This window comes from uncultured Winogradskyella sp., assembly GCF_947501905.1.
Lineage (GTDB): Bacteria > Bacteroidota > Bacteroidia > Flavobacteriales > Flavobacteriaceae > Winogradskyella.
The window spans coordinates 115,344-230,686 of sequence record NZ_CANMXL010000004.1 but is presented as its reverse complement, the minus strand read 5'-3'; the positions used below and the strand labels follow the sequence as shown (position 1 = coordinate 230,686).

Genomic DNA, 115,343 nt, shown 5'->3' with positions numbered 1-115,343 from the left:
TTAGTTTAGGATTAGAACCAATTAATAAATCCCAATTAACCCTTTCAAATATATTAAAACCACTAACAATCTCTAAAGCATTATTATTAAAAAGCCTCAGTTTTCCATTAGTACGTTTAAGTTCATAGAACCCTGTAATATTCTGTAAAAAGAAATTCTCTCCAATATCAATATCTCGAACATTTTTAAGCTTATTGAAGCCAGTAATGTTTACAGCTCCCACATTATCAATTCTTAAATCACCATGAATTATTTCTAAATTTTCAAATCCTAAAATCTCCCCTATACCCATACTTGAAATTATAATATGATCGGATTCTTTTAAGGCATTAAACCTTGGTATTGTTGCTGGATTACCAGTTCCATTAGCACTAATTACGAAAGACTCAGAATATTCTAAATTTTCAAAACCTGAAAAATTCACTAAGGCAGAGTTTACACTTATGATTAAACCAAATCCATCATTACTATCTATGCGTGTTAAATTATTGAATTGCGGAATATTCTCAAGAATATCATTTCCGTGTATATGTAATTGACCAGCACATGATAATGATATAAATCCTGCAAAACTAACTAATGATTCATTTTCAATAATCTGAATTCCTTGATTTACTCTGACTAAGTTATTAAACTCAGGTATTGTCGTTAAAAAATATTGATTATTTAATGATAGACTATTTAGCTCTTCAATATTATCAAAACCATGAATTTCTTCTATTACACTATTTATCCATATCGATAAATCCCCAAAGAAATTAGTTAGGTTTAAAAAGGAGACAGTCTTTAAATTGCTGTTCTGTAATATTTCTAATCTTGGTCCTAAAGATATTAATGAGTCAAATTCAATGGTTTCAATTGACGTGTTTTGTATTAATAGTTCACCTTGAACACTAGTTAATCCAGAAAGCGAACTGATATCAGATACTCCATTTTGAATTGTCAAATTACCTTGTATGACTGAACAATTAGGATAATCCAGCACAAATTGATTTAAATCTGCCTGAGATGTAAATAAAACATCACCTGCTGGGCATTGACAAAAGGCCAAGCCAACAAAACAAAACATAAAACAATATACCCCAGTCTTAATTGGTTGCAATTTCTTTAATAGATTAATTGTAAAGACAAAAGTATCTAAAAATTGACAATTATTTATAGTCTTTAAAAATAGCTGTACTCACCCAATAAATATCTTGGTTACTGGTGTAAAAAAAGTATTTGCCATCTTTAGTAACAAACGGACAAAGCTCATGCCCTTTGGTGTTAATTGCTTTACCCATGTTTACAGATTGGGTCCAAAAACCATCTTTATTTTTAAAGCTAATGTATAAGTCACCTCTGCCTAAACCGTCTTTTCTATTGGCACAGAAAATAATATAGGATTCATCTGGTGCGATAAAAACATCGGCCTCGTAACTTTGCGTATTAATGGCTGCTGGTAATCGTTTGGCTTTTTGGAAGTTTCCATCGACCATTTTAGAGGCATAGATATCAAAATTATTGTCTATTTTACTAGATGAAAAGTACATAGTGCCATTTGTTGTAAATGATATGTAATATTCATCTGCGTTAGTATTTATGTTTTTACCTGCATTAATGGGTTCTGACCAACCATTTGGTGTGCGTTCTGAGTACCAAATATCATAATCCTTAGGTTCACTAACGCCATCTAGTGCTCTTTGAGATATATAATACAATCTGTTTTCGTCTGGTGATAAAAACGGATCGTTATAGCCATGTTTTTTGTGAGACATAATGGTCTTTGGTTCGGTCCATTGGTTACCGACAAGCTTGGTAAAACGGATTTCTTCTTTACCGTCATTATTAACCCCATAATAAAACTCAGTAGCATCTTTATTAAATACTGAACCAAACTCATACAGATTGGCTTTAGAAATAATTCCTGGCGCAAATACTTCTGGCATGATAGATGGCGGAGATTGCTTTAGATAGGTATTGTTTTGGCTGTTAGTATTTATGCTAAGTAATAATAACAGTACCAATAAAATGTATGGAATTTTCATGGATGCTTTTATATTAAAACGCAAACTCAAAATTTATATTCTACCAAATCTTAATCCGCTGTTCTTCTACTCTATAATTTACTTCTCCATGTTGTACATCAAAGGCTTCATAAAATGGTGTAAAGTTCATTAAAGGCCCATTAACACGCCACATTGGTGGTGAGTGTGGATCATTAGTAACGTAGTTACGTAAAAACTCATCACGCATTTTTACACGCCAAATGTTGGCTATTGATAAAAAGAAACGTTGATTTGGTGTATAGCCTCCAATCTTAGTGGTATCTTGACCTTGTTCAGTCAATTTAAATGCATCATAAGCAATTGCAATTCCGCCGTTATCTGCAGTATTTTCGCCAACAGTTAGAGCTCCTTTAAGATGCACACTATCTAAAACGGTAAAAGCCCCATATTGCTCTACAATCTGATTCGTCTTTTCTTTAAATTTTTTATAATCGTCTTCAGTCCACCAATTGGTTACGTTACCATCTTTATCAAACTGGGCACCTTGATCATCAAAAGCATGTGTAAACTCATGCCCTATAACCATTCCTATTCCGCCATAGTTCACAGCATCATCTGCATACAAATCAAAATATGGTGCTTGCAATATACCAGCAGGGAATACAATTTCATTTAATGATGGATTGTAATACGCCGTAACTGTTGATGGTGTTGTACCCCACTCGTCTTTATTAGGTGGTTGGTTTAATTGTTTTAGGTTGTATTGGTAATTGTTTTTTCGCAATGCTACAACATTCTCAAAGAATTGATTACGGTCAATAGCAACATCATACGAACGCCAAACATCAGGGTATCCAATCTTTTTATTAATAGCAAACAGCTTCTCCTTAGCTTTAACCTTTGTACTATCACTCATCCAGTCTAGATTATCAATACGCCTTTCTAGGACTTTCTGAAAATTATTCACTAAATCAAGTGCACGCTTTTTAGCATCTTCGTTAAAATATCGTTTTACATAAAGTTGCCCCAATGCAAAACCTATTTGCTGATCTACGCGTCGTACCATTTGCTTATCACGTGGTTGCTGTTCTGTCTGTCCGGAGAGTACCTTAGAGTATTCAAACGCTGCATCTTGAAAAGGTTTACTTAAAATATTATCGTGCGAACCAATAGAGTTTGCTTTTAAATAAAGCTTCCAGTCGTCTAACGAAACTGTAGATAACATCTCATCTAAGGTTTTATAATATGCTGGCTGTGCAACGTCTATTGAGTCTGTCTTTATGCTTAGAAGCGATAATATATTAGCCCAATTAATGTTAGAATGTTTTTGGTCTAAATCATCAACAGACATTTTATTGTAATTCGCCTTCACATCTCTACGTTCAATCCTTGTTTTGTGAGATTCGGCCAATTGTTTTTCGATGTTGTAAACTATTTCTGCTTTGGCTTTCTCATCTGTATCGCCAACCAACTCAAATAAACGTGCTAAATATGTTTTGTAAGCATCTTGTATTTGTTGCACAGATTCATCTTCAATAAAATAGTAATCTCTATCTGGTAATCCGATCCCAGTCTGTGCTAAATGAAAGATATTCATCTCACTATTTTTCTGATCTGGTGAAATGTATGGTGCAAACATAGAATAATCACCATATTGAATTTGCGTAGCCACAAACTCTGTTAAAGACGCCACATTTTCTATTGCTTCAATACGTTTTAAAATGGGCTCTATTGGCTTTATACCTCTTTCATTAATCTTAGTTGTATCCATACCAGAGGCATAGAAATCACCAACTTGTTGCTCTACACTACCTTTAGGATGCTCTTGCTCAGAAACTTCTTGCAAAATATTTTTTAGTAATTCTTGTTGTGGGATATTTAAAAAACGATAAGCACCAACGCCTACTTGGTCGTCAGCAATGACAGCGCTATCCATCCATTTTTTGTTGACATGATTAAAGAAGTTATCTCCGGGTTTAATGTTTTCAGAAATCCCATCAAAAACAACAGCTTGAACTTCTGTTTTAGTTTCTTCTTTGCATGATACAAGAATAACAATAAGGCATAATAATGTAAAAAAACGTTTCATGAGTATAAAGATTGATTTTCTCAAATATAAGCATGAATAACTTTTACACCACAACTAGACGATTGATTTAACCTAGCATTAACCAAATTCTATATTATTTTAGTGCGTCAACAAGCCATAATGGACTTTTGTTAAAAGCTTTCCAATCTTTTTCCAAAGTTTCATAAAGTTTTTCTAGTTCTGTAAAATCTGACATACCAATATTTTCATCCTTTTTAAGTTCTAATATATAATCCATTAACTCATAACAAGCGGTAAATTGTCCACAAGCAATGAGAGTTTCCATACGGTTTTTAGCAATATCGGTTTGGTCCCACCATAAGGTTGTTGGTGTTTCGGATGCTGTGAGCGCAACACTTTGCAAGCTTTTACTCGGATGTGGTTTTATGTCTTTATTGTAAGCTTTGCCCTTACTGTATGGTGTTTCTAGGCCATTTAGTTTGTAGACTGTTGCTGTAATTCGCCTATGTTTCAAAGACGATTTGGAATAAAATAAGTCATAATTCAAACGACGCATTTGTTTTAGAAATACATCATTAATCATGGTCATTGCAGAAGTTAATCTGTCAGTAAGCATTCGTTGTACCAAACTGATATCGAGCTTCTGAAAGGTTAAAATATCATCCAATAATGGTTCTGGTACATTCTTTTTAAAGATGTGTTTTAAACGCCCTAAAATTGAAGTTTTAATTACTGAAGCAACCAACCCAAAAACAGTAAGTAATAAGCCAAAGCCTATAATAATACTACCTAGAATATAAAGACCTGTATAAGGCATTGGACCAAATAGGTTCATACTATTTAATAATACGAGTAACATACCAATAACCAAAATGATAATGTATAATGGCTTTATAGTAAAGTATTTCAAAATTTTATTAACTACTGTTTTTACAGTAAAACTTTTATCTATTTTGCTTGTGTCTTGCTGCCAAGGCTGCATTTTATAACTACCCACATCGTTAACCATAATTAAGTCAAGACCATCTCCCATACGTTCATTTATGAGCATCATACTGCCAATACCTTGGTTATCTGCAATACCACCGTCCATAATACCGACACCGTTTATGAATCGATCTAAGCCTTTCAAATTCTTATATGCTTGTGAATCTTGATTTTCGAAATAATCATCTGGGAACACTAGAGGTTCAAAGCCAACCGGAAAACATGATGAGGACGCGATAACATCACCTAGCTTAACATCATTTCTAAGTGCATTAACTTCTTTTTGATAATTGCGGTATAAAGGGTTATTGCCAAAATAACCTCTATTTTGAAACCTGTAGGTTAAGCCAAAGGAGAAATCTGTAGCGTTAAAACACACTTGCTCTAACTGCTTAATGAATTTAGTCTCAAAATGCTTGAAATTACCACTAAAAATAGACATTTCGGCATAAGTCAACGCAAAAGCATTTATAAGTGAGCGCTTTTTATGTGGATTGTTTTTCCAAACAGTATCGTCCTCTAATTTTGCAATGGCATTCTCTAAAAGCTTATCGTTTTTTGGAGTAAACGTATTATAAAACGTCTTGAAAAAAGTTTTAAAATCATAATCACCTGCTTGCACAGCTTTGGCATATGCTACAGCTAAAAGTGTTCCACCACTGACGCTACTTAATGCTTTTACTGATGATAATAAGGGTTTACCGTTATAAGATACATTGTCAAGATAGGACACAATACCTAAGGCATAGAAAGTAGCTCTATAGCCACCACCACTAAAACAAAGCCCAATATTATTAAAAGGTTTAAGAGTTTTCTTTTCTTCAGACATACTATTATATTTTCACTTTAGACCATCATTAGACTTTTACACTAAACAATTAGTGCATCTCTTAAGGGTATAAAATGTGAATGTAATAGCTTAAATATTGGAGGAGTATAAATATATAAAACCTTTGGCTTTTATGTATATATAGTTATCAATAATTTTGAAAGCTAGACTAAAGCAAATATTTTAATTTATACGTTTCAGGCCTGAAGAAATAATCATATCTCTTTTTGCCACAAGTTTGTCATCTACTTTTTGAAGCTTAAGGATTCGATCAGTCTCTCCCCTTTTTGTCATTTTTTTTCGACAACGCTTGCTTAACATTGGGTCTTCATCAAAGAATAAGGTTGGTAAAGCATATTCTGTTCCGTCTGGAACTTGAACTTTCATGTGTATTTCCTGTAATTGATTATAAAGTCTATCGCCACCAGGAACAAAAGTATAAAAGGTGTATTTACCGTCTGCATTAGTCTTAACAGTAGCACTATGCTTAACCTTTTTCTGGTCATTGATTTTTTCAACGACAAAATTTCCATCTTCGTCTGCTTGATTAATAGTCAAAATATAATTTTTTGCTGGTGTAACACCATCTTCCAAATATAGAGTACCAGAGATTTTGAATGGTTTTGATTTAATCAAATAATCAGGAATTGTATCCGTATTATTATCTGATGCTTCAAATACATCTATTGCAATAAAAGAAGAATTGCTTGTTTGGGCAGTAGAAAAAGTAATTGTAATTATTAGTAAAAAAACCGTAAGTTTCATTTGCATTTTCATGGGACAATAATATTGATTTGGACTTCCAATTTGAGCAATAATTATTGTAACACCATAAAAATCAAATGAATGCAATAAATAATCGATGTAAGGTTTTTGATTGCAAAATATACCGATGAATGACAGGATAATCAAAGCTCTAATTCATGTTATTAATTCTTTATTTTTCACATTTTGTACTAAAAATCCTATATATAATTCAAAAATTCGCCAAATGTATTTCGTCTAAAATAATTGCATTTAATCCAGTATTTATGCAGTTTGTCGCTTAAAAATGCATTTCATTGATAAAAAAATTTTCAAAAAAACATTCAAATTACAGCGAAAATCGTAAATATTTATATATGTTTGTCTAGCCCAGTCTAATAAAAACCTATAAAAATGAAGACTAAAATTACCCTACTTATGTTTGCACTTTTGTGTGTATCTACCCTAGCTAATGCACAAAAAAAGCAAAAAGCTCTAAGTTTTATTAGTGGAAAAATAAGTATCGCTAAATATCATGAAAGAGAAGAGCTAAATAGAATGAATAAAGGAGAGCTTCTTGACTTATATATAGAACGTATAGAAGTCATAGTAAACATTTTGCCAAATATTGCATTTGCAACTAATTCAAATGTAACTATGACAACATTAGGTATTCCGGATACAAAAGAAAATAGAAAAGCCTTAGTTGAAAATAAAGAAGCATCTGATGTTTATTTTGAGGATACAATAGAGTTTCAAAAGAAAATACTGCCCTATTCTGATACTTCAGATTTGATAGCCGCTATATTGTTTTATGAATCTACTTTAAAATCTTTGCACACCTATAATGATTTTAAATCGAATTAATGAACAGTTTTAATTAATGTAATTAAAGGCCTCAATACTTATTATTGAGGCTTTTTTTATGTCTTTTGATTAGTTATCTCTGAATTCTTTTATGCTGATAATCAATTTTATAAAAGTCAAACCTCGACAAAAAGATTTATTTTGTAGGTATTTTCATTTTTTTCTAAATAATTAGTGTAATTCATCGATATTAGTTGTATTTAATAGGTAATAATTATACGTTTGGTATAACCCTCATCGAAAAATAAACTTAACCTCTATGAAAAAAATTACGCTTAGTGCTGTTCTATGCATTCTAGTTTTTACATGTATTACAGCTCAACAGGAAAAAGGAATTATTGGATTTGATAATTGGTTAAATCCATGGGCAGAATTTAAACCAAATAAAACCAACTACGGAGAACCTACCCAGATATTAACTGGAGATATTACTAGTGATATTACTTTAAAGAAGCGAGATACTTACCTATTGCTGGGTGATGTTTTTGTAACAGACAGTACTACTCTAACTATAGAGCCTGGCACAGTTATTTTAGGAGATTATAAAACTAGAGGGTCATTAACTATTAGTAGTGGATCTAAAATAATTGCCGAAGGCGAACAAACAGATCCAATAGTTTTTACCTCAAACCGACCAATGAAAAAACCTGGTGATTGGGGAGGTCTCTTTATTCTAAGTGACGCACCAACTAATAAGTTTGGTAATGAAAGTTCATTGAACTTTGGTTTAAAGCCAAGTAGTTTTAGTAATATCACTTATGGAGGTGAAAATGAAGTAAGCAATTCAGGAGTATTAAGTCATGTCAGAATTGAATATGCTGGTAGAAGAACAAAAGAGTTTGGATACTTTAATGGGCTTACACTCGCTGGTGTCGGTAATGAAACAACAATAGAAAATGTTATGGTAAGTTATTGCTCTGGTGATGCTTTTAGCATAATTGGAGGTAACGTCACATTAAATAAGCTAGTATCATATAAATCCAACCAAAATGATTATAAATTTAATCATGGAGCCCAAGTAATTATAGAAAACTCAATAGCTGTACGATCACCATATGTTTCTAGTCCAGATGGTTATAGATGTATGTATGTGTCATCGTATAATAACATTGAAGATATAGACCCAACAAAACCAAACACTTTAGTTCTAGCTTCAAATCTAACCATGATAAATGTTAGTGACGATTTAAAATACGATATAAGCATTGGTCTTGTTAAAGAAGCTATTTACATAGAAAAAGATGCTACTTTCTCTTTAAAACGAAGTGTTATTTCTGGTTTTAATCCTGCAGTATTCTTCGATGAAGATATTCAGATTAATAACGAAAATCTTCAAAAAATCAATTTTGAACGCACGTATTTTAATAATTGTAAAGGCAATATTTTTACTAAGTATAACTCAAATAATGAAGATTTAGAAAGTTGGTATGGTAGTAGAGCTTTTGACAATGTGTACTCCAAAGGTCCAGACTCTGAAACTTTTATAGATTTAAGACATTCAAGAACTCCAGATTTTAGATTGAGAATTAACAAAATCGTAGCTACTACGGATAGTGATGATATTGATGATTTAGATGATAACTAAAGCACACCCTATAAAAAAAATTAGCCTATAGATTAAAAAACTACAACTACGCCAATGTGCCCCCAAATTGCTAAAATAAAGATAATCCATCTATACCTATTTGTTATAGCCTTATCGGCTGTGCAGTTTCTAAATGCACAGATAGTTATAGGTACGCCAAACTTGGGCTTTAGTCAAGCTTGTGCAAGTGAGTCTTTTAATTCTTATGATGTTACGTTTGTATTCTCTCCAGAAAATGGGTTACAAAGCTCTAATCAGTTTGTTCTGGAAATGTCAGATGCAGATGGTGATTTTTCGAATGCAACAGTAATATATACTTCTGGTGTAGGAACTTTAACAGAATCTCCAGCAACACTCAATTTTTCGCTGCCAACAACAACCGCTGGTGAAAATTATAAAATTCGTATAAAAAGTACAGCGCCTGTAGCCACTAGCTCTAGTTCTGTAGCTTTTGCAGCCTACTATAAATTACAAGACTCTCCTTTTTCTATAAATAATTTGGTGTCTTCTGGTGCATATTGCCCTGGCGGAGCTTATCTATTAACCATAGATAACCCAGGCATTAACGAAAACGATTCGCCTTTAAATTATCCATCACTAACATATAATTGGTATAGAGAAACAAGTCCAACAACATCAGAATTTATAGACACTGGCGAAACATTATCTGTCTCGGAAGAAGGCATCTATTTTGTAGAAACTAATTATGGAACATGCACCTCAGATTCGTTTTCAAATAGAGTTGAAATTATAGAGGCTACAACTGGTGAAGCAAATGCAACTATAATATCTAGTTTAGGAAACCCGTATTGTCCGGAACAAGGTTTAACAACATTAAGTACAATTGGTGCTTTGAGTTATCAATGGTATAAAGACGGAGAGCTCATTGAAGGTGCAGATGCTCAAATGTATCAAACTAATGAGTCTGGTGAGTTTTCTGTTCAGGTAGACTTAGGAGATTGCCAAACCTCAGGTACTATTGATTTACAAAGTCAATTATTTGAAATGAATATCAATGTTTCAGAAACAAATGAAATTGACGAAGGCGATAGTCTGGATGTAGAAATTACTACAAATGCAAACAACCCAGAATTTCTATGGTATTATAATAATTCTCCAATTGAAGGTGAGTATGATGATAACTATTCAGCTTCAGAATTTGGAATGTATAAAGTAGTTGTCACTGAAACATTAGGCTGCACAGGCTCAAGAGAGTTTACTTTCGAGCTTACTGAAGCACCAGAACCTTTTCCTGATGTAGAAAACATACCTAATGTAATTAGCCCAAATGGAGATGGCATCAATGATACTTGGGTTATTCCAACAGCCTTTGTAAGTGGCACAGAAACTAGCGTAAGAATATTAACAAGCCAAGGAAAACAGGTATTTCAAACTAATGATTACCAAAATAATTGGCCTATAGACAATTTAAATTCAAATAGTATAAATCAGGTGTTTTATTACATCATCATCACCAGTACAGGTGATACAAGAAAAGGATCAATAACGATTATTAAATAAAATGAAAGCACACCTACTTGTCTTTATAGCATGTATGTCTTTCCTAGAGTATATTTCTGCTCAAGGTGGTGATGGTGTGGTTGCGTTTGAATTGCCAGTAAGAAACTCATTGACTTTTAATCGCAATATTATTAACCCAACATTTAGTTTTGTTAGAGAGCAAAACAAATTTGTAAGTGCATATAATAAGCGTGAATGGGTACAATTTAATGATGCCCCTCTCTCCTATTTAGTATCATACTCAGGTCGTTTTACCGATAATATTGGTGCTGGTATTACTTTATTTCAACAAAATTATGGTGTCCTAACAACTTATGGTGGCGTAATAAACTTTGCTTATAATGCAAGATTAGAGCGAGATACTAATCTAACTTTTGGATTAAATTTAGCAGCATATAGTAGCGGACTAAACTCAGGGGATGTAGTAACAAATTTTCCTGACCCATCTTTAGACAATATAGAATCTAATTTCTTAGTGTCTGTAAATCCAGGCATTAATTTCGGAACTACTTTTTTAGATTTTGGGGTTTCGGTAAAAAATCTGTTTTTATATAATGTCCAGTCTTCAGAATTACTACAAGATGTACCTAACCAAGGTCTTCAAGGTCATGTCATGTATACAGGCTATATGTCTAGTAGAGGTTTCTTTGATGATAGTAAATTTACTGGCCTTTTAAGAAGCGAGTTTAGAAAAGACGAGACTATTATTGCAGCAAATGCTATGCTTAGTATTCCAAAGGGATTTTGGGTTCAAGGTGGCTATAATACAATGTATGGTGCTTCAGGAGGTATTGGACTTAATATTACTGAAGAAATTGCTATTGAATATAATTATGAAATGGCACTTGGCGATTTTAGTGATTTTGGACCTTCTCATGAAATAACACTAGCCTATCGCTTTAAAAACGAAAGATTTTTTGATTATAGTAGTCAAGACGAAGTTACAGCACTTATTGCACCTAAGAAATATAAAAAGCCATCTTATCCTAGATATACTTCTGTAAAACGAAAGGCAAAAGAACCTGTTATTGCTAAAACTAATGAGGGACAAGCAGAGATTGAGGCTATTGAGGCTAAACGTCTGGCAGATGAGAAAGCAAGATTAGAAGCAGAACAATTAGCACAAGCTGAGTTAAAAGCTAAAGAAGATGCAGAAAGACTTGCTCAACAGCAAGCTGAATTAGATGCAAAAAGATTAGCTGAGGAAAAAGCTAAACGAGAGGCAGAATTATTAGCAAAAAAACAAGCTGAAAATAAAGCCAAACTATTAGCAGAACTAAAAGCAAAAGAAGCAGCAGAAAGAAAGGCACGATTAGAGGCAGATAGGTTAGCTAAAGAACAAGAGGCAATTGAAGCAAAGCGATTAGCAGAAGAACAAGCGAAAATAGAAGCTGAAAGGCTTGCTAAAGAACAAGAAGCAATTGAAGCACAAAAAATTGCTGAGCAAAAATCCAAAGAAGAAAAAGAATTTGAATTAATAACTAATCCAGATGATGATTTAGGTAAATCAATGCAAAACCTTGTAAAACAAACAGAACAAGAAAAAGAACAACAACAAGACTTATTAGATCAATACAAAAAGGCTGTAGATGGTAAAAACGAAAACCTTAAAAACTTAAAAGAAGAAAATGATTTAAGTGAGCAAGGTATTGCAGTAAAACCAAAACCATTTAAAAGTATTACTAAAGAAAATGAAGCTCTAAAAGCTATTAAGGCAGATCTTGATGAAGTTATTGATTCTAGAAGTATAAAGATTAATGAATTAGAAGAACTTTATGATGATTTAAAAGAAGCAGACACAATAGTTAATGATGTTGTTATGCTTTACTATAAAAGAGAAATTAAGCGTTTAAAATCTGAACAAATAGAGACAGATGAACTAAAAGCAAAATTAGAAAGTAGATTAAAAGATATTCAGCTAGCTATAGAATTTGAAAAAAGACGTCGAATAAAACGTGCTGAGTTTGATAATGAAGAAGAGCGTTACAAACAAGATAGAGCTACTTTAACAAATCTAAAGCAAACAACATCTATATCTGATCTACCATTAAAAGAGGACGATTTTGACTTTGGCATACCGCAACCAAGTAATATCCAAATACTAAAAAACATCAATTATGTAGATAGTGGCTTCTATGCTGTGTTAGCAGTACATAGTGATGTAGATAAACGAAATGAATTTATAACTAAATCTTTAAAATCAGGATTAAGCAATGTAGAATTCTTCTATGATGTCAACACGAGTAAATATTATATCTACTCTAAAAAATTTGGAAGTGTTCAAGAAGCTAATAATAACCTGAAATTAAAAGGTACAAAACCATACAACAGTAACATGTCAATCATTAAAATCGAGAACTAATAACATATCATTAAAGGCATTCTTTATCTATTAAGCCCCAAACCCGATAGTAAAGAATAACTAAATATATATATCATGAAAAAACCTACTTTTTCTAGTATAGCCACTATAATTATAACAATTTTTATAGGCCTACACTCCTACGCTCAAAACTATGTGCCTTTTGCACCAAGATTTAATCAAGATTTAAAAGGTGATATTGTATTAATTGGTAATAATATTCTTGGCCCAGATAACAATGCTTTTAATGATAACTCCGTATACAATCATAATGTCGATATGCAATATATTGATATCGATGGTGACGCAAGTACTTTTAGTTCTTCTAGTGCCGATTTAGAAATACCAAATCCAAATTGTTATGAAATTATTTACGCAGGTTTATATTGGGGCGCTGTAAATCCAGGTAATGAGCCTATTACCGATGTAAGATTTAGAGGGCCATCTGGTGGATATAATGATATCACAGGAACAATAATTTATGATGCAGGAGGCACATCAGTAGATGGTGGGGATAGTTTTTCATATGCATGCTTTGCAGATGTAACCTCTATAGTTACTAGCTTTGGTTCTGGTGCAGATTTAGGAACATACACCGTTGCAAATGTATCATCTGGTGTTGGGGAAACTGCAAATTTTAACCCTTTTAATGGTACTGGTCAGTCAGCTGGATGGTCACTTTTTATAGTATATGAAGATCCTACTCTTCCTGGTAAGTCAATAACAAGTTTTGATGGCTTTAGTGCAATTAGTGTTCCTGGTAACAATCCTAGCTTGGATATTCCTGTTGATGGTTTTAGAACAGTTCCTGCTCCAGCACCAGTAAGAGCAAATTTTGCATTCGCCACTCTTGAGGGTGATAGTCCTATATTAGGAGATCGACTAAGACTAAATGGAACTAGCTTATCTACAGCTGATAGACCTGTAGCAAACTTTTTTAATAGTTCTGTTACTCAACTAAGTGCTTTACCAGTAAACAATAGAGTGCCAAATAGTACAAATACACTTGGGTTTGATACTGGTGTAATTGCAATACCTAACCCTGGAAATTCAGTCATAGCTAATGATGCAACATCTGGAACCATACGATTAGAAACTAGTGGCGATACTTATTTTCCGTATTTCTTCGCCTTTGCAGTAGAAATTATCGAGCCAAATATTGTACTTACAAAAATTGTAGAAGACGATTCTGGTATCAATATAGGTGGTCAAGGTGTTGGTTTGTCTACACCATTAAATTATGTTATTGGCTTTCAGAATACAGGAAATGACAATGCAACAAGTCTTCAGATTAGAGATATCCTTCCAATTAATATCGTTTATAATCATCCTACCGATTTAGTGCTTCCACCTGGTGTAACAGTTAATAGTTATAATCCAGCAACAAGAGAACTTATTTTTGATGTTGAAGATTATTTAGTTGAAGAAAATGATCCAGTTTATGAAATACGAATTGAAGTAGAAACTGTTGATTCTTGTCAACAATTAGCTGATGCTTGTTCAAATATTATAAATAACCAAGCCTTTGCGACATATAATGGATTTTTCAATCCAACATTTCAGATTACTGATGATCCAAGTATAGATAGTAATACAGGGTGTTTACTTACACCGCAAGCCACTAATTTTCTAATTAATTTAGACTGTACTTTTGAACAAGAGCAGGTACTTTGCGGTTCTACATTAGATTTAACAGCTGCTGATGGTTATGATTCATATTCTTGGTCTACAAGTCCAACAGGAACTCCAGTTATTGGTAGCGCTCAAACGATTACAGTAAGTGCAACAGGTACTTATTATTCATTTAATACAGCCTTAGCACCATGTCAATCTATTGTGCAACAATTTAATGTTGAGCTTTTTGGTGGTACAACAACTAACCCAGTTATTCCTTTTGCAGACGAAGTTGTCATTTGCCCAAATGACGGTAAAGAATTACCTAACATTTATTTATGTGGTGCTGAAGATTTTGTAAATATAGATACCAACATATCTGGTGCTTCTTCAATTATTTGGGAACAGTTAGATGAGACCAGCTGCCCAGCTGTAACTGATACAGATTGTGCTAATGAAGATGATTCATGTACTTGGAATGAAGTAGCTACAGGCCCTGATTTTGTCGCTGACACTGCAGGACAATATAGATTAACCATAAATTATGAAGGTGGTTGTTTTGTTCAGTTTTATTTTAATGTTTACGAAAATCTATTAGATCCTTCAGTAGTCGCTGAAGACATTATTTGTACAACACCAGGAAGTATAACGGTAAATGATGTGCCTTCTGGCTACGAATATAGTTTAGATGGTATAACGTATCAAGCAAGCAATATATTCACTATTACTACGCCGGGAACATATACTGTTTATATCAGACAAATCGGTATAGATACAAATCCTTGTGTATTTACGGTTCCAGATGTTCAAATAAGAGAACGAGATTTTACAGTATCAACAGTAGTTACTCAACCATTTTGTAACGGAGATAAAGGCAGTATTCAAATATCAGCAAATGATGTAGAGCCACAATATACGTTTGAAATATATCAAGGTGGAACATTGGTTAATAGTGTAGGTCCAATTATCGAAAACACTTATTTGTTCGATAACTTAAATACTGGAACATATACAGTAACTGCAACAACTGAAGATGGTTGTACTTATTCTGAAGATGTAGTTATTGTAGAGCCACCTTTACTAACAGTCACTGCGGCTTTAACAACACCTTTGACATGTTCCGATGGTGAGATCACTATTTATCCTGAAGGCGGCACTCCACCCTATTTTTATTTTATAAATAGTACTACCGATTTTCAAACCGTACCCGAATATACAGTTACAGCAGCTGGGACTTATGATATTACAGTTATTGATGCTAACAATTGTAGTGCGACAACTTCAATTACCGTGGATGCAGCGTTACCTCCTGACTTTTCAGTAAATACAATAGATATTTTATGCCCAGGAAATAATGATGGTAGTATTACTTTTACCGTTAACAACGCTAATGGAAATACTATAAGCTATAGTATTGACAATGGTGTAACGTTTTCAAATTCTCCAGTGTTTTCTGGTTTGTCTGCAGGAAACTATGATGCAATTATTGAATATACATTTGGAGGCGTTATATGTACAACTAGTCCACAAACTGTTGTTATAAACGAAAACCCACCAATTGATGGTACAGCTGAGCTAAGTGCTCCTTTTACTTGTACAAGTAATGGAACAATTTCTGTTACAGGCGTTTCTGGAGGAACAGCTCCTTATTCGTATAGTATCGATGGCGTAAACTATCAGCCGAGTAATACATTTACTGGTTTAGGGCAAGGCACATATACAGTAACTATAAGAGATTTGAATGATTGTACATTCATCACTAATGAAATTACAATTCCTCCATTAAATCCGCCTACTGATTTAGATTTTAGTAATAGCCCAATCGATTGTTCAACAAATACAACAACAATAACAATTACCAATATTACTGGTGGAACAGGCGTATTAGAATATCAGATTATAGCACCGGCTTCTGCTACAACACCTTATCAATCATCAAATGTATTTCCAGGGTTAGAACCTGGAACATATACGTTTCAGGTAAGAGATGAAAATAATTGTGAGTATAGTGAATCTTATACAGTTGCTCCATTACCTGTGTCAACTGTAAATATTGTATTAACAGAAGGATTAGATTGTACAGCTAGCCCAGATGCTGTTATTACAGGGACCATCAATGGTACTGCTCCATATACGTATGCTGTTTCAATTAATGGTTCTGCATTCAGTCCTTTAGGTAGTACAGGAAACACATTTACATATTCAACATCTACAGCTGGCGATTATCAATTTGAGATTACAGATGGAAATGGATGTACTGTATTATCATCAATTATTACAGTAAATTCTATAGTTCCTCCTGCATTGAGTGCTGTAGTACAAAGTCAAAATATAAATTGTAATGGTGAAGCTACAGGAGCATTAGACATAACAATTGATAATACGGTTGGTACACCACCATTTGTTATTAATGTAAATAATGACACTACAAGCACAGATTATGGAAATCAAACAACCAGTTTACCAGCTGGTGATTATACAGTTACCATTACCGATGCAAACTCTTGTACAGATACTCAGGCTATTACAATATCTGAACCTGATCCTATACTTGTTAATTCTAGTACAGTAGATATTACTTGTACAGCTTCTGGCGTTTCGCAGGGTTCTGTCATCATAAACTCTGTAACTGGTGGTACAGCTCCCTATAATTACTTTGTAACAGGAACTAATGGCTATTCCAATTCAGAGCTTAACGCTACTGGTTCAACTTCTGTAAGTTTTGATGTCGTTGACTTTGGATTATATCAAATAAATGTAGTAGATGCTAATGGATGTTCAGTTTTAATTCAAGATGTATTAGTGGCTTCTCCTCCATCAGATTTAGATATAACCATTACACCAACTGTTAATTGTTCTACTGGTGGTGAAGCAACAATAGCTGTTAGCTCTGCACTTAGTAGTTCGGGTCCTTTTTGGTTTTCGATTTATCAAGAGCCATTTGTACCATATACTGTAGGTGACCCAAATTGGTTGGCAGAGAATCCTGCAGGTAGTGCTTCTACAATATTTACTGGGTTAATCCCTGGAGTGCAATACACATTCGTTGTATATGATAGCGCTACTAACTGTACGTATTACGAAACTTCTACAGCATCCATACCTACAAATTCTACGCTAACCTTAAGTGCTTTTGGCAGTAACAACATAACATGTACTGGTGATGCAGATGGTAATGTATCTTTTACTATTGAAAGTGTATATGCTACTAACGTTGATGTTAGCTACCAAGTTTATGAATCACAATCTTTAACTCCAATTGGTGCAATAGGAATTGGAACTGTTCCTGCAAATGGAAGTTTAGTAGTTACAGATTTTGAAAGTTTACCATTTGGAAATTATTTTGTGTCTATCAGTGAAACTACAGGTCCTAATGCGGGCTGTGGAATTGTCACTGCTCCTTTTAATGTTACTGAATCAGAATTTCCTTTAGACTTATCTGTTTTTGTGAATCAAAACGCTAATTGTAATGCAAATTCTGGGGTTGTTTCTGCAGTTGCCGAAAATGGTACTGCGCCATATCAATATCAAATTACAACAACACCAACAGCACCATTAGCAACTGATGCTGGATGGGGCTCAGCAAGTACATTTAATTTAGATGCTAATACATACTATGTTCATGTATTAGATGCTTATGGTTGTATCGTTACAAGCCCAGCTACGATATTACCAATGGACGATTCTCCTGTAATTACAGCTGTTGTTAATGATGACTGTTTAGATATAGATGGAACGTTTCAAATAGATGTAAATTTAGCATCAGCTGGAATAGCTCCTTATAGTATTAGTATAGATGGAGGTGCTTTTCAGGTACAAAGTTTCCCTTTCACTATTTCAAATCTAGCATCAGGAAATCATACTGTAGAAATCAATGATGCAAATGGCTGTGGAAACTTAGTCTCAATAGATATTTTGCCAATCTTAAATATAACACCAGATGTAACAGCATTACCAACTTGTAATAATGATGATGGCATAATTACACTTTCGCCTTCTGGTGGCTCTGGTACTTATACGTATAGTATTTTACCAAATAATCCATCAATTACTATAACAGGAAACACTATTTCTGATGTCCCTTCAGGATTATATGATATCACAATTACTGATAGCGTTACTGGTTGTACTGAAGAGGTTTCTGTAGCATTACCTGAAGCTATTGCTCCTACTTTTGATTTAACACCAACTTCGGTAACATGTTTTAGTGATAATACTGGAAGCTTTGATATAGATATTACAAATTATTCGGGCACATATACATATGAAGTCATTGATAGCACAAATACATCTGTTTTTGGAGTTGTTTCTGCAAATACAACTACAAATCCATTAACTGTAAGTAGTCTAACTTCTGGGACATATACAGTAATTATAACTGAAACTCAAAGCCCTTTTTGCTCATCAACTTCGGATGTAATAATTGGTTCTCCACTTGAAGAGTTATTATTAGATGTCACAGAAACATCTAATGTAACTTGTAATAATAATGTTGGAACTATTACTGCAATTGCAACTGGAGGTTGGGGAGATTATCAATACGAATTAACCGGAGATGCAACCGTTCCTTTTTCATCAAATGGAACATTTACAAATTTATCCGCTGGTGATTATACAGTTAATGTTAGAGATGCTGAAGGTTGTATCGTTTCTGAAAATATAAGATTAGATGAGCCTACTCCAATTGATGCTATTTTCACACCTAGTACAAATATGCTAGCTTGTTTTGGGGACTCAAATGGGAGTATCACAATTACAAATGTTACTGGAGGACAAGGAAGTAATTATACATATACTTTAAATACTATTTCTCCAGTTATAGCTTCATCTGGACCTCAAACATCTAATGTATTTGATGGGTTAGCTGCTGGAACATATCAAGTAGTAATTAATGATGGTTTTGATTGTGAATTGATATCTATAGACATTCCGATTTCAGAACCAACACCTATAAATGCCAATTTAGTAAAAGCATCTTCTCAAACTTGTTTTACAGAATCTACATTGACGCTTAGTGCAACTGGAGGTACTGCACCATATTCGTATAGTGCAGACAGTTCTTTTGCTACAGTTTTAGGAACGTTTAACTCATCTACAACTTTTAATGTTCCGGTAGGGACATACTCTTATTATGTTAGAGATGTAAATAACTGTATCGCAATAATATCAAATGATATTACTATAGACCCGTTACCAGATTTAACGATTAGCTTAGACTCAGTAAATCCAACTATTAATTGTGCTGGTGACAATACAGGAAGTATTACGGCTACTGCAACTGGTGGTTTAGGTAATTATACTTACACGTTAGAAGATACAGCAGGAAACACCATAAATGCTACACAAAACACACCAGGTTACTTTACAGAGCTTATAGCTGGCAATTATGTAGTTTCTGTTGTAAGTGGTGATTGTAATGCAATATCATCTACAATTCCTATTACAGAACCTTCAACAATTCTTGAAGCGACATTAAGCGTAATAAATGTGCAATGTGCTGGAACAGATAATGGTTCAATCTTAGTTAATGCTACCGGTGGAACAGGAATTATCAAGTATGCTATTTCACCTCAATTAAATCAATTTTTTGATACTAACCTTTTTGAAAATTTAGAACCAGGCGAATATGATATCATTGTTCAAGATGAACTTGGATGTTACTTGACTTTTACAGAAACTGTCACTGAACCTGTGCAGGTATTATTGAGTATAGTGCCCAATTCAATTTTACCTGAGGTTTGTGACGGTGATTTAGATGGTGAGTTTAGTATAGATATATCTGGAGGTACAACACCATATAGTGTGAGTTTAGATAATTATGATGGCCCATATACAACAGGTCTTATTGGACAAACACAGTTTGATTTTACAGATTTAGCTGGTGGAGACCATATTGTATACGTTAGAGATGCGGAAGGTTGCGAATCTGAATGGAATATTACTTTCCCTAATTCAGCAAGAATAAATCCAGAAATAGAATTATCGTACGATTGCGACCAAAACGCACAGACAAATACAGTAACAGTTACTGTTGATGACTCTATAACCGATTTATCTGAACTAGATTATTCACTAAATGGCGGACCATATCAAGCTAGTAATGTATTTACAAATATTCCTGTAGGAACTGATAATTACATTGACGTAAGGCACAGTAATGGTTGTATTCAAACCACAGAACTATTTGATATGTCAGATTATGACCCAGTAACAATTACCTTATCAGAAGGTGAATTAAATGAAATTGTTGCTCAAGGTGGTGGCGGAACAGGAAGTTATACATATACATTTAATGAAGAAGACTCTGGCGTAGAGAATACGTATACAATTACCCAATCTGGCATATACATTGTAACTGTTACAGACACTAATGGATGTACAGCTATTGCTCAAGTAGAACTTGAATTTGTAGATATATGTGTGCCAAACTATTTTACACCAAATGGAGATGGAACTACTGATACTTGGGCTCCAGGATGCATAGACAATTATCCAAACTTAGAATTCGACATTTTTGATAGATATGGTCGTAAAGTAGCCACTTATCGTGTAGGTGAATATTGGGATGGGCGTTATAATGGCTCAGAATTACCAACAGGTGATTACTGGTACGTAGTTAGACCAAATGGTTCAAGTGTAGACCGCTCATTTGTTGGGCATTTCACCCTTTATAGGTAATTCCTAACTAATTAAACAAGAAACAGATGAAAAAAAATCTACTATATATATTACTGAGCTTTTCAATTTATAGTTCTGCACAAGAGCTAAATTTACCTGTATTTACACAATACCTAGCTGATAATGAATTTGTAATTTCCCCGACATTTGCTGGTATTGGCGATAATGTGAGAATACGTGCAAATGGATTAACACAATGGGTTGGTATTAAAGGTGCTCCAGATAATCAAGCTCTATATGCTGATATGAGAATAGGAAATCGCTCAGGTGTTGGTGTAAGTATGTATAATGACAAGAACGGTAATACGAGACAAAAAGGGATTAAATTTTCTTTCGCACATCACCTAACGCTAGGCTATAATTCTAAGCAATACTTATCCTTTGGATTGTCTTATAACATTAATAGTTTTCGTATTGACATAGAAAACTTTGTGGCCACTCCAGACATTCCAATTGTAGACCCAAGTATTATTGATGATCGCTCACAAACCAATAATAATTTTGATGCAGGGTTTTTATATCGATACAGTAATTTTTATCTAAGCTTTAATGTAAATAATATCTTAGAAAAAGATGTAAATCCCTTTACGGGATTAGAGCCAAATAGTTTAACCAATTATCAATTGTTTAGTGGATTAGTTTTAAGAAGCTCACAAGATAGAATGACGGAATATGAACCCTCAGTGTTTTACCAAAGATTTAACAGTGACGGACGATCAAGTACTGACATTAATTTTAAGTATAGAAAGCTAAATAGATATGGTGATTACTACTGGATTGGAGCTTCTTATCGTTTTTTAAATGATCAATTATTAAAGCCTCTTAATATTGGACCTATGGCAGGCGTCATGAAAAAAGGATTCTACTTTGCGTATTCTTACCAATTTACAGTTAATGATTTAGCGGGTTATAATTCAGGAACACATAGTATTACTATTGGTATAGATTTACTACAAGGCGTTAGTAATTGTGAGTGTACTACTGGTGCAAGAGAATATTGGAAATATCAGTAATCCTTAAATGTTAATATTTTTAGGATAAACTTTAGTTAACTTATAATAGAACGCTTTATATATCGTTTACATTTGCGCATCTATTATTTATAATCAAATGAAACCTATAATAGCTTCAATTGTATTTCTGTTGGCTTCTACTCTATTATTTACCCAAAATACGCCTCAGGATTCTTTAAAAATTGTTGTTAAATCAATACCTGAAAAAGGGCTTCCCACTCAAGAAATTATTATTCCTTTAGTAGATTTAGATAGTGCTGTAAATGATTCTATTGATATAAAAGCAGAGTTTTGGGATACTGTAAATTTTAATCCCTACCGAAATGAAGTGGTTAAGTTTCCATTACAGATTACATTCAAAGATTCTAATTACGCCTCACCAATTACAAAAAATAAGGTTATTACGTCTCGCTATGGTTGGCGTCGTGGAAGACCACATCAAGGCATAGATATCGATTTGGTTACTGGAGATAGTGTTGTTAGTATATTAGATGGTGTGGTACGTTTTGCAAAATATAGTCGCGGTCATGGCAAAGTCGTAGTTATTAGACATTATAATGGTCTTGAAACGGCTTATGCACATTTATCTAAAATAAAAGTAAAGCCAAATGACACTATTGCAAAAGGTCAACTTATTGGTAAAGGTGGTAATACTGGGCGTTCTACAGGTAGTCACTTACATTTAGTAACAAGTTATAAAGGTCAATACATACATCCAGAATATATTTTTGATTTTTCTGAAGATAATAAAATAAGGTCTAAAGAATTATGGGTTACCAAAGAATGGACACGCGCATCATTACATAGTCCAAGACGTAAATCTAAGCTTAAGTTGTTTACTACTAAAGAGCAAGCATTAGCGAGTTTAGTAAAAACTAAAAAAGTATATGTTGTTAGGTCTGGTGACACACTTTCTAGAATTTCGAAACGTAACAATGTCTCTATTGCTGCGATTTGCAGAACAAATTCAATCAGAAAATCTTCAACACTAAGAATTGGGCAGAAATTAGTTTTAGAACTATAGTATAATCTGATTTAAATTTTACTGGTTTTGATTTGTTGTCTGTGTGAATTAACTTCACGCAACAAATTTTAGCAATCATGAAGTACGTTTCTTTACTATTTATTTCTTTATTATTTATTTCTTGTAAAACGGAGAAACCTAAACTAACTGATGTCGAAAGATGGCAAGAAATTGCTGAAAATATCACAATAATTAGGGACAATTTTGGCATACCACATGTTTATGGCAAAACAGATGCAGAAGCTGTTTTTGGTTTATTATATGCACAATGTGAAGATGATTTTAATCGTGTAGAGCAAAATTATATATGGGCTACAGGTCGATTAGCAGAGGTTGAAGGAGAGTCTGCCATATATAGTGATTTACGTGCTAAGATGTTTATGACCATTGATGAAGCCAAAGAAAATTATGACAAAAGCCCAGACTGGTTAAAAGAATTGTGCAACGCTTTTGCAGATGGTATTAATTATTATCTATACACACATCCAGAAGTAAAACCACGTTTGCTTACAAAGTTTGAACCTTGGATGTCTATGTACTTTTCTGAAGGCTCTATTGGTGGCGATATTGAACGTGTGTCTACCAGAAAGATTAAAGCCTTTTATGAAGGTGGGGATTCTAAACTATTCGAAGAGGCTAAATCAAAAAAAGAACGGTTGGAAACTGAACCTTCTGGCTCTAATGGTATTGCAATATCAGGAAAGCTAACAAAATCTGGAAACCCAATTTTATTGATTAATCCACATACCTCATTCTTTTTTCGAGGAGAAGTTCATGTAGTAAGCGAAGAAGGACTTAATGCCTATGGTGCAGTAACTTGGGGGCAGTTTTTTGTTTATCAAGGATTTAATGAGAAAACCGGTTGGATGCATACTTCTACTTATACTGATGTTATTGATGAATTTGAAGAAGATTTAATAAAGGTTGAAGACAAACTCATGTATCGCTATGGTAAGGAATTAAGAGAAGTAAAATCTTTTGAAACAACACTAAAGTATAAAGATGGCGATTCTATTAAAACTAAAACGTTTCCATTTTACAGAACACATCACGGACCAATTACTCAGAGTAAAGATGGCAAATGGATTGCCACTGCTATGATGTGGGAACCAGTAAAAGCTTTAGAGCAATCTTACATCCGTACCAAACAAGACGGTTATAATGGGTTTAGAAACATGATGAATATAAAAACCAATTCATCTAACAATACGGTCTATGCAGATGCTGAAGGCAATATTGCTTATTTCCATGGTAATTTTATCCCTAAACGCGATATTAGCTTTAATTATAGACAACCAGTAGATGGCAGTAATCCAAAAACAGATTGGCAAGGATTACACGAAGTAGATCAACATATCACACTATTAAACCCTGAAAATGGTTGGCTCCAGAATTGTAATTCTACGCCTTTTACAGCTGCTGCAGAGTTTAGCCCTAAAGTAGAAGATTATCCAAATTATATGTCCTTAAATCGCGAAAATTTTAGAGGTGTTCATGCAATAGATTTATTAAGTAAAAACAAAGATTATACTTTAGATTCTGTTATTGAAATGGCACATGATCCATATTTGCCAGCTTTCGAAGTTTTGATTCCAGGATTAACCGCAGCATATGACAAAATTGATAGAACTAAAGAATTAGGTGGAGCTATAGAAATACTAAGAAACTGGGATTATAAAACTTCAAAAGAATCAGTAGCTATGACCTTAGCTCATTTTTATGGAATGAATGTTTTGCGTAATGGTAGTCGACCAAATCCAATGAATTCTATGCAGCTATTTGAATACTTTGGAAGCGACTCATCACCAGATTTTGAAAAATTGAAAATATTTAAAGAGACAATTAACTACCTCACAGAAACTTTCGGGTCTTGGAATTTACCGTGGGGAGAAGTCAATCGTTATCAAAGACTCAACAGCGATATCAAGCAAAAATTTGATGATAACAAACCCAGTATTCCAGTTGGTTTTGCATCAGGTCGTTGGGGAGCATTGGCTGCATATGGCGTTAGTTACACAAACCCAGAAGCCAAGAAGATATACGGAACTCGTGGTAATAGCTTTGTTGCAGTAGTAGAGTTTGGTGATAAAGTAAAAGCTAAAACAATGTTAGCTGGTGGTCAAAGCAGTAATATAAATTCACCTCATTTTAATGACCAAGCACAGCGTTATGCGGATATGGAATTTAAAGATGTGCCTTACTATTATGAAGATGTTATTAAAGTAGCTGAAGAAACCTATAAGCCAGGAAAACGCAATTAATTAGCTCCTTTTTCTTTCAATGCAGTGATTTTACCATTATAAGAAATGGTTTGTCTGTTAGTACTATTAACAGTTATTGTGGTGTTGCCACCATAATTAATTCTATATATAAATTTTAAAAAATCACCCGGTGAGTCGGCTTTAAACTTAATTGTTATTACTTTTTTCTTTTCGTTATAATCAATAGTATAATCTTCAATTTCACCTTTGTATTGTATACCTCGTTCATTTGAGATGCGTTTTGGAAAAAAGACACGACCAAAATATGGTAAATAGACATCAGCATTATTCGCATCAATACTCACCTTATTAGAATTGTTTGAAATATCTACTCTACCACCTTGAAAAACGGCTCCACCGCCAGGAAGGCTTAGCCCAATACTTGAAATATCATTCCCTAATGGGATAGCCCATTTTGCTTCAAATTGAAAGCTTCCGGATTCAATTAATGCTTTTGTCTCGTTATACTGAGTTTCTATTCGCTCTTTTTTAGCTTGTTTTCTTTCTGCTCGAGTCTGAGAAAAACTAATACTAGAAACAAATAGACTGAGAACTAATATGAGAATTGATTTTTTCATAACTAAAGATTTATACCTTAAAGTTAATCAAAAATTATACCGATAATAGTTAAAATTACGACTTTAACCTTTAATTATCAAATAATTAAGCGACTTAATGTTTGCTCTAAAGTTACAGAGTAAACTCTTTAAAGGTAATATCTAATGCTTTTTGGGTATCAACAACTTTTTGCATTTCTCCAGATATAATTAAAGCAATTGATTGTCCTGTTTTCCCAGCTCTTGCAGTTCGGCCACTACGATGCGTATAATATTCTAGCTGTTCTGGTAATTGATGATGAATCACAAACGCCAAATTATTGACATCAATACCGCGGGCAGAAACATCAGTAGACACTAAAAATTGTAAACTTTCATTTTTAAATGCGCGCATCACTTTATCACGCTCTTTTTGTTGCATATCGCCTTCTAATGCATCAACTGAAAAACCTTCGTTTTTAAGCTCTTGTGCTAATTTTTTTGTACCAGCTTTTGTTCTACAGAAAATAACACCTCTATCATTTGGATGTTTATCTAAAAGTTTACTGATAACTAAGGTTTTATTTGGTATTGACGTATTTATAAAATGATGTGAAATATTTTCATTTACTAAAGCGTTTTTATCAATCTCAATACGCACAGCATCATGAGACATATAGGTCTTAACCATCTTCAGAATTTCGTTGGGCATCGTTGCAGAGAACAGCCATGTGTTTCGTGTTTCAGTATTATACTTTAAAATCTTACTTAAATCTTCTTTAAAGCCCATACTTAGCATTTCATCTGCCTCATCTAAAACTAAAGTTTTAACGTGACTAATATCCACTGCACCTCTTTCTACAAGGTCTAATAATCGCCCTGGTGTAGCAACAACTATGTGGGTAGTTCTAGAAAGTGCCTTTATTTGCCTATCCATCTTTTCGCCACCATAAACACCTTCTACAAAAATCTTGTGGTCAATATATTTTGTGAATTTAAAAAGCTGCTTTTTAATTTGTTGCACCAACTCTCTTGTAGGTGCAATAATTAAAGTTTGTACATTATCATTACTGGCATCTATTGAATTTAATACTGGTAAGCCAAAAGCTGCTGTTTTTCCTGTGCCAGTTTGTGCTAAACCAATTAAGTCAGTTTTAGATTCTAATAAAACAGGTATAACTTCTTGCTGTATTTTTGTAGGATGCTTAATTCCTAACTCTTTTAAACCTTTTACATAAGATTTTGAAATACCAAGTTCTAAAAATGTTGCCATTGCTAATAATTTTGCTGCAAAGGTAAACTTATTTAAGTCCGCCACTTCAATTATTAATGCTTCTTTGTATTTTTAAATCCGAATGAAAAACAACATCGAATTTCAGTATAAAGGGTTTTTAAAAACTCATAATCTTTGGAGTAATTCAGATGTTTTTGAACTTGAACAATTTCAATTTGAAACTAAGTTATTTTCTATTGAAAATCATTCTAGATTTAAAGAGATTAGACTGGGCAAACGTGTTGAAGAATTTATAAGTCATCAGCTAAAAAATTCAGAAAATACAGATGTTAAAGCTGAAAATATTCAGATTAAAAATGATAAAATTACTATTGGTGAATTGGACTTTATACTAAAAGACAAATCCAAATGTATTCATCTTGAAGTGATTTATAAATTCTACCTCTATGACCCAAATGTGAATGGAGATGAATTATCGAAATGGATTGGTCCAAACCAAAAAGACAGACTAGTTTATAAGCTTCAAAAGCTAAGAGATAAGCAACTACCACTTCTCTACTCCAACCACTGTAGAGACGCATTGGAGACATTTAATATTCAAACAGAAGACATTAGTCAGCAAGTTTCTTATAAAGCCCAGTTATTCTTACCCTTTGAAAGCCATATTAAAGATATATCACCTCTAAATTACGACTGCATTTCAGGATTTTATCTCTCTTTCAATAAGATTGAACTATTTAAAAGTTTTAATTTTTATATTCCAAATAAACTGAACTGGTTAGTGGAGCCATATTATGAAGTAGATTGGATAGATTTTATTGAGGCTAAGAGAATAATTAAAGATTGCATGAATAAAGAACGCTCACCTATGGTATGGCTTAAAAACAGTAATAATAACTTGCAAAAATGCTTCATCACATTTTGGTAGTACATACACATTATAAAATATATAAACCTTATGGATATTTAAGTCAGTTTGTAAACAACCAGAATAAGCGTCGCAATAAAAAGTTATTAAGTGACTTGTTCGATTTTTCTCAAAAAACAATGGCAATTGGTCGTTTAGATGAAAAATCAGAGGGTTTACTTCTTTTAACAACTGATGGGAAATTTAGCGAGTATATTAGAAGTGCTAATATTGAAAAAGAATATCATGTTATGGTTGATGGTATTATTACTAACAATATAGTTAATCAATTAAAAAAAGGTGTTGAAATCTCTGTTAACAGTAAACCATATATGACTAAACCCTGCAAAGCAGAAATTTTAAAAGACACATCGCATATTACAGAACGCTTTGTACGTGATGAGCGCCATGGTGCTACATCTTGGTTGAGCATTACTATTACTGAAGGTAAGTTTAGACAAGTTAGGAAAATGACTTCTAAAGTAGGTTTACCAACATTGAGATTGGTTCGCGTTAGAATTGGAGATTATAAACTAGGTAATATGAAACCTGGAGCATATGAAAGTATTAGTTGCCTTCATTCTTAGCCGTAATCTTTGGTTTCTCATTAATAAACGTGATTTTGGCTTTTACACCAGTAAGTAAATTCCACTCCTTTGATGATACGACATTCCCTTTATCATCATAAACAACAAATTCTGCTGTATTTGGTCCAGAATCCCCTTGATTAAGAGCTGTGATATCAATCATATTAATACCTTCAATAAGGTTGATTTTTAAGCGTCTGTATTGAGAAGTTAGCGTCACATTTCTGTATACTATTTCTCCATTTAAAGAGACGCTTACTCGGTCACCATCAGGATACTCGTGATCACGACAAACTATATTTACAAACTCAGTATCTATATTATATTGACCTAAGAATTGATCACTCATAAATTTTCTTATGCCTAAAGCTTGGGCTTCTTTTTTCCAGCGTTCTTCGAAAATTTCACCAGGGTTTCTTAAACCATCATCATAAATTAAGGAAAAAGGACGTTCGACTTCAGTTGCCTTTTTTCTAGAAATAGTATTACTCTTATTACTAGATTTGTCTTTGTCTGCTTTTGGATTTTTCTTTGGAGCAACTTTAATACGTATCGGTGTCGAATCTTTTTCTTTCTTAGATTCTACAGCTGGGATTCTAATCGTCTTTTTCTCTTTATCAGTCACTTGAGCATTCAGCGTAAAGCCAAAGGCTATAAAGCAGAGAATGATTAAAAAACGATTGTACATATTTGATTTAATTTATTAAGGCATAAGCAACAAAAACTATACCTATTTCAAATTAAACGCATAAAAAACAAAAACCTTTCAAAAAAAAGTTAAAACTTTCCGTTGAAACTTAGTCTTAAACGCCTGTTATACTCTTCAAAAAGCCAGTCTTTGTAGTTTTGAGTACTGTTCATAATACAATAGCAATATTGCTTAATTCTATAAGCTATTTCGTCTTGCAATTCTTTTATCAACTCTCGGGCTTCAAAAACATCTTCGCAATTTTCGATGCATATTTTTGAATGTTGCTCTATCGAGCGCTCAATTACTGTAAATGATTTTTTTCCTGAATTAAGAACTTGCTTATACTCAGCCTTCACATTAAAATCCAAAGATTCGGACTTTTTAAACTTTTTACGAAGTGTATCTGGCATTTCATAAACAAAATCACGTTCTAGCGTATCGTCATCAACAATATTCTCCAAATAAAAATCTGGATATTTGAAAATATGCTGCCAATCTACAGGCTGATCCCAAGGTCCAAAACGAGCAATATTATTACCCAAATCTACAACCTGAAACGATTTTCTATCACCATAGATACGTGAGCCACGACCAATCATTTGAAAATATAAAGTCAATGATCTTGTAGCACGATTTAAGATTATAGACTCTACCGATGGCTCATCAAAACCAGTCGTCAATATACTTACCGAAGTTAATATAGCATCAGGTGTATCCTTAAACCATTCAAGTGTTTCTCTTCGCTCTTCTTTATTCGCAGTATTATCAAGATGCCTTACATTATAACCAGCTCTTCTAAATGTATGGTAGACTTCTTTAGATGTATGGATACCATTATTAAAGATTAATGTCTTTTTACCTTTGGAAGTGTCATCAAATGCAGTTAGAAGCTTTGTTTGCATAAAGCTATTGGTATATAATGCTTCAGACGATTTTACCGTATAATCACCATTAATACCAACTTTTAAAGATGTTAATCCAACATCGTAACTTAACATTTCGGCTTTAGCCAAAAACCCGTTTTTAATCAATGTAGAAATATCATCACCAACAATTAGATTGTTATAATTATCCTTCATTGGTAACTTAATATTACTACTTAAAGGCGTAGCTGTAACCCCAAGAATAAAACAATTATCAAAGAATTTAAATAACTTCCTAAATGAGTTATAATGTGCTTCATCAATAATTACAAGCCCAATATCTTTGAGTTCAAAATCATTTTCAGATAAACGATTATTCAGAGTCTCAACCATTGCAACAAAACATTGATACTCATCCTGGTCAGGTAAATCCTTTACTTTACTGTTTATAATCTTATTTTTTACATCAAACCCAGAAAGTACACTCGAGGTTTGCTTACACAACTCAATACGGTGTGTAAGTATAACTACCTTTTTGTTTCTGTCTTTAATATAACGTCTAACAATCTCTGAAAAAATAACTGTTTTTCCGCCGCCAGTTGGTAACTGGTAGAGCAAATTATAATCATCAGGAGATTCATCCATGACATCAAAAATTCGATTGAGGTCAGATATTTGATAATCGTAGAGTCGCTTTTTACTCTCTTTTTCTACTTGTATTTGGGTGTCTACAGACATATGATGCTTAAAATGTGTATTAATAGCTGAGGCCAATTAATTGTTTAACGGACCAATTTTGCAAAAATAGCACATAATAACGGTTTCAAAGGCTCTTGTTAACAACATTTTAAAAGTGGTATTGTTTTTGTGATTTCTTTAACATTAATCCTAAAAACGTCAACTATTATGAGAAACTCAAGAAGAAATGCCCCATCCGTTAATGCTGGTTCAATGGCAGATATTGCTTTTTTACTACTCATCTTTTTCTTAGTCACCACTACTATTTCTGCAGATAAAGGAATTTTAAGAAAACTACCTCCAAAATGTTTAACGCCCGATTGTGATATAATAATAAATGATAAAAACATCTTTAAGATTTATATAAATATGAATAATGAAATTATGGCTGAAGATGAAATTATAGAGCTAGAAGAATTAAAAGATTTAGTTATTGCATTTATAGATAACAATGGAGAGAAGGTTTGTGATTATTGTAATGGTGAGCAATTGCCTAACTCATCAGATAAACCTTCAGAAGCTATAATATCATTAAAACACGATGCATTGACCAATTATGGTATGTATATAGCTGTTCAAGATGAAATAAGTGATGCCTATTATGATTTACGCGCAGCATATGCGAAAAAGACATATGATAAGATTCCTGATGAGTTATCAAAAGAAGAATTAAAGGCAGTAAAAGAGGCTTATCCTTTTATACTATCTGAAGTTAACGTTAAACGTGACTAAGGTTAATGTAACGTTAATGTCTGTTAAATCAGTGTTTTAGTTGTAACATAAATTTTTATTGGTCGTCTTTATAGTGTAATCAATTAAAAATCGAACAATCATGAGAACATTAAACAACAATCAGTTAACGAGCAGGAATTCAGAAGCTAAAAGTTTTACTTGGAACAGTAAAAGGCGTTTTAGATAATCTTTTAAAATCAATCAATTATGAAAGCCTTATCAAAAATCGTCAACACATCTAACAGTTTAGATGACGACCTAGAAAACATTAGACTATGAATCTAATCAGAATCGAATTTGAATAAACCAGTATTAGTTGTAATGCTGGTTTTTTGTTTTTAACGCTTTACTACATTATTTTTATGCAAAATTGAAACTTCGATTATGAAATTAAAAGCTACACTACCCTTTCTTGTTCTAACCATTCTAATATCAAGTTGTAAATCTGAACCGAAAACTGAAGAAGAATTAATCGCTTATGCCAAAGACATTCACGACCGCGTTATCACCTTAGATACACATTGCGATATTAATGTGGCAAATTTCACAGATTCGATTAATTATACGCAACGATTGGATAACCAGGTAAACTTGCCAAAAATGCTAGAAGGTGGTTTAGATGTGCCATGGTTTATCGTATATACAGGACAAGATTCATTATCTAGAGAAGGTTTTGAAAAAGCACATACCAATGCCATGTCAAAGTTTAACGCTATTCATCGTTTAGTTAGAGATTATGCACCAAATCAAATTGAATTGGCTAGAACATCTGATGATGTCAGACGTATCAATGCATCTGGCAAAAAAGTGGCCATGATTGGTATTGAAAATGGTTACCCTGTTGGATTAGATATTGAAAATGTCCAGAAATTTTACGATTTAGGAGCACGATACATGTCCTTATCACACAATGGGCACAGCCAGTTGTGTGATAGTAATACTGGTGAAGCTGATAATAATTGGTTGCATAATGGGTTAAGTGATTTCGGGAAAATGGTGCTTAAAGAAATGAATAAAGTCGGTATGATGATAGACGTTTCACATCCATCAAAAGAAGCTATGCGTCAAATGATAGAACTCACAGAAGCACCAATCATTGCCTCACACTCTTCAGCTAGAGCCTTATGTGATCATAGTCGTAACCTTGATGATGAGCAACTACAATGGCTAAAAGATAATGGTGGTGTTGTACAAACTGTGGCTTTTAGAAGTTATTTAAGTACAGAAAAATCAGAAGCTAGAAATAAGAAATCTACAGAAATTAAAACCCAAATAGCAGACTCATTAGGTGTCACTTATTATGGTCGTCGTGAGTTTAGAGCTTTAGATAAGACACTACAGGATTCTATTAGAGAAAGTGGTTATTTATCAAAAATTAATGATTTGGCTAAAGCTAAAATTGATGCTATGGCTGATTTTCCACCAGAAGTTAATGTCTCTGACTTTGTAGACCATATCGATTATTTAGTTGGTAAAATGGGCATTGACCATGTTGGTATTAGTAGTGATTTTGATGGCGGTGGTGGTATTGAAGGCTGGAATGATGCCTCAGAAACCTTTAATGTGACTTTAGAATTAGTACGTCGTGGGTATTCAGAAGAACAAATAGAACAATTATGGTCTGGTAATTTGCTTAGGGTTTTAGATGAGTGTCAGGCTGTGGCTGAGAGTTTGAAGTAATTTCTTAAAGCTACCTCCATAGCCCACCAATACTTTTTTTTATTTAAAAATGTCCAACTTAAATAATCATACAATCCCAAATAACACCATTCCCATACTATAAAGTTTAAGAACATCGTAAAATTAATCTTCTTTCGGATTTGAGTTACATCTTTTCTCGAAACACCATTCGCTTCAAGTAATTTTAAAGACTCTACTTTCTCCTGTTCTTCAAATTCTGTATCAAGATATGGTCGACACATATGTTCCCATATATCAAGCCTATCTATTATTGGTATATTATTTTTTTTAGCAAAATCTTTTAAAGAATTTTTGCAATCATTTTTTACAAAAATCACTTCTATATCTTTATAAACTAATGAAGGCGGAAAAGTATTTAAGTTTACTTCAGAAATTTCAGTTGATAATATTTTTTTTGAAGTATTGACTTGGCTTTGCTTGAAGAAATAACCATTTGGAAATTTTATTTCTTTTTTATTAAACACAATATTAATTTTATTGTACTTATTTTTCATATTCAATTTTGATTCAATACTCCAACAACTTCTTCAGTTCATCTTCAAATCTACCTTTTGCTAAATACTGCTGCTCTAATTGGCTATCAAAAGGTATTGGTGTTTCTAAACTCGCCACACGCTTTACTGGTGCATCTAGATATTCAAAACACTCTTCCATCAGCATAGCTGACAAATCACTAGCTATACCTCCAAACATAGAATCTTCTTGTAATATAATGGCTTTATTGGTTTTCTTTACAGAATTAATAATAGCCTCTTTATCTAAAGGCTGTAATGAGCGCAAATCAATTAAGTCCGCAGAGATATCAGCATTGTTTTCTATAATCTCTAAAGCCCAATGCACGCCTGCACCATAAGTTATTATGGTAATACCATTTCCTTCTTTAAGCAGAGACGCTTTTCCTAAAGGCAATGTGTAATAATCTGTAGGTACGTCTTGACGAATACTTCTATATAAAGCCTTATGTTCAAAAAACAACACAGGATTTGGGTCATTAATTGCCGTAGCTAATAAACCTTTAGCATCCGCAGGAAAAGCAGGATATACCACTTTTAAACCTGGTGTTTTAGTAAACCAAGCTTCATTGGTTTGCGAGTGGAATGGCCCGGCAGCAACACCAGCACCACAAGGCATACGTATTACTACATCAGCTTGCTGATTCCAACGGTAATGGGATTTTGCTAAATAATTTACTATTGGATTAAAACCAGAACTCACAAAGTCAGCAAATTGCATTTCTACAACAGCTTTCATTCCCGCAATAGATAATCCCATTCCAGCTTCAACAATGGCAGATTCACAAATCGGTGTATTGCGCACTCTTTCTTTACCAAACTGTTCAACAAAACCATCAGTAATTTTAAAAACACCACCATATTCAGCGATATCTTGACCCATAATGACTAGGTCATTATGACGCTTCATAGACTGTTTTAAGCCTTCAGAAATAGCATCTATCAAACGTAGTTCTTTTATTTCTTTATTTTTATTAACTTCTTGATATACAAATAATTTATACACATCATTTAATTCAATACTTATGTCTGGCACTATTTTTTCTTCTGCATAAGCTTTGTCTAAAGCCTCATTAATTTCATGAATGATAGCTTCCTTAAATTCAACCTCTTTTTCTTCGGTTAAAATCCCTTGAGTTCTTAAGTACTCTTGGTAATTTTCTAAAGGGTCTTTTGCAGCCCAATGGTCCATTAATTCTTGCGGTACATACTTAGTACCGCTTGCCTCTTCATGACCACGCATTCTAAAAGTTTTAAATTCTAGTAGCACTGGACGTGGATTTTGACGAATGTCTTCAGCCAATTCAGAAACTTTTGTATAGACTTCTGTAATATTATTACCATCAATAATGTGAGATTCCATACCATAACCCTTGCCTCTATCAGCCAAATGCTCACAATTATATTGCTCAGCAGTTGGTGTGGATAACCCATAACCATTATTTTCAATACAGAATAGTACTGGTAATTGCCAAACAGAAGCCACATTCAACGCTTCATGAAAATCGCCTTCGCTAGTTCCACCTTCTCCTGTGAAAACAGCAGTTGCCTTATTATTTTTCTTCAATAGGTTAGCCAAAGCAATACCATCTGCAACACCAAGCTGCGGTCCCAAATGCGATATCATTCCAACAATATTGAATTCTTGTGTTCCAAAATGAAAAGAGCGGTCACGTCCTTTTGTAAATCCACTTGCTTTTCCTTGCCACTGGCAGAACAATCGAAATAACGGAATCTCTCTAGTCGTAAAAACGCCTAGATTACGATGCATTGGCAAAATATATTCTTCTTTATCCAATGCCATAGTAACACCAACAGAAATCGCCTCTTGACCAATACCAGAAAACCATTTAGATATCTTGCCCTGTCTCAGTAGAATAAGCATCTTCTCTTCTATTAACCGAGGTCTTAGCATGTTATAATATAACTGTATTAGCTTCTCGTCACTTAGAGAAGCTCTGTTATAATTTATAGGTTTCAATGTTGGGTTAGACATGTATGTAACATTTTTAATCGTCAATCAAATGTAACTAAAATAGATAGAAATTATAACTAATAGTTCATCAATTTTATTGGTATAAATCTCCTGTTTTTATTGGGTTTTCACTAGATTTGTATTACATGTAATTAATAAAACTGCATATCATGGACAGAATACCTAGTGTAGACCTTAAAGATTTTTTATCCGGTGACCCAAACAGAAAGCAAAAATTCATAAATGAAATTGGAAAAGCCTATGAAGACATTGGCTTTGTAGCATTGAAAGGTCATTTTTTAGATGATGAATTAGTTGATAGTCTTTATACTGAAGTTAAAAACTTTTTTGATTTACCTGTTGAAAAGAAACGTGAATACGAAATAGAAGGCATTGGTGGTCAACGAGGTTATATCTCTTTTGGAAAGGAAAGTGCAAAAGGCAAAAAAGAAGGCGATTTAAAAGAGTTTTGGCATTTTGGACAGTATGTTGAAGATGATGAAGAACGTCGTAAAGAATACCCTGAAAATGTTGAAGTAAAAGAATTACCAAATTTTAATGCTGTTGGTAAAAAAACTTATGCAAAACTTGAAGAAACAGCAAAATACGTATTGCGTGCATTAGCCCTTTTTGTTGGACTTGAAGAAAATTATTTTGACAATTATATACATAACGGTAATTCTATTTTAAGACCAATACATTACCCACCGATTATTGATGAACCAAAAAATGCTGTTAGAGCTGCTGCACATGGCGATATTAACCTTATCACTTTATTAATGGGCGCTCAAGGTCGTGGTTTACAAGTGCAAAACCATAAAGGAGATTGGATTGATGCTATTGCTGAGCCAGACGAATTAATGATTAATGTTGGAGATATGTTGTCTAGACATACCAATAACAAATTAAAATCTACAATACATCGTGTGGTGAATCCACCGAGAGAATTATGGGGAACATCTCGCTACTCTATTCCTTTCTTTATGCATCCAATTAGCGAAATGAAATTAGATGTTTTAGATAGTTGCGTAGACGAAAATAATCCAAAGCAGTTTGAAGATATCACCGCAGGAGAATTCTTAAATGAACGTTTGATAGAATTGGGTCTGAAAAAGTAAGCACAGATAATGGATTTACAAGATCAATTAAAAAACCTCTTTCCTGACCATATTCCAGAAGTTTCAGAAAATGAAGCTGAAGAAAAGTCAGATATTTGGCTGCAAGACGACCCAATTATATGCAAATACGAAAAGCGTAAAGGCAAGCCAATTACAATCTTAGAAGGCTATACTGGTGCTATTAAAGATTTCAAAATGCTGGCTAAAGAATTGAAGCAAAAACTTAGTGTTGGTGGTAGTTTTAAAGATGATAAAATTATTATCCAAGGTGATTATCGGGATAAAATAATGAGCATTCTTAAAGACAAAGGCTTTAATGTAAAACGTGTTGGTGGCTAATAATTATGACTAAAACAGCTTTGCATATTACAAACGGTGATAGCTTGACCAACTACCTAAGAGAATTAGATTTTAAAGAGGATATATTGACTTGGCGAGAAATGCTTAGCGAAGGTCCTACTGTACCATTAATTGATTCAGAAGCGTTTTATAATACCAGAAAGTCATTCTTAGCTGAATATTATGATGTTAATCCTATAGATTATAATTTGAGTGAATCAATAGCGATTCTTGATAATGTTGAAGCATATAAAGAAATTAACCTCTGGTTTGAGTACGATTTATTCTGTCATATTAATCTAATTGCGGTTATCAGCTTATTGCATCAAAAGGAAATCAACAAACCACTATACCTTATTTGCAGTGGTCGTGTTGAAGGCGAAAAAGATTTAAAAGGATTACCAGAGTTAAGCTCAGAAGAACTAGAGGAGCATTATCAAAATCGCGTTTTGCTAACTCAAGACGATATAGATTTAGCAATTACTTTATGGCGTACTTACTGTGGAAAAGACCATAATATATTTAAACCATACATTACTAAAAATTCAAATTTTAAGTATTTGACCAATTGCTTAAAAGCACATTTAGAGCGATTTCCAAATCAAAAAACGGGTCTTTGTGCTATAGAAGAGAACATACTTAAGCTTATCAAAGAAAAGGATATAAAATCGGAACACCATTTGTTAGGATATTGTCTTAACTACCAAGGTTATTATGGTTTTGGAGATATTCAATTTCAAAGAATGGTAAATAAGTTAACTGACTTTTTTAAAGCTACAGATAAAAAATTGATACTCACCAGAAAAGGACATGAAGCCTTGTTAGGAGAACATAATCTAGCTACAGAAATTAATAATAATATCATATATGGTGGTATTTCAAGATTAGATTATCAATTCAGCACTACCGAAAATAAACTCATAAAAACTGTCTCGCATGTCAATTAAAGACTCAGAACTTATACTAAATCCTGATGGTAGTGTTTATCATTTGAATTTAAGACCAGAACACATTTCTGACACCATAATTTTTGTAGGAGACCAAGATCGTGTAGAAAAAATAACAACCCATTTTGAAAGCATTGAATTTACTACTCAAAAAAGAGAATTTAAAACACAAACCGGTTATTATAAAGACCGAAGGATAACTGTAATATCTACTGGTATAGGACCAGACAACATAGACATTGTTCTCAACGAACTTGATGCATTAGTTAATATCGACTTGGAAACTCGCAAGCCAAAACAGAATTTAACTAGCTTAAACATTATAAGAATTGGTACATCTGGTTCATTACAAGCCGACATCCCTGTAGATTCTTTTTTAATAAGTACACATGGTCTAGATGTTAATGGCATGTTGCACTTCTATCAAATTGATGGTATTAATAACCCTGAAATTGAAGATAAATTTATAGAGCACACTGGTTGGGATAAAAACAAAGCAAGACCAATTATTATAAACAATAGTGCTTACTTACAGAAATACTTTGAAAGTGATATCGTTTTAAAGGGTATGACTGGTACTGCTGGAGGATTTTATGGACCTCAAGGCCGAGTGTTAAGATTACCATTACAAGATGCAAATCTTAATTCCAAACTAGATAATTTCAGTTATAAAGATTTTAGAATCACTAATTTCGAAATGGAAACTTCGGTTATTTATGGCTTGTCTAAGCTTCTAGGACATGAAGCGTTGTCATTAAATGCCATTATTGCCAACAGAGCAAATGGTACTTTTAGCCAAAACCCTAAACAAACAGTAGAACATCTGATTATGTATGCTTTAGAGCGTATCGTAAACATATAAATTTAAGCTTTTCTAAACGCAAATATGAAGAAAATAAATATAGGAGGCGTTCCTGAACATTTTAATTTAGCCTGGTATTTGACCCTTAAAAATGGTGAATACAAAGCTGAAGATATCAATCTTAGATGGCACGATTACCATGGTGGTACCGGACAAATGTGCAAAGGCTTACGTGAAGGTGATATTGACTTAGCTGTAATACTCACCGAAGGTATCGTTAAAGATATTATTGCTGGTAATCCTTCAAAAATTATACAAACCTATACGAAATCACCTCTAATTTGGGGTATTCATGTTGCTGAAGATTCAAAATTCAATACAATTGATGATATAAAAGGAACACGAGCGGCAATTAGTCGTTATGGGTCGGGATCTCATTTAATGGCGTATGTTAACGCGAAAAATAATAATTGGAATCTAGATGAAGATTTGGATTTTTCAGTTATTAAAAATTTAGATGGCGCAGTAAAAGGTTTAACAAACGGTGATGCTGACTATTTTATGTGGGAAAAATTTACCACCAAGCCATTAGTAGATGATGGTATATTTAGGCGCATTGGTAATTGTCCTTCACCATGGCCATGCTTTGTTATAGCTGTTAGAGAAGAATTTTTAAAAGAGAATTTAGAAGATGTAAAAACAATTTTAGAAATAATAAACAGTACAACTTCAGAATTTAAAAATATTCCAAGTATAGATAGAACTATTGCAAACCGTTATAAACAAGAACTAGAAGACGTTCAAGAATGGTTATCCCTAACTGAATGGTCTCAAGAATTGATTGATAAAAAGACCTTAAATAAAGTTCAAGATGAATTGTTTAATCTCAATATTATCCCAGAAAAATGGACATACGAGGATTTAACATATAAAGTTTAATAAGATACGCAACCATTTCGTTTTTATATCATCTATCATAAAACGAAATTAATGAAAGCTTTTTCTTTTACACTCATGGTTGGATTTTCTCTTTGCGCATCACTTTGTTGCCCTGAAGAAGATATTACCAACCAAACGCTTCGTGTAGAGAATAATAATCTTATTTCTGTAGATAGCAATCAAACTTCATTTAATATTGGAGATTCTATATTTATTGAAACTATTATACAAGATAATCAGACTACGATAGAAGATGTTGATATAAATTTAAGTGATTTTACATATGCTGAAATTGATGAATCAAGAGCATTTCATCAGCTAGTTCTTTATAAAGAAACAGCTTTTGAATCTGTTGTAGAAATCCCATTAAATGAAAACAGTATTAACACTACTGAAGGTGAAGTGAGATTAAACAATCAATTAATTGAAGTGATTAGCTTCTATAATGGAAACTCGTTCCGTAGTAAGTTTAACATTCAGTTATTAGAGTCAGGTGTCTATTATTTGGCAGGGCCTCAATTTTTGTTTAATAATTCGAATGGGGAAACAACCGTCAATCTAGGTGTTTACGAAAGAGGATATGTTAATATTACTTCAAGAATTGTTAATTCTGATGAACAAGGTAAGTATGTTTTTACTGTTAATTAACCCTCCAGTCTATTTCCTGTTTATCTAGCGATTTAAGCATGCTATTTGTTTTACTAAAATGCTTATTACCAAACCAATAACCTCGATTAGCACTTAATGGTGAAGGATGTCCAGATGTTAAAATGTGATGTCTCTTTTGGTTTATTAATTTCGCTTTATTTTTAGCAAATCCTCCCCAAAGTAAAAACACTACATTTTCTTTTTGTTCACTAATAATTCTAATAACTGCATCTGTAAATATTTCCCACCCCTTTTTCTGGTGACTTCCAGCTTCGTGAGCTCTTACCGTTAAAGTTGCATTCAATAGCAGTATGCCTTGGTCTGCCCAAGTTATCAAGTTCCCTTTTTTTGGATAAACCATATTAATATCTGCTTCTAGTTCTTTAAAAATATTAATTAAAGACGGTGGATGAGCAACACCATCATTAACAGAAAAACATAAACCATTGGCTTGATTTGGGCCATGATATGGATCTTGACCAATGATAACCACTTTTAAATCATCAAAATTACAATGATTAAATGCATTAAAAATCTCTGACCCTTTTGGGTAGCAAGTATTCGTAGCATATTCTTTTTTCACAAAGTCTACAAGTTCAGAAAAATAAGGCTTCTCAAATTCTGGGGAAAGATATATTTTCCAACTGGAATCAATTGATACGTTCATATTACAAATATAAAATTAACAAATAATAAAAGCCTCTTAATGCATTAGGTGCTATAATTGAATTCACTTAAATTTGCCTTCGAATTAAATAAGAGTTTCCATTTCATTGGAAGTAAATATGATTAATATACATCAGAAAACATTAGATGACTTAGAGTTTGGTACTGTTCAATCTCAATTAAGTGAGCACTGTATCACTAATTTGGGGAAAGAATCAGCACTATCAGTTATCCCATTTTCTGATACCGAAATCCTAAAAAAAGAACTAGCATATACAAATGAGTATGTATCTTCTTTTGATAACGACAATCGTATCCCAAATCATGGCTTCGAAGCTTTAACGAAAGAAATAAAGCTTTTAAATATTGAAAACACCTATTTAGAGGCGCAAAGTTTACAGAAGATAGTTAGTACTTCTTTAACGGTTAATACAATTTTAAAGTTCTTTACGAAATTTAAAGAATACTATCCTAATCTTTATAAGCTTTCTAATCCGATAGAGCACAACACATCTATTATTGAACAAATAGATGCAGTAGTTGACCGTTTTGGAGATATAAAAGATAATGCATCTCCTGCTTTAGCTATTTTGCGTAAGTCCATTGGTGGTCTTAGATCAAAAATTAATACGAGTTTTTCATCGGCATTAAACAAATATCATAATCTTGAATATTTAGACGATATACGTGAATCTGTAATTGAGAATAAACGTGTTTTAGCAGTTAAATCTATGTACAGACGCAAAGTCAAAGGCGCCATTATGGGAGGTAGCAAAACTGGGAGTATTGTCTACATAGAGCCAGAAACGACTTTAAACTATTCTAGAGAGCTTAACAATCTTGAATACGAAGAGAAAGAAGAGGTTATTAAAATTCTAAAGGAACTAACCGATTATATACGTCTATTTCTACCTCTATTAAGCCAATATCAGGAGTTTTTAATTAAGATTGATGTTATATCCGCTAAGGCAAAATACGCAAGAAGCATGAATGCCATTCTTCCAGAAATTTCTGAAAAGCGCAGCATGTATCTTCGTGATGCTTATCATCCTCTACTCTATTTAACTAATACTGAAAATGGCGAGGAAACATTTCCGCAGACGATAAGCTTAGCAGATGATAGTAGAATCATTGTCATTTCTGGTCCAAATGCCGGAGGAAAAAGTATCACTTTAAAAACTGTAGGCATATTGCAAGTGATGCTACAAAGTGGTATGCTTATTCCAGTTCACGAACGTAGTCAAGTGTGTTTGTTTGACCGAGTTTTAAGCGATATAGGTGATAATCAATCTATAGAGAATCATTTAAGTACATATAGTTATCGTCTAAAACAAATGAACTATTTTTTAAGAAAGTGTAATAAGAATACGCTATTCTTAATTGATGAGTTTGGTACAGGTTCTGATCCCGAATTAGGTGGTGCATTAGCAGAGAGTTTTTTAGAAGTCTTCTATGACAGAAAGGCTTTTGGGATAATTACGACTCATTATTCGAATTTAAAATTATTAGCAAACGAGTTACCGTATATGCGTAACGCAAATATGTTGTTTAATGAACGTACACTTGAACCAATTTATAAATTGGTTATTGGACAAGCCGGAAGTTCTTTTACTTTTGAGGTTGCACAGAAAAATGGTATTCCGTATAGCCTAATCAACAAAGCAAAGAAAAAGATAGAACGTGGTAAAGTACGTTTTGATGCTACAATTGCTAAACTTCAGAAGCAACGTAGTAAACTAGAGCGAACAGAGCGTTCTTTAAAAGAAAATGAAAAGAAAAAACTTACTGAGGCAGAAAAACTTGAAGGTATTAACCAGAAAGTGCAAAAAAAGCTAGAAAGCTATCAAGAGTTATATGACAGTAATCAACGTCTGATATATTTGGGCCAAAAAGTAAATGACTTGGCTGAAAAATTTCAAAATAATAACAAGAAACGTGAGTTAATGGCAGAGTTATTCAGATTGGTACAGATTGAAAACTCTAAGCGTAAAAAAGTTTCAGCAAAGCAGAAAAAAGCAGAAAAAGCTAAAGAAGCTCAAATCAAAAAGGAAGCCGAAAAGAAAGTAGAAGTTATTAGAAAAAAGAAAAAAGCGGCTAAGAAAAAGCAACTAGAAAAACCTGCGCCTCCAAAACCAATACTTAAAATTGGAGATCGTGTGCGCATGCATGACGGACGTGCTATTGGTAGTATAGATGATATTGAAAAAGGAAAAGCTACAGTGAATTACGGTTTATTTACGACTAATGTCAGTGTGGATTTATTAGAATTAGTAGAAGTAAAAAAATGATTAATAACATTCCAAAAGACAAGCGATTAATACTTTTCGATGGTGTATGCAACCTTTGTAATAGTAGTGTCTTGTATGTTATAAAGCGAGATAAGAAAAATAAATTTCTATTTGCGCCATTGCAAAGTAAAATAGGAGAAACTATAATTAATGAGTTTAATATAGATACTACAGAGATAGATTCTATCTTACTTTTTAATCCTGAAACATATAAAATTTATAGCAAATCTGCAGCTGCATTGCATGTGGGTAAGTCTCTCAACTTCCCAACAAACATAATGGCAGTATTCTTTATTATTCCTGCTTTTATAAGAAATTGGTTTTACGATTTTATTGCCAAAAACAGATACAAATGGTATGGAAAAAGAGATGCTTGTATGATTCCAACACCAGAATTGAAGGCAAAATTCTTAGATTAAGCCTTTACTCATTCAAAATACTATTTCACTTTAAAAAATGGACTGTTTACTCATAGTCGTTTTTAGATATGTAGCATTGTAGCTACTTTTAATAATGAGTTTAAAGTTGATGGTTGGTTAATTGAGCCTCAAAGCTAGATTATGTTAACTTGAGCCTAGCTTCTGTTAGTTGGGAACGAATCAGGTTCTTAAAATATGGCAAGTCTACCCTATTATAAGTTTCATTTTGAAGATGATAGACTGAAAAATCTAGCTTTGAGGCTTTTACTTTAAACCATCTAAAATAAAATCCAATTTAGAATTGGTATTGCTATTATTCTCGTAAGCATCTGTATAATACTTTGGAGGTATTGCTAGTCCTAAATCAGTAAGTTTATCAATAGTTGGCAAATATGACTTACAGACTTTACCCATTAACAGTTTTCCTAAATCTTTATTCTGTTTCGCATATTGATAGACATTTCTTAAACCAGTTAAATACAAAAAATCTTTTGTAAAACCACCACCACGATGCACACGTTGTGTGATACTAAATGCTTTATGACGTTCAAGTTTATATTGCCCGTTTAATAAATTAAAGGTATCTGAAAAGCTATAACCTTTACTCAAACTGTCAACTGCGATAACTCTAAATGCTAATTCTCGTAATCGATACATGGTTAAGGAACCACTCATATATTCTGAGTAAACAGCTAAACCTTCTTGTGTTTCGACATTATTTGGAAATCCATTAGAAAACACCTTAAGTGGTTGAGACAAACCGTTAAAAGTTGTTACCAAGTGCACACCAATTTCGTGATTTGCTAGTACTTTTAATTGATTATTGCTGTATTTATGATTTTTACGCAATACTAGGGTCTGTGTATTATTAAGTACCATAGCAGCTGCAGAAATATTATTGCTAATCTTTAGGTTATACTTAAAACCATAACGTTTTGAATAGTTTTCAAAATAGTCCTTAGCATATAACACATCATGTATTGGTTCTAAATCTTCTTCATCTACATCATCAAAACGCAAAATAAATTTTGCATTCTCAATATCACGTTCTGTAGGAGTTCCAAAACTTTTTAAGCTGTTATAGTAGAATTTTTTCCCTTTTCCAATTGTTTCTATACATTCTATAAGTCCAGAATATTCATAAATAATATCTTCATATAATTGACGAATATCGTCATCTTCTATGCGCTCCAGACGCTGAGAAAAAAACAAACGATGGAGTTTATAACCATTAAATTTAATCTTTGGATACTTAAATTCTGGTTCGTAATTATACTTAGCTGAAAAGAATTTCTTTTTTTCTGCAGAAATATTTAATGGATTTATATAGTTAAGAAGTTCAATGTTTTTTACTAACCTGTTAAGATTAGAATCGATATCAAAAACCTCTTGAAACTCTTGTGTAGTCTTTATACTTGGCATTAACTAGAAAACGTTTTGTAAAAATCTGCTGCATGTTTTGGTAGTAAATCTCTAAGCTGATTTTCTACTGCGGCAACTACTTCAGGGTAAATAACCTGATTATACTCATCGCAATACACTTTAGCAATTTCAGTTGCCAAAACTAAGGTATTTTTAAAGTTATTGGTAATAAATTTTAAGAAATACCCATTACCTTGAAAAGTATCATTAATCTTTGCGGTTTGCTTAATGTCTTTAGGCAAATCAATAGATTCTAAAATAGCGCGCCATGATTCTATAGAACCTCCAAAGCGCTTATTATCAACATTTGAAGTTCCTAAATTCCAAGTTGGTACTTCTCTATCCCAACGTTGCCAATTATAACTGTGCATATCATAGACAATACATACGCCAAACTTGTCTTCTAATTTAGATATCAAAGCCTCTACTACTCTGTAAAAATTTGCATGCTTTTCTTGACTTCTCTCTTTTTGCGCTTCTGGCAATGGCGTTTTCCATAGTTGTTTTCCCCAAGCAGTAACAAAAACAGCTTCGTCTGGTGCTCTATTTAAATCGTATTCAAAACGCGAATCGCATCCAGCAATAACTATAGGATGAGATACAATCATATTCTTAGTTTCAGGGTCTTCTTCATACCAACGATCATATTCTGTATGCAAACAATTATCCCAAAGCTCTTTTCTGAATTGATGCCCATCATGTACTGCACCGCAAGCATATGGGACATATTCGTCAATTTTTATAGTGAAAGAATAATCATCTGACACGGCATAAAAACAGGTTTCAGAATTAATGTTTTCTATAATTTTTGAAACAGGAAGTTTGAGCATATAATTCTATTTTAAAATACGCTTTAAGAATAAAAGCATGGAATGTTCTTTAATATCAAAGTCGCCATCTGCGAAAAATAGCCCTTTAATATCGGCTAATATTTGATCCATATTCTCAGAAGAATAATTGTGCTTTTCAACAGAAGCCAGTATTTTTTGAATGCATTGGTAATCATTATCGTTTGAAAATTCATCATGAATTTTCTGAAAAGTATGCATATCTACTTTTGAGATGATAACATTACGTTCATGATTATCTTCTTTAAAATCTGAATGTGCAGCATATAATAATATATATGCCATAAACTCATCTTTTGTCCAATTTGGTGCCTCCATATTATTATGAGTTAATGTTCCGTATTCTGTCCATGAGCCATCATAAACAATTAAATCTTCATAGCCTGCTATTGTTGCTCCGAGTGCTAAATTGCAAGCTGTAATTCCTGTGCCACAACTAAAAACATAGGTTTTTTGCTCATTAATTAAATCTTCAAAAAGCTGTTTTAATTGCTCTTTAGATTTTAACTTACCCATATAAAGTAACTCAGTATATGGTAAATTTACTGAATTTGGAATTGTCCCACTTCGCAATCCTTCTCTAGGTTCTGGTATTTCTCCAGAAAAGCGTTTTTGAGAACGTGCATCAAAAATTAATGCTTTTTCAGAGTTTGAAAATGACTTTACACCTTTAAAATCTGTAATTAATGATTCTTTAGGTTTTGCTATGAAATTCCCAAGAGATTTTGGAACTTCACAACCACTAACTGTTTCATAATCATTTTTCTTCCACTCTGGTAAACCACCATCTAAAACCGTTACATTATTATGTCCAAAGTATTTAAATAGCCACCAAGCTCTTGCACTTGAATAGATACCATGTAAATCGTAAACTACTATAGCACTGTTATTGCTAATACCAAGTTTTTGAGCTTCAATTTGAAACTGTTTAGAACTTGGCAACGAATTTGGAAACTGACCAGAAACATCACTAAACTTATTTTTGATATCAAAAAATTGTGATTTTGGAATGTAACCCGAATCGAATACTAATTCATTAATAGCAACTTTGGGGATAGTAGCATCTAAGACAACTAAGTTTTCAGCCTCAATATGTTTATGAAGCCAATTTACAGAAACTAATGGCGATTCAATTTGAAGCATTATGTTAATATTTATGCGTCTTCAACTGTTTTACGTAGGCGAGTTCTTCTATTAAACGCCTCAAGATTATCAAGCACTTTACTCTCTAAGAAGTCAATAACTTTTTCTTCAACCTTACGCTTGTTCTTATATACTTTATTGATATAAGTTATTCCTCCAGGAGACATGACATTTACTTCAACAAGTTTTCCGCCTATAACATCAATACCAACAAAATATAAGCCATCTTTTACAAGTTTTGGTCCAATTTGCCTGCATAATGCTTTCTCTTCTTTGGTTAAAGTATGCTTTTGCACAGAACCACCGGCAGAAACGTTAGAGCGATGGTCATCATCTCCAGGAACACGTTTCATAGCACCAACTGCTTCGCCATTAAGCATTAAAATTCTAACATCTCCTTTATCAGCACCTTCTATATAATCTTGAAGAATGACATAATTTGATTCGCCTTCTCCAGCACTGATATAAAAATCGAGCAATGAATTAATATTACTCATGGCAGATTTCTCTATAAGAATAACACCAGAACCACCGAAACCATTTAAAGGTTTAAGTATCATCTTGTCCGATTTGGACTCCTTAATTTGTTGAATTAAGTAGTTCTTGTTTTTTGAGACATGTGTGTTAGGTATAATATTACTATGTGCATCACCGAAAGCAGCAGTATAGAGTTTGTTATTAGCTTCTCGCATACCTTGTAAAGAATTTACGATAAACACATCATCTTTTACAGAGTCTAAAAAATTAAGCATTAATGGATCTAAAGGCGGATTTGCTCTAAAGAAAATAGCGTCAAAGCCTGCTAGCGGTAGCATTTCTTCTCTTAGAGTCGCCTTTTTATAAAATGCCTTTAGCGTTGATGGTACTTTGTCCATACGGCTAATGACGTTACAAAAGGCATTAGTCACACTATCACGTATCGTCAAATTTGCAGGCGTACACATGGCTACACCATGCCCTCTTTTAACACATTCTTTTATTAAAGCTAAACTTGTATCATTTTCTGGGTCAATGTTTTCCCATGGATACATAATGAAACAAACATTCATAATTTTATAGGTTGGTTTTTATGAAAAGTTAAGATACTAACTTTAAGTGTTTTCCCAAATTATTTTACAGCTTCATAATGGTCATCCCATTCTTTGGGTTTTGGGTCATGAAGTTTATCCTGAGAATTAGCTACCAGCATTGATACAGTGGCATCGCCAGTTACGTTAATAACAGTTCTACACATATCTAAGGGTCTATCGACAGCAAATATCAATGCCAATCCAGCTTCAGGGATTCCTGCATAACCTAACACACCTACTAGCATAACCATTCCTGCACCTGGAACTGCTGCTGAACCAATGGAAGCCAAAGTCGCTGTAGCAATAATACCAAGTTGAGTTCCAAATGAAAGATCCATTCCAAATGCTTGGGCAATAAAGACAGCAGCAACAGCTTGATACAAACTCGTACCATCCATATTGATTGTTGCTCCAATTGGTAGCACAAAACTTGATACTTCTTCCTCAACGCCAAGATGTTCCGTAACTCGTTCCATTGTTACTGGCAATGTAGCTGCGCTACTACTGGTTGAAAAGGCTAATAATTGAGCTGGAGCTATACCATTTAAAAAAAAACTCGGTGATTTTTTTGTAAATAGCTTAACCAGTGTTATATAGAAAACAACCATTAAAGCTAAACCAATTACTACGGATAATGCATACATACCCAAAGCCGCAAATAAGTCAGTACTTGGAGCTTCGACAACTAATGCAGCCATTAAAGCAAAAACACCATAAGGCGCAGCTAACATTATTAAATCAACCATTTTGAGTATGACTTCATTAAGTCCATCAAAAAACTTCTTTACTGTTTTTGATTTTTCTTCAGGAATAAGAATCAATGCAATACCAAAGAATACAGCAAAGAAAATAACTTGCAGCATATTTCTATTGCTTGAAGCTGCACTCACTATATTACTTGGTACCAAATCAATTAAAGCTTGTAAAGGTCCAGCTTCTTTTTGATTTTGGGCAGCTACACGTTTTGCTTCGGCATCACCTCCATAAGCTTCGATTAGTTCGTTTCTAGTATCTTCTTCTATAGAATTACCAGGTTGAATAGTACTCACCACTAATAATCCTATTGAAACAGCAATTATTGTTGTTATCACATAGGTAACAATTGTTCTCAAACCCATTTTTGATAAACTAGATATATCTCTTAAATCAGAAATACCTTTTATCAATGCCGCAAGAATTAATGGGATGGCAATTAATTTTAATGAATTAATAAAAATTGTTCCAAATGGTTTAATCCAATCTCCAATAATTCCAGGGCCAGATTCAAAAGTCGTGAAACCTAGTCCAAAGGCTATTCCAAGAACCATTCCTATAATAATCTTCCAGTGTAGTGCGAGTTTTTTCATATGCTAATTTATAGTAAATCTTTATTTTTTATTCTTTTTCTTTCCTAAAGATATATCATAGTCATCCATTGTTCCTATAATCTTTAAGTTTAAATAACGTGTTCTTTTGGTTTTATCTACTTTTACGATATTCTCTTCTCCATAGATAGAATCTGCTTTTTTCTTGTTTCCAAAAATTTTGTACAAAGACGCTTTCTTTACTGTCTTCCAAGGTATTCTTATATAGTATTCAATATTATGATTACTATCGTGAGTCCCAGAAAATTCTATATGCCCTAAGGTAGATTCAATAGTCATGCTCGGAATAACAATCTTACCATTATCGATGCCAATTTTATTTTGAAGTGTATCAAATCTTATCTTTTTTAGGTTTTTGTCTCCAATATAATCAGAAAGCATAGACATGGGTTCATAATTTTCAAGTCTACCTTCTAGAATCTTAACATTCATATATATTTCAGATTGATCAAGATCAGGTACCATGTCTGGATACAATCGTACATTACCAGTAATTTTTGATGTTAGTTTACCATGTAGATTCTCAGATAACACATGATCTTGACCAAAGTTTTCAAACTTATATGCAAGCCTATCAATATCCACATTTTGCATAATTAGGTTGGGTTTAAAATAAATATGCTTTGGGTCGCTACCATTAAAATAACCTGAGAGTTTAAAATTTCCTCCTGCGGAATCAACATTTAATGTATCTATATATATATAATGATTTTGAGTCATACGCAATTGACCTTCAATATTTTTTAAATCAATTCTATGATACTTCAAACGCTTTACATCGACGTCAAATGCCATATCTGTAAAAGGCAATTCATATATATTGAAAGCTTCAGCATGAGATTTTACATCTTCAAACTCATTTACTAATGCTACTTTATTTGGTGGTTCAGGGTTAAATTTAAAAAGCGCATCAAAATCAATATAGCTAGACTTTAGCTTTAGTGAATTAGTTTTACTTTTTTCAGCATCTTTTCCTAGATAATACTTTAAATCCATGTCAAAGTTTGTGTCTCCTATTTTACCATTAAAGTCATTAACGACAAGTTGGTCGTTTTCATAGTAAAAATGCCCACGAAAATCTTCGAATGTATTAGGATGCAACAGCATTTTAGTATTTAGCTTGTCTATATCTAAATCTATGGATTGTAAACTAGAAGCTTTGTAATGCATTGAAGAATTGAGATGTAGCTCTAGATTTTTAAACATTTCGTGTCGATACTCTTCAGGCACATAATTCTCACCTTTATATGTGAATATATCTTCAAGCCTTAATAAGTCTGAAGCCAAAGTAAGATCTAAATCGACATCTCCATCTAAAGTCTCCTGAAACCAAAACCCATAATTATGCGCAAAACCATCAAGATGAAAATCTGAGTCATCGATATATCCTGTAAAATCAACAACCTTCATATCATTTTTATCAATCAAGATATCGGCATGAAAATCATGAAAGTTATGTGGATAATGCTCTAATTCTGCATAAAGGCTATCAATAAAGAATTCTCCTTTTGGTAAATAATCAAATTCTGTAAAGTCTTTAGCTAATGTTTTAAAGGATAAACCGGTATTTAGATTTTTTAGTTGCTCATTCATACCTATACTATCAGCTTCAGAATACTTGGTCAATTCTGCAATATCAATCAACTTGGAGGTAATATTTAAATGTGCGTCAATAGAATCGTTTGTATGATGGAAAACTGAAGGAAAGTTAGAAAGAGACCCGTTAATTGATAAATCGGATTTACCAAGAAGCATATCAAAGTTCTCGATTATAGCATCTTTACCATTTATTACTACATGAGCATTTAATTGCTCAAGTGGTGCAGGAAAATCATCTGATGCTATGCTTAAATCTTTAATTTTTAATTCACTAAAATAAGCTTGGTTTAAGTTGTTTAGGGCAAGCTCAGGCTGATTAAAGTCTATAATATCGTGGAAATTCATCTTCAACGATATATTGCCAGAAGTATTTTTTATGCTCTGAATGTTAAAAAATTCAGTAACAAAATTAATATTAAAATCTACATCGACTTGGACATTAATATCTGGGTGCTCAAAATTTTTTACCACTAAATTTCCTGTGAAATTTCCTCTTTCTAGCTTAGCATTCATATTGGTTAATGAAAATTCCATGCTCTCTAGGCTTCGTTCTATCCCATTTGTAAAATGCCCCTTAAATCCTAAATCACTAATTCGCCTCTTCTTTTGAGTATTCTCTAAATACGCCTTATCTGTCCCAAATTCTGCATCTATAAATGGCATTTGATTATTGGACAAAGGGCCTTTTACAAGTCCATTAAAGTAAATATTACCTGCATTACTATAACTTTCTAAAACTGGGACGAGGTCGTGAGGTGCAAATGCTATAAGCATATCAAAATTAGATTTTGAGCCCTTAATAGAAAGGTCTAAATCCATATCATTTTTTGTGTCAAGTGTACCTTCTAATTCAAAATCCGCATGTTCCAGTACAACAGTTGTAGGTTGCAGACTTAGTATGCCAGAAGTTTTATCAAAATTTAGGTCAGTTTCAAATTGAAAATGTTTATGCTTTATATATGTAGTATCTAAGTCTTTTATTATGTTAAGCTCAAATTCTGTATCTATATGCGCTTCTATTTGACTATTCTCTGTTTTAAATCCACCATTACCCCAATAAATAAGAGCCTCAACATCTAGATTATTAGATTCATCTAACTTATGTACATCTAAATTTCGAATTTTAATTTTTTCAAGATGAATATCAGTAGTGGATTTGCTTTCTGAAGTTTCTGTGTCTGTTTTTAAAGCATTTTCTATGTTGTTTGAACCATCTTCATGCAAAACAAAATTTAGAAAACCATCTTCTAACAAAACTGATTGGACATCATAATTTTTGTTTAAAACATCCCATAGATTAAACCCAATATAAATGTTATCTAAGCGTGTGATTACTGGAGCATCAACTGCCTTAGTTTCATAAATTTCTAAATCATTAATTTTAATAGAAACATAGGGGAAATTCTTAAATAGAGATATACGGCTTTCTCCAACCTTTATAAGCGCAGCATGTTCAGTATTTAATTTAGAGATTTGATTTTGTAGAATAGTCTCTTGTCTCGTATAGATGTACACAAACACTACACTTAATACCAATAGCGGTATAATGCCTAGATATAACAATAGCTTCCATAGCTTTTTTCTCTTTAGAACTAAATATTTCATACTAGCTAAATAGCACTTCAAGACATAAATGCCTGCTCTTATTGAGGAATTATTATAACCTGCTAATTCTGTTTAGCAATATATAATCAGCCAAAACCAATGCAGCCATAGCTTCAACAATAGGTACAGCTCTCGGAACTACACATGGATCGTGACGACCTTTACCTTGCATTTCGACTGTTTCGCCTTTGCTATTAATTGTTTCTTGTTTTTGTAATGTAGTTGCAACGGGTTTGAATGCGACTCGAAAGTAAATATCCATTCCATTACTAATACCTCCTTGCACACCTCCTGATAAGTTGGTTTGTGTGCTTCCATCTTCATTAAATTTATCATTGTGTTCGCTACCTTGCATTTTAGCACCACAAAAACCGCTACCGTATTCAAAACCTTTAACCGCATTTATGGATAACATAGCCTTACCAAGCTCTGCATGTAACTTATCAAAAACAGGTTCTCCTAATCCAGCAGGTACATTTTGAATCACACAAGTAATAGTTCCTCCAATGGTATCACCTTGTTTTTTTATTTCCTGAACTTTAGCTATCATCTTTTCTGCAGAGGTTTCATCAGGGCAACGAATAATATTAGATTCAATTTTATTGAAATCTAAATCTTGATAGGGTTTATCTATAAATATATCTCCAACCGAAGATGTAAATGCATTAATATTTATTTGAGACAGAAACTGTTTTGCAATAGCGCCAGCAACTACTCTACTAGCTGTTTCACGAGCTGAACTTCGTCCTCCGCCTCGATAATCGCGTACACCATACTTTTTATCATAAGTGTAATCTGCATGACTTGGGCGATATACATCTTTTATATGCGAATAGTCTTTTGACTTTTGATTTGTGTTTTTAATTACAAAACCAATTGGTGTTCCTGTAGTTTGTCCTTCGAAAATACCAGAATAGAATTCTACTGTATCAGGCTCCTTACGTTGAGTTACAATTTTTGATTGTCCAGGTTTACGGCGATTCATTTCATTTTGAATAGCTTCAAAATCTAATTTTATTCCTGCAGGGCAACCATCAATGATGCCGCCAATTGCTGGACCATGAGACTCACCAAAAGTGGTAAGTTTAAATAACTTTCCGAAGGAATTTCCTGCCATCAATATTTATTTTATGCTAATGTAATTGTAATCTCACAGAAACAAAAACCCATTTTATATTTTATAAAAGCTTTATTATTTGATTTACATAACACTTTGATAACAATTCCCTTAATAACAGTTAATTATCCATTAACTATTAAGTCATATCAATACAAGTTATTTGCACTATTAATTTAGAGGTTTGAACTTAAAGCGAAAGTTAGATATTGTTGTTATTTCGGATGTGCATCTTGGTACTTACGGCTGTAATGCTAAAAAATTGCTAAACTACTTAAATAGTATTGACCCTAAGCATTTGGTGCTTAATGGCGATATTATTGATATATGGCAGTTTAATAAACGGTATTTTCCTAAAGCTCATTTAAAGGTAATTAAGAAAATTATGAGTTTTTCTGCTAACGGCACAAAAGTGAGTTATGTAACAGGTAATCATGATGAAATGCTTCGCAAGTTTACTGATACCGAAATTGGAAATATCTCTATTGTTAACAAATTGTTACTTAACCTAGACGGGAAAAAAGCATGGATTTTTCATGGCGATGTTTTTGATGTCTCAATCCAAAAAGCAAAATGGATTGCTAAACTTGGTGGCTGGGGTTATGATTTACTTATTGTTTTAAACCGTTGGATAAATTGGTATTTACAAAAACGCGGTAAAGAGCGCTATTCATTTTCACAGAAAATTAAGAATAATGTAAAAAGTGCAGTGAAATATATTGGTGATTTTGAAAAAACTGCGTCAGATTTGGCAATACAAAATGGCTATGACTATGTTATCTGCGGGCATATTCACCAACCAACAATTGAAGTAAAATCTAATTCAAAAGGTTCAACTACTTATTTAAATTCTGGTGACTGGGTTGAAAATTTTACTGCATTAGAATACCGATTAAAACGCTGGAAATTATACAACTACACCAATGATAAGTTGATTCCTTTTATTCCTGATGAAGAATTAAAGGATATGGACACAAAAGACTTAATTGCAGCAATTACAATTGTTGAGCAACCTAAAGATGATTAAGCAAAATATGGTTAGTTTATATCCAAAACTTTGCCACGATTTAAAATACTTTTAGGATCAAGTGTTTTTTTAAGTTGCTGCATTACAAATATTTCCTCTTGAGTTCTGCAAAGATTTAAATATTCTTTTTTATGTAATCCAATGCCATGCTCTGCTGAAACAGAACCACCTAAATCTAATAAGGGTTCATATACTACTGTATTTATGGCCATACGCAATTCGTCACTATTGTTCTGTTTCCCAATAATGAAGTGAATATTACCATCACCCACATGACCAAATGGAAAAATATGAGTTACACCTTTAATTCTGGAAAGTTTTTTAACGATTTTAGAAATAGTTTCTCCTATTGAGTTAATAGGCAAGCTTATATCAAAATGCTGGTCGTAATCACAAACTGTAACTAAAGCATCTACGTTTTCGCGTATATGCCAAAACCAATTAAGCTCCTTATCAGTATAAGCCAATACTGCATCTTCAATAATACTATGGTTTAATGCTTCTTCTAATAGACTTTCTAAGCGTGCCTGATCTTGCTCAAGATGACTCCCAAGTCCTTCAATTAAAACATAATAGTTGTAATCATATGGTAATGGTGATCGCTCAACCGATTGGTCTTGTGTTAAGGTTATAAAGGTATCTTTCCAGATTAATTCATAACTGCTTAATGTCCCAGCCAACCCTTGATCTACATAACGCATAAAAGAGACAACATCATTAAAGTCATTAATCCCAACAAATGCAGAAACACGGCTTTTAGGGGATTCAACTAACTTTAAAACTGCCTTGGTAACAATACCTAACGTACCTTCCGAACCAATAAATAAATGCTTTAAATCATACGCAGAATTATCTTTTATAATCTTTTTTAACGAAGATAGAATTGTACCATCTGCTAATACGACTTCAAGACCTAAAACTAAATTTCTAGTCATACCATATCTAATTACCTGAAGACCGCCAGCATTTGTAGATATAGCTCCTCCAATTTGTGCAGAACCTTTTGCTCCAAAATTTAAAGGAAATAAAAGCCCGATATTTGCTGCTGCTTGCTGAACACTCTCTAGAATTGCTCCAGCTTCAACGGTAATTGTTCTACTTTGTAAATCAGGAGTTTCGATAGCATTCATTCGTTCCATGGAAATGACAACTTCATCCCCTGCAGTTTCTGTGCTACCTACCAAGTTTGTAAGACCACCAAAAACAATTATTGCAGTTCCAGTTTCATTGCAAATTTTCATTATTTCTGAAATCTGATGTGTCGTCTCTGGTAACAGCATAGCTTGAGCATTAAGCGGTACATCCATAGCCCAAATATGATGATACCTAGAAGATAAGCTATCACCAATTAATACTTGGCTAGGTTTTAGAATATTTAAAAACGAATCTATTAATGGCTTCATTCTACTTAATTCAAAAATTATAAAAAGGTCAAATAGTGCTTTTTGTGCATAAATCAAATATATAAATAGTTTTGGCGTTATTTTTGCAGAATAAAAGGAAATCATTAAAAAACGATACATTATGAAAAAATTTGTTTTCTCGGCATTTGCAATAATTGGGTGCCTATTATTTACAAACGCGCAAAGCATTTCTGACAACGCCATTGGATTACGTCTTGGCGATAGTGATGGTCTTGGTGCTGAAATTTCTTATCAACGTGCATTGGGTGATAATAATCGATTAGAACTAGACTTGGGCTGGAGAACTGGTGATGACTTTGACGGTTTTAAACTCGCAGGAATTTACCAATGGGTATGGAACATAGACGGCGGTTTTAACTGGTATGCAGGTGCTGGTGGTGGCGTAGGATCTTATGATTTTGATGCACCAATTAACGATAGCGAAACTTTTTTCTTTATTGCTGGGGACGTTGGTATTGAATATGATTTTGATATACCACTTTTAATATCCTTAGATTTTAGACCTGAAATTAGTTTTGGGGATTTCAATGACGATACAAACTTTGATATTGCATTAGGTATTAGATATCAATTTTAAGCACCTATAAAGTCTATAAAAAAAGCCATCCTTGATAGATGGCTTTTTTTATTTTACTAAATACTCAGACAATGTTTTCTCATATATCGCTTCATATTTTGGCACAATAGCGTGCAAATCGAAGTTTAGAGATTGAGCTTTAGCATTAGCTTTAAATACAAGTAATGTTTCTTTATTTCGAAGTATTTTAAGAGCATTTCTAGTCATTTCCTCTACATTTCCAACATCACTTAAATACCCTGAGTAACCATCTTTATTTACTTCAGAAAGCCCACCAGAATTAGAAGATACAACAGGAACGCTTGATGCCATTGCTTCAAGCGCAGCAAGTCCAAAACTCTCGGTCTGCGAGGGCAACAGAAATAAATCACTAAAACATAAGATTCTATCTATTTCATTACTGTTTCCAAAGAAAACAACCTTGTCACTAATACCTAAATGCTTCACTAAGTTTTCTGCAGGTTCTCTTTCTGGTCCTTCACCAACCATCATTAATTTTGCTGGAATCTCTTTTTGAACGTTATAAAATACCTTTATTACATCTGGTATGTTTTTTACTTCTCTGAAATTACTTATGTGTGTAATTATTAGCTCGTCATCTGTTGCCATCATACTACGCTGGCAGTCTGTAAAATTTGGTTGATGCTTCTCTATATCAATGAAGTTTGGTACTACTTCAATTTCATTTTTTATATCAAACAAACGCAGTGTATCTTGTTTTAAACTTTCTGATACTGAAGTAACAGCATCAGATTTATTAATACTAAAAGTTACTGCAGGCTTATAAAAAGGGTGACTACCAACCAAGGTGATATCTGTACCATGTAAAGTTGTAACTATTGGTACATAAACACCATCATCTTTTAGCATTTGTTGTGCCATATAAGCGGCATAAGCATGTGGAATCGCATAATGCACATGCAGTAATTCTATACCATGCAATTTCACCATATCTACTAACTTACTTGATAAAGCTAATTCATAGGGTTGGTAATGAAACAATGGATATTCCGGGACGTGCACCTCATGAAAATGTACATTTTTGCTTAACAATTCTAAGCGTACCGGTTGCTTATAGGTAATAAAATGTATTTCATGTCCACGTTTAGATAATTCTAAGCCTAATTCGGTGGCAACCACACCACTACCACCAAAGGTAGGATAGCAAACAATTCCAATTTTCATATTGTGTTGATTATATTAAGCTAAATTAAAAGATTTGAAATAGTAAAGCTTGAAGTTTGTTAGTTTTAACGAATAATTAAAACTCTATTAATCTATGATGGCTTCGTATATATAACGTTGAATTTCTGTTCTAATATTCTCGCGCAATAATCTGTTTTTACCAGCTTTTGGATAAGTTCTATTAGCTAAAAAGACATATACAATTTCTTCTTCTGGGTCAGCCCAAGCATAAGTTCCGGTAAAACCAGAATGTCCAAAACTTGTCATTGAAATACAACCACATGTTGGTCCAACATCACCAAGCTGTGGTTTATCGAAGCCTATACCTCGCCTATTATCTCTATGGCAATAATGGCATTTAGTAAATTGTGCTAGAGTCTCAGTCTTAAAATATCTCTTTCCGCCATAAAAGCCATTCTGTAAATACATTTGCATCAACTTTGCGACATCATTTGCATTACTAAAAACACCTGCGTGACCACCAACTCCATTTTGCATAGCTGCACCCATATCATGAACATAACCGTGTACTTTTTGATACCTAAAATAATCATCTACTTCTGTTGGTACTATGTCTTTTAAACTGAATTTATCTCTTGGTTTGTAAGTCGCATAATTAGCGCCTAAAGATTGGTATATATGGTCTTGAATCAGCTCGTCCAAACCTTTATCGTGATATTTTTCTATATACTTTTTTAATATATAATAAGGTAAATCACTATATCTGTAACGCAGCGTAGATAGCAAATCTGTTTCTTTAATAATATCATGTATAGAATCTTTATAATCTTTACGCATAAATAAATTATCTGTCACTTCTACATTGTATGCTCCAATTCTTGAATTTCTATACCATTTTTTTAGAGGTTTTTTAGTAATCGTATCTAGTGTTTTTGCATAAAAGGGCACCCAAGGTTTTAAACGTGCATAATGAGACAGCATCTGCTTTATAGTAATATCTTCTTTATTAGTGCCTTTATATTCTGGAAGCAATTTTGAAATTTTTGTGTTTAGCGACAGCACATTATTCTCTTGAAGCTCCATGATTAAAGGTAATGTCGACATAATCTTTGTCAAAGATGCTACATCATATACATCATCAAAGTCTACCTTGTTCTTTTTACTGTATGTATGATACCCAAAGTTTTTATTATAAATCACCTTTCCTTTTCTAGCTACTAAAAGCTGAATGCCTGGTGTCATTTTTTCATTAACTGCATAATTTGCTATAGAATCTAATTTAAAATTCAATAGTTTAGAATCTACTCCTACAGATTCTGGCAGTCCGTACGACAGATTATTAAGTGCATTGTATCTTTCTCCTTGTCCGTATTGAAAATATTGTCCAGCAGAAACAGGTAATTTCCCTTTGGCGCCAATAGCTCCAAATAATAATTGTGCAGATTTTTGCTGTGATATGGTACTATTTTGATAACTCATCACAACAGCTTCAATGTTTTCAATAGTACTAAAATCCATCAAAGCATAAGGTCTTGCAAATACATCGAGAACAACCGTATTTGTTCTTGCAATCTCATAAAGCCAAGTTAATGCTTTAGTAGAAAACTTATAAGATTTCCATGGGTTTGCATTCGATTTATGAAAACCAATAACAACAGTATTATAGTTTTTAAGTTTCTCTAACAAATCGTTCAAACTTTCTGCTGAGACTTTATGAACTTTAGTGTATTTTTTTAATTCATTATAAAAATCAGAACCCTTATCATCACCCAATGACACATAAGCAATCTTCTTAGTCTCTAAATTGCGTAAAGGTAAAATGCTATTCTTATTTTTTAAGACCGTAACCGCTTCTTCAAAGAGTTTTCCATATAAAACATCATCTTCAACTCTATTTATATCTCCATGAACACCATGATATGGTAAAGGTTTATAATCCTGAAGCCCAACCTTATATTTAGCCATTAGTATCTTCTTTACGGAATGCGCCAAGCGCTCTTCAGAAATATTACCTTTTTCAAATGCCTTAAAAATCTTTTCAATACCCTTAGGTACATTTTCGGACATTAGCATTACATCATTACCTGCTTTAAAGGCCATAAGGTCTATTTCACCTCGTGTATCCATTTTCTTAGTAGCCACACCGTCAATTACAGGTTCTACAAAGTCTGCTGCACCTTTCATTGTTAATGCATCCGTAAAAATCAAGCCTTTAAACCCTAATTCATTTTTTAGCAAATCTGTTACTACATATTTAGATAAAGATGTAGGTAAGCCGTTTTGAATCCCTAATTCTGGAATATTCAAATGCGCTACCATAACACTAGACAGTCCTTCTTTAATGAGCTTTCTATAGGGATATAGTTCTACAGAATCAATTCGTTTTTTAGTAAAACTAACTGTCGGCAAAGTTTTATGAGAATCTGCATCTGTATCTCCATGACCAGGAAAATGTTTTGCATTAGCTAAAACACCAGCTGATTGCATACCTTTCATAAAAGCTAAAGCTTTATTAGTTACATTATCTTTATCTTCTCCAAAAGAGCGATTTCCAATAATTGGGTTTTTTGGATTGGTATTAATATCTACTACTGGTGCAAAATTAAAATGGACGCCGACTCGCTTACAGTGCTCACCTATTTGATAACCTGTTTGCTCAACTAATTTATTATCAGAAACTGCACCTAAGGTCATATTCCAAGGAAATGCATACGTAGAATCTAAACGCATATTCAAACCCCATTCTGCGTCCATACCAATTAAAAGCGGAATTTTAGATTCTGACTGTAAATTGTTATTCATTTTTACTTGACGTGTTGGACCTCCTTTTGAATAAATAACACCACCAATGCCATATTGTTTTACCATTGCTGCAATCTCATTTTCGTGCTTAAATCCTTTATTAGAAAACGCTTGGACCATAAACAATTGCCCAATACGCTCTTTAACAGTCATAGAATCATAGACACTGTCAACCCACTTCTGTTGAGCTTCAATATCTTCTGTTAGTAAAGGATTTGGTGTGTTCTCTTGTGAAAAACTAAGAGAAAAAAAGAATAAAAATATGATGAGGGCAATACGCTTCATGAATTTGTTTTTATAGTATTTAATCTATAACGAATACTATGCCAAATTAGCATAAAAACAAACAAGTAAAAAGACTTTAAGATAGATTTATAAAGACATATATTAACAGTTAAAACTAATCTAACAAGTCTATATGACGGTCATGATAGCCTAAAAGATATAGCACGCCGTCTAAGCCAATACTTGAGATTGAACTCTGCGCATTGTCTTTGACCTTTGGTTTTGCGTGAAATGCAATACCTAAACCTGCCAGATTAAGCATTTGCAAATCGTTGGCTCCATCACCAACAGCAATAGTCTGGCTAATATCTATACCTTCTTTATCAGCAAGTAGTTGCAAATACTCTGCTTTTTTATTTCCGTCCACAATATCACCAATGTAGCTACCTGTGAGGAATCCGTCTTTAATTTCTAGCTCGTTAGCATAAACGTAATCGATGTCCAATTTTTCTTTAAGATAATTACCAAAATAAGTAAACCCTCCCGAAAGTATAGCCGTTTTAAAACCATAACTATGCAATGTATCTACTAATCGTCGAGCACCTTTAGTAATAGGTAAGTTTACAGCGACTTGTTGTAGCACATCTTCTGAGAGTCCTTTGAGAAGTTTCATGCGTCTTTTAAAGCTTTCATTAAAATCTATCTCGCCTTGCATAGCAGACTCAGTTATAGCTCTTACTTCGGTGCCTACTCCAGCTAACTCAGCTAGCTCATCAATAACTTCTGTCTGAATTAGAGTTGAATCCATATCAAAGCATACCAAGCGTCTATTACGCCTAAAGATATTATCCTCTTGAAATGCAATATCTACATCCAAATCATGCGAAATTTGCATAAATTTTTCAGTCAACTCTGTTTTGTTATCTATTCGCCCACGAATGGACAATTGAATAGATGCTCTAGGATATTCTTCTGTTCTCACAAGCGATAATCTACCTGTTAGACGCTTAATTGAATCAATATTCAACCCTTTTCCTGATATCACATTAGTGACTTCAGAAATCTGTTCTGCTGCTAATTTTTCACCTAGAATAGTGACGATGTAGCGATCCTTTCCTTGTAAATTAACCCAATGCTCGTAATCGTCTAAAGAAATGGGTTTAAACTTTGCAGTAATTCCTAACTCGTATGCTTTGAATAATAAATCTTTTTGCACCGCAGAAGATTTAGGGCCAGATTCTATCTCGAACATCATACCTAAAGACAATGTATCGTGAATATTGGCTTGACCAATGTCTAATATTTTTGCACCGTATTGTGCTAAAACACTAGTCAAACCTGAAGTTAATCCAGGTTTGTCTTGACCTGAAATATTTAATAAAAAAATATCTTTTGCCACTAAATGCAGATTGATTATTTGAGAAGTGTAAATATGCTTAATCTCGATAAATAATAAAAGGAAAATGAATTGTGAATTTTATAAAAATTACGAGATATGACTGAGAAATCTTTAATTATAGAAATCTACTATGCCAACTCTCACTTGCGGGAACTTCCCAATTTTCTTTGAATTCTGCAATATTAGTCACCAAGTTATTAAATACAATGGTCTTTTTTGATACCGCTTTTTGCTTAGCCATTTTCTTGAAGTCAATCAAGGATTTATGCGCTATATATTCACCTTGTTTGTAGGATACGTTCATTTTATCCATTAAATCAACGTTATAAGCCTTTTCTAATTCTTGAATAAAATGTACTGAAGCATCTATAGAACAACCTGTTGCGGTATTTAAACTCTGATTTAGAGCAATAACAATAAAACGTTTATATACAATTTTAAAGCCTGCTTGTAAATCTTGTCCATGAGCAGTCCAAGCTTCAATGAAAACATTTAACTTCTCCTCTATTTCAGATATTTCTGTTTCAGAAAATGAACGATTGGCTTGGTATATCCAAACACGTGATTCTACGGGAAGTGTATCGAAATCTACTAGCATTATTGTTTATTGATAGATTTTAAAACTTTCTTTTTCACGTATCGTTTTTCGCTTAAATCGTAGATATCTAATTCTTGATATTCTACATAAAATTGCTTTCCAAAATTAGATTTCTTTAATTGATTAGCACCATCAAATTCGTTGATAATGACAAAGGTATGTGACTTGTCAAAATCATCAGTCATTGTTATAGAAGATACAATATTATTTTCCATTGATACCAATGTAACATCTAAGCTCAATACATTACCTCTCGTATAGGATAGTTGTGAAGAATCATCTGCATAATCCTCTATGTATTCACCTAGCTCTTCTTCATTAAAAAGCGCCATAAAATCTTCGCCACAAGTACCTACCATTAAAACACCAACCTCTTCTCCTAAAGCTTCAAAATCTACTTGAGGATTCTTCTTAAAATAACTACTCTCTTTTTTTCTAACACCGTAACTTTTAATAAGACATACACCAAGTGCTAACTCTTTCTCTTTCATAGTCTTTTTTGCCTTTACATCACTAGTTGCAATACACTTGCATGTATCGTCAGCTATGAGTTGTAAAATTTCATCTTTAGTTTTGTCTTGTGCGCTTCCGATAAAAATTGAAGATGTAAAAAAGACGAAAAATAATAGTCTATTCATTTGTTTTTTTGTTTTGATAATAATAGCGAAGCGCACCTGTTCCCGCAAAGAACAAGAACCAAAGTGGTATCCACTTATAATTAATTAATCCGTTTTTAAAATAACTAATTACCAAAAGAATAACAGTAAATAATACACCATTTCTTAAGGCAATCTTAAGCATTTGTTTTTCCGCAGCATTCATAACTAGTCTTGGTCGTTTGCAATAAGTTCCGCAACATCCAAAACAATGATACTATCTTCTTTTTCTTTAGCTTTAATACCATCAGTCATCATCGTATTGCAGTACGGGCAACCAGTAGCAATAATATCTGGTGTGGTTTCAAGAGCTTGTTCAGTTCTTAGCACATTGACATCTTTATCACCTTTTTCTGGCTCCTTAAACATCTGTGCACCTCCAGCCCCACAACATAATGCTGTACGCTTATGTTTTTTCATTTCAACCAAGGTAGCATTAGTGTTTTGAAGCACGTTTCTAGGTGCATCAAATTCGTTATTAGCTCGCCCTAAATAACAAGGGTCATGAAAAGTAATGCGCTTGCCTTTGTAGGTGTCTCCTTTTACAGATAATCTTCCAGCATCTATCAACTCCTTGATGTATTGGGTATGATGAATAACATCGTAAATACCTCCAAGTTCTGGATACTCGTTCTTAATGCAATTAAAAGAGTGTGGGTCACAAGTAACTATACGCTTTATTTCATAAGCATTAAGCACCTCGATATTCATCATGGCTTGCATCTGAAATAAGAATTCATTTCCTGCACGTTTAGCAACATCACCAGTATTACTTTCTTCTGCACCTAACACAGCAAAATCTACGTTTGCATTGTTTAATAGCTTTACAAAAGCTTTAGTAATCTTTTTTGCTCTATCATCATAACTACCTGCAGAACCTACCCAAAATAAAATTTCTGGTTGCTTGCCTTCTGCCATATATTCTGCCATTGTTGGCACTTTTAGTTGCTCTTTCATTGCTTGTGTTTCTTTTAAAGAAAGATATTGAATCCTGCTAAAAATCCTATTGTATTGTTTTTAAACTTTATGTCTGATGTGTCAGGTTTTGTAGTTGTACTACTATACCCAATTCCAATATCTAAAGCCACATTTTGACTAATAAAAATTGCTATTCCACCATTTAAACTGTATTGAAATATATCTGATTTAGTATCTATAGGCTGAAAAACTAATGGGTCATTTGGATTTGCAATTATAGTATCAGAATTATTTTTAGATTTTGAAGAACCAAAACCAATATTTCCTTGAATAAATGGTCTAATGTTAGTATTTCCGAAATAATATCTTAAAAAAGGAGACACTACGAAAGTTGTATTTCTTACATTAAAACCTATATCATCATCTTTTCTTCTAGAAAATGTAACTGGTAATTCTAAACCAATAACTAAATTATTAGCAACAAAGTAGCCAGCTCCAACTCCTAATGTAATACTTAGAGTATTTAGACCATCTAGTTCCTGTCCATTAGATTCGACTTTTGAATTCGTTGAATTAAAAAAAAGATTAGAACCCCCACCAACTAACCAACTTCCTTTAGATGTTGCGGTAGAACTATTGAAATCATTGTCTTGAGAAGACAAGGCCAAGCTCATTAGTAATAATGTTATTGAGAAAAAGTATTTCATATTTCTAATTATAGGTTTATTCGTTAACCCAGTTTAAACGGTCTTGTTGGTTATAAGGCCATGGTGCACCGTTGTTTTCTATATTGGTCATCATATTATTTAATTCCATTGGCGCTGCACTTTCCTCCATAACCAAATAGCGACGCATTTCCATAATAATAGATAATGGGTCAATACTTACAGGACAAGCTTCAACACAGGCATTACATGTTGTACACGCCCATAATTCTTCTTTTGTAATGTAATCGCCTAATAACTGTTTACCGTCATCTTTAAATTCGCCATTATTAGCATCGATATTTTTACCAACTTCAGCCAAACGGTCGCGTGTATCCATCATAATCTTACGAGGTGATAACTTTTTACCTGTTTGATTTGCTGGACATTCGCTCGTACAACGCCCACATTCCGTACAAGTATAAGCATTAAGCAACTGAATACGGTTTAAATCCATAACATCACTAGCACCAAATTTTGCAGGTTCGTCTGCATTATCATCTTCTGCAGGAGCAGCAAACGGGTCCGCATTTGGATCCATCATTAGCTTCACCTCATTAGTTACTGCTTCAAGATTATTGAACTGTCCTTTTGGTGTTAATTTTCCGTAGTATGTATTTGGAAACGCTAGTAAAATGTGCAAATGCTTTGAAAAGTACAGATAGTTTAAGAAAATCAAGATACCAATAATATGCAACCACCAAGCAGTGCGTTCAATAAGATGAAGTGTATCTGGATTGTCTCCGAATAATGGCGAAATATATTGTGAAACTACATTTCCTGCATTCATGCTTTGAAATGAAGTATCTGTAGCATTCATCACTAGGAATAAGCACATTAAAACGACTTCAAAATATAGAATAATATTACCGTCGTTCTTTGGCCAACCTTTTAAGCTTTTAAAACGCTTAATATTAGTGATGTTTCGTCTTAACCAAAATACAATAACAGCAACTAAAACAAGTACAGCTAAGATTTCGAAACTTCCAATCAGAAAACCATAAACAGATTCTGGAAGCACTTTTAGACCTATACGATGTGTTCCGAAAAGACCATCAATTATAATTTCTAAAACTTCGATATTTATAATCACAAAACCAACATATACAATAATGTGTAGAAAACCAGCAACAGGCCTCACCACCATTTTGCTTTGTCCTAAAGCTATACGTGCCATGTTTTTCCAACGTTGACCTTTATTGTCACTTGTATGCACATCATGACCAAGTTTTATGTTTCGGATAAGTTTTTTAATGTTTCTGGCAAAATAACCTACGCCAGCAATTAGGATTACTGCAAAAATTATATTTGGTAAATAGTCCATGAAATGATTTAGTTCTTTTGTTTTTGTTCTTCAGTAGGCGCTTCGTATGGAATCTCTTTTTTAGACAATATGCGTCTATAACGTGCAGGATGTAACTTTATATCTAATAATAATAATTCCATTTCTTTAGAAGCTGCCTCAAGATTATTATACAACTTGTCATCTTTAAGAAGCTTACCTAAGGAACCTTCTCCTTTTTCAAAACTTGCTAAAAGAGTATTTATATTTAATAATGTCTTGTCAAAATCAGCAATAGTTTTAGATAACTCAGCCTTTTTCAAATCTTCTGATAAGATGGAAAGGTTAGCACTTGCAGTTTTAAAGCTTTCTAGAGTAGCAGCAATCTTTTCATCATTCCTTTTAACTACACCTTGAATAGAATACGATAAGTTTTTAAATGATTTCAGAGTTGAATTAAGTTCTTTGATTGTCGCTTTTAGCCCAGCGTCAGATTCGTCTGCTACTAATCCATTAAGACTTACCATGAGTGTATCTGCAGAGCGTAATGTTTTATCTAGATTAGTACTTAAACCTGAAAAATTATCTTTTAATGAAGAAATTAAACCTGGTTGGATTTCAGATTGAATAAAATCTCCTTTTTTTGCTTTTGTCCCTTCGTTAGAATCTATTACAGCTAAGGCATTACCACCCATAATTCCAGTTTCGTACAAACGAATTTTAGAACTTTTAGAAAACTCTAATCTTGGGTCTACAGAAAATTCAACTCTAGTTTTTCCTGTTTGAAAATCATATTTAATATTCTCTACTTTACCAACAATATTACCCATAATGGTAACTGGAGATGACATTGTCAATGCATTATATTCAAACTCCGTGTAGAATTCTACTTCATCTGAAAACAGGTCTTGGCCTTTAAGGTAATTAAAAAGATATATGAAAAGAAGCACTCCAGAAATAACGAGTACGGCAGTTTTAACTTCTCTAGAAATTTTCAATGTTTTTGATCTTTGGTTAATAACAAAATTAGGAATAAAATAGTTAAGAAGGGTTCTATTTTATCGTCTTTTAAGCGCCTCTTCTACTGGAATCCTCTTTCCGTTTTTGTATGCTACTATAAAACAGGACGTATAGCCTTTGGATTTAGCAGTTTCTTCAAGAAATTTTGCCTGATTATAATCTGAAGTTGCGCCATAATAATACTTATAAAGATTATTTAGACTTTCACGACTTATATCAGATAGGCCTTTAAAATTATAAGGTTTTGTCTCTAGTTTTCTTGAACTCGCCGCAATCTGCACTTTAAAAGTAACATCTTCAATAACGCGTGTTGTTTGTCTTTCTACTTCTGCAGTGTCAGTTTCTATTATGGTTTCATCTGTATCCACAAAAATACTTTCGCCAATATTTTGGTCTAGTTCATTTTTATAATCAATAATGGCTTCTTTAATAGCTTTTGCCATTTTAGATTGGCCTGCTTTTGTATTTAAAAAAGCGCCTTCTCTTTTATTGGTCAAAAATCCTAATTCAACCAATACACTAGGCATGTATGTATTTCTAATAACCAATAGACTTTTTTGTTTTAAGCCTCTACTCTTACGTTTTACTTTATTTTTAAATGCATCTTCAATCTTACGAGCCAAAAGAATACTTTGCTCTACATAAACTTCTTGCTCAATCCCAATGGCTATAGTTGACTCCGGAGAACTTGGGTCAAAACCTGCATAGTTCTTTTCGTAGTCTTCCTCTAAAAAAATCACTTCGTTTTCACGCTTTGCAAACTCAAAATTTCTACCTGTATTTTTTTCTCCTAAAACCCATGTTTCTGTTCCGTAAGGTTTAGGATTAGCCACTGAATTACAATGAATAGACACAAACAAATCCGCGTCAGCTTTATTAGCAATATCAGCACGTTTCCACAAATCAATAAACGTATCAGTCTTTCGAGTATAGATTACTTTTACATTTTTTAATTTTTCTAACTCTTTACCTAACTCTAACATTACCTTTAGAGAGATATCCTTTTCTTTATAACCATTACCAATATTACCATGATCTTTACCACCATGACCTGCATCTAATACCACTATAAACCTATTATCTGGAGCTTGAGCAAAACTAAAAGATGTTAAAGATGTGATAAATGCTGTAAGCACTAATACTAATATGTAATTCTTATTCGTTTTCATGTAAATTTTAAAACGGCAATTAATCTATGTTTATTACCTTATTTTATTTAGCTCGACTATATTTGAAACTTTAATTGTAATATTAAATCAATCACAAAAAAATATATGTAATTTTGGGGTTTCAAAAACCGAGCCATTCTTTTACAAAAATACCATTTAAAGGTTTGCGTACAAATAGCCTAAAGATACTTTTTGCCCTTAGTTTTACAGTGTTTATTAACACTTTTGGCTATACTCAGGATATTCCAAACAAACCTAAGCCAGAAATCCCTGCTGTAAAACCTAAGCCAATACAAAAAGACAGTACGACTATTTCTGTAGATTCTTTAATAAAACCTAAACCAAACCTAAAGGTTGTGGATTCTATAAAGAGCGATTCTATTAAAAAACCAAAAGAATTTTTAGAAGATAAAGTGACTTATAGTGCAGATGGTCGTGTTACTCTCAATAACAAAGAACAAAAAATATATCTATACGATAAAGCAGTTGTAAAGTATCAAGATATGGAGATTACTGCTGGGGTTATTGTTATAGATAACAACACCAACCTAATCTATGCAGGTCGTTTAAAGGATTCAACAGGTTACTCACAGCAGCCTGTTTTTACACAAGCGCAAAACAAAGTTGAGCCTGACTCTATCATTTTTAATAAAGAAAATAAAAAGGCCATCATTTTTAATTCTAGAACTGAAGATTCTGGAATGAACATTTTTGCGCCACTAACAAAGCGAGAAAATGATTCTACGCTTTTCATGAAAGATGCACGTTTTACTACAGCAGAAGACCTTGATGATCCTGAATATCAGTTTATATCAGACAAAATTAAACTAGTACCAGGAAAGAAAATCGTAGTTGGCCCTACCTATATGGAAATCTATGGTGTACCTACACCTATCGCCTTACCTTTTGCATACTTTCCGCTGAGTAAAGAACAAAAATCGGGTATCATCTTCCCTACTTTTGGTGAAGACACAGGTAGTGATCGTGGTTATTTTATACAAAATGGCGGGTATTATTTTGCTATTAGTGATTATTTAGACTTGGCAGTTCTTGGTGATTATTACACCAATGGAAGTTATGGTTTACGTATAGAAAGTAATTATGCCGAGCGTTATCGTTTTAATGGAAATCTAGCGTTTAGGTATGAAAATTTATTGACCAGCGAGCGAGGTTTTCCTGATTTTACGCAGAATACTATCTATAACTTAAGATGGTCTCATACACAAGACACAAAAGCAAACCCAAATTCTAGATTCTCGGCCTCAGTCAATTTAGGTAGTAGTCAGTTTTTTAGACAATCTGTTAACCAAAATAACATTGTTAACTCACAAAATAACACGCTAGCATCTTCAGTCTCATTTTCCAAAACATTTCCTGGAGAACCACAGGTTAATGTTAATGCAACTGCAACACATTCTCAGAACACGCAAACTGAGCAAATAAACCTCACCTTACCTACTTTACAGGTTTCTGTTGGTAGAGTGTTTCCTTTTGCTCCAAAAAGTGGTGCCAAAAAAGGAATTATTCAAAACATCAATTTTCAATACAATTCTAGAGCAGAATATCGTATTACGACCACAGATTCTTTATTTGGCAAAAGTGAAATGTTTGATGATGCTTTAGCTGGTATGCAACATACAATCCCACTAACAACAAACTTTAAGCTATTTGATTATTTTAGTGTCAGTGCAAGTACAACATTTCAAGAAAATTGGACTTTAAACACCATAAGACGTAGCTTTGATGAAAACACACAATCAATTATAACTACTGATATCAATGGCTTTGACAGCTTTAGAACTTATAATTTTAGTGCTAATATTGGAACAACCTTATATGGTATGTTTCCGTTTAATAAAAAGAATAAAGACGCAAAAATACAAGCCATTAGGCATGTTATGCGACCATCAATAAGTTATACCGTTCAACCCGCTTTTGATCAATATTTTGAAGAGTTTGAAACCTTTGAAACAGTTGATGCAGATGGCAATACTATTAGAGAAGTAGAAGAATTTACCAGATTCCAAGGCTCCATTTTTGGTGCACCAAATAATCGATACTCTAGTTCAATAGGCTTAGATATTGGTAATAATTTTGAAGCAAAAATCCGTTCTAAAGATTCTACAGAAACAGAACCAAAGAAGATTACGTTAATCAATAACTTAAATTTTAGCACGCGCTATGATTTAGCTGCAGATTCTTTAAACTTAGCACCATTACGTATTAACGGTGGGCTAAAATTTTTAAAGGATAAAATGTCTGTGAATTTTTCAGCGACTTTAGACCCATACGCATTAGACAATAACAACAATAAAATCAATACCTTCAATATTGATAATGGTGGTAGTCTGTTTCGTTTAACGGCTGCTAACATGAATATGAGCTACTCGCTCAACAACGATTCTTTCAGTGGAAAACCAGAGTCTGAAAAGGATAGACGCGAACGTGATGAATCTGTGCGAGCTAATGGTCGTACCGATGACTTATTTGGACGTACCGAAGATTTCACAGACCGCATTTACACTGAAGAAGATAAAGAGCGCCAAAAAGAAAAAGAAGCCAATCTTACAGATTACAACTATAAAATTCCATGGAATTTACGACTTGCCTATGCCGTGAATTATAATAATACAAGACGTCAAGACCAAATTGCATCACACTCATTAATGTTTTCTGGTGATATAGAGTTATCACCTAAATGGACTGTTGGTGCATCATCCGGTTATGATTTTTTAAACAAAGGCTTTACGTTTACGCAATTCCGTTTTGAACGCGATTTATTGAGTTGGCGTATGAATTTTTCTTGGGTACCATTTAGTAATTTATCATCTTGGAATTTCTTTATCGGTATTAAGTCTAACTTCTTAAAAGACTTAAAATACGAGCAACGTCGTCAGCCAGATCAGCGTTTAGGTAACTAATAAGAGTCGGTTTTATTACTTATTTTTGAAGTACAAAACCTTAAACTTCATAATCTTGAAAAAAATAATAAACACCTCAAAAGCACCCGCACCTATTGGTCCATATAACCAAGCCGTTTTATCAGGAAATACATTATATACCTCAGGGCAAATAGCATTAGACCCTGATACTATGGAATTGGTTTTAGATGATATTAAAACCGAAACTAAGCAAGTTATGGAAAACATGAAGGCGGTTTTAGCTGCTGCTGATATGACTTTTGAAAATGTGATTAAAACCTCGATTTTTATTAGCGATATGCATAACTTCTCACAGATTAATGAGGTTTATGCCACCTATTTTAATGAAGCGACAGCACCTGCTCGCGAAACGGTTGAAGTCGCTAACTTACCAAAGTTTGTTAATGTGGAAATTAGTATGGTAGCTGTGAAATAATCTCGAGTTATACGTGTAGTTGTAAATAGTTTTAATTGGATTTGTAGTCTTCTAAATATTTTTTGATTTCTGAGTGTCCATAATCTGAAGCATAATCTAGTGCTGATTTCCCGTTGTTGGTCGATTTTAAATCTGCGCCATTTTCAAGTAAGAGTTTAACAGCATCTAATTGCCCATATTTAGCAGCATACATGAGGGGTGTTTTTCCAGTACAATTACCCTCCAAATTCGCTTTTTTATTTACAAAATATTTTAGTGATTCAAAAGATTCTAACTTTATGCTAAATGCTAGATAATTATACAATCCACCTTGTATTCCATGGCATTTATCTATTTTTTTTACATCAATTAGCGCATCTAATTCCTGAATACTTCCATTCTTGATTGCATCTAATTCCTCAAAGGTAATCTCTGTACGATTATTATCTACTTGATCTTTAAATACATTACTCGTACAACTATCACAAATCAAACTTTTAAAGAAATTGGCAATTCGATTAATCCTAAAGTCCTCCCCTTCTTTAGATATATAAATACTATGACCGCCACCTTGAACTATGGTAAGATTGTTACAAACACCTGCTTTGGTCAATATTTCATGAATTGGTGTAGATCCAAATCCAGCAATTTGACTTTTGCCAATTGGTACTGTTTTATCTTTATCACCATGAAATGAAATGGCAGGAATTAAATCACCTGAAGTAAACACCATTGGAAAAACTGCTCCCATCTTATTATATATACCCTTTATAGAAATATTTTGAGCCTGACTGTCCTCTGATGCTTTTAATGGACCAAGTAAAGACTCAAATTGTGGCAATACACTATTCCATTCTGCTTGATTCGCAAAGCCTGCATATAGTGAGGTGATTGCTCCAGCGCTAGACCCTCCCACAAAGACCCATTGCGTATCTATTCTTAAGTTTTCTGCTTGCTTGGATACATAATTGAGTGCTGTATGAGTGTCTTGTTGTGCTCTATATACTGCTTTTGCATTTTCGCCCATGACATTTTTATCAAACCCAAGACGATAACTCATGGTTGCAGCTACATAACCTCTTTTTGCGAGTTCCTTACAGTGATATGCGAAACCTTCTTTTTGTCCGCCAACAAAACCACCACCATGAATAAGAAGTATGAAAGGACGCTTTTCAACTGTATCTAATTTATTATCAGGAAAATAAAAGTCCATTTTTAGATTTTGAGATTTCCCTTTATAATCAATGGCATTACCATATGTGACATTTTTAAGAGAATCTATTTGGGAGTCTAAGAAATACTCAACTGATGTAAACCTTTTATCTTGGTCACATAATTGCCCTGAAACATAGCTTGTAAATAATACAAAACATATAATTAATAATGGCTTAATGCTTTTCATGGAATTAATGTTATTTAAATTATTTACAACTAAAATGATATGAGTTTGTTTTTATAATTCCACTAGAAATCAGAAACATATATAATATCAGAAGTTTAGCTAAGTTAGTGTTTTAAAACTGATTCCATTTGGCATCCTTACTTTTAGAAATGAGTAGCCTTAGTATTGCTATATCTATATCTGCCAATTTATTAATATAAAGGCAGCCTCTTCCATACTTAAATTTTCCAAGTTTAGGCATTAGTTTTTGCTCTTTCTCAATATCAAAAGTGAGATAAATGGTGATTTTAGATTTGCGAGGTGCAAAACCAACATTAAACCATTCAAACTCTTCTTTGCCATTCTTCCTTTTATAGTTATACTTCCCAAAACCTATTATAAAATTATCTCCCCATATTTTTGGCTCATTACCAGTAATCTCAGACATTAAGTGAATTAAAACCTTACTATCATTACGTTTTGCATCATTATCAATACTTTCAATAAAAGCACTAACACTTTTATTGGTTTCTTTAGTAGCTAATCCAGACATTACATTTCATGTTATAATTATACTAAAGATAGTTCTTTTAGCATTATTTTTACAAAACAATACTTCAAGCTTTTGAAACTTAAAAAAGAAGAACTCAAAGATTTTTTAGACAATAAGGTAGAGCTATACAATAACCCAAGGTTTATTGAGAGTGACCCCATTCAAGTACCACATCAGTTTTCAAAAAAAGAAGACATAGAAATTATTGGGTTCTTAACCGCAACTATCGCCTGGGGAAATCGTAAGAGCATCATCACCAATGCCAAGCGCATGGCTAATTTGCTTGACCACTCACCTTTTGAGTTTGTGATGCAACACCAAGATTCAGATTTAGAACAATTACAATCCTTTGTGCATCGTACGTTTAATGATTATGACTTTATTCAGTTTATAACTAGCCTCAGACATATTTATATTACTCATAATGGTTTAGAGGCTGTTTTTGCCAAATATGCTGAGACCAATTCTCTTCAGAATTCTATACATAAATTCAAGCAGCACTTTTTTGAGATAGAACATTTAGAGCGTAGCAAAAAACATGTGAGCGACCCATTAAAAAATTCTGCAGCCAAGCGTATTAACATGTTTTTACGTTGGATGATACGTAATGACAACAATGGCGTTGACTTTGGTATTTGGAAATCATTATCTCCTAGACAATTAAGCTGTCCGCTTGATGTACATTCTGGCAATGTTGCTCGCAAATTGGGCTTATTAAAACGTAAGCAAAATGATGGTAAAGCATTAGCAGAGTTAGATAAGAATCTACGCAAGCTTGATGTCAATGATCCGGTGAAATATGATTTTGCACTTTTTGGACTAGGTGTTTTTGAAGGCTTTTAGTTATTTTTAGGCTTCTAAAAAAATAACTTATGTCTTTCAGATTTACATACCTTCTTTTATTCGCTACTGTTTTTAGTTTTTCTCAAAATCTTAAAACACCAATTGATACAGTTATTACAACAACGCATTCCGCAACAATAAAAGGTAAAACCGTCAATTATAAAGCTATGACTGGTTTTCAACCTGTTTGGAATGCAGATGGAGAAGTTATGGCGTCATTATACTACACCTATTACAAACGCACCAATGATACTAAAGGCAATAAACGTCCATTGATTGTATCATTTAATGGTGGTCCAGGTTCCGCATCCGTTTGGATGCACATTGCTTATACTGGACCAAAAGTACTTAATGTTGATGATGAAGGCTACCCTGTACAACCTTATGGTGTGAAAAGTAATCCAAATTCTATTTTAGATGTTGCGGATATTGTATTTGTAAATCCTGTAAATACTGGTTATTCCAGAAAAGTGATGCTTAAAAATGGTAAATATGAGGATGATAAAACCTTTTTTGGTATCAATGCAGATGTCAAATACTTAGCAAGTTGGATTAATACGTTTGTAACTCGAAATAACCGTTGGGAATCCCCTAAATATATTATTGGCGAAAGCTATGGCGGCACACGTGTGATGGGTTTAGGATTAGAATTACAAAATAGCCAATGGATGTACCTTAATGGTGTAATTATGGTATCACCAGCAGATTATAAAGTATTACGTGTTGGTGGGCCAGTATCGTCAAGTCTTAATTTGCCATATTACACGGCTGCCGCTTGGTATCATAAAATGCTGCCAAGTCAACTACAAAACAAGGACTTATTAGATATACTTCCTGAAGCTGAAGATTTTGCTGTTAATAAATTGATGCCAGCTATTGCAAAAGGCGGTTTTATTTCTGACAGTGAAAGAAAAGCAATTGCTGAAAAGATGAGCTACTACTCTGGCCTATCTAAAGATGTTATTTTAAAACAAAATCTAGATGTACCAAATCGTTTTTTCTGGAAAGAATTATTACGCGATAAAACAGGGCAAACTATAGGGCGATTAGATTCAAGATATATTGGTATTGATAGAGTTGAAACTGGTACGAGCCCCGATTATAGTGCAGAATTAACCTCGTGGCTGCATTCTTTTACGCCAGCTATTAATTATTACATTCAGAACGAATTAGGCTTTAAAACTGACCTTAAATACAATGTATTTGGTAATGTTGGCAATTGGGATAGGACTAATGATAACGTTCGAGAAAACTTACGTCAAGCTATGGCGCAAAACCCTTATTTAAAAGTGCTAACGCAATCTGGTTATTATGATGGTGCTACAACTTATTTTCAAGCAAAATATAGCCAATGGCAAGTCGACCCAAGTGGCAAGATGAAAGACCGTTTTTACTTTAAAGGTTACCGAAGCGGACACATGATGTACTTAAGAAATGAAGACTTAATTAAAGCAAATGACGATTTACGTGAGTTTATAAAAAACTCTGCGGCTAATGGTAAAGCTGCGAAGTATTAACACTTTAGTCATGTCGAACGTAGTGAGACATCACACAAGTGGCTTTATTCATTAATTAATCTAAGATGTGATTTCTCAATCGTTTCACTTATTTCGAATGACTGATAATTTAACTTATTATGCTTCACAACCAATTTGTATATATAACTACAAATCAATATAGAACAACAGTTTATGTTGGTGTAACTAATAATATCCAAAGACGATTAGAACAGCATTACTTCGATAGTCGGAATGTCAAAAAGTCATTTGCTGGCAAATACAATTGTGTTTATTTGGTTTATTATGAAGGTTTTGAATCACCTAAAGATGCTATTAGAAGAGAAAAAGAGATTAAGAAATGGAGAAGGGAAAAGAAGAACAATTTGATTTCAAAATTTAACCCTAAATGGGAATCTTTAAACAATCAAATTGTTTAGTCATTTAAAAAGCATCACTCTCATTTTACTTTAAACTTTATTATGTGATTTCTCGCATTTGCTCGAAATGACAAAAATTAAAAAAGGCTTCCAATATGAAAGCCTTTTTAAAACCTAAAACTTTATAATTTATCCTTTTAGCCAAGCATTTCTTAAATCTACTTGTGTTTGAGTAGCGTTATCATCTTCCTTAAGACCACTTATTGTAGCATACGCTTTAGTCAATTTAGCTTTTACAGTAACTGGTTCTCCATTACGTTCTAAGCCCATTTCTATGTCTTGCCCTTCTCCCCATGTCACCATTCCACCTATAACTTCTTGTGCATTCTGCAGTGTTAATTCTTTACCATTTACAGTCTTAATAACATCGTTAGCTTGAATACCTTGAGATTTCCAAAACGAATTGTTTAATGCCACTTCTGTGAAAAAGATACCTTTATCTGGTGCACCGCTAAAGATTATATTCTGACCGCCTGCAAATATGTAGTTGGTTTCAACTTCTGTTTCTCCATTAGTTAAACCAACCATTTTAAAGAAATCTTCATAATTTATCGGCACATCACCTTCGACATGAGTCTTTAAGAATTCTCCAACACTAGGATATGTCATTGCTGTAATTTCAGTAATCAAATTATCATCTACAAAAGGTTTACTTTTTCCGTACTTAGCTGATAACTCTTTCATTAATGACAGCATGCTGCGCGTACCATTACTCTCGCTACGCATTAAAATATCAATACACATACCTATTAAAGCACCCTTTTGATATACATTAACGTAGTTTTCTTTATAGCCTTCTTTCAGTACATTTTCGCTCATTACTGTAAAACTCTGGGCATCATTATAACGCTTTGAAAAATCTATTTTTCCTTTAACAACATTATAAAAATCTGAAGGTTTAACTAAACCTTTATAAACTTGGAAGTGTTGTGCAAAATATTCTGTTACACCTTCATACATCCACAAATGTTTAGAAAACGTTGGGTTATTGTAATCAAAATAGTGTACATCCTCAGAATGCACTGATAAAGGAGTTACAATATGAAAAAACTCGTGTGCTACAACATCAGTCATTGATTTTGCTAAAGCTGCTTCTGGCATTGACTCTGGTAAAACAACTACAGTAGACGTGTGATGCTCTAAAGCCCCAAAACCTTTAGGCGCAGTTTCAGAACCATCAGATAAGTATAAATAAATATCATATCGTGGTGTACTATTAACATCTCCTAAATATGCTTTTTGGCCTTGCATCATGTCAAACATAGTTTGCTTTAAACTTGCAGCTGTGTGTGTTTTATTTGGAGAGAAGACACTTAATACAATTTTAATATCTCCAACCATAAACTCTTCTACATCAAGCTTACCATACATCATTGGGTTATCTGTAATGTCAAAATAACGCTGAGCAAAATACTTACTAGTTATGCTCTTCCCATCAGCAGAAGCTTCAGAACCTTTGTCTTCTAAGGCAGAAGTTCTTGCAAAGTCTGCAGGAGCTGTAACATCCAAAGCATATTGGTTGGTTTTTAAATTATCAAAATACCCAATAAAACCATGGAGATTTAATACATAGTTATTGGGTTCAATATTTGTTCCTGCAGGAGAAAAAATATCTTCACCGCCAATACCCCCTTGCTTTTCGGTATCAAAAGTATCATTTACTAAATACGTGATTTTATCAAGCTTTGTAGCATCAGAAATACTCCAAGTATTGGTATCAACTTTATCAACACTTAATGTGTTACCGTCGTAATCCAAAGCAGTAAAATCATCAACATAACGTCCATAATCTGCGACTGAGTAGGTTCCTTGTACGACTTTTGGTAAACGATAAGTTACTGTCTCCACAGTAAAGCGACCAGGATTAATAGTTACTGGAACTCTATCATTATCAATGCTCATTAAATCTAATGCAGTAACAATAGGATTATTAGCTGCAGAATCATCAACCTTTGGTTTTGTTGGCCCACAACCTAATAATAGTCCTGAAAGCGCAATAATTGAAATATAATTTTTCATTTTATTAATTGTTTTTTTACTTGACGAGCAAATCTACTACGTGTTACAAATAAATTAGTAAAGTTTATGTTAAAATGAGGATTGTTATATTCGTGCAATGACAAAACCTCTTGTTAGCATATTAACGCCTTTTAAGAATGTTTCGGTATATATCGAAGCATGTTTAGATTCTATTATAAAACAAACTCATACCAATTGGGAGCTACTCATTGTAGACGATCATTCTACTGATAATTCCTATAAGCTTGTTGAAAAGTTTGCAAAAAAAGACAGTCGTATAAAACTATTTAAAAATCCTGGCGAAGGTATAATATCTGCGCTTCAAATGGCTTTTTCAGAAAGTTCGGGTAATTATATCACCCGAATGGATAGTGATGATATTATGAGCGATAACAAGCTAGAAGTCATGGTTAATCAACTTCAAGAGTATGGAAATAAGCATGTTGCTCTAGGTCTTGTAAAATATTTTAGCGACGTTGGTATCAGTGATGGTTATGCTAAATATGAAGCTTGGTTAAATAAGCTGACTAAAGATGGTACAAACTATTCAGAAATTTATAAAGAATGTGTTATTGCTTCGCCTTGTTGGATGCTTCATCGAGACGATTTAATAACTTGTGATGCTTTTAACCCAAATAGATACCCAGAAGATTACGATTTAACTTTTAGATTCTATGAGCATGGTTTTAAATGTATACCAAGTCAGCAGCTTTTACATTATTGGCGTGATTATAGTACACGCACTTCTCGGACTCATGAACACTATGCACAGAATTATTTTTTGGAGATTAAATTACATTATTTCTTAAAGCTAGATTATGACAATTCTCGTCCAATTACCATTTGGGGTGCAGGTTTTAAAGGAAAAGCTATAGCCAAGTCATTGGTCGAGCAAGACATCTCGTTTCATTGGATATGCGATAACCCTAAAAAAATAGGAAAAGATATTTATGGACAAAAACTACTACCTTTCGAAGATTTAGCAACCATAAAAAATCCGCAAACTATTGTAACTGTGGCCAATGAAACTGAGCAGGAACATATAACAGAATATTTTCAGAAACTAAACATGAAACCTATGACTGATTACTTTTTCTTCTGCTAAACACAAAACGTTAAATTTCTCAAAACCGAAGCTTTGTAATTTTCTATCAATGCCTATATTTGAAATTAACTATTAATTGATAACATAAGCGAATGCAGTTTAAACATCCAGAACTTCTATGGGCACTACTCTTACTGCTTATTCCAATTATTATTCATTTATTTCAATTAAGACGTTTTCAAAAAGTTGCTTTTACTAATGTAAAATTTTTAAAAAATGTAAAGCTACAAACTCGCAAAAGCTCACAAATAAAAAAATGGTTGACTTTGTTAACTAGACTTTTGCTTCTTACATGTTTAGTTTTTGCCTTTGCTCAGCCATTTACCACTAAGTCTGATGCTTTTAATTCTAAAAATGAAACGGTAATTTATTTAGATAACTCCTTTAGTATGGAAGCCAAAGGAAATAATGGCAGCTTACTTAATGAAGCTATCCAAGATGTATTGAGAGCTTATACTGAAGAGGATGAAATAACAATCTATACAAACGATGAAACCTACAGAAACACTTCTGTAAAAGCTATTGCAAACGACTTAATAAAATTACAACATTCTACTAATCAGCTATCCTATAAATCTGCATATTTAAAGGGAAAACAATATTTCTCTAAAGATAAAGCATCAGTAAAAAATTTAATTTTAGTATCTGATTTTCAACAAAAAGATGAGCCATTAACATTTGATACAGATAGTACAGTTACTCTAAAGCTAGTTCAACCAAAAGCTGTATATAGTAATAATATTAGCATAGATAGTTTATACATCTCAAAATATACAACAGAAAATATTGAACTGACCACTACCCTTTCTAATCAAGGAAGTCCGATAAAAAATGTTTCGGTATCGCTATTTGACAACGAAACGCTTTCTGCCAAAACAGCTTTAGATATTGAAAAAGAAGCAAAAACGACTTTTACAATCCCTACAAATACTGAATTTAACGGCAAAATATCCATAGAAGATGCCAGCCTACAGTATGATAACAACTTTTATTTTAATGTTAATTCAGCTGAAAAGATTAAGGTGTTAAGTATTAATGAGGCTTCAGATGATTTTCTGAAAAAGTTGTATACTGATGATGAATTTATCTATGAACCCTTCTCATATACATCTTTAGATTATAGCAAACTTGAATCTCAAAATCTTATAATTTTAAATGAATTAAATACGATTTCAAATGCATTAATAACTGCATTAAAAGCATTCAAATCTGACGGCGGCAGTATTTTAATAATTCCTTCAGAAGGAATTAACTTAAATGCTTACAATCAATTAGTTAATTCATTAAATCTTCCTAATTATTCTAAAGAAAATAACTCAGAAAAGCGAGTAACAAACATAAATTATGACCATCCAATAATCAGAGATGCATTTTACAATCGTGTTAGCAATTTTCAGTATCCAAAAGTTAATACATCTTATAGTTTGAATAACAACTCTAATGCAGTATTTAATTATGAAGATAACAGCGTATTTCTAGTCAATAGTGGTAAGTCATACCTTTTTACAGCAGCTATAAATAGTAATAATAGTAATTTTAAAAAATCGCCTTTAATAGTTCCCATACTATACAATATTGGAAAACAGAGTCTAGAATTACCAAAACTATACTACACTATTGGAAATACAAATGTTATAGATATCAACACACAATTGTCTCAAGATGCTATTCTAAGTCTAGAAAAGGATAATGATAAAGTAATACCATTACAACAAACTTTTAGCAAAAAAGTAAGCATCACTACTGATGAATATCCTAAGTTTGCTGGGATTTTGAACGTGAGAGAAGACAACAATCAACTGTTAAAACTTAGTTTTAATTACATGCGCTCTGAGAGTAATCTCAGCTACAATAAACTCAATACAAATAGCGATTATTCAATAGATTCAGCACTAGTTTCTGCAATAGAAACAATAAAAAGTAACTCTAGTATTAATGCGCTATGGAAATGGTTTGTTATTTTTGCCCTAGTATTTTTAATAATAGAAATGCTAATTTTAAAATATCTTAAATGAATGCACTCCTAAAATCTGCTACAATCGTCGATTCTAAAAGTGATTTCCATAATCAGATTGTTGATATTTTAATTGAGAACGGCGTTATTAGTAAGATTTCCAAACGCATTTCAAATCCCAAAAATTATCGAGAAATTAAATTTGACAACCTCCATGTGTCTCAAGGATGGTTTGATAGTTCTGTTTCTTTTGGTGAACCAGGCTTTGAAGAGCGCGAAACAATTGCTAATGGTCTTGATACAGCCGCTAGATCTGGATTCACTTCTGTTGCGCTTAATGCCAATACAAATCCTGTAATAGACAGTAATGCAGATATTGCATTTGTCTTAGCAAAAGCTGATAAGCATGCTGTTAATTTAAAACCTATTGGTGCACTAACCAAAGCCTCTGATTGTAAAGATTTAGCCGAATTGTACGATATGCAAAATGCCGGAGCCGTAGCATTCTATGATTACCAGAAGCCAATAAGCAATCCCAATCTTTTAAAAATAGCATTGCAATACGCCAGTAATTTTGATGGTCTTGTACTTTCATATCCTCAAGAATCTAAAATTTCTGGACTTGGTGTTATGAATGAGCATATAAATAGCACAAAACTTGGGCTAAAAGGAAATCCTTCACTTGCGGAAGAACTGCAAGTTGCAAGAGATTTATTCCTTTTAGAATACACTGAAGGCAAATTACATATACCTACCATTAGCACGGCAAAATCGGTAGAATTAATCCGTGAAGCAAAAGCCAAAAAGTTAGACGTCACTTGCTCTGTTGCTATACATAACTTGTGTTTTACAGATAATACTCTTCAGGATTTTGACACTAATTTTAAAGTCATGCCACCTCTGAGAACACAAAAAGATACAGATGCTTTAGTTGAAGGATTACGAGATGGGACTATTGATATGGTCACTACTGACCACAACCCTATTGATATTGAACACAAAAAAGTTGAGTTTGACCATGCCACATACGGTACTATTGGTTTAGAGTCTGCTTTTGGAGCGCTTCAGAATATATTTACAACCAAGAAAACAGTTTCTATATTAACTAAAGGAAAATCAAGATTTGGAGTTGAAGAAGCACAAATTTCTGAAGGTCAAAAAGCGAATCTATCATTATTTGACCCTGATACTGCATATAGTTTCTCGAACAAGAATATAAACTCTACATCAAAGAATAGCTGCTTTTTAGGCTATGAATTAAAAGGGAGGGCTTATGGCATCATTTCTAACAACAAAATTGTAATAGCATAAAATGACTGAAGAAACAATTCAAGAAGGCAAAAAGTTTGCTACAATAGCCTACATCACTATTATTGGTACTTTAATTGCCTTTTATATGAGTCAGGATAAGAAAAATGCTTTTACTGCTTTTCATGTAAGACAAGGCTTAGGGCTTTGGCTAATTTATTTTATCATAGCCTATATGGTAAGTGGATTTGATAGCTGGATGATTAGCTATTCGTTTTGGATATTCTTTTTAGCGCTATTTGCGTATGGTATTATTGGTGCTGTAACTGGGAAACTTCACAAGCTCCCTATAGTTGGAGATTTATTCCAGAATATTTTTAAGTCTTTACAATAATTTTATGTCAGCTCCTCTTCATTATATTAAACGTCCTTCGACGTTAAAAGAAAATGCACCTTTATTAATTATGTGCCATGGCTATGGTAGTGACGAAAATGATTTATTTTCTTTTTCTTCTGAATTACCTGAAGAATTATTCATTATTTCCGTTAGAGCGCCATATCAAATGCAGCCTTATGGAAATGCCTGGTATGCTATTAATTTTGATGCTGTACAAGGCAAATGGAGTGATGATAAGCAAGCTAAATCTTCAAGAGATATTTTATCAGGATTTATAGATTATGCCTGTACAACTTATCCTCTGGATTCAGATAATGTAACATTACTTGGCTTCAGTCAAGGTACAATTTTAAGTTACTCTGTAGCGCTTACCTATCCTAAAAAAGTAAAAAATATAGTAGCGTTAAGCGGATATATAAATGAAGCAATATTACCTGAAGACTTACAAAAAGAAAGCTGCAAACATCTTGACTTCTACTGCTCTCATGGAAGTATGGACCAAGTTATTCCCGTAGATTGGGCACGCCGTAGCAAACCGTTTTTAGATAGTTTAGACATAAAAAACACCTACAGCGAATTTCCTGTTGGGCACGGTGTTGCGCCACAAAACTTCTATGAATTTAAGGATTGGTTAAAAGACCGTATTTAGTTAATTGGGTATAGAAAATAATCCGTTAACTTATAAGCAAGTTCTCCTTTATCATTCACTCTATAATTGATAAAAAGCTCGCCAGAGTGCTTGCCGTCTGTAAAACTAGTAAGTATCCATTTATGATTAAGAATCCTAATTTGGTCAATGATTATTCTAGATTCTGTCATTGATGCATAAGGAATTATCGGGTGGTCAAGACCTTTATGTGCATTCATTTCTAACAAACCATCTTTAAGTTTTAGTATTAACTCATCAGTATTAATACCTAGGTCTTCAAAATATGTAATGGCTTCTTCATTACCGTTGATGCTAAAATTTGATAAATCAAAAATCTTATCATTCAATAAGGTTTGTTCATCTTCAAAATTTGAAATCTTAGATTTAAAAGTCTTTATATCTTTTTCATATTCATCAATTATACTTTTTGAATTCACATACTGAAATATTATCAGCAATACTGAAAAGATAAACAAGTACATAAAGATTCTGCTTTTCATATTCTAAATAGTTATTTGAAGGTTATCGTAAGCTAAATAAACGTTTTTTGGCAGTTTTTGTTGCACATTATCATGGAACCCTAAAAGATGGCTAATATGAGTTAAATAAGCTTTTCCTGGCTTTACTTTGTCTATAAAATCTAAGGCCTCTTCTAAGTTAAAATGGGATTCATGAGGCTCTTCACGTAGAGCATTAATAACTAAAATCTCTAGATTTTGCAACTTTTCAATTTCGGAATCTGCAACGGTTTTCATATCCGTCAAATAGGCAAATTTATCAAACCTATAACCATAAACTTGAAGCTTATTATGTAATCCATCAATTGGCACAATTTGCAAATCACCAACTGTAAATGGGTTACCATCTACATAATTTTCATTAACACTAGGCGCTCCAGGATATCTATTTTCAGTTTCAAAAATATAAGAGAATGTGCGCTCCAAAGCTTCCATTACGCGTTTATGGGCATATATATCTATATCGCCTTGTCTAAAAAAGAATGGCCTAATATCATCAAGTCCCATAATATGATCCGCATGCTCATGAGTAAAAATAATACCATCTAATTTTGTACAGTTTGCTCTAAGCATTTGCTGTCTAAAATCTGGCCCACAGTCAACAACGTAACTGTAATTATCCCATTCGATTAAGATTGATACTCGCAATCTTTTATCTTTTGGATTATCACTTAAACATACTGGATGTGTGCTTCCAATAATAGGAATTCCTTGAGATGTCCCTGTTCCAAGAAATGTAACTTTCAATAGTGTTAAGTTTAAAACAAAAATAAACTTATTTTTTTGTTTGCTATGCTAAAATAGTACCTTTGTATAGCTTGAAAATTCAACACAGATGAACGAAATTAAGTATAGAGCGGATAAAGAGTTTGAAAACATTCCGTCTCTAAAAGACAAATGCCTTCGCATTAACTTAAATGCAGATATTTATGGAACCTTTGCTGAGATTGGCGCTGGACAAGAAACTGTAAGACAGTTCTTTAGGGCTGGTGGTGCCTCTGGAACTATCGCAAAAACTATGTCTGCATATGACAAAGATTTTAGTGACGCCATTTATGGTATTGAAAATGACAAGCGTTATGTTACTGAGGCTAGACTAAGAAAAATGCTTAATCATGAGATGAATCTTATTGAGCAACGTATCACTAGAGATAAGCATCCAGATAAAATTTTCTTTACTTATGCAAATACTGTGGCAACAATAGATTTCGCTAAGAAGTATAAAGGCCATGGTTGGGTTGGAATTAAATATCAAGTAGAACCAGGTGCTGCATACAATGAAATTGTACTGCATATAAGATTCAAAGAAAACGACGCTAGATTACAACAAGAGACCCTAGGTGTTCTTGGAACAAACCTTATCTACGGTGCGTTTTATAAATACAACGAACCAAAGAAACTATTGCGTTATCTATACGACCATTTAGACAAAGACCAATTAGAAATTGATACCATTAATTTTTCTGGACCAGTTTTTGAAAATGTGGATAATCGCCTAATGAGTCTTCAGTTAGTAAAGAACGAAATGACTGATGCTGTAATGTTTGCTCCAGATGGCAACAATGTGTTACCTGCGCGTGTATTATATAAAAAGAATATATTGACCCTAAGAGGAAGTTTTAGACCAGTTACCAAAGTAAATATGGACATGTTTGAGAAATCATATGAAATGTTCATAAAAGAGAATAAAGTAAATAAGGAGAAAACTCAAGTAATCTTTGAAATTACGCTTTCTAACCTTCGTGCTGAAGGTGAGATTGATGAGCAAGATTTTATGGACAGAGCCCGTCTACTCTGTTCTTTAGGTCAAACAGTATTGATATCTAACTTTAAAGAATATTATCGATTAGTTGAATATTTTTCTCAATATTCTAGAGCTCGTATGGGCTTAGCCATGGGAGTTAATAATTTAGTGGATATTTTTGATGAAAAATATTACCGTCATTTAAGCGGAGGCATCCTTGAAGCTTTCGGAAAACTGTTCTACAAAGATTTGCGTGTTTACTTATACCCAATGGTAAATGAAGACGGAAGTATTACATCTAGTGAAAATCTAAAAGTTCACCCTCGTATGAAAGAGCTTTACAAGTTCTTTAAATACAACGGAAAAGTTGTGGATATTAATGATTACGACCCATCAATTTTATCAATTTTCTCAAGAAAGGTATTGGCAAAAATTGCAGCTGGGGAAGACGGCTGGGAAGAAATGCTACCAGAAGGTGTAGCCAAACTTATTAAAGAAAAGAGCTTATTCGGCTGCGAATCAGAAGAGGTGATGCACAAATAATCTTATATAGATATATAAAAAAAGACGACTAATAATGGTCGTCTTTTTTTGTTTTATAATCAAGAATCTAATATCTGATTTGTATGCTCTTTTGTTTTAACTTTTAGTATCACATCTTCTAAAACACCATTTTCGTCGATTACAAAAGTTGTTCTGTGGATTCCGTCATATTCTCTACCCATAAACTTTTTTGGACCCCAAACACCAAAAGCCTCAATTACAGACTTATCTTCATCTGCTAATAAAGGGTACAGAAAACCAAACTTATTTCTAAAATTAGATTGTCGTTTTTGACTATCCGCACTTACTCCAAGAATTGAATAACCCAAAGACTCAAAACGCGCATGATTATCACTTAAATTACAAGCTTCTACCGTACAACCAGGTGTACTAGCTTTTGGATAAAAGAACAACACTAGCTTTTTACCCTTGTAATCGGTCAGTTTTATGGTATTTCCATCTTGATCTAAAGCTTCAAAATTTGGAGCCTTATCGCCTACTTTTAAATGCGTCATAATGTTTAAATTTGTTTTTGCAAAAATACAATGAATGACTAAGCAAGAAAAGGTAGAGTTTGTTATATCTACGTTAAAAGAATTATATCCAGAAATCCCAATTCCATTAGACCATAAAGACCCATATACGCTTTTAATAGCTGTATTAATGTCCGCGCAAAGTACAGATGTAAGGGTTAATCAAATAACACCATTATTATTTGAACGGGCAGATAATCCCTACGATATGATTAAGCTTTCGATTGAAGAAATCCGTGAAATTATAAAACCTGTGGGCTTATCTCCAATGAAAAGCAAAGGCATTTATGGCTTATCACATATTCTTATAGATAAGCACAATGGCCAAGTCCCTAAAACCTATGAAGAATTAGAAGAACTCCCAGCTGTTGGTCACAAAACGGCTGCAGTAGTTTTATCACAAGCTTTTGGCATTCCTGCATTTCCTGTAGATACACATATACACCGATTAATGTACCGTTGGAATTTAACCAACGGCAAAAACGTAGTACAAACCGAAAAAGACGCCAAACGTTTATTCCCAAAAGAATTATGGAATGATTTACATCTACAAATTATCTGGTACGGAAGAGAATATTCACCAGCACGTGGTTGGAATATAGAAAAAGATATTATTACCAAAACTATAGGTAGAAAATCTGTTTTGGATAATTATTACAGTAAGAAAAAATAGTTCTTCTATCACATCTAATCAATTGATCCCACACATATTTGAGTTAAAGTTCTTAAAATCCAACTCATAAAGGTGTCTAAATACTGTTAATTAACATTTTAACATGTATTTCTACGGAAAAACCGTAAGTAATTTTCTTACAAAATTCATAATTTTAAATGAATCAAAAATCATTTATTATGAGAAAAATTTATTTGTTAAAAAAAATTACACTGTTATTAGTCCTTGGACTCTTTTTTTATAACTGCACAGAGGAAAATATTGAGTATAAAGAAAATTCATTAGAAATAAAAAATATAGAATTAGAAATGACTCCTGCACTAGAAAAAATAGTAGAAATGGGATTTGACTTAAGAGATATTATAGAAACTAAACCCCATTATATCGTAGAAGGAGATTTAATGTTTCCAAAAGAGTTATCATTTTATGAAAATCTACAATCAAATTCGAGATTAAGTAATACGAGCAATTGCAGATACGGTCCAAGTATAGTTAACACAACAGATATAGCGGGCAATTTTGATGTTAGAACAATAAGAATTCATAGCCAATTAGACCCAGTAGGACAAATAAATGAAACACCTGTCTGGAACCCAGCACTTAATCACGTCATTAGTCAATTAAATTCCATTTCATCTTCTTCATGCTTAAGGTTTGTAAATGCTCCCACCCCCTTTGGAGCTGACATTACAATAGTTCATGACCCGACTTTAACGAGTGGTGCATATGCACAAGCTGGAATACAATCTGGTGATAATCCATTTCCATTAATTAATATAAATAGAGATAGAGATGTCTTTGCGACACCTTTAAGCAGGAGTAATACATTGCTGCATGAGATAATACATTGCTTAGGATTTAACGGCCATCAGGGCATAGATTCAATAATGTATCCAGACCCAGCTAGCTTAGGCTTTGATGGACTACAGAACATTGACAGAAGTGATTTTACTTGTGTATACGATAACTGTGAAGAAGTAATAAGTAATGATGCTATTATATCAGGTCCATTAGAAATATGCGGCAATAGTTTGCCTGTTACTTACAGTCTAGACAACACGAATTTAATACCAAATTGGTCAGTGTCAAATTTAATATTAGTATCATCAAACAATACATCGATAACCGTAAGACCTCTCAATAACGGAGTATCATCAATAGGGACAATCACTGCTCAATTTCCTGATGGTTCATCAACGACTTTTAATGTAAATATTATTGGAAGCCCTTCTCCTAATCCTTTGGTAGGAGTTTCTGGTCCTAGCATTTTGCAATATTATCAGTCTGGTCTATTTTATACTAATGAGAATAATTTTGACAATTATAATCATGTAGAATGGGTAGTATATAGTTACAACTTCCCCAACGCTATCCAACATTTTAACATTCAAAGTCCTGCAGGAAATAATGAATTTAATGCATTGATTGAAGTTTTACCAACTGCGCCTCCAGGAAATTATGTTGTTCAGTGTAGAATTAGCAATAATTGCGGCACTTATATAATAGAAAAGAATCTCGAGGTTAAAGAAGGAAGACCACAGTTATTTGATCTATAAAGAATTTAATTTCTGAGAAAAATTAGTAATACTTAAAGAAAAGCCCCTGATTTTATTCAAATCAGGGGCTTTTAAACTAATTCAGAAGCGCTTCAAACTTCATATTTTTATAACAATTAACACGTAAAGCCTTTGAATAATTCAGTAGAAAATCTACTGTTTCTTTTTTTGGGTTAAGTTGAATATTTTTAGGGTTACAATTAGAGTAAATTTTTGCCATTAGCGTAATTTTATGTTCATATAACATCATTAACGCAAAAAAATCTACTTTATTATATCAATTCGTTAAAACTATATTATGATGCTCTATCACCTTTCTTAAATTAATAAGTGCATAACGCATTCTACCTAAAGCTGTATTAATACTTACACCTGTTCGCTCTGATATTTCCTTAAAACTCATATCTTGATACATACGCATCACTAATACTTGCTTTTGATCTTCTGGCAACTCTTCAATAATACGTCTTACATCCGACTCTACTTGATCTTTTATAATCATCTTTTCAGCATTTAGAGCAGAATCACTTAATACAGAAAAAATACTAAACTCACCAGCATTATCAAACTTTGGCATTCTACTATTACGTCTAAAATGGTCTATAACTAAATTGTGGGCAATACGCATTACCCAAGGTAAAAACTTGCCTTCCTCGTTATATTTCCCTCTTTTTAGAGTTCTTATGACTTTAATAAATGTGTCTTGAAAAACATCTTCAGTAATATCTCTATCAAAAACTTTTGAATAAATAAAACTGTAAATTTTTTGTTTGTGCCTATTTATCAATACAGATAATGCACTTTCGTCTCCATCAATGTAGTTTTTGACCAAAACCGCGTCTTCGATAAGTTTTCTTTTCATAATAAGTACTTTAAGTAGCAAAGCCAAAGCTTTACTTTTGGGGTTATAGCATTTTTCTTAAAGTAATATTATGTATACGCAGTTGTTTTTTTAATGTATATAATTCTCAAATAAACAAGAATCATTCCGAAAAAGCAAAATTTCAACCCAAATTTTAACATTTAATCTATTATATTATCATTTTCGGCTGTAAAATAGTTGTGGTATCTTTGCAAAACTTTTAGTCAAAAAAATCTATGAATAACACAGTCTTAGACGTTAACCCGAAAGAGAATATCATTATAAAAGGAGCCAAACTCCATAATCTTAAAAATATTGATGTTGTTATTCCAAGAAATAAACTAGTAGTTATTACTGGACTTTCAGGCTCTGGGAAATCAAGCCTAGCATTTGACACCTTGTATGCTGAAGGTCAACGCCGTTATGTAGAAAGTCTAAGTAGTTATGCAAGACAGTTTTTAGGTAGACTCAATAAACCTATGGTAGATTACATAAAAGGTATAGCACCAGCCATTGCTATTGAGCAAAAAGTAAATTCTACCAATCCGCGCTCTACAGTTGGTACCACAACAGAGATTTATGATTACCTCAAGCTATTATTTGCTAGAATTGGTAAAACCTACTCTCCTATTTCTGGAGATGAAGTAAAAAAGCATCGCACTACTGATGTTATAAATTTTATATCAAAACACAGAGAAGGTGCAAAACTTCTTCTATTATCACCTATTACCCTTGAAAAAGGCAGAACAATAGAAAACAAGTTGCAAACATTACAACAACAAGGTTATGCCAGAATAAAGGTAGGAAATGATGTTGTTAGAATTGATGATGCTCTAAAAGATGAAGTAGATAGTAAAGCTAAATTATTTTTGGTTGTAGACCGAATAGTCTATAAAGATGATGAGGATTTTTTAAATAGATTAGCAGATGCTGTTGAAACCGCCTTTTTTGAAGGTTTGGGTACATGCATTATTGAATCTCTAACAGACGGAAAACAAAAAAAATTCAACAATAAGTTTGAGCTTGACGGTATGGTATTTCTAGAGCCAAATGCACATTTCTTCAGCTTTAATAATCCATATGGCGCTTGCCCAAAATGTGAAGGTTACGGTGATGTTATTGGTATTGATGAAGATTTAGTAGTTCCTAATACATCATTATCAATATATGAAAATGCAGTATTTCCTTGGCGTGGTGAAAGCATGAGTTGGTATAGAGACCAGTTAGTAAATAACTCTCATAAATTCGATTTCCCTATACACAAACCCTATTTTGAGCTTACTGATGTGCAAAAAGCTTTAGTCTGGGTAGGAAATGAACATTTTGAAGGCTTAGACAGCTTTTTTTCTGAATTAGAATCTAAGGCATATAAAATTCAAAATCGCGTAATGTTATCGCGTTATCGTGGAAAAACAAAATGTAATACCTGCAAAGGCAAACGATTACGAGAAGAAGCAAACTATGTTAAGATTGCTGAAAAGACTATAATGGACTTAGTCGATTTACCTTTAGATGAATTGGCAAGTTTTTTTAAAGAATTAAAGCTAAATGAACATGATACTAAAATAGCCAAGCGATTGTTAAAGGAAATTAATACTAGACTAGAATTTCTATCTAATGTTGGTCTAGATTATTTAACTCTAAATCGAAAGTCTAACACATTATCTGGCGGAGAAAGCCAACGTATTAATCTAGCTACATCATTAGGAAGTAGCCTTGTTGGCTCTATGTATATATTGGATGAGCCAAGTATTGGTTTACATCCAAAAGATACTGAGCGATTAATTGATGTCCTAAAATCATTGAGAGACATAGGAAACACAGTAATAGTCGTTGAGCATGATGAGGATATCATGAAGGCAGCTGATGAAGTTATAGACATAGGTCCTGAAGCTGGTACTTTTGGAGGTGAAGTTGTTGCAACGGGTACTTTTAAAGATATTCTAATATCAGACACATTAACTGCAAATTATCTAAACGGAAAACTTGAAATAGAGCTTCCAAAAAAAAGAAGAACTTCAAAATACAATATTGAAATTATTGGAGCTAGAGAAAACAATCTTAAAAATATAGATGTCACTTTTCCTCTAAATATGTTAACAGTCATTACTGGTGTTTCTGGAAGTGGAAAAAGCACATTAGTTAAGAAATTATTATACCCAGCATTGCAAAAGAAGCTTACGGGTTTTGGGGATAAACCTGGACAATTCACTGAACTAAAAGGAAACTTCACTAATATTGAAAATGTTGAATTTGTTGACCAAAACCCTATTGGTCGCTCATCGCGCTCTAATCCTGTGACTTATATAAAAGCCTATGATGACATTAGAGCACTTTTTGCATCACAGAAATTGAGCAAGATTAGAAACTATCAAGCCAAGCATTTTAGTTTTAATGTAGATGGTGGACGTTGCGAAACATGTAAAGGTGAAGGTGAAGTGACTATAGAGATGCAATTTATGGCAGATGTACACTTAACTTGCGAAACATGTAATGGTAAGCGCTTTAAAAAGGAAGTATTAGAGGTTAATTTTCAAGGAAAAACCATTGACGATATTCTAAACATGACGATTGATAATGCTGTGGATTTCTTCGCTGAAAATAATCAAGCAAAAATTGAAAAAAAGCTGCAACCTCTTAAGGATGTTGGTTTGGGCTATGTAACTTTAGGACAATCTTCCTCTACCCTTTCTGGCGGAGAAGCGCAACGCATTAAGCTTGCGTCATTCTTAGGTAAAGGCTCTCGTGGAGACACAACATTATTCATTTTCGATGAACCAACAACCGGTCTTCATTTTCATGATATTAAAAAACTATTAAAATCTTTTCAAGCACTCATTGAAATCGGACACTCAATCATAGTTATAGAGCATAATATTGACTTAATTAAATGTGCTGATTATATTATTGATTTAGGTCCTAAAGGTGGAAAAAACGGAGGAGAACTTATTGCGTTTGGAACACCAGAAGATATTGTAAAAAATTCTGATTCTGTGACTGGCAAGTACTTAATGGAGAAATTATAAATATCGCTCTTTAATCACATTATTATGATGGTTTTCATGACCAGTGATAATATAACCAATAGCTCTTGTCGAAACTGGTGAGCCACTCGCAGTGCCTATTGATGTTAGACTTTTATCAGCAAAAGATTCAAATAAGGAGATTGTCGCGCTTCTGACAGCTTTATATTCGCTTAATAGACTTTCTATACTCCTATTCACAGCATTTCCTGCTTCAACATAATCATCTTGCTCAAAACCTGCTAAAGCAGTTTTATCATGCCTTGCTACCCGCATTGCACGATATGCAAATACACGCTCAGTATCTATAACATGAAGTAATATATCCTTTATGGTCCACTTACCTTCTGCATAAGCATACTCCAGTTTTTCTTTAGGTATTGACATATAAAATGCAACAACAGAGCTTAAATTTTGCTTTAAACCACTAACTATATCTGAGCTTGTTGCAAGATTAATATATGGTAAATAATACGGGTTAAACTCTTCTTGTGGTAATTGCATTTTTTAGTTTTTTAAATTAGATGTCGAAGATAAAAAAAGCCCTAGTAAATTTACTAGGGCTTTAACATCGTTTTAAATATCAATTATAGTTCGTTGAATATGGTATGCATAAGACGCTTCTTGTCATTGATGCTCTCTTCAAGTGAAATCATTGTCTCAGTTCTGTATACGCCATCAATATCATCTAATAAGAAGATGATTTCTTTAGCATGCATCGTATCTTTTGCTCTTATTTTACAGAAAATATTAAACTTACCGGTAGTTATGTGCGCAACAGTAACATATGGAATCTGATTAATACGTTCCAAAACAAACTTTGTTTGCGAAGTGTTTTGCAAGAATACACCAACATAAGCAATGAAAGAGTATCCTAATTTTTTATAATCCAGAGTTAAAGAAGAACCTCTAATAATGCCAGCTTCTTCCATTTTCTTAACTCTAACATGAACAGTACCTGCAGAAATCAGTAATTTTTTTGCTATATCTGTAAAAGGAATACGCGTATTATCAATAAGCATATCCAAAATTTGGTGATCTATTTCGTCTAATTTAAACTTTGCCATTTCAATTTTTATTGAATTATATGCAAAAATAAGACATTTTTATTGATAAAAAGAAGCTAAAAACTAAAATATTTAAGATTTTATCAAGATTTTTCGATTATTTAACATTACGAAAACGATTTCGTTACCAATTTCTATAACGTCATTGTTTTGATCAGATGTCATCGCGCCATTGGCATCGATTTCATTGTGAGCAAAATAGTTGTTCAATTTTTCAATTTTCTCTACATAAGAGATAAACGCTATAGTATTATTAATTAAAACTTCCTTAAACTGTATGGCTATATCTACAGTTTCATCATCTTCATTGACTAACAAAGCATTTCTAATTATCACATCAAAAAAGTTTTTTTCATTTTCAGGCACATTAAAGTAAGCCTCAAAATCATTACCTGTAGGTTGTTTAGAAATAGCATCTAGTCCATAAAACAAGGCTTTAAAAACATATAGCCGTGTGATTTCACGTTTATAATCGTTTTTATAGTGCCCAGCTTCGTATAAAACTGTTGGCACACCTAATGACTGAAATGTGTCGCCTACACAATTAATATTAAAACCATCATCATAGCGACCAATAGCACTCGACAAATCTTCTTGAAGCCCTTTAACAATAGAGGCTATAACTGACATAGCTATCTTTCGAGTCTTTGTTATTGAACACTCTTCGTCTTCTGAAGGTGATAAAAAAGACAATGTCGCAGAATTACCCGAGTCACCGACACCAAAAATGGTACGTTGCCCATGAAGATTAAAACAATAATGAGGTGCAAAATCATCAAAACATTGACGTAACACTCTACTTTCTGGTTGAGAAAGGTCCTGAGCATCTCTATTTAAATCTACATCATTAGCATTAACACGCTTGTAATTTTCTGCGCCATCAGGATTTAAAATAGGAATAAATAGAAGTGTACATGACTTAAGAATATCAGAAAACTCATTATTAGTGAATGTATTTAGCAAATCAAAAATAGCTTTAGTAGTTGTTGACTCATTACCATGCATTTGAGACCAAAGCAAAATTTTAGTAGGGCCATTACCAACAATTACAGAATATATTGGTCTTTTCTCTACTGAAAAACCAATAGTAGAAACATCAAAATACTGTTCCATTTTTCTTAGAGCAAGTTCTATTTTTTCATTGTTAATATACCGTCCAAAAAGTAATTTTTCTTTGAACGAATTATGCAATTCTGATAATCTATCTGAGGTCATTGAATAAGTTTAGAACACAAAGGTATACAAATGTAATTTTACAATTGTAAACACACAAAATAATATTAATTGTTACAATTCTAAACACAAGCAATTGTACTAGTTACAAATGAAGCATCGTTAATTGAAAAATATTCAAAAGAATATATTTTTAATAATTAAACTATTTATTTTCAGATATTTAAAATATTTTATATGAACTTTTAATTTATACAAAAATAATAAATTCAGAAGTCGATGGTGAATATAAGAACAACTATTGTTACATTTGTAACGTATATAACCAGAGAACGTAGTTTACAATGATAAACACCACGGATTTTACTGAGCGTCTGCAAAAAGTCATCACTTTTTACGAAGAAACTGCATCTAGTTTCGCCGAAAAAATAGGTGTACAACGTTCAAGTATTTCTCATATTCTTTCGGGTAGAAATAAACCGAGTTTAGACTTTGTAATGAAAGTGCTTCACTCCTATCCTGAAGTGGACTTATATTGGTTAATGAATGGTAAAGGAAATTTTCCTTCTACTCCAAAAACGGAAACTTTGAAATTCTCAGACTCAAATCCTGATGCTTTAACTCAAATTCCCAATCTTGGAAATACTTCAAAATCTGATGAAATAGAAAAAATTATTATTTTCTATAAAGACGGAAGTTTTAAGAGCTATGAAAATTAAGCAGCTCTAATTCCTTATTTTTGTACAAACCTTTCTATTCAATGATGAAAAAACTTCTTCTACTGACTTTTTGTACCGTTTTGACAAGTTGTTATACCATAGAGAGAAATTGTCAAGATTATCGTACAGGAGACTTTAAATTCACTTTTTTAGTTGATGGTAATGAAAAAACAGGAACTTTCACACGTACAGAAGACTACAGTATTGATTATTTTGAAGGGAAAATAGATTCTTCTTCAATACGATGGATAAACGATTGTGAATTTGTTTTAAAAAAAGTGAATCCAAAAAATGCTTCTGAGGATGACGCCATACATATGAAGATTTTAACCACAACTGACTCTTCTTATACTTTTGAATACAAATTAGCAATTAAGAAAAAGAATAGAGCAACTCGCGTAGAAAAAGGCACAGCTATTAGAATAAAATAATATGTTAGAATTTTTACTTTCTAGTGATGCCATATTTGCGTTACTAACCTTGACCTTTTTAGAAATCATCCTTGGGATAGATAATATTGTTTTTATCTCTATTGCTGCTAACAAATTACCAGAGCATCAGCGCAGTAAGGCCACTAATATTGGACTTATTCTTGCAATGGTGCAACGTATTATCTTATTGTTCTTTGTGTCATTTTTAGTTGGTTTAAAAGAACCTTTTTACGAGTTTGAGAATTCTTGGTTAGAGCTACATCTTAGCTGGCAAGCCATTATCTTATTTGCTGGTGGTTTATTTTTAATCTATAAAAGCACCTCAGAAATTAGAGAAAAAGTTGAAACACCTTCTCATGACGTAGATAGTGTAAAAGGGAAAGTCATCAGCTCACTACAACAAGCTATTGTGCAAATTTTAATTATTGACTTTATCTTCTCTGTAGATTCTATTTTAACAGCCATAGGGATGACAAATGGATTACACCCTAACCCAAATTACAGTTTGGTTTTAATGATTATTGCCGTAGTAATATCTATAATTATTATGATAGCTTTTGCTAACCCAATTAGACGTTTTATAGACAATCACCCGAGTATGCAAGTACTAGGCTTAGCATTTTTAATACTAATTGGTTTTATGTTAATTACTGAGGCTGCACATATGTCTCATACACAATTCTTTGGCAACGAAGTGGGCGCCATACCTAAAGGTTACTTATACTTTGCCATTGCATTCTCTTTATTTGTAGAGTTCTTGAATCAGAAAACCTCAAAAAAGAAGTAACTCATTTATGCTTTATTTCTGGAATAGGAATATAAGTGTCATCACCTGGCACTTTAGGGAACTTATTGTTCTGCCAGTCTTCTTTAGCTTTTTGGAGTTTTTCTTTATCACTTGATACAAAATTCCAAAGAAGAAAATGTTCGTCGCTTAAAGGTTCACCGCCGAATAGCAACACTCTTGTGTCTTTATCTAGGCAAATACTACATTGCTCATCAGTCTTACTAATTAGCATTTGACCAGCTTCTATTTTATGGTCTTCTTCAGTGATTTCACCTTTGACAATAACAAAAGCAACTTCACCCTTTAATTGATTTTCTAAATTTAAAGTTGTTTCATTCTTGGCATAAACATCTACCATAAATAAAGATGTAAAGCCTTGCAATGGTGAAGATTTCCCAAAAGCATTACCAGCAACCAATTTAATTTCTAAACCGTTTTCTGTCCACGACGGAATCTCTTCTTTTGGATAAAATTGAAAGCTTGGATTAATGTCCTCTAGCTCTTTTGGTAATGCCACCCAAATTTGGTAGCCATGCATTACAAATTCTTTTTCTGTTCTTCTATATTTTGGTGTACGCTCGGTATGTGTAACACCTTTACCTGATGTCATAAAACCAACATCTCCAGCAGAGATAATTTTTTCGCTCCCAAGACTATCTTTATGCTCTATTTCACCTTCGAAAAGATATGTGAGTGTACTCAAACCAATATGTGGATGTTGGTCTACATCTACATATTTTCCGTTTCCTAAAGTCGCTGGCCCCATATGGTCAATAAAAGTAAATGGTCCAACTTGACGTTTTTTGCGAAATGGCAATAAACGACCTACCATAAAGTTTCCTAAATCGGCTTGCCTCTCATTAACTAAAAGTTTATTATTAGCCATTTTAAAATAATGACGCTTGTCCAGTCTCATCAACATCCAAATCCTCATCACTAGCTTTTGGCACTTCAGGCTTTGGTTTTGGGTCTAAATCTACTTTGACTTCTTTTTCAGAAACTTGTTCTATATCTGATTGTTCACCTGTGACTTGCTCTTCGTCTACAACCTCTAATTCGTCAGCATGCACTTCTTCAGGAGCTTCAAAAGGTAATGGCCCTAAAAGATTAATTTGGTTAATCTTGTCTTTTGTCAATTGATTACCTAAAGCATTAATACCCTTAACAGCAATAAATTCCTCTAGATTGACTTCCATATTGGGCTTACGGTCTTTTCCTCGTTCTTTGGTAAACTCCACGTCTGCCATTGGCCTCCAATCTGTTGATACAATCTCTAATTGAGAATTTGCATGGTCAGAAATAAATGATTCCTCTTTTCCTTCTTGCTCTATGAGGAAGCGCTTAACATAATAACGCTCTTTGTCACCATCATAATAAATTGCTGAAATTGGCTTTTTAGGAATCCATTTTTCAAGCACAATCATATCACTATCAAAATGTGTGGTTAACTCAGGAATTATAGTTTTCACCATTCCTTTTTGGTTAATTACTAATAAACGATCTTCACCTCTAAATTCGCCAATTAACTCTCCACGCGCATCAACATTAAGCCTTTGCACAGTATCATCAAACCAAATTTTACGTGGTTTTAAGGTTGAAACACCTTTCTCCTTGAGCTCAACTCGCTTTATTGCATATTTAGTAACTGTATTGCCTTTAGATGTGCGTGCTTTTATAAGAATATCCGAAAAATCTAAGTCCCATTTTAGTTTCTTAATGCTTCCCATTTGACGTAACGAAATAGATACAACCTCAGCTTCGCCATTGGGGTTGGCAGAGAAATACCAAAGTTTAGAACTCTTATTTCCATTTGTTAAATCATACTCTTTATCACGAGTCATTGCAGTAACCGCAAAGCGTTTTACATATGATGGTCCTTTACTACCATCACGATAAATTAAATTATAAATGGTACGCTTATCTTTCTTTTTAAAGACTGCTACATGGATAATACCTTTACCAATAAAGGTTTTGGACCCTACTTTGGTGACCATCATTTTACCATCATTGGTAAACGCAATAATATCATCAATATCACTACAGTCGCAGACATATTCATCGCGACGCAATGAAGTACCAATAAAGCCCTCTTCACGATTGACGTAAAGCTTTGTATTACGTATAACAACCTTCGTTGCATCTACATCATCAAAGATTCTAATTTCAGTTTTGCGCTCTTTGCCTTCTCCATAATCTTTCTTTAAACGCATAAAATATGCAATCGCATAATCGATAAGATGTGCTAAATGATGTTTTACTTCAGCAATTTGCTCTTCTAAAGCATCAATCTTTTGTTGCGCTTTATCTATGTCAAATTTTGAAATACGCTTGATTCGGATTTCTGTTAAACGCGTAATATCCTCAACAGTAATCTTACGCTTTAGATGTTTGATGTGTGGTTGCAGACCTTTATCGATAGCATTGATAACGCCATCCCAAGTTTCTTCTTCTTCAATATCTCGGTAGATACGGTTTTCTATAAAAATGCGCTCTAAAGACGCAAAATGCCATTGCTCTTCTAACTCTCCAAGTTTAATTTCTAATTCAGATTTTAATAACTGAACTGTATTATCTGTAGAACGACGTAGCATCTCAGAAACTCCAATAAACAAAGGCTTATTATCTTCAATAACACAACCTAAAGGAGAGATTGATGTTTCGCAATTAGTAAATGCATATAAGGCATCTATGGTTTTATCTGGAGAAATACCTGAAGGCAAATGCACCAATATCTCAACCTCTGCAGCAGTATTATCTTCAATCTTCTTTATTTTAATTTTTCCTTTGTCATTCGCTTTCAAAATTGAATCTATAAGCGATTGTGTTGTTGTACTAAAAGGAATCTCTGTAATAACTAAGGTATTTTTACTATGTTGTGATATTTTTGCTCTAACTCTTACTTTACCACCACGATTCCCGTCATTGTAATTTGTAAAATCTGCTATACCTGCTGTAGGAAAGTCTGGAAGAATTGTAAAACGTTTTCCTTTTAAGTGCTTTATTGAAGCATCAATTAACTCTATAAAATTATGTGGCAATATTTTTGTAGATAAACCTACGGCGATACCTTCTCCTCCTTGCGCTAACAAAAGCGGAAACATGACTGGTAAATTTATAGGTTCTTTACGACGACCATCATATGAGGCTTGCCATTGCGTAATTTTTGGATTGTACACAACGTCTAAACCGAACTTAGAAATACGTGCCTCAATATAACGAGAAGCAGCTGCTCTGTCTCCTGTTAAGATATTACCCCAATTTCCTTGAGTATCAATCAATAAATCTTTTTGACCAATTTGCACCATCGCATCAGCAATACTTGCATCTCCATGTGGATGGTATTGCATCGTATGACCAACAATATTTGCGACTTTATTATAACGTCCATCGTCCAAATCCTTCATGGAATGCATAATACGACGCTGCACAGGTTTAAAACCGTCTTCAATTGCAGGGACTGCACGCTCAAGTATAACGTAAGAGGCATAGTCCAAAAACCAATCTTTGTACATGCCAGTAACTTTGGTTATGGTTTCTTGGGGCTCTAAGTTGTCTTCGCTATTTATATTTTCTAATTCTTCGTGTTCTTCGCTCATATTATTTCATTACTGCTTTAGCAGAAATTTTAGTCTTCAACAACATCTAATTCAACCTTTAAGTTATTAATAATAAACTCTTGACGTGTTGGTGTATTTTTACCCATATAAAAAGATAATAACTCTTCAATTGACATGTCTTTATCTAACATTACTGGGTCTAATCTTATATCTGCACCAATAAAATGTTTAAACTCATCAGGGGAAATCTCACCTAAACCTTTAAATCGAGTAATCTCAGGTTTTGGCTTAAGCTTTTCTATAGCATTTATGCGTTCTTCTTCAGAATAACAATAAATAGTTTCTTTCTTATTACGAACCCTAAATAATGGCGTTTGCAAAATGTATAAATGTCCTTCTTTTATAACTTCTGGAAAAAATTGCAAGAAGAAGGTTATTAGTAATAACCGAATATGCATCCCATCAACATCGGCATCAGTGGCGATAACAATGTTATTGTATCGTAAATCTTCAAGTGATTCTTCTATATTTAAAGCGGCTTGCAAAAGATTAAACTCTTCATTCTCGTATACAATTTTCTTACTTAAACCATAAGAATTTAAAGGCTTTCCTTTAAGACTAAAAACTGCTTGAGTATTGACATCACGAGACTTTGTTATACTTCCAGATGCGGAATCTCCCTCGGTAATAAATAGTGTAGATTCTAAACTGCGTTCGTTTTTAGTATCACCAAAATGCACTCGGCAGTCGCGTAATTTTTTATTATGAAGACTTGCTTTTTTAGCCCTGTCTTTGGCTAACTTACGTATACCAGATAATTCTTTTCGCTCACGCTCTGCTTGTAGAATCTTTCGCTGAATCTTTTCTGCTGTATCAGGATTCTTGTGTAAATAATTATCAAAATAGGTTTTTACAAAATCATTGATATAAGTTCTTACTGTTGGCAAATCACCTCCCATATCCGTAGAACCTAACTTAGTTTTTGTTTGACTTTCAAAAACAGGTTCCATTACTTTTATAGCAATTGCAGACACAACTGATTTTCTAATATCAGATGCATCATAATTTTTTCCATAAAATTCTCTAACTGTTTTTACTAAAGACTCTCTAAAAGCTGCTAAATGCGTTCCACCTTGAGTGGTGTTCTGTCCATTTACAAAAGAATGGTACTCTTCGCTATACTGGGTCTTACTGTGCGTTATAGCTATCTCAATATCATCTCCTCGCAAGTGAACAATTGGATATAATAAATCTGACTCGCTTATGTTTTCGGCTAATAAGTCTTTAAGTCCGTTTTCAGAAAAATATTTTTCGCCATTAAAGACTATAGTTAACCCAGGGTTAAGGTATACGTAGTTTTTAAGCATTTTCACTACATATTCACTACGATATTTAAATTTTTTAAAGATAGAATCATCAGGGATAAATGACACCTTTGTCCCTTTCCGTCTTGAGGTATCGTCTAATAATTCTTGGTTGGTCAGGTTTCCTTGCTCAAACTCAGCTGAAGCCGATTTTCCATCTCTTGTGGACTCTACTCTAAAATAGTTAGATAGTGCATTTACGGCCTTTGTACCGACACCATTAAGTCCTACAGATTTTTTGAAAGCTTTAGAATCATACTTACCTCCTGTATTCATCTTAGATACAACATCAACAACTTTTCCAAGTGGGATACCACGCCCATAATCTCTCACAATTACTTTTTCACCTTGAATGGAAATCTCAATAGTTTTTCCTGCGCCCATAACAAATTCGTCTATGGAATTATCAAGGACTTCTTTTAGAAGAATATATATACCATCATCAGGAGACGAACCATCGCCTAATTTACCGATATACATACCAGGGCGCATGCGAATATGCTCTTTCCAATCTAGCGAGCGTATATTATCTTCGGTATATTTAGTCTGTTCGGCCATAAAATCAGTAAATGTAGATGAGACGCTAAATATAATATTATACCTTAAAAAATGAAATATGGTTTTTGGAAAGTAATTAACAATAAAAAGCCAATGTTGTTGAGAACATTGGCTTTTATAGATTGGTTGTAAAATTGATTGATGAAATTTTTTCTATTTATATTTTAATTGGATACAAACCATATACTTTTCGTCGCTTATTTACATTTTCAGGTTCTGATAGTTTATATATACTCCCATCAAGATTATACTGCGTACCGTATACTTGTGGCAAGCCTTTTACTAGTTGAATACGATCATATAAATATGCATAGTATGTAGTATCCAAATCTAGATTTTTAATTGCTTCTTCAATAAATGGTAATCCATACTCCATAAGTTCTAAATTTGAATGCTGAATTACAAGAAAGACTGCTGATTCATTTTCGAAGCCTACTTTAGATCTACCTGGATATCCTACTTTATCAAGGATTTGCTTTATAGCTTTACTATTTTCTCTATCTAGATTTAATTGTTTTTTCCAAGAGCCATCAGCTTTTAACTCATCCAAGGTAGTCTCACTAAGAAGCTTTCGATATTTCTGATCTTTGGATTGAAAATCTTTAACCAACTCAACCAAATCAGAGTCATAAGATGAACGCACTCTTGAACAAATTGAATCTAAAATTGGTTTTTCACTCTTATACATATTCCACATATAAGCATACTCCTTGCCCTTTAATGGCAGCGCCTCTACATATCTATAAACCGTATAATGAGGTGCGTATTTAAATGAATCATTAAAAACTGATAATAATTCTTCTGGTTGATTTGTTTGCATTTTTGCATAGACCAAAAACCTATTAAAGTATTCTCTTATTTTAACTCGTCTTGCAATATTTTCATTTTTAATAATGTCTTCAGTCTTTGGTAAATCATTTACCCAAACGTTCCAGTAACTTTTTGGATAGATATCTTTTTGTTTTGGCTGGCTAATTGTTGTAAATACAATCTCATTAGTTTGCGAAAAACTGAAAAGACCGCAACATATAAATAGAATAAAATATCGCATAGTTGATGATTATTGATAATTCAAATATACTAACGGCTTATAAAGATGTGAGTTAACAAGCGTTAATGTGTGTTAACTGCAGTTTACATCAAAAATTCTTCAGCGTGAAACCAAAAGTTAAGAATTGGTCTTCTTCTTCTTGATCTTGAATAACTATACTTTCGAAAGTACGTAAATAGTTTATTTTAAAGTTTAAGAACTTCCAGATAGGGAATTCAGCAGATAAGTCTGCTTGCCATCTATAATTATCACTTTGCTCTAAGGAAGGCTGAAAATAACTCTCGTGTTTAAGAATTACCTTTTTCTTAAAGAGCTCATATTTTCCACTTAACCAAATAGTACTCCTAAAAGTGTTTATAGAATTCTTACCATTAAAGTGTGTCTTATTAAAAACATCTCGCTTAAAGTCTGTGTCTTCATATTCAACAGTCAATGATGCTTTAAGCCAGTTTTTTTTACCTTGTATTATTTGATATGTTCCTCCTGCCCCAACTAGATAGCGTTGTGCAATTTCTCTTCTAAAATTGGTGCTTATAAACCCTAATGCTTGAGGATAAAATCGTTTTTTAGGATTGAAATACAAAAAGTTAAGGCTTAAAAAATCTGAATCTGCTTTGTCTTTATCAAAAGCTTGATAAACATAAGAATTGGTGTTTTTATAGACCCATTTCTTCCAAGGACTAATACTTAAGTCTGTACGAGCTCTGAGTATTAAGGTTTCAACATTACCTGATTGCCAAATCCCTGTGAATGATAAACTTGCTTTTACTTTGAGCGAATCACTCTCATTGATTTGTGCAGAAAGATATACAGGGATAACAAAAAAATAGAAAAGATATTTTTTCATATTATTTCCATTTAAAAATGTGCTTAGTTACAACACAAATCTACACATTGAACAAGAAATGCATTACATCACCATCTTTAACGATGTAATTCTTTCCTTCAACACGCATTTTACCAGCTTCTTTTACTTTAGATTCACTACCATAAGATACATAGTCATTATAAGAAATGACTTCCGCACGGATAAATCCTTTTTCGAAATCTGTATGTATAACACCTGCTGCTTGAGGCCCTGTAGCACCAATGTTTACGGTCCAAGCGCGAACTTCTTTTACACCTGCTGTAAAATAGGTTTGCTGATTTAAAAGCTTATATGCAGAACGAATCAATTTTGCCGAACCTGGTTCATCTAAACCTATATCTTGAAGAAACATTTGACGCTCTTCATAATCATCAAGCTCATTAATATCTGCCTCTGTACCAACCGCTAATACTAATACTTCAGCATTTTCGTCTTTTACAGTTTCTTTGACTTTATCGACGTATGTGTTTCCTGATATTGCTGCACCTTCATCGACATTACACACATACATCACTGGTTTGTCTGTAATAAATTGTGATGGCTTTACATAATCTGCATAATCTTCATCTGAAAACTCCAAAGCACGCACAGATGTTCCTGCTTCAAGACCTTCTTTTATTTTAAGTAAAACTGCTTCTTCAGCTTGTGCTTCTTTATTACCTGTTTTCGCTGCACGCTTTACTTTATCTAATTTCTTTTCTACAGTTTCTAAATCTTTTAACTGTAGTTCCATATCAATTGTTTCCTTGTCTCTAATTGGATCTACAGAACCATCAACATGGACAATATTATCATTATCAAAACAACGCAATACATGTAAAATAGCATCGGTTTCGCGAATATTGGCCAAGAATTGGTTTCCTAGACCTTCACCTTTACTCGCACCTTTTACTAAACCAGCAATGTCTACAATCTCAACAGTGGCAGGAATCACCTTTTCTGGGTTCACCAACTCTTCTAATTTAGATAATCTTGGGTCTGGTACGTTTACCACACCAATATTTGGTTCTATAGTACAAAACGGAAAGTTTGCACTTTGCGCCTTAGCATTAGATAGACAGTTAAATAAGGTTGATTTCCCTACGTTTGGTAATCCTACTATTCCAGCTTTCATGTATTGTATTTTTTGCGATTGCAAATGTAACCATTTAGAACAAAATGTTTTTAAATATTTAAACCAAAAAGAGATTACTCAATCAAAAGGTAAGATAACTCATTGGGAGTGCTCTTTAACTCATTATTTGTTTTTGATTTCATACTCACCATTTAGTTTAGCTGAAAATTCATCAAATCAAAATATCATGAAAAAGCAAATTTCTTTAATTATTCTAAGCATTGTTATGCTTAATTGTAAAAACTCCAACGAAATTCAAGCATCTAATAGTAAAGATGTATCAGTTTTAATTGAAACTAAAAGTGTGCATCCTACAAAAAATGCCGAAATTGTCTTTTGCCTTGATGCAACTGGCAGTATGGGCGGATTAATAGGTACTGCCAAAGAAAAAATCTGGGATATTGTTAGCGAACTCGCCCAAGATGGTGATATCGACACGTTAAAAATGGGCATGGTTTTTTACCGTGATCGAGGCGATAGTTTTGTAACCAAACAAATTGCCATGACTACAGATTTAGATGAGGCGTATACTGAGCTTTTAAAAATTACTGCCGCTGGCGGTGGTGATTCTCCAGAAAGTGTCAATCAAGGCTTACATGAAGCCATTACACAGATGAAATGGTCTACTGATAAAAAAACTTATAGAACCATCTTTGTAGTTGGTGACTGCCCACCGCATATGGATTACCAAGATGATGTGGAGTATACCGAAAGCTGTAAGCTTGCAGCAAAAAAAGGTATTACTATTAATACTATAAAATTAGGAAATGCTTGTTTGGAAGCTATACCTCATTTCAGAAATATGGCTTCATGTACTAATGGCGAATTTTTAAGATTAGACCAAAACGCACAAGACTATGTGATTGCAACACCTTACGATTTTGAAATTAATAGCCTATCAAGAAATATTGATGATACACGTATGTATTATGGTTCATTAGAAGAGCGTGAATACAACTACGATAAAAAAGCAAAGTCTATGGCGGTATACGATACTGGCTCTAGTACTGCTAACAGCTCTCGAGTAGCTTATAAACAAAGCAAAGCTGGACAAAAAGTAGCTTATGGCTCTCAGGAAATTATTAATGATTATGATAACGGTAAATTGGAGCTTGATAAGCTTGATGACGATAAACTTCCCAAAGAGCTAAAAGGAAAATCTTTAGCCGAAAAAGAACGTCTTATAAAAGAGATGTCTAACAAACGTAAAGCAGATAATGATAAACTCAAAGAACTCTTAAAAAAGAAGCGTGAGTTTATAGCACAAAAAGCCTTAGAAAGTAATGGCAAGTTGTCCTTTAGCAAAGAAGTGCTAAAAGTGATGAAAAAGCAAGCTAGTAAAAAAGAACTTTAGAAGTCACTATTCCAAAAGTGAAATATTAAATTCAGTATAAAGACTGCTATAACGAGAAATGTTAGTCCTACAACTAGGGTTAGAAAACAACCAATGTATTTCCAAATACCAGTGTAACCTTCATCTTGATTGTTTTTCATAGATGCAAATTATAAAAAATCCCAAACATTAAATTGTTTGGGATTTTTGCTACGCATTTTAACGAACTATATTGATTAACATATTTATATGTTTTAAAATCCATAAGCTTTTCTGGCACTTTCAATTTGTTCTTTTTCAGTAGTCTCTGGATAGAGTATGTATTTAGGTGCGATAATAGGTTTAACGCTATTTATAGTAATTTCAGTAATAGTGGAAAACGGAAAATCTCCACCAGCTATTTTTGTTAGCACCTTCTCCATTTCTAAAAAATCAATATTTATTTTTTTAATGATTTTTGCTTTACCCTTTATTTGAAAACCTTTTTGCACCAAAATATCGATAAAGCTAATACAAACATTTTCATTTTGTTTAATATTTTTAACTGTTTGTGGTGAAGCGATATTGGCAATAATAATTTTGTCTTTTCCAAAATAATTAAAAACTTCTTTTGGTGACACATTAGGTTCATTATCTTTTGATACTGTAGCTAACCAACAAAGTACACTTTTATCAATTGAAGTCTTTATTTCTTTAGTAAGTTCCATCTGTAATGTTATTAAGCAAGATTTTTAGAGAAAACTATATTTTCATATGCTTTTCCGCTTACAAGGAAGTTTAATTCTCCTATGTTTTTAAATTCATTTTTCTCATAGAATCTAATAGCTCTTTTGTTTTTTATGTAAACAGTTAACCACATAGTATCTAATTTTAGCTTTTTAACTTGCCCTTCAACAAAAGTTAGTAATTTTTGCCCAATTTTTAAGGGTATAAAATCGTTTAAGATAAAAATTCGCTCTAATTGGCAACTGTTTTGTGATACAATATTTTCGTTTGACACGTTTAGTACTACTTTAGCATAGCCCACAGGTAAATCATCTGCATAAATAATATAGAAAAGTTGCTTGGGACTGCTTACATTCTGTTTCGTTTTAAGAACTGAAAAATTCTCATCAAGGTATTTTAATACATCGTTTTTATCTTCGATATAATGACCATGAGACTCAGCCCATGTTAGTCGACCAAGAAGTGCTAAAACTTCTGTATCTGCTTCCGTAGCTATTTTTGTTTTAATCATTGCTAGTCTTATTTATTCGTAATCTTCTTATATGATACCCATGAAGCAATACAGCAATTGTACAACCTACAATTATTGGTGTGGCACTAATTAATACACCATATAAAATGTAACCCATATTCGCGATTAGTGAAATTAAACGTAGTTTATATTCGCCTTTGGTAGACATAGAATATAGATTAATAACCAAAGCTGCATAGCCAATACTATCAATTAAAAATGGACTCATGTTTTATATTTTTCTGTTAGATTAATTAAAGTTGAAAAACTATCATGCATAAATATCACAATACAAATATAGAATGCATTATTTCATTTTTAGTTTAAAATCGAATTAATAAATGTATATTTGAATTCGATTATATCGAATAAGTAATAATAAAATTACGATTACAAATGGATATGTTAGACAAAAAAATACTTGAAATGCTAAAAATCAATGCTAGAGAGAGCTTCGCTAATATTGGAAAAGAAATTGGGTTATCTGCTCCAGCTATAGGGAAACGTGTTAGGCAAATGGAAGACGAAGGTATAATCGAAGGCTATGCTTTAAAGGTAAATCACGAAAAGTTAGGCATAGAGACAAAAGCATACATAACATTAGTGATGCATCAAGGACTAACTGGAACATCGGGTGTTTTAGACAACATTCGTGCTATGGAGGAAGTACAAAGCTGTGATAGAATAACTGGTGATGATTGCCTTTGTGTTTTGGGTTATTTTAGAAATAACAGGCATCTTATTGCTTTTCTTGAGAAGCTATCTCAATACGGTGCAACTAAGACAAGTATAATTTTAGAAGTGTAATTCATTATTAATATACTACAATGACTTATAAGTCAAGTTAGATTTTAATCACACAAAGTCAATACGTAAAACTACATGTTTTATCATAAAAAAATCCCAAGCCAAAGCTCAGGATTCTTAAATATTTTTAATGGTTTACGACCTAATCATCAGGATGCATAAACTTCTGCTTTGCTAGTAGCTGCTCTTCAGTTTCTACAATGTTTTCATCAGGGATACAGCAATCTACTGGACAAACCTCTGCACATTGTGGTTCTTCATGGAAGCCCATACATTCTGTACATTTATCTGGAGCAATGTAATAGACCTCGTCACTAATAGGTTCTTGCGTTTCGTCTGCATCTACTTCCCTACCATCAGGTAATACAATCTTGCCATTAAGACTTGTACCATCTTTATAGCGCCAATCGTCAGCACCTTCATAAATCGCTGTATTTGGGCATTCTGGCTCGCAGGCACCGCAATTAATACATTCGTCTGTGATTATAATTGCCATAGTGTTTTAATTTTTTAATCTGGGGTTGCTATTTTTATTTGGTCAGATTGAATTCGCAAATCATATTTATTTATCAAAATCAAACCTTTTCTTGCTCATTTCGTTTCCGTAATTTTGCAGTTGCAAAAATAAAGCCAAAACACATTATTACCAAACCTTATATGGAATTACAACAAAGAGTTAACGCTTTTGCCAAATTGGGCCATTTTTTAAGTCAATTTACGAAGACCCCAAATGATGCAGATATTGATAAAGCATTGATTGATGGTTTTGCACATCAGCTAAAGTTAGCTCAAGAGAATAATGGTTGGTTTACTAAGAACAATCTAGATTTTGCAATACAATCTTGGACAGATTGCTTAACTCATAGTAATCTTAGTCAATGGGCAAACAATTACAACTTTAATGCTATAGAAACCAAAACCATAGCCATTATTATGGCTGGGAATATTCCATTGGTTGGTTTTCATGATTTTTTGAGTGTTTTAATTAGTGGACATAAGGTCATTGTAAAGCAATCCTCAAACGATAAGCATTTACTACCCTATTTAGCTAAATATCTCGAATATGTAGAACCTGGTTTTAAAGAAAAAATAGCATTTACAGAAGATAAGCTTGAAGATTATGATGCTGTTATAGCCACCGGAAGTAATAATACTGCACGTTATTTTGAATATTACTTTAAGGACAAACCATCTATTATAAGGAAAAATAGAAACTCAATTGCCATATTAACAGGTAACGAAACCGATGAGCAGCTTAGTGATTTATCTGATGATATTTTCACATATTATGGATTAGGATGTCGTAATGTTTCAAAACTATATGTGCCTGAAGATTATAATTTTGATGCCTTTTTTAATGCTGTTTTTAAATGGAAAGACATTATTAACGAAAGCAAATATGCTAATAATTACGATTACAACAAGGCCGTCTATATCATGAGTGAATTTGATATGTTGGAGAATGGCTTTTTGATGATAAAAGAAGACAAAAGCTTTGGTTCTCCGATAGCAACAGTATTTTATGAAAAGTATAAAGACGTTTTTACTTTAAAAGAGCAATTGGAGTCGGAAAAAGAAAACATTCAATGCATTGTTGCTAATGGATTTAATGCAGAAGAAATACTGTTTGGACAAACTCAAGAACCCAAATTATGGGATTATGCAGATAATGTAGATACTGTTGATTTCTTGTTGAAATTATAACCTAAAAATTATCATTTTCTTAATGGAAAATAGTCATATAATCGCCACCTTTGTAATGGTCAAAAAATGAAACCATGATTAAAAAACACAACTTTAGCGCAGGTCCTTGCGTACTTCCAAAATCGGTAATACAAAAAGCATCAGAAGCACTTTTAGACTTTGATAATGGCTTATCTTTAATAGAAATATCGCATCGTAGTAAACCCTTTGTTGATGTTATGGAGCAAGCACGTTCTCTAGCATTAGAGCTTTTGGGTTTAGAAGGTAAAGGTTATAAAGCGTTGTTTCTACAAGGTGGTGCAAGTTCGCAATTCTTAATGGTAGCACTCAATCTTTTAGAAAAAAGAGCGGGTTACCTAAATACAGGAACATGGTCTGATAAAGCCATTAAGGAAGCTAAAATATACGACGATATTTACGAAGTTGGTTCTTCAAAAACTGCGGGGTTCAATTATATTCCAAAAGGTTACGATATCCCAGAAGATTACGATTATTTCCACTGTACATCTAACAATACCATTTTTGGAACGCAGATGAAGAACTTTCCAAACTCTCCAATTCCAATGGTTTGTGATATGAGTAGTGATATTTTTTCAAGGACTTTAGATTTTTCAAAATTTGATTTAATCTACGCTGGTGCACAAAAAAACATGGGTCCAGCCGGTACAACTCTAGTTATCGTTAAAGAAGATATTTTAGGTAAAGTGTCTCGTAAAATTCCGTCTATGATGGATTACAAAGTACACATCAGCAAAGGCAGTATGTTTAATACACCACCAGTATTTGCTGTATATACTTCTATGTTAACCATGCAATGGTTAAAAGACTTAGGTGGTATTAAAGCCATTGAAGAAGAAAATGAAAAGAAAGCACGCTTAATGTATTCTGAAATTGATTTGAATCCATTGTTTAAAGGTTATTCTGTTAAAGAAGATCGTTCACATATGAATGCAACTTTTACATTAGAAAATGAAAACCTTAAAGAAACTTTTGATGCCATGATAAAAGAAGCTGGTATTAATGGTCTTAATGGACATAGAAGCGTTGGTGGTTATAGAGCATCAATGTATAATGCATTGACTTTAGATAGCGTAAAAGTGTTGGTTGAAGTGATGAGTGAATTAGAAAGTAAAGCTTAAAAATAAATTGAAAATGAAAGTATTAGCAAACGATGGTGTTTCTCAAAGCGGAATAGACGCATTAGAAACTGCTGGTTTTGAAGTCTTAACAACAACTGTTGCGCAAGAGCAGTTAGAAAATTACATCAACGAAAAAGAAATCGCAGTTCTATTGGTTAGAAGTGCAACGACTGTTCGCAAAAATATTATTGACAACTGCCCTAGCCTAAAAATAATTGGTCGTGGTGGTGTTGGTATGGACAATATCGATGTAGATTATGCGCGTAGCAAGGGATTACATGTTATTAATACGCCTGCTGCATCATCTCATTCTGTTGCAGAATTGGTATTTGGACATTTTTATGGATTAGCACGTTTTTTACATAACTCTAATCGCGATATGCCTCTCGAAGGTGATTCAAAATTTAAGGTTTTGAAAAAGTCTTATGCAAAAGGAACTGAGCTTAAAGGAAAAACCTTAGGTGTTCTAGGCTTTGGACGTATTGGACAAGCAACTGCTAAAGTTGCAATTGGAGCAGGAATGAAAGTGGTAGCTTTTGATCCTTTTATGGATGCTGCAGACTTAGAATTAGAGTTTTTTGATGGACAGAAAGTAAACTTCAATATAGAAACAGTATCTAAGGAAGAGGTTTTAAAACAAGCAGATTTCTTAACACTGCACGTTCCAGCTCAAAAGAATTATGTCATTGATGAAGCTGAATTTAAGCAAATGAAAGATGGGGTTATTATAGCTAATGCTGCTCGTGGTGGTGTTATTAATGAAGTTGCTCTTGTAAGAGCTATAGAAAGCGGAAAAGTTGCTAGAGCTGCATTAGATGTATTTGAAAAAGAACCACAGCCAGAAATTCAGTTATTAATGAATCCTGCATTATCCTTAACACCTCACACAGGTGCTGCAACCAATGAAGCTCAAGACAGAATTGGTACAGAATTGGCTTCACAAATTGTAAGCATACTCAAATAACTAAATAGTATTGTTAATATCGAACTAAAGTCTCAATTTTCATTGAGACTTTTTTCGTACATTGTTACTCTAATTATTAATTAATACTTTAAAAAAACATGTCAGGAATTTTAGACTTACTCAATAGCGATTTAGGAAAAACAATTATCAGTGGTGTTTCTGGTTCTACAAACACAGACCAAGGAAAAACAAGTAGTGTATTAACAATGGCATTACCTGTTTTAATGAAAGCAATGGAACGCAATGCTTCAACTCCTGAAGGAGCTCAAGGATTGATGGGTGCTCTAAATGATAAACACGATGGTAGTATTTTAGATAACTTAAGCGGTCTTTTTGGAGGTGGCGTAAACGAAGAAGTAAAAACTGATGGTTCAAAAATTTTAGGACACATTCTTGGACAAAGACAACAAGGTGTACAACAAGTTATTGGTCAAAAAGCAGGACTTGATGCGGGGTCGGTTGGAAATATTTTAAAGGTGGCCGCTCCAATTCTTATGGGTGTTTTAGGTAAGCAGTCACGTCAAAATAATGTAAGTTCTCAAAGTGGTTTAGGTGATTTACTTGGTGGTTTGCTAGGTGGCGCAAGTCAATCTGGACCTAGAACAAAAGAACAAGGTTTCTTAGAACAAATCTTAGATGCTGATGGTGACGGAAGCATTGTAGATGATGTAGCAGGAATGGTACTTGGAGGTGGTTCTAAGAAAAAAGGTGGTCTTGGCGGATTGTTAGGCGGATTGTTTGGCAGATAGTAATTTCTAGCTTTATATATTTAAAAGCAGCTTTTATAGCTGCTTTTTTTTTGTTACTCATCTATATCTAGAGTTTACTCAACAAAAAGTCTAAGTAACGCATTTTGACTTTTAAGATTTTATATGTATTCGGTAATTTGAAGTGTTAAATACAAATCAAAACTCTCAAACAAATTCAATATTTAATACCTTTATATTATGAAAAAGATTATTCCATTTCTACTCGTATTAATACTAGTCGCAAGCTGTAAATCTATTGATGGTCCAAAACCAGTTAGTGAAGAACGTGAAGAAAGCCTTGTTGCTAATGATACTGTAGTTATCGATAGTGATGAAAATGCTTATGAAATTATTATTATTGAACCTGGTTTTAATGCCTGGTTGATTACCACTGCTAGACCCAGACACTATTACTCGCAAGAGTACATGGAGGCTCGAAATCAGATTTATGTAAACAATTGGAATATTAGAGTAAATCAACCTTTACAATTTGATTCTAACTTATATGAACTAAGAATAGATTATAACAATAGAGAAGATTATGGCTATGAGATTAACTATAAACTTT

At 33.1% G+C, this 115,343-nt stretch carries 97 protein-coding genes (2 of these 97 cut by a window edge); 46 read left to right on the top strand and 51 right to left on the bottom strand.

Translation table 11 applies throughout. From position 1 onward, the window contains the following. The 5 genes from Q0770_RS10855 to Q0770_RS10835 form a co-directional block, all read right to left on the bottom strand. On the bottom strand, positions 1-1,102 hold the beginning of the coding sequence (locus tag Q0770_RS10855; protein WP_299116831.1) for a T9SS type B sorting domain-containing protein. The gene continues 2,702 nt to the left of window position 1, outside the view; the window shows 1,102 of its 3,804 coding nt (coding positions 1-1,102); it begins with the start codon at positions 1,100-1,102; its stop codon lies off the left edge, out of view. Between the two features lie 49 nt (positions 1,103-1,151). Further along, the gene (locus tag Q0770_RS10850; RefSeq protein WP_299116829.1) at positions 1,152-2,027 is read right to left on the bottom strand and encodes a TolB family protein; all 876 of its coding nucleotides are present in this window, start codon (positions 2,025-2,027) and stop codon (positions 1,152-1,154) included. Positions 2,028-2,067: 40 nt separating this feature from the next. Continuing rightward, entirely contained in the window at positions 2,068-4,077 is a 2,010-nt protein-coding gene (locus tag Q0770_RS10845) for a M13 family metallopeptidase (protein WP_299116827.1), read from the bottom strand. A 94-nt stretch (positions 4,078-4,171) separates the two neighbouring features. After that, entirely contained in the window at positions 4,172-5,854 is a 1,683-nt protein-coding gene (locus Q0770_RS10840; protein WP_299116825.1) for a patatin-like phospholipase family protein, read from the bottom strand. Between the two features lie 183 nt (positions 5,855-6,037). Next, positions 6,038-6,706 carry a hypothetical protein gene (locus Q0770_RS10835; RefSeq protein ID WP_299116823.1) on the bottom strand — a complete coding sequence of 223 codons (669 nt, stop codon included), beginning with the start codon at positions 6,704-6,706 and terminating at the stop codon, positions 6,038-6,040. Between the two features lie 306 nt (positions 6,707-7,012). Between Q0770_RS10835 and Q0770_RS10830 the strand changes: the two genes are divergently transcribed. The 8 genes from Q0770_RS10830 (at position 7,013) to Q0770_RS10795 (ending at position 25,523) form a co-directional block, all read left to right on the top strand. Continuing rightward, on the top strand, positions 7,013-7,465 hold the full coding sequence (locus tag Q0770_RS10830; protein WP_299116821.1) for a hypothetical protein: 453 nt from the start codon (positions 7,013-7,015) through the stop codon (positions 7,463-7,465). 259 nt (positions 7,466-7,724) lie between these two features. Further along, complete coding sequence (locus Q0770_RS10825; protein WP_299116819.1) at positions 7,725-9,050, top strand: hypothetical protein; 1,326 nt, start codon at positions 7,725-7,727, stop codon at positions 9,048-9,050. Between the two features lie 120 nt (positions 9,051-9,170). Beyond that, complete coding sequence (locus Q0770_RS10820) at positions 9,171-10,571, top strand: gliding motility-associated C-terminal domain-containing protein (protein ID WP_299116817.1); 1,401 nt, start codon at positions 9,171-9,173, stop codon at positions 10,569-10,571. 1 nt (position 10,572) lies between these two features. Further along, positions 10,573-12,933 (top strand): PorP/SprF family type IX secretion system membrane protein, encoded by a 2,361-nt coding sequence (locus Q0770_RS10815; RefSeq protein ID WP_299116815.1) that lies wholly within the window; start codon positions 10,573-10,575, stop codon positions 12,931-12,933. A 75-nt stretch (positions 12,934-13,008) separates the two neighbouring features. Then, positions 13,009-21,225: a T9SS type B sorting domain-containing protein gene (locus tag Q0770_RS10810; protein ID WP_299116813.1), complete on the top strand. Its 8,217-nt coding sequence runs from the start codon at positions 13,009-13,011 to the stop codon at positions 21,223-21,225. A 26-nt stretch (positions 21,226-21,251) separates the two neighbouring features. After that, positions 21,252-22,238 carry a type IX secretion system membrane protein PorP/SprF gene (locus Q0770_RS10805; protein WP_299116811.1) on the top strand — a complete coding sequence of 329 codons (987 nt, stop codon included), beginning with the start codon at positions 21,252-21,254 and terminating at the stop codon, positions 22,236-22,238. A 97-nt stretch (positions 22,239-22,335) separates the two neighbouring features. Next, positions 22,336-23,262 carry a M23 family metallopeptidase gene (locus Q0770_RS10800; RefSeq protein ID WP_299116810.1) on the top strand — a complete coding sequence of 309 codons (927 nt, stop codon included), beginning with the start codon at positions 22,336-22,338 and terminating at the stop codon, positions 23,260-23,262. A 77-nt stretch (positions 23,263-23,339) separates the two neighbouring features. Beyond that, the gene (locus tag Q0770_RS10795) at positions 23,340-25,523 is read left to right on the top strand and encodes an acylase (RefSeq protein ID WP_299116808.1); all 2,184 of its coding nucleotides are present in this window, start codon (positions 23,340-23,342) and stop codon (positions 25,521-25,523) included. Here the strand turns inward: Q0770_RS10795 and Q0770_RS10790 are convergent. Both Q0770_RS10790 and Q0770_RS10785 read right to left on the bottom strand, forming a co-directional pair. After that, a complete protein-coding gene (locus tag Q0770_RS10790; RefSeq protein ID WP_299116806.1) occupies positions 25,520-26,101 on the bottom strand; it encodes a DUF4251 domain-containing protein in 582 nt (193 codons plus the stop codon). The two genes, Q0770_RS10795 and Q0770_RS10790, sit on opposite strands and share 4 nt — an antisense overlap. A 112-nt stretch (positions 26,102-26,213) precedes the next feature. Next, positions 26,214-27,332: a DEAD/DEAH box helicase gene (locus Q0770_RS10785; RefSeq protein ID WP_299116804.1), complete on the bottom strand. Its 1,119-nt coding sequence runs from the start codon at positions 27,330-27,332 to the stop codon at positions 26,214-26,216. 82 nt (positions 27,333-27,414) lie between these two features. On the opposite strand from Q0770_RS10785, the gene Q0770_RS10780 reads away from it, so the two are divergent. Both Q0770_RS10780 and Q0770_RS10775 read left to right on the top strand, forming a co-directional pair. After that, positions 27,415-28,221, top strand: coding sequence for a DUF1853 family protein (locus Q0770_RS10780; protein ID WP_299116802.1), 807 nt, complete (start codon positions 27,415-27,417; stop codon positions 28,219-28,221). After that, positions 28,200-28,787, top strand: a complete 588-nt coding sequence (locus Q0770_RS10775; protein ID WP_299116800.1) for a pseudouridine synthase — start codon at positions 28,200-28,202, stop codon at positions 28,785-28,787. The genes Q0770_RS10780 and Q0770_RS10775 overlap by 22 nt, the downstream gene beginning before the upstream one ends. Here the strand turns inward: Q0770_RS10775 and Q0770_RS10770 are convergent. After that, positions 28,768-29,475 (bottom strand): hypothetical protein, encoded by a 708-nt coding sequence (locus Q0770_RS10770; RefSeq protein WP_299116798.1) that lies wholly within the window; start codon positions 29,473-29,475, stop codon positions 28,768-28,770. The two genes, Q0770_RS10775 and Q0770_RS10770, sit on opposite strands and share 20 nt — an antisense overlap. A gap of 89 nt (positions 29,476-29,564) precedes the next feature. Next, positions 29,565-31,079, bottom strand: coding sequence for a DEAD/DEAH box helicase (locus Q0770_RS10765; RefSeq protein WP_299117464.1), 1,515 nt, complete (start codon positions 31,077-31,079; stop codon positions 29,565-29,567). 168 nt (positions 31,080-31,247) lie between these two features. Between Q0770_RS10765 and Q0770_RS10760 the strand changes: the two genes are divergently transcribed. After that, positions 31,248-31,811 (top strand): biopolymer transporter ExbD, encoded by a 564-nt coding sequence (locus Q0770_RS10760; protein ID WP_299116796.1) that lies wholly within the window; start codon positions 31,248-31,250, stop codon positions 31,809-31,811. 384 nt (positions 31,812-32,195) lie between these two features. Beyond that, positions 32,196-33,491 (top strand): dipeptidase, encoded by a 1,296-nt coding sequence (locus Q0770_RS10755; protein WP_299116794.1) that lies wholly within the window; start codon positions 32,196-32,198, stop codon positions 33,489-33,491. Here Q0770_RS10755 and Q0770_RS10750 read toward each other — a convergent pair. Continuing rightward, positions 33,464-34,006: a hypothetical protein gene (locus tag Q0770_RS10750; protein WP_299116792.1), complete on the bottom strand. Its 543-nt coding sequence runs from the start codon at positions 34,004-34,006 to the stop codon at positions 33,464-33,466. The genes Q0770_RS10755 and Q0770_RS10750 overlap by 28 nt on opposite strands. A gap of 13 nt (positions 34,007-34,019) precedes the next feature. Further along, entirely contained in the window at positions 34,020-36,020 is a 2,001-nt protein-coding gene (locus Q0770_RS10745) for a dehydrogenase E1 component subunit alpha/beta (RefSeq protein WP_299116790.1), read from the bottom strand. Between the two features lie 149 nt (positions 36,021-36,169). Here Q0770_RS10745 and Q0770_RS10740 point away from each other — a divergent pair, with 149 nt between their 5' ends. The 6 genes from Q0770_RS10740 to Q0770_RS10715 are packed head-to-tail and all read left to right on the top strand — an operon-like array spanning position 36,170 to position 40,792. Next, entirely contained in the window at positions 36,170-37,117 is a 948-nt protein-coding gene (locus Q0770_RS10740; RefSeq protein ID WP_299116788.1) for an isopenicillin N synthase family oxygenase, read from the top strand. Positions 37,118-37,126: 9 nt separating this feature from the next. Next, positions 37,127-37,456: a translation initiation factor gene (locus Q0770_RS10735; protein WP_299116786.1), complete on the top strand. Its 330-nt coding sequence runs from the start codon at positions 37,127-37,129 to the stop codon at positions 37,454-37,456. A 5-nt stretch (positions 37,457-37,461) separates the two neighbouring features. Continuing rightward, the gene (locus tag Q0770_RS10730; RefSeq protein WP_299116784.1) at positions 37,462-38,403 is read left to right on the top strand and encodes a DUF1835 domain-containing protein; all 942 of its coding nucleotides are present in this window, start codon (positions 37,462-37,464) and stop codon (positions 38,401-38,403) included. Continuing rightward, a complete protein-coding gene (locus Q0770_RS10725; RefSeq protein WP_299116782.1) occupies positions 38,393-39,265 on the top strand; it encodes a nucleoside phosphorylase in 873 nt (290 codons plus the stop codon). Before Q0770_RS10730 ends, Q0770_RS10725 begins: the two co-directional genes overlap by 11 nt. Positions 39,266-39,289: 24 nt before the next feature. After that, complete coding sequence (locus Q0770_RS10720) at positions 39,290-40,144, top strand: substrate-binding domain-containing protein (protein WP_299116780.1); 855 nt, start codon at positions 39,290-39,292, stop codon at positions 40,142-40,144. Between the two features lie 51 nt (positions 40,145-40,195). Beyond that, the gene (locus Q0770_RS10715) at positions 40,196-40,792 is read left to right on the top strand and encodes a hypothetical protein (RefSeq protein WP_299116778.1); all 597 of its coding nucleotides are present in this window, start codon (positions 40,196-40,198) and stop codon (positions 40,790-40,792) included. Here the strand turns inward: Q0770_RS10715 and Q0770_RS10710 are convergent. Continuing rightward, positions 40,785-41,459, bottom strand: coding sequence for a uracil-DNA glycosylase (locus tag Q0770_RS10710; RefSeq protein ID WP_299116776.1), 675 nt, complete (start codon positions 41,457-41,459; stop codon positions 40,785-40,787). The genes Q0770_RS10715 and Q0770_RS10710 overlap by 8 nt on opposite strands. Positions 41,460-41,577: 118 nt before the next feature. Between Q0770_RS10710 and Q0770_RS10705 the strand changes: the two genes are divergently transcribed. Both Q0770_RS10705 and Q0770_RS10700 read left to right on the top strand, forming a co-directional pair. Continuing rightward, a complete protein-coding gene (locus tag Q0770_RS10705; RefSeq protein ID WP_299116774.1) occupies positions 41,578-43,746 on the top strand; it encodes a DNA mismatch repair protein MutS in 2,169 nt (722 codons plus the stop codon). Then, a complete protein-coding gene (locus Q0770_RS10700; RefSeq protein ID WP_299116772.1) occupies positions 43,743-44,165 on the top strand; it encodes a thiol-disulfide oxidoreductase DCC family protein in 423 nt (140 codons plus the stop codon). Before Q0770_RS10705 ends, Q0770_RS10700 begins: the two co-directional genes overlap by 4 nt. A 264-nt stretch (positions 44,166-44,429) precedes the next feature. Here the strand turns inward: Q0770_RS10700 and Q0770_RS10695 are convergent, their stop codons facing one another. The 7 genes from Q0770_RS10695 to aroC are packed head-to-tail and all read right to left on the bottom strand — an operon-like array spanning position 44,430 to position 54,333. Beyond that, complete coding sequence (locus Q0770_RS10695) at positions 44,430-45,587, bottom strand: flavohemoglobin expression-modulating QEGLA motif protein (protein WP_299116770.1); 1,158 nt, start codon at positions 45,585-45,587, stop codon at positions 44,430-44,432. Beyond that, entirely contained in the window at positions 45,587-46,417 is an 831-nt protein-coding gene (locus tag Q0770_RS10690) for an N-formylglutamate amidohydrolase (RefSeq protein WP_299116768.1), read from the bottom strand. Before Q0770_RS10690 ends, Q0770_RS10695 begins: the two co-directional genes overlap by 1 nt. Positions 46,418-46,423: 6 nt before the next feature. Beyond that, the gene (locus tag Q0770_RS10685; protein WP_299116766.1) at positions 46,424-47,578 is read right to left on the bottom strand and encodes a sulfurtransferase; all 1,155 of its coding nucleotides are present in this window, start codon (positions 47,576-47,578) and stop codon (positions 46,424-46,426) included. 11 nt (positions 47,579-47,589) lie between these two features. Beyond that, a complete protein-coding gene (gene gshB / locus Q0770_RS10680; RefSeq protein ID WP_299116764.1) occupies positions 47,590-48,627 on the bottom strand; it encodes a glutathione synthase in 1,038 nt (345 codons plus the stop codon). Positions 48,628-48,686: 59 nt separating this feature from the next. Further along, on the bottom strand, positions 48,687-49,994 hold the full coding sequence (locus Q0770_RS10675) for a dicarboxylate/amino acid:cation symporter (RefSeq protein ID WP_299116762.1): 1,308 nt from the start codon (positions 49,992-49,994) through the stop codon (positions 48,687-48,689). Positions 49,995-50,015: 21 nt separating this feature from the next. Further along, entirely contained in the window at positions 50,016-53,216 is a 3,201-nt protein-coding gene (locus tag Q0770_RS10670) for an AsmA-like C-terminal region-containing protein (RefSeq protein WP_299116760.1), read from the bottom strand. 52 nt (positions 53,217-53,268) lie between these two features. Then, positions 53,269-54,333 carry a chorismate synthase gene (gene aroC / locus Q0770_RS10665; protein WP_299116758.1) on the bottom strand — a complete coding sequence of 355 codons (1,065 nt, stop codon included), beginning with the start codon at positions 54,331-54,333 and terminating at the stop codon, positions 53,269-53,271. A gap of 184 nt (positions 54,334-54,517) precedes the next feature. On the opposite strand from aroC, the gene Q0770_RS10660 reads away from it, so the two are divergent. Then, complete coding sequence (locus Q0770_RS10660; protein WP_299116756.1) at positions 54,518-55,360, top strand: UDP-2,3-diacylglucosamine diphosphatase; 843 nt, start codon at positions 54,518-54,520, stop codon at positions 55,358-55,360. An 11-nt stretch (positions 55,361-55,371) separates the two neighbouring features. On the opposite strand, the gene Q0770_RS10655 is transcribed toward Q0770_RS10660, so the two are convergent. Beyond that, positions 55,372-56,763, bottom strand: a complete 1,392-nt coding sequence (locus Q0770_RS10655) for an FAD-binding oxidoreductase (protein ID WP_299116754.1) — start codon at positions 56,761-56,763, stop codon at positions 55,372-55,374. Positions 56,764-56,884: 121 nt separating this feature from the next. Between Q0770_RS10655 and Q0770_RS10650 the strand changes: the two genes are divergently transcribed. After that, the gene (locus Q0770_RS10650) at positions 56,885-57,361 is read left to right on the top strand and encodes a hypothetical protein (RefSeq protein ID WP_188374349.1); all 477 of its coding nucleotides are present in this window, start codon (positions 56,885-56,887) and stop codon (positions 57,359-57,361) included. Positions 57,362-57,409: 48 nt separating this feature from the next. Here Q0770_RS10650 and bshA read toward each other — a convergent pair whose 3' ends face one another. The 11 genes from bshA to Q0770_RS10595 form a co-directional block, all read right to left on the bottom strand. Beyond that, complete coding sequence (gene bshA, locus Q0770_RS10645) at positions 57,410-58,546, bottom strand: N-acetyl-alpha-D-glucosaminyl L-malate synthase BshA (RefSeq protein ID WP_299116751.1); 1,137 nt, start codon at positions 58,544-58,546, stop codon at positions 57,410-57,412. Between the two features lie 87 nt (positions 58,547-58,633). Beyond that, positions 58,634-61,594: a glycoside hydrolase family 3 N-terminal domain-containing protein gene (locus Q0770_RS10640; protein ID WP_299116749.1), complete on the bottom strand. Its 2,961-nt coding sequence runs from the start codon at positions 61,592-61,594 to the stop codon at positions 58,634-58,636. Positions 61,595-61,709: 115 nt separating this feature from the next. Further along, a complete protein-coding gene (gene serB, locus Q0770_RS10635) occupies positions 61,710-62,933 on the bottom strand; it encodes a phosphoserine phosphatase SerB (RefSeq protein WP_299116747.1) in 1,224 nt (407 codons plus the stop codon). Positions 62,934-63,048: 115 nt separating this feature from the next. Beyond that, complete coding sequence (locus Q0770_RS10630) at positions 63,049-63,531, bottom strand: ABC transporter ATPase (protein ID WP_299116745.1); 483 nt, start codon at positions 63,529-63,531, stop codon at positions 63,049-63,051. Continuing rightward, positions 63,531-64,169 (bottom strand): hypothetical protein, encoded by a 639-nt coding sequence (locus Q0770_RS10625; RefSeq protein WP_299116743.1) that lies wholly within the window; start codon positions 64,167-64,169, stop codon positions 63,531-63,533. Before Q0770_RS10625 ends, Q0770_RS10630 begins: the two co-directional genes overlap by 1 nt. Further along, positions 64,162-64,353 (bottom strand): hypothetical protein, encoded by a 192-nt coding sequence (locus Q0770_RS10620; protein WP_299116741.1) that lies wholly within the window; start codon positions 64,351-64,353, stop codon positions 64,162-64,164. The genes Q0770_RS10625 and Q0770_RS10620 overlap by 8 nt, the downstream gene beginning before the upstream one ends. A 2-nt stretch (positions 64,354-64,355) precedes the next feature. Next, positions 64,356-65,144, bottom strand: a complete 789-nt coding sequence (locus tag Q0770_RS10615) for a (Fe-S)-binding protein (protein ID WP_299116739.1) — start codon at positions 65,142-65,144, stop codon at positions 64,356-64,358. Positions 65,145-65,158: 14 nt separating this feature from the next. Then, a complete protein-coding gene (locus tag Q0770_RS10610) occupies positions 65,159-65,812 on the bottom strand; it encodes an outer membrane protein (protein WP_299116737.1) in 654 nt (217 codons plus the stop codon). A 16-nt stretch (positions 65,813-65,828) separates the two neighbouring features. Then, positions 65,829-67,133: a (Fe-S)-binding protein gene (locus Q0770_RS10605; RefSeq protein WP_299116735.1), complete on the bottom strand. Its 1,305-nt coding sequence runs from the start codon at positions 67,131-67,133 to the stop codon at positions 65,829-65,831. A gap of 8 nt (positions 67,134-67,141) precedes the next feature. After that, a complete protein-coding gene (locus tag Q0770_RS10600) occupies positions 67,142-68,089 on the bottom strand; it encodes an MlaD family protein (protein WP_299116733.1) in 948 nt (315 codons plus the stop codon). A gap of 60 nt (positions 68,090-68,149) precedes the next feature. After that, positions 68,150-69,280 carry an N-acetylmuramoyl-L-alanine amidase gene (locus Q0770_RS10595; RefSeq protein ID WP_299116732.1) on the bottom strand — a complete coding sequence of 377 codons (1,131 nt, stop codon included), beginning with the start codon at positions 69,278-69,280 and terminating at the stop codon, positions 68,150-68,152. A 113-nt stretch (positions 69,281-69,393) separates the two neighbouring features. On the opposite strand from Q0770_RS10595, the gene Q0770_RS10590 reads away from it, so the two are divergent. Together Q0770_RS10590 and Q0770_RS10585 are read left to right on the top strand one after the other, a co-directional pair. Then, positions 69,394-72,201, top strand: a complete 2,808-nt coding sequence (locus tag Q0770_RS10590; RefSeq protein ID WP_299116730.1) for a putative LPS assembly protein LptD — start codon at positions 69,394-69,396, stop codon at positions 72,199-72,201. Positions 72,202-72,256: 55 nt separating this feature from the next. Continuing rightward, the gene (locus Q0770_RS10585; protein WP_299116728.1) at positions 72,257-72,637 is read left to right on the top strand and encodes a Rid family detoxifying hydrolase; all 381 of its coding nucleotides are present in this window, start codon (positions 72,257-72,259) and stop codon (positions 72,635-72,637) included. A gap of 31 nt (positions 72,638-72,668) precedes the next feature. On the opposite strand, the gene Q0770_RS10580 is transcribed toward Q0770_RS10585, so the two are convergent. Further along, on the bottom strand, positions 72,669-74,018 hold the full coding sequence (locus Q0770_RS10580; RefSeq protein WP_299116726.1) for an ankyrin repeat domain-containing protein: 1,350 nt from the start codon (positions 74,016-74,018) through the stop codon (positions 72,669-72,671). Positions 74,019-74,130: 112 nt separating this feature from the next. Further along, a complete protein-coding gene (locus Q0770_RS10575; protein ID WP_299116724.1) occupies positions 74,131-74,550 on the bottom strand; it encodes a DUF1801 domain-containing protein in 420 nt (139 codons plus the stop codon). A gap of 72 nt (positions 74,551-74,622) precedes the next feature. On the opposite strand from Q0770_RS10575, the gene Q0770_RS10570 reads away from it, so the two are divergent. The 3 genes from Q0770_RS10570 (at position 74,623) to Q0770_RS10560 (ending at position 77,329) form a co-directional block, all read left to right on the top strand. Beyond that, positions 74,623-75,393: a TIGR02757 family protein gene (locus Q0770_RS10570; protein ID WP_299116722.1), complete on the top strand. Its 771-nt coding sequence runs from the start codon at positions 74,623-74,625 to the stop codon at positions 75,391-75,393. A gap of 29 nt (positions 75,394-75,422) precedes the next feature. Then, positions 75,423-76,910 (top strand): S10 family peptidase, encoded by a 1,488-nt coding sequence (locus Q0770_RS10565; RefSeq protein ID WP_299116720.1) that lies wholly within the window; start codon positions 75,423-75,425, stop codon positions 76,908-76,910. A 119-nt stretch (positions 76,911-77,029) separates the two neighbouring features. Then, positions 77,030-77,329, top strand: a complete 300-nt coding sequence (locus Q0770_RS10560) for a GIY-YIG nuclease family protein (protein WP_299116718.1) — start codon at positions 77,030-77,032, stop codon at positions 77,327-77,329. 129 nt (positions 77,330-77,458) lie between these two features. Here Q0770_RS10560 and Q0770_RS10555 read toward each other — a convergent pair whose 3' ends face one another. Further along, the gene (locus Q0770_RS10555) at positions 77,459-79,348 is read right to left on the bottom strand and encodes a peptidase M61 (protein WP_299116716.1); all 1,890 of its coding nucleotides are present in this window, start codon (positions 79,346-79,348) and stop codon (positions 77,459-77,461) included. Positions 79,349-79,445: 97 nt separating this feature from the next. Between Q0770_RS10555 and Q0770_RS10550 the strand changes: the two genes are divergently transcribed. From Q0770_RS10550 to Q0770_RS10530, 5 genes are all read left to right on the top strand, one after another. Continuing rightward, on the top strand, positions 79,446-80,453 hold the full coding sequence (locus Q0770_RS10550; protein ID WP_299116713.1) for a glycosyltransferase: 1,008 nt from the start codon (positions 79,446-79,448) through the stop codon (positions 80,451-80,453). 92 nt (positions 80,454-80,545) lie between these two features. After that, the gene (locus Q0770_RS10545; protein ID WP_299116711.1) at positions 80,546-82,468 is read left to right on the top strand and encodes a BatA domain-containing protein; all 1,923 of its coding nucleotides are present in this window, start codon (positions 80,546-80,548) and stop codon (positions 82,466-82,468) included. After that, a complete protein-coding gene (locus Q0770_RS10540; RefSeq protein ID WP_299116709.1) occupies positions 82,465-83,718 on the top strand; it encodes a dihydroorotase family protein in 1,254 nt (417 codons plus the stop codon). Before Q0770_RS10545 ends, Q0770_RS10540 begins: the two co-directional genes overlap by 4 nt. A 1-nt stretch (position 83,719) precedes the next feature. Continuing rightward, positions 83,720-84,049 (top strand): hypothetical protein, encoded by a 330-nt coding sequence (locus Q0770_RS10535; protein WP_299116707.1) that lies wholly within the window; start codon positions 83,720-83,722, stop codon positions 84,047-84,049. 4 nt (positions 84,050-84,053) lie between these two features. Beyond that, positions 84,054-84,701: an alpha/beta hydrolase gene (locus tag Q0770_RS10530; protein WP_299116706.1), complete on the top strand. Its 648-nt coding sequence runs from the start codon at positions 84,054-84,056 to the stop codon at positions 84,699-84,701. Here Q0770_RS10530 and Q0770_RS10525 read toward each other — a convergent pair. Both Q0770_RS10525 and Q0770_RS10520 read right to left on the bottom strand, forming a co-directional pair. Further along, entirely contained in the window at positions 84,698-85,201 is a 504-nt protein-coding gene (locus Q0770_RS10525; RefSeq protein ID WP_299116705.1) for a hydrolase, read from the bottom strand. The two genes, Q0770_RS10530 and Q0770_RS10525, sit on opposite strands and share 4 nt — an antisense overlap. Positions 85,202-85,204: 3 nt before the next feature. Continuing rightward, positions 85,205-85,966: an MBL fold metallo-hydrolase gene (locus Q0770_RS10520; protein WP_299116703.1), complete on the bottom strand. Its 762-nt coding sequence runs from the start codon at positions 85,964-85,966 to the stop codon at positions 85,205-85,207. A gap of 88 nt (positions 85,967-86,054) precedes the next feature. Here Q0770_RS10520 and Q0770_RS10515 point away from each other — a divergent pair, with 88 nt between their 5' ends. After that, positions 86,055-87,506: a TonB-dependent receptor gene (locus tag Q0770_RS10515; RefSeq protein ID WP_299116701.1), complete on the top strand. Its 1,452-nt coding sequence runs from the start codon at positions 86,055-86,057 to the stop codon at positions 87,504-87,506. 59 nt (positions 87,507-87,565) lie between these two features. Here the strand turns inward: Q0770_RS10515 and bcp are convergent, their stop codons facing one another. Continuing rightward, positions 87,566-88,021: a thioredoxin-dependent thiol peroxidase gene (gene bcp, locus Q0770_RS10510; protein ID WP_299116699.1), complete on the bottom strand. Its 456-nt coding sequence runs from the start codon at positions 88,019-88,021 to the stop codon at positions 87,566-87,568. A gap of 34 nt (positions 88,022-88,055) precedes the next feature. Between bcp and nth the strand changes: the two genes are divergently transcribed. Both nth and Q0770_RS10500 read left to right on the top strand, forming a co-directional pair. Beyond that, entirely contained in the window at positions 88,056-88,712 is a 657-nt protein-coding gene (gene nth, locus Q0770_RS10505) for an endonuclease III (RefSeq protein ID WP_299116697.1), read from the top strand. Between the two features lie 179 nt (positions 88,713-88,891). Then, on the top strand, positions 88,892-90,268 hold the full coding sequence (locus tag Q0770_RS10500) for a hypothetical protein (protein WP_299116695.1): 1,377 nt from the start codon (positions 88,892-88,894) through the stop codon (positions 90,266-90,268). Positions 90,269-90,545: 277 nt separating this feature from the next. On the opposite strand, the gene Q0770_RS10495 is transcribed toward Q0770_RS10500, so the two are convergent. After that, positions 90,546-91,130, bottom strand: coding sequence for an RNA polymerase sigma factor (locus Q0770_RS10495; protein WP_299116693.1), 585 nt, complete (start codon positions 91,128-91,130; stop codon positions 90,546-90,548). A 236-nt stretch (positions 91,131-91,366) separates the two neighbouring features. Between Q0770_RS10495 and uvrA the strand changes: the two genes are divergently transcribed. Then, positions 91,367-94,156, top strand: a complete 2,790-nt coding sequence (uvrA, locus tag Q0770_RS10490; protein ID WP_299116691.1) for an excinuclease ABC subunit UvrA — start codon at positions 91,367-91,369, stop codon at positions 94,154-94,156. On the opposite strand, the gene Q0770_RS10485 is transcribed toward uvrA, so the two are convergent. From Q0770_RS10485 to Q0770_RS10475, 3 genes are all read right to left on the bottom strand, one after another. Further along, positions 94,151-94,657: a DinB family protein gene (locus Q0770_RS10485; protein WP_299116689.1), complete on the bottom strand. Its 507-nt coding sequence runs from the start codon at positions 94,655-94,657 to the stop codon at positions 94,151-94,153. The genes uvrA and Q0770_RS10485 overlap by 6 nt on opposite strands. 83 nt (positions 94,658-94,740) lie before the next feature. Beyond that, a complete protein-coding gene (locus Q0770_RS10480) occupies positions 94,741-95,220 on the bottom strand; it encodes an Lrp/AsnC family transcriptional regulator (protein WP_188374315.1) in 480 nt (159 codons plus the stop codon). 72 nt (positions 95,221-95,292) lie between these two features. Continuing rightward, positions 95,293-96,435: a M14 family zinc carboxypeptidase gene (locus tag Q0770_RS10475; RefSeq protein ID WP_299116685.1), complete on the bottom strand. Its 1,143-nt coding sequence runs from the start codon at positions 96,433-96,435 to the stop codon at positions 95,293-95,295. Positions 96,436-96,737: 302 nt separating this feature from the next. Between Q0770_RS10475 and Q0770_RS10470 the strand changes: the two genes are divergently transcribed. Genes Q0770_RS10470 through Q0770_RS10460 form a run of 3 tightly spaced genes read left to right on the top strand, consistent with a single transcriptional unit; the run spans position 96,738 to position 98,330 of the window. Beyond that, positions 96,738-97,112 carry a helix-turn-helix transcriptional regulator gene (locus Q0770_RS10470; RefSeq protein ID WP_299116683.1) on the top strand — a complete coding sequence of 125 codons (375 nt, stop codon included), beginning with the start codon at positions 96,738-96,740 and terminating at the stop codon, positions 97,110-97,112. 41 nt (positions 97,113-97,153) lie between these two features. Continuing rightward, positions 97,154-97,543, top strand: coding sequence for a hypothetical protein (locus Q0770_RS10465; RefSeq protein WP_306420469.1), 390 nt, complete (start codon positions 97,154-97,156; stop codon positions 97,541-97,543). A 1-nt stretch (position 97,544) separates the two neighbouring features. Then, positions 97,545-98,330 (top strand): TerC family protein, encoded by a 786-nt coding sequence (locus Q0770_RS10460; RefSeq protein WP_299116681.1) that lies wholly within the window; start codon positions 97,545-97,547, stop codon positions 98,328-98,330. A 1-nt stretch (position 98,331) separates the two neighbouring features. On the opposite strand, the gene Q0770_RS10455 is transcribed toward Q0770_RS10460, so the two are convergent. The 6 genes from Q0770_RS10455 to ychF form a co-directional block, all read right to left on the bottom strand. Further along, positions 98,332-99,216: a pirin family protein gene (locus Q0770_RS10455; protein WP_299116679.1), complete on the bottom strand. Its 885-nt coding sequence runs from the start codon at positions 99,214-99,216 to the stop codon at positions 98,332-98,334. A 1-nt stretch (position 99,217) separates the two neighbouring features. Further along, positions 99,218-101,926 carry a DNA gyrase/topoisomerase IV subunit A gene (locus Q0770_RS10450; protein WP_299116677.1) on the bottom strand — a complete coding sequence of 903 codons (2,709 nt, stop codon included), beginning with the start codon at positions 101,924-101,926 and terminating at the stop codon, positions 99,218-99,220. 29 nt (positions 101,927-101,955) lie between these two features. Then, the gene (locus Q0770_RS10445; RefSeq protein WP_299116675.1) at positions 101,956-103,809 is read right to left on the bottom strand and encodes a DNA topoisomerase IV subunit B; all 1,854 of its coding nucleotides are present in this window, start codon (positions 103,807-103,809) and stop codon (positions 101,956-101,958) included. Between the two features lie 157 nt (positions 103,810-103,966). After that, positions 103,967-104,860, bottom strand: coding sequence for a DUF6624 domain-containing protein (locus Q0770_RS10440; RefSeq protein ID WP_299116673.1), 894 nt, complete (start codon positions 104,858-104,860; stop codon positions 103,967-103,969). Between the two features lie 88 nt (positions 104,861-104,948). After that, positions 104,949-105,707 (bottom strand): DUF481 domain-containing protein, encoded by a 759-nt coding sequence (locus Q0770_RS10435; protein ID WP_299116671.1) that lies wholly within the window; start codon positions 105,705-105,707, stop codon positions 104,949-104,951. A 40-nt stretch (positions 105,708-105,747) separates the two neighbouring features. After that, positions 105,748-106,842 carry a redox-regulated ATPase YchF gene (ychF, locus tag Q0770_RS10430; protein ID WP_299116669.1) on the bottom strand — a complete coding sequence of 365 codons (1,095 nt, stop codon included), beginning with the start codon at positions 106,840-106,842 and terminating at the stop codon, positions 105,748-105,750. A 187-nt stretch (positions 106,843-107,029) separates the two neighbouring features. Here ychF and Q0770_RS10425 point away from each other — a divergent pair, with 187 nt between their 5' ends. Continuing rightward, positions 107,030-108,196 (top strand): vWA domain-containing protein, encoded by a 1,167-nt coding sequence (locus Q0770_RS10425; RefSeq protein ID WP_299116667.1) that lies wholly within the window; start codon positions 107,030-107,032, stop codon positions 108,194-108,196. Between the two features lie 233 nt (positions 108,197-108,429). Here Q0770_RS10425 and Q0770_RS10420 read toward each other — a convergent pair whose 3' ends face one another. The 3 genes from Q0770_RS10420 to Q0770_RS10410 are packed head-to-tail and all read right to left on the bottom strand — an operon-like array spanning position 108,430 to position 109,641. Then, positions 108,430-108,882 (bottom strand): pyridoxamine 5'-phosphate oxidase family protein, encoded by a 453-nt coding sequence (locus Q0770_RS10420; protein ID WP_299116665.1) that lies wholly within the window; start codon positions 108,880-108,882, stop codon positions 108,430-108,432. Positions 108,883-108,893: 11 nt separating this feature from the next. After that, positions 108,894-109,412: an N-acetyltransferase gene (locus Q0770_RS10415; RefSeq protein WP_299116663.1), complete on the bottom strand. Its 519-nt coding sequence runs from the start codon at positions 109,410-109,412 to the stop codon at positions 108,894-108,896. Beyond that, positions 109,405-109,641 carry a hypothetical protein gene (locus Q0770_RS10410; protein WP_299116661.1) on the bottom strand — a complete coding sequence of 79 codons (237 nt, stop codon included), beginning with the start codon at positions 109,639-109,641 and terminating at the stop codon, positions 109,405-109,407. The genes Q0770_RS10415 and Q0770_RS10410 overlap by 8 nt, the downstream gene beginning before the upstream one ends. Positions 109,642-109,808: 167 nt before the next feature. On the opposite strand from Q0770_RS10410, the gene Q0770_RS10405 reads away from it, so the two are divergent. Beyond that, complete coding sequence (locus tag Q0770_RS10405) at positions 109,809-110,219, top strand: Lrp/AsnC family transcriptional regulator (protein ID WP_299116659.1); 411 nt, start codon at positions 109,809-109,811, stop codon at positions 110,217-110,219. A gap of 142 nt (positions 110,220-110,361) precedes the next feature. On the opposite strand, the gene Q0770_RS10400 is transcribed toward Q0770_RS10405, so the two are convergent. Further along, positions 110,362-110,715, bottom strand: coding sequence for a 4Fe-4S dicluster domain-containing protein (locus Q0770_RS10400; RefSeq protein ID WP_299116657.1), 354 nt, complete (start codon positions 110,713-110,715; stop codon positions 110,362-110,364). A gap of 161 nt (positions 110,716-110,876) precedes the next feature. Between Q0770_RS10400 and Q0770_RS10395 the strand changes: the two genes are divergently transcribed. From Q0770_RS10395 to Q0770_RS10375, 5 genes are all read left to right on the top strand, one after another. Continuing rightward, positions 110,877-111,923 carry an acyl-CoA reductase gene (locus Q0770_RS10395; RefSeq protein WP_299116655.1) on the top strand — a complete coding sequence of 349 codons (1,047 nt, stop codon included), beginning with the start codon at positions 110,877-110,879 and terminating at the stop codon, positions 111,921-111,923. Between the two features lie 77 nt (positions 111,924-112,000). Next, positions 112,001-113,062 (top strand): 3-phosphoserine/phosphohydroxythreonine transaminase, encoded by a 1,062-nt coding sequence (gene serC, locus Q0770_RS10390; RefSeq protein WP_299117458.1) that lies wholly within the window; start codon positions 112,001-112,003, stop codon positions 113,060-113,062. A 13-nt stretch (positions 113,063-113,075) separates the two neighbouring features. Continuing rightward, a complete protein-coding gene (locus Q0770_RS10385) occupies positions 113,076-114,026 on the top strand; it encodes a D-2-hydroxyacid dehydrogenase (RefSeq protein WP_299116653.1) in 951 nt (316 codons plus the stop codon). Positions 114,027-114,124: 98 nt separating this feature from the next. Continuing rightward, positions 114,125-114,775: a DUF937 domain-containing protein gene (locus Q0770_RS10380; protein WP_299116651.1), complete on the top strand. Its 651-nt coding sequence runs from the start codon at positions 114,125-114,127 to the stop codon at positions 114,773-114,775. 198 nt (positions 114,776-114,973) lie between these two features. Beyond that, positions 114,974-115,343: the 5' portion of a DUF6146 family protein gene (locus tag Q0770_RS10375; protein ID WP_299116649.1), read on the top strand. The gene runs 68 nt beyond the window's last position; only the first 370 of its 438 coding nucleotides appear in the window; the start codon lies at positions 114,974-114,976; its stop codon lies beyond the right edge, outside the window.

Coding starts and splice junctions, on each gene's coding strand:
- Q0770_RS10850 (WP_299116829.1), bottom strand. CDS start 2,027: ATGAAAATTCCATACATTTTATTGGTACTGTTATTATTACTTAGCATA.
- Q0770_RS10845 (WP_299116827.1), bottom strand. CDS start 4,077: ATGAAACGTTTTTTTACATTATTATGCCTTATTGTTATTCTTGTATCA.
- Q0770_RS10840 (WP_299116825.1), bottom strand. CDS start 5,854: ATGTCTGAAGAAAAGAAAACTCTTAAACCTTTTAATAATATTGGGCTT.
- Q0770_RS10830 (WP_299116821.1), top strand. CDS start 7,013: ATGAAGACTAAAATTACCCTACTTATGTTTGCACTTTTGTGTGTATCT.
- Q0770_RS10825 (WP_299116819.1), top strand. CDS start 7,725: ATGAAAAAAATTACGCTTAGTGCTGTTCTATGCATTCTAGTTTTTACA.
- Q0770_RS10815 (WP_299116815.1), top strand. CDS start 10,573: ATGAAAGCACACCTACTTGTCTTTATAGCATGTATGTCTTTCCTAGAG.
- Q0770_RS10810 (WP_299116813.1), top strand. CDS start 13,009: ATGAAAAAACCTACTTTTTCTAGTATAGCCACTATAATTATAACAATT.
- Q0770_RS10805 (WP_299116811.1), top strand. CDS start 21,252: ATGAAAAAAAATCTACTATATATATTACTGAGCTTTTCAATTTATAGT.
- Q0770_RS10800 (WP_299116810.1), top strand. CDS start 22,336: ATGAAACCTATAATAGCTTCAATTGTATTTCTGTTGGCTTCTACTCTA.
- Q0770_RS10795 (WP_299116808.1), top strand. CDS start 23,340: ATGAAGTACGTTTCTTTACTATTTATTTCTTTATTATTTATTTCTTGT.
- Q0770_RS10790 (WP_299116806.1), bottom strand. CDS start 26,101: ATGAAAAAATCAATTCTCATATTAGTTCTCAGTCTATTTGTTTCTAGT.
- Q0770_RS10785 (WP_299116804.1), bottom strand. CDS start 27,332: ATGGCAACATTTTTAGAACTTGGTATTTCAAAATCTTATGTAAAAGGT.
- Q0770_RS10780 (WP_299116802.1), top strand. CDS start 27,415: ATGAAAAACAACATCGAATTTCAGTATAAAGGGTTTTTAAAAACTCAT.
- Q0770_RS10775 (WP_299116800.1), top strand. CDS start 28,200: ATGCTTCATCACATTTTGGTAGTACATACACATTATAAAATATATAAA.
- Q0770_RS10770 (WP_299116798.1), bottom strand. CDS start 29,475: ATGTACAATCGTTTTTTAATCATTCTCTGCTTTATAGCCTTTGGCTTT.
- Q0770_RS10765 (WP_299117464.1), bottom strand. CDS start 31,079: ATGTCTGTAGACACCCAAATACAAGTAGAAAAAGAGAGTAAAAAGCGA.
- Q0770_RS10760 (WP_299116796.1), top strand. CDS start 31,248: ATGAGAAACTCAAGAAGAAATGCCCCATCCGTTAATGCTGGTTCAATG.
- Q0770_RS10755 (WP_299116794.1), top strand. CDS start 32,196: ATGAAATTAAAAGCTACACTACCCTTTCTTGTTCTAACCATTCTAATA.
- Q0770_RS10750 (WP_299116792.1), bottom strand. CDS start 34,006: ATGAAAAATAAGTACAATAAAATTAATATTGTGTTTAATAAAAAAGAA.
- Q0770_RS10745 (WP_299116790.1), bottom strand. CDS start 36,020: ATGTCTAACCCAACATTGAAACCTATAAATTATAACAGAGCTTCTCTA.
- Q0770_RS10740 (WP_299116788.1), top strand. CDS start 36,170: ATGGACAGAATACCTAGTGTAGACCTTAAAGATTTTTTATCCGGTGAC.
- Q0770_RS10735 (WP_299116786.1), top strand. CDS start 37,127: ATGGATTTACAAGATCAATTAAAAAACCTCTTTCCTGACCATATTCCA.
- Q0770_RS10730 (WP_299116784.1), top strand. CDS start 37,462: ATGACTAAAACAGCTTTGCATATTACAAACGGTGATAGCTTGACCAAC.
- Q0770_RS10725 (WP_299116782.1), top strand. CDS start 38,393: ATGTCAATTAAAGACTCAGAACTTATACTAAATCCTGATGGTAGTGTT.
- Q0770_RS10720 (WP_299116780.1), top strand. CDS start 39,290: ATGAAGAAAATAAATATAGGAGGCGTTCCTGAACATTTTAATTTAGCC.
- Q0770_RS10715 (WP_299116778.1), top strand. CDS start 40,196: ATGAAAGCTTTTTCTTTTACACTCATGGTTGGATTTTCTCTTTGCGCA.
- Q0770_RS10710 (WP_299116776.1), bottom strand. CDS start 41,459: ATGAACGTATCAATTGATTCCAGTTGGAAAATATATCTTTCCCCAGAA.
- Q0770_RS10705 (WP_299116774.1), top strand. CDS start 41,578: ATGATTAATATACATCAGAAAACATTAGATGACTTAGAGTTTGGTACT.
- Q0770_RS10700 (WP_299116772.1), top strand. CDS start 43,743: ATGATTAATAACATTCCAAAAGACAAGCGATTAATACTTTTCGATGGT.
- Q0770_RS10695 (WP_299116770.1), bottom strand. CDS start 45,587: ATGCCAAGTATAAAGACTACACAAGAGTTTCAAGAGGTTTTTGATATC.
- Q0770_RS10690 (WP_299116768.1), bottom strand. CDS start 46,417: ATGCTCAAACTTCCTGTTTCAAAAATTATAGAAAACATTAATTCTGAA.
- Q0770_RS10685 (WP_299116766.1), bottom strand. CDS start 47,578: ATGCTTCAAATTGAATCGCCATTAGTTTCTGTAAATTGGCTTCATAAA.
- gshB (WP_299116764.1), bottom strand. CDS start 48,627: ATGAATGTTTGTTTCATTATGTATCCATGGGAAAACATTGACCCAGAA.
- Q0770_RS10675 (WP_299116762.1), bottom strand. CDS start 49,994: ATGAAAAAACTCGCACTACACTGGAAGATTATTATAGGAATGGTTCTT.
- Q0770_RS10670 (WP_299116760.1), bottom strand. CDS start 53,216: ATGAAATATTTAGTTCTAAAGAGAAAAAAGCTATGGAAGCTATTGTTA.
- aroC (WP_299116758.1), bottom strand. CDS start 54,333: ATGGCAGGAAATTCCTTCGGAAAGTTATTTAAACTTACCACTTTTGGT.
- Q0770_RS10655 (WP_299116754.1), bottom strand. CDS start 56,763: ATGAAGCCATTAATAGATTCGTTTTTAAATATTCTAAAACCTAGCCAA.
- Q0770_RS10650 (WP_188374349.1), top strand. CDS start 56,885: ATGAAAAAATTTGTTTTCTCGGCATTTGCAATAATTGGGTGCCTATTA.
- bshA (WP_299116751.1), bottom strand. CDS start 58,546: ATGAAAATTGGAATTGTTTGCTATCCTACCTTTGGTGGTAGTGGTGTG.
- Q0770_RS10640 (WP_299116749.1), bottom strand. CDS start 61,594: ATGAAGCGTATTGCCCTCATCATATTTTTATTCTTTTTTTCTCTTAGT.
- Q0770_RS10630 (WP_299116745.1), bottom strand. CDS start 63,531: ATGCTAGTAGATTTCGATACACTTCCCGTAGAATCACGTGTTTGGATA.
- Q0770_RS10625 (WP_299116743.1), bottom strand. CDS start 64,169: ATGAATAGACTATTATTTTTCGTCTTTTTTACATCTTCAATTTTTATC.
- Q0770_RS10620 (WP_299116741.1), bottom strand. CDS start 64,353: ATGAATGCTGCGGAAAAACAAATGCTTAAGATTGCCTTAAGAAATGGT.
- Q0770_RS10615 (WP_299116739.1), bottom strand. CDS start 65,144: ATGAAAGAGCAACTAAAAGTGCCAACAATGGCAGAATATATGGCAGAA.
- Q0770_RS10610 (WP_299116737.1), bottom strand. CDS start 65,812: ATGAAATACTTTTTCTCAATAACATTATTACTAATGAGCTTGGCCTTG.
- Q0770_RS10605 (WP_299116735.1), bottom strand. CDS start 67,133: ATGGACTATTTACCAAATATAATTTTTGCAGTAATCCTAATTGCTGGC.
- Q0770_RS10595 (WP_299116732.1), bottom strand. CDS start 69,280: ATGAAAACGAATAAGAATTACATATTAGTATTAGTGCTTACAGCATTT.
- Q0770_RS10580 (WP_299116726.1), bottom strand. CDS start 74,018: ATGAAAAGCATTAAGCCATTATTAATTATATGTTTTGTATTATTTACA.
- Q0770_RS10575 (WP_299116724.1), bottom strand. CDS start 74,550: ATGTCTGGATTAGCTACTAAAGAAACCAATAAAAGTGTTAGTGCTTTT.
- Q0770_RS10565 (WP_299116720.1), top strand. CDS start 75,423: ATGTCTTTCAGATTTACATACCTTCTTTTATTCGCTACTGTTTTTAGT.
- Q0770_RS10560 (WP_299116718.1), top strand. CDS start 77,030: ATGCTTCACAACCAATTTGTATATATAACTACAAATCAATATAGAACA.
- Q0770_RS10555 (WP_299116716.1), bottom strand. CDS start 79,348: ATGAAAAATTATATTTCAATTATTGCGCTTTCAGGACTATTATTAGGT.
- Q0770_RS10550 (WP_299116713.1), top strand. CDS start 79,446: ATGACAAAACCTCTTGTTAGCATATTAACGCCTTTTAAGAATGTTTCG.
- Q0770_RS10545 (WP_299116711.1), top strand. CDS start 80,546: ATGCAGTTTAAACATCCAGAACTTCTATGGGCACTACTCTTACTGCTT.
- Q0770_RS10540 (WP_299116709.1), top strand. CDS start 82,465: ATGAATGCACTCCTAAAATCTGCTACAATCGTCGATTCTAAAAGTGAT.
- Q0770_RS10535 (WP_299116707.1), top strand. CDS start 83,720: ATGACTGAAGAAACAATTCAAGAAGGCAAAAAGTTTGCTACAATAGCC.
- Q0770_RS10530 (WP_299116706.1), top strand. CDS start 84,054: ATGTCAGCTCCTCTTCATTATATTAAACGTCCTTCGACGTTAAAAGAA.
- Q0770_RS10525 (WP_299116705.1), bottom strand. CDS start 85,201: ATGAAAAGCAGAATCTTTATGTACTTGTTTATCTTTTCAGTATTGCTG.
- Q0770_RS10515 (WP_299116701.1), top strand. CDS start 86,055: ATGAACGAAATTAAGTATAGAGCGGATAAAGAGTTTGAAAACATTCCG.
- bcp (WP_299116699.1), bottom strand. CDS start 88,021: ATGACGCATTTAAAAGTAGGCGATAAGGCTCCAAATTTTGAAGCTTTA.
- nth (WP_299116697.1), top strand. CDS start 88,056: ATGACTAAGCAAGAAAAGGTAGAGTTTGTTATATCTACGTTAAAAGAA.
- Q0770_RS10500 (WP_299116695.1), top strand. CDS start 88,892: ATGAGAAAAATTTATTTGTTAAAAAAAATTACACTGTTATTAGTCCTT.
- Q0770_RS10495 (WP_299116693.1), bottom strand. CDS start 91,130: ATGAAAAGAAAACTTATCGAAGACGCGGTTTTGGTCAAAAACTACATT.
- uvrA (WP_299116691.1), top strand. CDS start 91,367: ATGAATAACACAGTCTTAGACGTTAACCCGAAAGAGAATATCATTATA.
- Q0770_RS10485 (WP_299116689.1), bottom strand. CDS start 94,657: ATGCAATTACCACAAGAAGAGTTTAACCCGTATTATTTACCATATATT.
- Q0770_RS10480 (WP_188374315.1), bottom strand. CDS start 95,220: ATGGCAAAGTTTAAATTAGACGAAATAGATCACCAAATTTTGGATATG.
- Q0770_RS10475 (WP_299116685.1), bottom strand. CDS start 96,435: ATGACCTCAGATAGATTATCAGAATTGCATAATTCGTTCAAAGAAAAA.
- Q0770_RS10470 (WP_299116683.1), top strand. CDS start 96,738: ATGATAAACACCACGGATTTTACTGAGCGTCTGCAAAAAGTCATCACT.
- Q0770_RS10465 (WP_306420469.1), top strand. CDS start 97,154: ATGATGAAAAAACTTCTTCTACTGACTTTTTGTACCGTTTTGACAAGT.
- Q0770_RS10460 (WP_299116681.1), top strand. CDS start 97,545: ATGTTAGAATTTTTACTTTCTAGTGATGCCATATTTGCGTTACTAACC.
- Q0770_RS10455 (WP_299116679.1), bottom strand. CDS start 99,216: ATGGCTAATAATAAACTTTTAGTTAATGAGAGGCAAGCCGATTTAGGA.
- Q0770_RS10450 (WP_299116677.1), bottom strand. CDS start 101,926: ATGAGCGAAGAACACGAAGAATTAGAAAATATAAATAGCGAAGACAAC.
- Q0770_RS10445 (WP_299116675.1), bottom strand. CDS start 103,809: ATGGCCGAACAGACTAAATATACCGAAGATAATATACGCTCGCTAGAT.
- Q0770_RS10440 (WP_299116673.1), bottom strand. CDS start 104,860: ATGCGATATTTTATTCTATTTATATGTTGCGGTCTTTTCAGTTTTTCG.
- Q0770_RS10435 (WP_299116671.1), bottom strand. CDS start 105,707: ATGAAAAAATATCTTTTCTATTTTTTTGTTATCCCTGTATATCTTTCT.
- ychF (WP_299116669.1), bottom strand. CDS start 106,842: ATGAAAGCTGGAATAGTAGGATTACCAAACGTAGGGAAATCAACCTTA.
- Q0770_RS10425 (WP_299116667.1), top strand. CDS start 107,030: ATGAAAAAGCAAATTTCTTTAATTATTCTAAGCATTGTTATGCTTAAT.
- Q0770_RS10420 (WP_299116665.1), bottom strand. CDS start 108,882: ATGGAACTTACTAAAGAAATAAAGACTTCAATTGATAAAAGTGTACTT.
- Q0770_RS10415 (WP_299116663.1), bottom strand. CDS start 109,412: ATGATTAAAACAAAAATAGCTACGGAAGCAGATACAGAAGTTTTAGCA.
- Q0770_RS10410 (WP_299116661.1), bottom strand. CDS start 109,641: ATGAGTCCATTTTTAATTGATAGTATTGGCTATGCAGCTTTGGTTATT.
- Q0770_RS10405 (WP_299116659.1), top strand. CDS start 109,809: ATGGATATGTTAGACAAAAAAATACTTGAAATGCTAAAAATCAATGCT.
- Q0770_RS10400 (WP_299116657.1), bottom strand. CDS start 110,715: ATGGCAATTATAATCACAGACGAATGTATTAATTGCGGTGCCTGCGAG.
- Q0770_RS10395 (WP_299116655.1), top strand. CDS start 110,877: ATGGAATTACAACAAAGAGTTAACGCTTTTGCCAAATTGGGCCATTTT.
- Q0770_RS10385 (WP_299116653.1), top strand. CDS start 113,076: ATGAAAGTATTAGCAAACGATGGTGTTTCTCAAAGCGGAATAGACGCA.
- Q0770_RS10380 (WP_299116651.1), top strand. CDS start 114,125: ATGTCAGGAATTTTAGACTTACTCAATAGCGATTTAGGAAAAACAATT.